91 protein-coding genes and 1 pseudogene (2 of these 92 only partly in view) are annotated in these 115343 nt (G+C 66.5%); 61 read left to right on the forward strand and 31 right to left on the reverse strand.

Annotation, left to right across the window (positions count from 1 at the left end; translation table 11 throughout):
- The 6 genes from QE363_RS10360 to dacB all read left to right on the forward strand — a co-directional run.
- On the forward strand, positions 1–15 hold the final stretch of the coding sequence (locus QE363_RS10360) for an amidohydrolase family protein (RefSeq protein WP_309694959.1). It extends 1572 nt beyond the left edge of the window; only the last 15 of its 1587 coding nucleotides appear in the window; its start codon lies beyond the left edge, outside the window; its stop codon occupies positions 13–15.
- Between the two features lie 71 nt (positions 16–86).
- Entirely contained in the window at positions 87–1133 is a 1047-nt protein-coding gene (gene dgcN / locus QE363_RS10365; protein ID WP_309694961.1) for an N-acetyltransferase DgcN, read from the forward strand.
- The gene (dgcA, locus tag QE363_RS10370; RefSeq protein WP_309694962.1) at positions 1091–2089 is read left to right on the forward strand and encodes an N-acetyl-D-Glu racemase DgcA; all 999 of its coding nucleotides are present in this window, start codon (positions 1091–1093) and stop codon (positions 2087–2089) included. The genes dgcN and dgcA overlap by 43 nt, the downstream gene beginning before the upstream one ends.
- Positions 2080–3348, forward strand: a complete 1269-nt coding sequence (locus QE363_RS10375; RefSeq protein ID WP_309694963.1) for a dicarboxylate/amino acid:cation symporter — start codon at positions 2080–2082, stop codon at positions 3346–3348. Before dgcA ends, QE363_RS10375 begins: the two co-directional genes overlap by 10 nt.
- 9 nt (positions 3349–3357) lie before the next feature.
- Positions 3358–4242, forward strand: a complete 885-nt coding sequence (locus QE363_RS10380; RefSeq protein WP_309694964.1) for a LysR substrate-binding domain-containing protein — start codon at positions 3358–3360, stop codon at positions 4240–4242.
- A complete protein-coding gene (gene dacB, locus QE363_RS10385) occupies positions 4239–5663 on the forward strand; it encodes a D-alanyl-D-alanine carboxypeptidase/D-alanyl-D-alanine-endopeptidase (protein ID WP_309694966.1) in 1425 nt (474 codons plus the stop codon). Before QE363_RS10380 ends, dacB begins: the two co-directional genes overlap by 4 nt.
- Before the next feature lie 11 nt (positions 5664–5674).
- On the opposite strand, the gene QE363_RS10390 is transcribed toward dacB, so the two are convergent.
- The 5 genes from QE363_RS10390 to dld form a co-directional block, all read right to left on the reverse strand.
- Complete coding sequence (locus tag QE363_RS10390) at positions 5675–5818, reverse strand: hypothetical protein (protein ID WP_309694968.1); 144 nt, start codon at positions 5816–5818, stop codon at positions 5675–5677.
- On the reverse strand, positions 5815–6699 hold the full coding sequence (locus tag QE363_RS10395; protein WP_309694970.1) for a BadF/BadG/BcrA/BcrD ATPase family protein: 885 nt from the start codon (positions 6697–6699) through the stop codon (positions 5815–5817). The genes QE363_RS10390 and QE363_RS10395 overlap by 4 nt, the downstream gene beginning before the upstream one ends.
- A gap of 19 nt (positions 6700–6718) precedes the next feature.
- Positions 6719–7783: a beta-N-acetylglucosaminidase domain-containing protein gene (locus tag QE363_RS10400; protein WP_309694972.1), complete on the reverse strand. Its 1065-nt coding sequence runs from the start codon at positions 7781–7783 to the stop codon at positions 6719–6721.
- Positions 7774–9090, reverse strand: coding sequence for a serine hydrolase (locus QE363_RS10405; RefSeq protein WP_309694974.1), 1317 nt, complete (start codon positions 9088–9090; stop codon positions 7774–7776). Before QE363_RS10405 ends, QE363_RS10400 begins: the two co-directional genes overlap by 10 nt.
- 104 nt (positions 9091–9194) lie before the next feature.
- Positions 9195–10955 (reverse strand): D-lactate dehydrogenase, encoded by a 1761-nt coding sequence (dld, locus tag QE363_RS10410; RefSeq protein WP_309694976.1) that lies wholly within the window; start codon positions 10953–10955, stop codon positions 9195–9197.
- Between the two features lie 116 nt (positions 10956–11071).
- Between dld and QE363_RS10415 the strand changes: the two genes are divergently transcribed.
- The 23 genes from QE363_RS10415 to QE363_RS10530 all read left to right on the forward strand — a co-directional run bounded on the left by QE363_RS10415 (position 11072) and on the right by QE363_RS10530 (position 45605).
- Positions 11072–11929, forward strand: coding sequence for a protein phosphatase 2C domain-containing protein (locus QE363_RS10415; RefSeq protein WP_309694978.1), 858 nt, complete (start codon positions 11072–11074; stop codon positions 11927–11929).
- Positions 11911–13029 (forward strand): anhydro-N-acetylmuramic acid kinase, encoded by a 1119-nt coding sequence (locus QE363_RS10420; protein WP_309694980.1) that lies wholly within the window; start codon positions 11911–11913, stop codon positions 13027–13029. Before QE363_RS10415 ends, QE363_RS10420 begins: the two co-directional genes overlap by 19 nt.
- A 211-nt stretch (positions 13030–13240) precedes the next feature.
- Positions 13241–15904 (forward strand): TonB-dependent receptor plug domain-containing protein, encoded by a 2664-nt coding sequence (locus QE363_RS10425; RefSeq protein ID WP_405053175.1) that lies wholly within the window; start codon positions 13241–13243, stop codon positions 15902–15904.
- 91 nt (positions 15905–15995) lie between these two features.
- The gene (locus QE363_RS10435) at positions 15996–17576 is read left to right on the forward strand and encodes a sodium:solute symporter (protein WP_309694982.1); all 1581 of its coding nucleotides are present in this window, start codon (positions 15996–15998) and stop codon (positions 17574–17576) included.
- The gene (locus QE363_RS10440; protein WP_309698171.1) at positions 17576–18469 is read left to right on the forward strand and encodes an N-acetylmuramic acid 6-phosphate etherase; all 894 of its coding nucleotides are present in this window, start codon (positions 17576–17578) and stop codon (positions 18467–18469) included. The genes QE363_RS10435 and QE363_RS10440 overlap by 1 nt, the downstream gene beginning before the upstream one ends.
- Before the next feature lie 2 nt (positions 18470–18471).
- A complete protein-coding gene (locus QE363_RS10445) occupies positions 18472–19200 on the forward strand; it encodes a GntR family transcriptional regulator (protein ID WP_309694984.1) in 729 nt (242 codons plus the stop codon).
- A gap of 259 nt (positions 19201–19459) precedes the next feature.
- Positions 19460–20377 (forward strand): LysR family transcriptional regulator, encoded by a 918-nt coding sequence (locus QE363_RS10450; RefSeq protein WP_309694986.1) that lies wholly within the window; start codon positions 19460–19462, stop codon positions 20375–20377.
- 278 nt (positions 20378–20655) lie between these two features.
- Positions 20656–22974 carry a TonB-dependent receptor gene (locus QE363_RS10455; RefSeq protein ID WP_309694988.1) on the forward strand — a complete coding sequence of 773 codons (2319 nt, stop codon included), beginning with the start codon at positions 20656–20658 and terminating at the stop codon, positions 22972–22974.
- A gap of 17 nt (positions 22975–22991) precedes the next feature.
- Positions 22992–24776: an ATP-binding cassette domain-containing protein gene (locus tag QE363_RS10460; protein WP_309694990.1), complete on the forward strand. Its 1785-nt coding sequence runs from the start codon at positions 22992–22994 to the stop codon at positions 24774–24776.
- Entirely contained in the window at positions 24773–26125 is a 1353-nt protein-coding gene (locus tag QE363_RS10465) for a metallopeptidase TldD-related protein (protein WP_309694991.1), read from the forward strand. Before QE363_RS10460 ends, QE363_RS10465 begins: the two co-directional genes overlap by 4 nt.
- Positions 26126–26151: 26 nt before the next feature.
- Complete coding sequence (locus QE363_RS10470) at positions 26152–27567, forward strand: metallopeptidase TldD-related protein (protein ID WP_309694992.1); 1416 nt, start codon at positions 26152–26154, stop codon at positions 27565–27567.
- A gap of 52 nt (positions 27568–27619) precedes the next feature.
- Positions 27620–27967 carry a thioredoxin family protein gene (locus QE363_RS10475; protein WP_309694994.1) on the forward strand — a complete coding sequence of 116 codons (348 nt, stop codon included), beginning with the start codon at positions 27620–27622 and terminating at the stop codon, positions 27965–27967.
- Positions 27964–28572, forward strand: coding sequence for a hypothetical protein (locus tag QE363_RS10480; RefSeq protein WP_309694995.1), 609 nt, complete (start codon positions 27964–27966; stop codon positions 28570–28572). The genes QE363_RS10475 and QE363_RS10480 overlap by 4 nt, the downstream gene beginning before the upstream one ends.
- A 275-nt stretch (positions 28573–28847) precedes the next feature.
- Positions 28848–30872, forward strand: a complete 2025-nt coding sequence (locus QE363_RS10485) for a glycoside hydrolase domain-containing protein (RefSeq protein ID WP_309694998.1) — start codon at positions 28848–28850, stop codon at positions 30870–30872.
- 91 nt (positions 30873–30963) lie between these two features.
- Positions 30964–33483, forward strand: a complete 2520-nt coding sequence (locus QE363_RS10490) for a TonB-dependent receptor domain-containing protein (protein WP_309694999.1) — start codon at positions 30964–30966, stop codon at positions 33481–33483.
- Positions 33484–33488: 5 nt separating this feature from the next.
- On the forward strand, positions 33489–34574 hold the full coding sequence (locus QE363_RS10495) for a YdcF family protein (protein WP_309698173.1): 1086 nt from the start codon (positions 33489–33491) through the stop codon (positions 34572–34574).
- 175 nt (positions 34575–34749) lie between these two features.
- Positions 34750–35601, forward strand: a complete 852-nt coding sequence (locus tag QE363_RS10500; RefSeq protein ID WP_309695001.1) for a substrate-binding domain-containing protein — start codon at positions 34750–34752, stop codon at positions 35599–35601.
- A 209-nt stretch (positions 35602–35810) separates the two neighbouring features.
- Entirely contained in the window at positions 35811–36896 is a 1086-nt protein-coding gene (locus QE363_RS10505; protein ID WP_309695002.1) for an ROK family protein, read from the forward strand.
- Positions 36897–37109: 213 nt separating this feature from the next.
- Positions 37110–38072, forward strand: a complete 963-nt coding sequence (locus tag QE363_RS10510; RefSeq protein ID WP_309695004.1) for an ROK family protein — start codon at positions 37110–37112, stop codon at positions 38070–38072.
- Complete coding sequence (locus tag QE363_RS10515; RefSeq protein WP_309695006.1) at positions 38065–39441, forward strand: sugar porter family MFS transporter; 1377 nt, start codon at positions 38065–38067, stop codon at positions 39439–39441. Before QE363_RS10510 ends, QE363_RS10515 begins: the two co-directional genes overlap by 8 nt.
- Positions 39438–40937, forward strand: coding sequence for a glycoside hydrolase family 32 protein (locus tag QE363_RS10520; RefSeq protein WP_309695007.1), 1500 nt, complete (start codon positions 39438–39440; stop codon positions 40935–40937). Before QE363_RS10515 ends, QE363_RS10520 begins: the two co-directional genes overlap by 4 nt.
- Before the next feature lie 105 nt (positions 40938–41042).
- Complete coding sequence (locus QE363_RS10525) at positions 41043–43847, forward strand: TonB-dependent receptor (protein ID WP_309695009.1); 2805 nt, start codon at positions 41043–41045, stop codon at positions 43845–43847.
- 126 nt (positions 43848–43973) lie between these two features.
- Positions 43974–45605 (forward strand): glycoside hydrolase family 32 protein, encoded by a 1632-nt coding sequence (locus QE363_RS10530; protein WP_309695011.1) that lies wholly within the window; start codon positions 43974–43976, stop codon positions 45603–45605.
- 261 nt (positions 45606–45866) lie between these two features.
- Here the strand turns inward: QE363_RS10530 and QE363_RS10535 are convergent, their stop codons facing one another.
- The 3 genes from QE363_RS10535 to QE363_RS10545 form a co-directional block, all read right to left on the reverse strand.
- The gene (locus QE363_RS10535) at positions 45867–47192 is read right to left on the reverse strand and encodes an FAD-binding oxidoreductase (RefSeq protein WP_309695012.1); all 1326 of its coding nucleotides are present in this window, start codon (positions 47190–47192) and stop codon (positions 45867–45869) included.
- Positions 47193–47229: 37 nt separating this feature from the next.
- Positions 47230–48438, reverse strand: coding sequence for a heparan-alpha-glucosaminide N-acetyltransferase domain-containing protein (locus tag QE363_RS10540; RefSeq protein WP_309695013.1), 1209 nt, complete (start codon positions 48436–48438; stop codon positions 47230–47232).
- A 192-nt stretch (positions 48439–48630) separates the two neighbouring features.
- Positions 48631–50058, reverse strand: coding sequence for an aldehyde dehydrogenase family protein (locus QE363_RS10545; RefSeq protein ID WP_309695015.1), 1428 nt, complete (start codon positions 50056–50058; stop codon positions 48631–48633).
- Between the two features lie 336 nt (positions 50059–50394).
- On the opposite strand from QE363_RS10545, the gene QE363_RS10550 reads away from it, so the two are divergent.
- Both QE363_RS10550 and QE363_RS10555 read left to right on the forward strand, forming a co-directional pair.
- Positions 50395–51057, forward strand: coding sequence for a haloacid dehalogenase type II (locus tag QE363_RS10550; protein ID WP_309695017.1), 663 nt, complete (start codon positions 50395–50397; stop codon positions 51055–51057).
- A gap of 2 nt (positions 51058–51059) precedes the next feature.
- Positions 51060–51758 (forward strand): cupin domain-containing protein, encoded by a 699-nt coding sequence (locus QE363_RS10555; protein ID WP_309695019.1) that lies wholly within the window; start codon positions 51060–51062, stop codon positions 51756–51758.
- Between the two features lie 47 nt (positions 51759–51805).
- Here the strand turns inward: QE363_RS10555 and QE363_RS10560 are convergent, their stop codons facing one another.
- From QE363_RS10560 to QE363_RS10580, 5 genes are read right to left on the reverse strand one after another with little or no spacing between them, the layout of a single operon-like run.
- Positions 51806–53596, reverse strand: coding sequence for an ABC transporter ATP-binding protein (locus QE363_RS10560; RefSeq protein WP_309695021.1), 1791 nt, complete (start codon positions 53594–53596; stop codon positions 51806–51808).
- On the reverse strand, positions 53593–54390 hold the full coding sequence (locus QE363_RS10565) for an ABC transporter permease (protein ID WP_309695023.1): 798 nt from the start codon (positions 54388–54390) through the stop codon (positions 53593–53595). The genes QE363_RS10560 and QE363_RS10565 overlap by 4 nt, the downstream gene beginning before the upstream one ends.
- Positions 54387–55346 (reverse strand): ABC transporter permease, encoded by a 960-nt coding sequence (locus QE363_RS10570; protein ID WP_309695025.1) that lies wholly within the window; start codon positions 55344–55346, stop codon positions 54387–54389. The genes QE363_RS10565 and QE363_RS10570 overlap by 4 nt, the downstream gene beginning before the upstream one ends.
- Entirely contained in the window at positions 55343–56869 is a 1527-nt protein-coding gene (locus QE363_RS10575) for an ABC transporter substrate-binding protein (RefSeq protein ID WP_309695027.1), read from the reverse strand. The genes QE363_RS10570 and QE363_RS10575 overlap by 4 nt, the downstream gene beginning before the upstream one ends.
- Positions 56866–58203, reverse strand: coding sequence for an NAD(P)/FAD-dependent oxidoreductase (locus QE363_RS10580; protein ID WP_405053176.1), 1338 nt, complete (start codon positions 58201–58203; stop codon positions 56866–56868). Before QE363_RS10580 ends, QE363_RS10575 begins: the two co-directional genes overlap by 4 nt.
- A 275-nt stretch (positions 58204–58478) precedes the next feature.
- On the opposite strand from QE363_RS10580, the gene QE363_RS10585 reads away from it, so the two are divergent.
- The 10 genes and pseudogenes from QE363_RS10585 to copD all read left to right on the forward strand — a co-directional run bounded on the left by QE363_RS10585 (position 58479) and on the right by copD (position 68941).
- Complete coding sequence (locus QE363_RS10585) at positions 58479–59390, forward strand: GNAT family N-acetyltransferase (RefSeq protein ID WP_309695032.1); 912 nt, start codon at positions 58479–58481, stop codon at positions 59388–59390.
- Entirely contained in the window at positions 59384–60856 is a 1473-nt protein-coding gene (locus tag QE363_RS10590) for an NAD-dependent succinate-semialdehyde dehydrogenase (protein ID WP_309695034.1), read from the forward strand. The genes QE363_RS10585 and QE363_RS10590 overlap by 7 nt, the downstream gene beginning before the upstream one ends.
- Positions 60853–61920, forward strand: a complete 1068-nt coding sequence (locus QE363_RS10595; RefSeq protein WP_309695036.1) for a tartrate dehydrogenase — start codon at positions 60853–60855, stop codon at positions 61918–61920. The genes QE363_RS10590 and QE363_RS10595 overlap by 4 nt, the downstream gene beginning before the upstream one ends.
- Positions 61921–62050: 130 nt before the next feature.
- Positions 62051–63427, forward strand: a complete 1377-nt coding sequence (locus QE363_RS10600) for an aminotransferase class III-fold pyridoxal phosphate-dependent enzyme (RefSeq protein ID WP_309695038.1) — start codon at positions 62051–62053, stop codon at positions 63425–63427.
- Positions 63428–63467: 40 nt separating this feature from the next.
- Positions 63468–63962: an Lrp/AsnC family transcriptional regulator gene (locus QE363_RS10605; RefSeq protein WP_267433172.1), complete on the forward strand. Its 495-nt coding sequence runs from the start codon at positions 63468–63470 to the stop codon at positions 63960–63962.
- A gap of 20 nt (positions 63963–63982) precedes the next feature.
- Positions 63983–65134 carry an amidohydrolase gene (locus QE363_RS10610; RefSeq protein WP_309695040.1) on the forward strand — a complete coding sequence of 384 codons (1152 nt, stop codon included), beginning with the start codon at positions 63983–63985 and terminating at the stop codon, positions 65132–65134.
- Between the two features lie 247 nt (positions 65135–65381).
- Positions 65382–65837 (forward strand): annotated as a pseudogene (locus QE363_RS10615) (TonB-dependent receptor plug domain-containing protein); the annotation flags it as partial.
- Positions 65838–66223: 386 nt separating this feature from the next.
- Positions 66224–67600: a TonB-dependent receptor gene (locus tag QE363_RS10620; protein WP_309698176.1), complete on the forward strand. Its 1377-nt coding sequence runs from the start codon at positions 66224–66226 to the stop codon at positions 67598–67600.
- 120 nt (positions 67601–67720) lie between these two features.
- Positions 67721–68083: a copper homeostasis periplasmic binding protein CopC gene (gene copC / locus QE363_RS10625; RefSeq protein ID WP_309695042.1), complete on the forward strand. Its 363-nt coding sequence runs from the start codon at positions 67721–67723 to the stop codon at positions 68081–68083.
- 3 nt (positions 68084–68086) lie between these two features.
- Complete coding sequence (gene copD, locus QE363_RS10630; protein ID WP_309695043.1) at positions 68087–68941, forward strand: copper homeostasis membrane protein CopD; 855 nt, start codon at positions 68087–68089, stop codon at positions 68939–68941.
- 24 nt (positions 68942–68965) lie between these two features.
- Here the strand turns inward: copD and QE363_RS10635 are convergent, their stop codons facing one another.
- The 9 genes from QE363_RS10635 to QE363_RS10675 all read right to left on the reverse strand — a co-directional run bounded on the left by QE363_RS10635 (position 68966) and on the right by QE363_RS10675 (position 78631).
- The gene (locus QE363_RS10635; RefSeq protein WP_309695044.1) at positions 68966–69568 is read right to left on the reverse strand and encodes a hypothetical protein; all 603 of its coding nucleotides are present in this window, start codon (positions 69566–69568) and stop codon (positions 68966–68968) included.
- The gene (locus QE363_RS10640) at positions 69565–70260 is read right to left on the reverse strand and encodes a HupE/UreJ family protein (protein ID WP_309695046.1); all 696 of its coding nucleotides are present in this window, start codon (positions 70258–70260) and stop codon (positions 69565–69567) included. The genes QE363_RS10635 and QE363_RS10640 overlap by 4 nt, the downstream gene beginning before the upstream one ends.
- Before the next feature lie 8 nt (positions 70261–70268).
- The gene (locus tag QE363_RS10645; RefSeq protein ID WP_309695047.1) at positions 70269–70637 is read right to left on the reverse strand and encodes a hypothetical protein; all 369 of its coding nucleotides are present in this window, start codon (positions 70635–70637) and stop codon (positions 70269–70271) included.
- Between the two features lie 26 nt (positions 70638–70663).
- The gene (locus tag QE363_RS10650; protein ID WP_309695048.1) at positions 70664–71407 is read right to left on the reverse strand and encodes a DUF4198 domain-containing protein; all 744 of its coding nucleotides are present in this window, start codon (positions 71405–71407) and stop codon (positions 70664–70666) included.
- A gap of 156 nt (positions 71408–71563) precedes the next feature.
- Positions 71564–74794 (reverse strand): CusA/CzcA family heavy metal efflux RND transporter, encoded by a 3231-nt coding sequence (locus QE363_RS10655; protein ID WP_309695049.1) that lies wholly within the window; start codon positions 74792–74794, stop codon positions 71564–71566.
- Positions 74791–75957, reverse strand: coding sequence for an efflux RND transporter periplasmic adaptor subunit (locus QE363_RS10660; RefSeq protein WP_309695051.1), 1167 nt, complete (start codon positions 75955–75957; stop codon positions 74791–74793). The genes QE363_RS10655 and QE363_RS10660 overlap by 4 nt, the downstream gene beginning before the upstream one ends.
- Positions 75954–77213, reverse strand: a complete 1260-nt coding sequence (locus QE363_RS10665; protein WP_309695052.1) for a TolC family protein — start codon at positions 77211–77213, stop codon at positions 75954–75956. The genes QE363_RS10660 and QE363_RS10665 overlap by 4 nt, the downstream gene beginning before the upstream one ends.
- Positions 77214–77270: 57 nt before the next feature.
- Positions 77271–77513: a hypothetical protein gene (locus tag QE363_RS10670; RefSeq protein WP_309695053.1), complete on the reverse strand. Its 243-nt coding sequence runs from the start codon at positions 77511–77513 to the stop codon at positions 77271–77273.
- Between the two features lie 383 nt (positions 77514–77896).
- On the reverse strand, positions 77897–78631 hold the full coding sequence (locus QE363_RS10675) for an SDR family oxidoreductase (RefSeq protein WP_309695055.1): 735 nt from the start codon (positions 78629–78631) through the stop codon (positions 77897–77899).
- 109 nt (positions 78632–78740) lie between these two features.
- Between QE363_RS10675 and QE363_RS10680 the strand changes: the two genes are divergently transcribed.
- Entirely contained in the window at positions 78741–79073 is a 333-nt protein-coding gene (locus tag QE363_RS10680; RefSeq protein WP_405053177.1) for an ArsR/SmtB family transcription factor, read from the forward strand.
- Here the strand turns inward: QE363_RS10680 and QE363_RS10685 are convergent, their stop codons facing one another.
- The gene (locus QE363_RS10685; protein ID WP_309695056.1) at positions 79074–79937 is read right to left on the reverse strand and encodes an aldo/keto reductase family oxidoreductase; all 864 of its coding nucleotides are present in this window, start codon (positions 79935–79937) and stop codon (positions 79074–79076) included.
- Positions 79938–80028: 91 nt separating this feature from the next.
- On the opposite strand from QE363_RS10685, the gene QE363_RS10690 reads away from it, so the two are divergent.
- On the forward strand, positions 80029–80925 hold the full coding sequence (locus QE363_RS10690) for a LysR family transcriptional regulator (protein ID WP_309695058.1): 897 nt from the start codon (positions 80029–80031) through the stop codon (positions 80923–80925).
- Here the strand turns inward: QE363_RS10690 and QE363_RS10695 are convergent.
- The 3 genes from QE363_RS10695 to QE363_RS10705 form a co-directional block, all read right to left on the reverse strand.
- Positions 80922–81752 (reverse strand): aldo/keto reductase, encoded by an 831-nt coding sequence (locus tag QE363_RS10695; protein WP_309695060.1) that lies wholly within the window; start codon positions 81750–81752, stop codon positions 80922–80924. The two genes, QE363_RS10690 and QE363_RS10695, sit on opposite strands and share 4 nt — an antisense overlap.
- A 72-nt stretch (positions 81753–81824) precedes the next feature.
- Positions 81825–82655 carry a 23S rRNA (adenine(2030)-N(6))-methyltransferase RlmJ gene (locus QE363_RS10700; RefSeq protein ID WP_309695062.1) on the reverse strand — a complete coding sequence of 277 codons (831 nt, stop codon included), beginning with the start codon at positions 82653–82655 and terminating at the stop codon, positions 81825–81827.
- A gap of 218 nt (positions 82656–82873) precedes the next feature.
- Positions 82874–83455: a pseudouridine synthase gene (locus QE363_RS10705; protein ID WP_309695064.1), complete on the reverse strand. Its 582-nt coding sequence runs from the start codon at positions 83453–83455 to the stop codon at positions 82874–82876.
- Between the two features lie 167 nt (positions 83456–83622).
- On the opposite strand from QE363_RS10705, the gene glyA reads away from it, so the two are divergent.
- The 8 genes from glyA (at position 83623) to QE363_RS10745 (ending at position 92939) form a co-directional block, all read left to right on the forward strand.
- The gene (glyA, locus tag QE363_RS10710) at positions 83623–84930 is read left to right on the forward strand and encodes a serine hydroxymethyltransferase (protein WP_309698179.1); all 1308 of its coding nucleotides are present in this window, start codon (positions 83623–83625) and stop codon (positions 84928–84930) included.
- A 22-nt stretch (positions 84931–84952) separates the two neighbouring features.
- Positions 84953–86206 carry a sarcosine oxidase subunit beta family protein gene (locus QE363_RS10715; protein ID WP_309695066.1) on the forward strand — a complete coding sequence of 418 codons (1254 nt, stop codon included), beginning with the start codon at positions 84953–84955 and terminating at the stop codon, positions 86204–86206.
- An 11-nt stretch (positions 86207–86217) separates the two neighbouring features.
- On the forward strand, positions 86218–86502 hold the full coding sequence (locus QE363_RS10720; protein ID WP_307098397.1) for a sarcosine oxidase subunit delta: 285 nt from the start codon (positions 86218–86220) through the stop codon (positions 86500–86502).
- Positions 86499–89480 carry a sarcosine oxidase subunit alpha family protein gene (locus tag QE363_RS10725; RefSeq protein ID WP_309695071.1) on the forward strand — a complete coding sequence of 994 codons (2982 nt, stop codon included), beginning with the start codon at positions 86499–86501 and terminating at the stop codon, positions 89478–89480. The genes QE363_RS10720 and QE363_RS10725 overlap by 4 nt, the downstream gene beginning before the upstream one ends.
- Positions 89473–90012: a sarcosine oxidase subunit gamma family protein gene (locus QE363_RS10730; protein ID WP_309695073.1), complete on the forward strand. Its 540-nt coding sequence runs from the start codon at positions 89473–89475 to the stop codon at positions 90010–90012. The genes QE363_RS10725 and QE363_RS10730 overlap by 8 nt, the downstream gene beginning before the upstream one ends.
- Before the next feature lie 4 nt (positions 90013–90016).
- Positions 90017–91378 carry an L-serine ammonia-lyase gene (locus QE363_RS10735; RefSeq protein WP_309695075.1) on the forward strand — a complete coding sequence of 454 codons (1362 nt, stop codon included), beginning with the start codon at positions 90017–90019 and terminating at the stop codon, positions 91376–91378.
- A 10-nt stretch (positions 91379–91388) separates the two neighbouring features.
- Entirely contained in the window at positions 91389–91895 is a 507-nt protein-coding gene (locus QE363_RS10740) for a prolyl-tRNA synthetase associated domain-containing protein (protein WP_309695076.1), read from the forward strand.
- 69 nt (positions 91896–91964) lie between these two features.
- Complete coding sequence (locus QE363_RS10745) at positions 91965–92939, forward strand: LysR family transcriptional regulator (RefSeq protein WP_309695078.1); 975 nt, start codon at positions 91965–91967, stop codon at positions 92937–92939.
- 24 nt (positions 92940–92963) lie between these two features.
- On the opposite strand, the gene QE363_RS10750 is transcribed toward QE363_RS10745, so the two are convergent.
- Positions 92964–94010 carry a GlxA family transcriptional regulator gene (locus QE363_RS10750; protein ID WP_309695080.1) on the reverse strand — a complete coding sequence of 349 codons (1047 nt, stop codon included), beginning with the start codon at positions 94008–94010 and terminating at the stop codon, positions 92964–92966.
- Between the two features lie 164 nt (positions 94011–94174).
- Here QE363_RS10750 and QE363_RS10755 point away from each other — a divergent pair, with 164 nt between their 5' ends.
- From QE363_RS10755 to QE363_RS10780, 6 genes are all read left to right on the forward strand, one after another.
- Positions 94175–94924 (forward strand): electron transfer flavoprotein subunit beta/FixA family protein, encoded by a 750-nt coding sequence (locus QE363_RS10755; RefSeq protein WP_309695082.1) that lies wholly within the window; start codon positions 94175–94177, stop codon positions 94922–94924.
- A gap of 23 nt (positions 94925–94947) precedes the next feature.
- Complete coding sequence (locus QE363_RS10760; RefSeq protein WP_309695084.1) at positions 94948–95880, forward strand: electron transfer flavoprotein subunit alpha/FixB family protein; 933 nt, start codon at positions 94948–94950, stop codon at positions 95878–95880.
- 20 nt (positions 95881–95900) lie between these two features.
- Entirely contained in the window at positions 95901–96758 is an 858-nt protein-coding gene (gene purU / locus QE363_RS10765; protein WP_309695085.1) for a formyltetrahydrofolate deformylase, read from the forward strand.
- A 59-nt stretch (positions 96759–96817) separates the two neighbouring features.
- On the forward strand, positions 96818–99379 hold the full coding sequence (locus QE363_RS10770; protein ID WP_309695086.1) for an FAD-dependent oxidoreductase: 2562 nt from the start codon (positions 96818–96820) through the stop codon (positions 99377–99379).
- 121 nt (positions 99380–99500) lie between these two features.
- Complete coding sequence (locus QE363_RS10775) at positions 99501–100748, forward strand: aromatic ring-hydroxylating dioxygenase subunit alpha (RefSeq protein ID WP_309695087.1); 1248 nt, start codon at positions 99501–99503, stop codon at positions 100746–100748.
- Complete coding sequence (locus QE363_RS10780; protein ID WP_309695088.1) at positions 100745–101824, forward strand: hybrid-cluster NAD(P)-dependent oxidoreductase; 1080 nt, start codon at positions 100745–100747, stop codon at positions 101822–101824. The genes QE363_RS10775 and QE363_RS10780 overlap by 4 nt, the downstream gene beginning before the upstream one ends.
- Positions 101825–101899: 75 nt before the next feature.
- Here the strand turns inward: QE363_RS10780 and QE363_RS10785 are convergent, their stop codons facing one another.
- Both QE363_RS10785 and QE363_RS10790 read right to left on the reverse strand, forming a co-directional pair.
- On the reverse strand, positions 101900–102937 hold the full coding sequence (locus QE363_RS10785; RefSeq protein WP_309695089.1) for an HAD family hydrolase: 1038 nt from the start codon (positions 102935–102937) through the stop codon (positions 101900–101902).
- Positions 102934–104994: a phosphocholine-specific phospholipase C gene (locus tag QE363_RS10790; RefSeq protein ID WP_309695091.1), complete on the reverse strand. Its 2061-nt coding sequence runs from the start codon at positions 104992–104994 to the stop codon at positions 102934–102936. Before QE363_RS10790 ends, QE363_RS10785 begins: the two co-directional genes overlap by 4 nt.
- Positions 104995–105285: 291 nt before the next feature.
- On the opposite strand from QE363_RS10790, the gene QE363_RS10795 reads away from it, so the two are divergent.
- From QE363_RS10795 to betA, 4 genes are all read left to right on the forward strand, one after another.
- Positions 105286–107700 (forward strand): TonB-dependent receptor domain-containing protein, encoded by a 2415-nt coding sequence (locus QE363_RS10795; protein WP_309695093.1) that lies wholly within the window; start codon positions 105286–105288, stop codon positions 107698–107700.
- Positions 107701–107891: 191 nt separating this feature from the next.
- The gene (locus tag QE363_RS10800) at positions 107892–109547 is read left to right on the forward strand and encodes an APC family permease (RefSeq protein ID WP_309695095.1); all 1656 of its coding nucleotides are present in this window, start codon (positions 107892–107894) and stop codon (positions 109545–109547) included.
- A gap of 162 nt (positions 109548–109709) precedes the next feature.
- Positions 109710–111728 carry a betaine-aldehyde dehydrogenase gene (gene betB / locus QE363_RS10805; protein ID WP_309695097.1) on the forward strand — a complete coding sequence of 673 codons (2019 nt, stop codon included), beginning with the start codon at positions 109710–109712 and terminating at the stop codon, positions 111726–111728.
- Positions 111729–111739: 11 nt separating this feature from the next.
- Entirely contained in the window at positions 111740–113398 is a 1659-nt protein-coding gene (betA, locus tag QE363_RS10810; RefSeq protein WP_309695099.1) for a choline dehydrogenase, read from the forward strand.
- A gap of 52 nt (positions 113399–113450) precedes the next feature.
- Here betA and eat read toward each other — a convergent pair whose 3' ends face one another.
- Both eat and eutC read right to left on the reverse strand, forming a co-directional pair.
- A complete protein-coding gene (eat, locus tag QE363_RS10815; RefSeq protein WP_309695100.1) occupies positions 113451–114842 on the reverse strand; it encodes an ethanolamine permease in 1392 nt (463 codons plus the stop codon).
- A gap of 14 nt (positions 114843–114856) precedes the next feature.
- On the reverse strand, positions 114857–115343 hold the 3' portion of the coding sequence (gene eutC, locus QE363_RS10820) for an ethanolamine ammonia-lyase subunit EutC (RefSeq protein WP_309695101.1). It continues 317 nt past the right edge of the window; only the last 487 of its 804 coding nucleotides appear in the window; the start codon falls outside the window, past its right edge; its stop codon occupies positions 114857–114859.

Consider the following 115343-nt stretch of genomic DNA (forward strand, 5'->3'; position numbering starts at 1 on the left):
GGCTGCGGCCAATAGCCGCACGTTATAGGCGGCAATGCGAGCGCGATTGGCGGCACCTAGGACGTTGCTCCTATCATGTTCGCATCATGACCATTCCCGCCCCCTACCTCCTCTATCTCGGCCATTCCGATGACGAGATCGGCCTCAAGACATCGCGCGGTCTGGCCGCCTTCCGCAGCGAAGACTGTGTGGGCGAATGGCGGCACGACGATTGCCCGTTCACGCTTGGCCTGCCCCGGATGGATGCCGCTGCGGCACGCGCCGCCGGGGCCAGGACGCTGGTGCTGGGCATCGCCAATCCGGGGGGGCGTTTCCCCGATTGGATGATAGGCGACGCACTGTCAGCGATCCGCGCCGGGCTCAACATCGCCTGCGGGCTTCATCAGCGGCTGCGCGACGTGCCCGTGCTGGTCGCGGCGGCAGCGGAGGCGGGCGTTACCCTGTTCGACGTGCGCGACGCGCCCGAGACGCTGCCGGTCGGCAATGGACGGAGGCGTACGGGCAACCGGCTGCTGACCGTTGGCACGGATTGTTCAGTCGGCAAGATGTACGCCACGCTCTGCCTGCGCGATGCGCTGCGTGCACGGGGTGTCGTGGCTGATTTCCGCGCGACCGGCCAGACGGGCATCCTGATCGCAGGGAACGGCGTGCCGCTCGACGCGGTGGTCGCCGATTTCATCGCGGGCGCGATCGAGACGCTGGCCCCGGCCCGTACGGACCAGGGCTGGGATCTGATCGAGGGGCAGGGATCGCTCTTCCACCCCGCCTTTGCAGGGGTTTCGACCGGCCTTCTCCATGGCGCACAGCCGACCGCGCTGGTGATGTGCCACGATCCACTGCGCCCGCATATGCGCGGCCTGCCGCATTTCCCGATGCCGGGGCTGGCCGAGTGCCTGGATGCCAATCTGCGCGTTGCCCGGCTGACCAGCCCGGACGTTCGTGCGGTCGGCGTGGCGCTGAACACCGTCAAGCTCGACGAAGCGGCCGCTCAGCGTCTGTGTTCCGAGACCGAGGATGCGCTGGGCCTGCCCTGCACCGATCCCTATCGCTTCGGTGCCGAGGCGATCGTCGACCTCCTGCTGGAAACGTCATGCGCCGCATCCTCGCCGTTCGTCACGACCCTTTCCCGCTAAGGGCGCCGTTCCGCATCGCGCGCGGGGTGAAGACGGCCGCCGATGTGGTGACGGTGACGATCCGCGAGGGCGACGCGCAAGGATGGGGTGAGGGCGTGCCCTATCCCCGTTATGGCGAGACGATCGAGGCGGCGATCGCGGCCATCGAAGCGGTCCGCGACCTGATCGAGGGCGGCGCGACGCGAGCGGACATCGCCCGGGCGATGCCAGCGGGGGCCGCCCGCAACGCGGTGGATTGCGCGCTCTGGGACCTGGAGGCGCGACTGGCCGGAACCAGCGTCGCGGCGCTCGCGGGTCTCCCGCCGGTGGCAGCGCTCGCCTCGGCGATCACCATCGGTATCGACACGCCGCAGGCCATGGCGGAGGTCGCCCGAACGGTGGCGCGGGTCCCGCTGCTCAAGATCAAGGTGGATCGCGAGGGCGCGGCCGAACAAATCGCGGCGGTCCGTGCCGTCGCGCTCACGCCCCGGCTGATCGTCGACCCGAATGAAAGTTGGCGGGTGGCCGACATCGCCGATCGGTTGCCGATGCTGCTCGCCCAGCGCGTCGACCTGCTGGAACAGCCGGTGCCTGCCGCAGAGGATGAAGGACTGGCCGAGCTGGCAGGAACGATCCCGATTTGCGCCGACGAGGCATTGCACACCCGCGCCGATCTCGATCGGCTGGCCGGGCGCTATAGCCATGTCAACGTCAAGCTCGACAAGACCGGCGGCTTGACCGAAGCATTGGCGCTGGCGGCAGAGGCAAGGGAGCGGGGGTTCGGCGTGATGGTGGGGTGCATGGTGTGTTCGTCGCTGGGGATCGCGCCCGCGATGCTGGTGGCGGGCGACGCGGACTTCGTCGATTTGGACGGCCCGCTGTGGTTGGCGGCCGATCGTCCCGGCGGCGCGCGGGATGACTGCGGCATTCTGACGGCGCCCGCGCCCGGCTTCTGGGGAGCGCCGGCTTGCGCCTGATCCGGGGGTGGTTCGGCATCCCGCTGTGGCAGCGGGTGATGGGCGGGTTGCTGCTGGGCGTCGCGCTCGGTCTGTTCTGGCCCGAAGGGGCCGGGGCGATCCGGCTCGTCGGTGAGCTATTCGTCCGCCTCATCAAGATGCTGGTGGTGCCGGTGGTGCTGGTCACCATCGCAGGCGGGATCGCGACGCTGGGCGATCCCCGGCGGCTGGGGTCGATCGGGCTGCGTACGGTGGGACTATTCGCGGCGACCACGCTGGTGGCGGTATCGATCGGCATGGCGATGGGTCTCATCCTGCGGCCCGGCGCGGCGATGCAGCTGGCGGACGTGGTTCCCCATCCGCTCGGGGCGCCGGTGACGCCGGCTGACCAACTGCTGTCGATCGTGCCGATCAACATCGTCGAGGCATTGGGGCGCGGCGACATGCTGGCGATCATCTTTGTCGCCGTGCTGCTCGGCACCGGCAGCGTGATGGCGGGTGAGGCGGGGCGGCCGGTCGTCGCGCTGCTCCAGGGGCTGTCGGCGGTACTGTTGCATATCGTCCGCGTGGTCATGGAGGTGACGCCATTCGGCGTGCTTGCGCTGATCGCGCAGGCGGTGGCTGTGAACGGCACGGCGTTGTTCGTCCATGTCGGCTGGCTTGCGCTGGCGGTCATAATCGCGTCGCTGGTGCAGATGCTGGTCGTTCATGCCGCACTGGTCGGGCTCGTCGCTCGGTTGCCGGTGGTGCGATTCTTCTGGGGGATCGTCGATGCACTGATCGTCGCCTTTTCGACCGCCTCGTCCTCGGCGACGCTGCCCGTCGCGCTGCGGGTGGCGCAGGACAATCTGGGTGTGTCGCGCGGCGTCGCCTCGACGGTGCTGCCGCTGGGGGCATCGATCGGCAAGGACGGCACGGCCATGTATGTCGGGCTGCTCGGCCAGTTCGCGTTGCAGGCGTTGGGGATCGTCCCGGACGCGACCATGCTCGTCGTCATGCTGGTAACCGGCGCGCTGGCGGCCTTCGGTACGGCACCCGTCCCTTCGGCTTCGCTCTTCATGCTGGCGGCGATGCTGTCGGCGGTGGGCGTGGGGGCGGAGCAGACCGCCCTCGTCGTAGGGCTGGTCCTGCCGTTCGATCGGCTGCTCGACATGACGCGTACCGTGCCATCCGCCTCGGCCAATCTGGCGGTGGCTACGCTGGTCGCGCGCGCCGAGGGGGAGCTGGACGCGGCGCGTTTTCGCGGGTCGATGGTGGAACAGGCACAGGACAGGGCCTAGGCTGCATCCATGAACCTTCGCCATATCGAGATTTTCCACGCCGTTTATGTCAACGGCTCGGTATCCGCCGCAGCCCGGGCGCTCAACGTGTCGCAGCCGTCGGTGTCCAAGACGCTCCGCCATGCCGAGACCCTATTGGGGTTCGAGTTGTTCCAGCGTTCGAACGGGCGGTTGTTGCCGACCGAGGACGCCCATGCGCTGTTCGCCGACGTGGCCGATATTCAGGAGCGGGTGCGTGCGCTGCGTGAGGCGGGGCGCAACCTGCGCATGGGCGCGGGCACGACGTTGCGCATTTCCGCGTTGCCCAGCCTGGGGCTGGGGGTGCTGCCCGATGCGGTCTCGCGGTTCCTCGCGCGGCGTCCTGATGTCCGCTTCGACTTGCAGACGGTGCATCACGACGACCTGCTGCGCAAACTCTATGAACGCGAAAGCGACATCGCCATCGCCAGCGAGCCGCCGCGCGGTGTGGCCCTGACCCATGACTGGCTGGGCGAGGGTGAGATGGTCGTCCTCTACCGCGAACGTGACATGCCCGACGCCCCGGCAAGGCTGGAACTGTCGCAACTGGTCGGGCGTCCGCTGATCTCGCTCAAGGGCAGCGGCCCGATCGGCAAGCTGCTGTCCGAAGAAATCGACCGGCACGATCTGGTCCTCGACGAGATCGTCGTGGCGCGGACCTTCTATATCGCCGCAGCCCTGGTCCGTGCAGGGGTGGGGCTGGCGATCGTCGACAATTTCACGGCGGCGGCGTCGATGGCGCCGGGGCTCGCGATGCGGCCGCTTCGCCCCTCGATCACCTTCGACGTCCACGCCATCCACCTGCTCGATCGGCCACCTTCGATGCTGGCCGCCGAGTTCCTGACCCTGCTGAGCGAAGAGATCGAACGCCGATGATGGGTAGCCTGTTGCTGCCGCTGTTGCTGGCGGGTGCGCCGGTCGAGGCGCCGCTGCCGCCCGCCGCCGTCGAAGCGCTGGCCAAGGCGCCGCCGGGCACGCGGATCGGGCTCGTCGTGGTCGATGCCGAGGGACGCGAGATCGTCGCCCTGCGCCCCGACGAGCGCTTCATCCCGGCGTCCAACACCAAGCTGTTCACCACCGCCGCCGCCTTCGCGACGCTGGACGTGGCGAGCCCGGATATACGGGGCGGGGCGACGGTGCGGCTGGAGGGGCGGGGGACGCCGACGGTGATCCTGGCTGGGCATGGCGACGCCCGCCTGTCCTCCGCCCCCGGTTGTCGTGTCGACTGCCTGGGCGAATTGGTGGCGGCGGTCGCCCGACGCACGCGTGTCGTGGGCGATGTGGTCGGTGACGACACGGCATTCTCAGACGAGCGCTGGCCGCAGGGGATGAGCTGGAACAACATGGACAGCGTCTATGGCACCGGCATCTCGGCGCTGACCCTGGACGACAATGTCACGATATTGACCGTGTCCCCCACGGCACCGGGCGAACCGCTCCAGGTCATCGGGGACGGCTATTACCGGATAGAAAATGCCGCGACGACCGGTGAGGCCGGTAGTGGAAACGCGTTGTCGGTCGAGCGCATGCCGGGCAGCGATCTGCTGCGCGTGACCGGCAGTCTCGCGGCCGGGGCGACTCCGGTGGTCCAGAAGCTGGGCGTTGACGATCCGGCTCACCGGGCGGCCTGGCGGTTTGCGCAACTCTTGCGCGCGGCGGGCGTGATGGTGAAGGGGCGTATCACCGTGCGTCACCGGTCGTTGACGGATGCGAATGATCCCGCGCGCCGCGGCCGCGCTCCTGTTACGGTGGCCGCACCCGTTCCGGTACTGGCGGCCCTGACGCCGTCACCGCTGGCCGAGGATCTATATCAGACCAACAAGACGAGCCAGAACCTCCATGCCGAACTGCTGCTACGCCGACTTGGGGCTAGCGGCTCGGTCGCCGATGGTCATGCCGTCGTCGATGCGGTTCTGGCACGTGCTGGCATTGCCCGCGTGACCTACGACTTTGCCGATGGCGCGGGCATGTCCAATTATGACCGGGTCACCCCCCGCACGACGGTGGCGCTGCTGCGCTGGGCGGAGACGCAGCCCTGGGGCGCGGACTGGCGCGCGACCTTTCCGGTCGCGGCCACCGACGGGACGCTCGCGCGGCGGTTCGCCGGCACGCCGCTGGCGGGTCGGCTGATGGCGAAGACCGGCACGCTCAACGCCGCCAATGCGCTGGCTGGTACGATGATCGCGGCGAGCGGTCGGATGCTGACCTTCGCGGCCTATGCCAACGACATGCCGGGCGACATGAGCGCGATCCCGGCGATCGACGCGGCGCTGGTGGCGATCGCCGGGGCGAATTGAGCGCCCGTTGATCAGCCCCGCATGAGGGCGAGGACGTTGGAGGCGAGCAGCGTCGGGGCGGGCGGCTGGGCCGCCAACGCCTTGGGCAGCGGTACGGTGACCCGGCCTAGCGCGGCCAGCCCCGTGGCGGCGAGGAACCGGCGACGCTCGATCATATCAAAGTCTCCGTTGCGCGGGCGGGCAGGCCCGCAAGATAGAGCGCGCCGCTCAATGCATCGCCCAGCGGTTCGCTGAGCCGGGCGACGGTCCGGGCGCGCAACCAGGGTCGCATCTTCGCCGACAGGCCGCCGAGCAGTGCACATCGAGGTGCGCCGCGTTCGTAGATCGTCTCGATGAACCGCTCGATATGGCCTGCCGCGTCCTCGACGATCGAGCGAGCGATGGTATCGTCCGCTTCGGCATAGTCCATCACCAGCGGGGCGAAGCTGCCATAGTCGCGCGGGGTCGCCTGATCCATCCAGGCGATGGCGCGCGCCGTGTCATGGCCAAACCGCTCCGTGACCGCGGTGCTGAGCGGCGTCGCGCGCGTCCGTCCGTCCAGCGCGCGCAAGGCGTGGCGCATCGCGCTGAGGCCCAGGGCCGCGCCGCTGCCCTCGTCGGAAATGGGAAAGCCATAGCCGCCGATCCGGAAGCTCCGCCCGTCTACCCGCACTTGCGCGATGCTGCCGGTGCCGATGATCAGCACGGCCCCGTCGCCGCCGCCATGGGCCCCCAGATTGGCGATGACGGCATCGGTGTCGAACACCGTCGAGGCGAAGGGAAAGGCGAAGCCCTCCAGCGCCGCCCGAACGCCGGGGCGCGAGATGCCTGCGATGCCCATCGCCGCCCGGACGCTCGCGACCTGCTCCGCATTGAGTCCGGCTGCGCGCACCGTATTCTCGGTCACCTGGCGCAGCGTCGTATAGAGCGCGTCCAGCCCCAGTCCGGCATTGGCGGGACCGGCCTGTTCGGTGGCCAGCATCCGACCCGCGCCGTCGACCAGACGGCAGCGACAGGTGCTGCCGCCCGCATCCACGCCGAGAAAGAACTGCGTCATGTTCTGTTCTGCCCTTTCGTTATTGCGTCTGCACCTCGTCCAGCGTGGTGCGGAAGCGTCCGTCCAGCCAGTCGGTGATTTCACGGGCGGCGGGATGATCGATCGCCCCATAGCGTTCGCGCAGTTCAGCGAAACGCGGACCGAGATTGTCGAGCCCGGTATCCTGGAGCGGCAGGATGTCGCGGTGCAATAGGGTGGCGAAGTCGGCGCCCAGCACCTGCGTCGCTGCCGCCAGAAATGCCTGACCATAAGCGTAGCGCTCTCCCTCCCGATAGCTGGCCGCGAGCGTCAGCGCGGGAATGCAGGAGAGGAGCGGTTGCGATGCGGGGTTGATCGCATGACCCGCGACATGATGGCGGATCGCGGCCGGGCGACCGGTGAAGGCGCGCAGGTGCAGATATTGCGACATGCGGACACCGTCATTGACGGGGTAATTGTCCCAAAGGCACACTTTGCGGCCGAGTTCGTGCTGTACCCGTTCCAGATGGGCCACACCGATCTCCCGGGACACGACTTCCTCGCCGGTCCAATAGACGCGCACGTTGCGATCGAGATAGCGCCCCAGCTCGGGCAGATAGGTGGGCGGCCGCTTTCCCCAAGCACGCTCGAGAATGGGATCGTCCGAATAGAAGCTGGGGCAGAAGAAGACCTGGGTCGCGCGGCTGTTGCTGGCGCAGAAATCGACGAGTTCGGCCTGGCCGCGCGCCAAATCGGGCAGTTCGGCGGGTAGGTCGTCGAACAGGATGGCGAGGTCCTGGATGCCCAGCGCGTCGAGCTGCCCCAGCTTCCGCTTCAGGGCGTCGCGCGATTCCTGGCTGAAGGGATGGGTGCTGCCTACCGGGGTCAGCGCGACACCGAAGCGCACGCCCAGCCTTTTGCACTCGGCGGCGAAGGCCGCAAGGGCGGCGAACTGTTCGGGCGGATGCGGCTCGCGCCAGCGGCGGCGCAGGAACGGGTCGGCCTTGGGCCCATAATGATAGAAGCGATAGCCTGCCCCTGCCAGCGTCCGTAGCACGGTCGTTCGATCGGCCCAGCTCCATGGCTTGCCGAAAAAACCTTCGATCACGCCCAGGTTCAGCGCCATGTCTTCTCCTTTTTCCGGTTTTCGAGCACCGTCGTCACCGCTTGCCGCAGCACCGTCTCCCGCAGGGCGTCGAGCGCGGGATAGGGTTCGCCGTCCGGCCGGTGGACGCGGTTGGTGAGCAGGACGACGGTCACGTCCAGCTGGGGCGAGAAGGCGAACCAGGTGCCGGTGAATCCCGAATGCCCGTAAAAGGGGGGCGCGATCCCGGCGAGCTGCGTCTTGTGGAAACCCAGTGCCTGATCGGCGTCGAAGGGCGTGTTCTCGAACGCTGCGATCGTCCGGGCGGGCGCGAGCCGCCAGCCGCCGTAGCAGCCGCCGTTGAGGAGCAGCTGGGCATAGCGGGCTAGATCGGTCGCGGTCGAGAACAGCCCGGCATGGCCAGCCACCCCCCGCCAGCCGAGCGCGACATTGGCATCATTCGCCTCGCCGACCAGCATCCGGTTCCGATATCCGTCGAAGGGCTGGGCCGATGGGAAAGGCGCGGCGGGGTAGGGCTTGCCGGTCTCCGCCATGCGCCGCTGATAGGCGTCGCCCTGCGATGTCGCGGCCGCGCGCCGACGCAAGGACGGTGACGGCAGGAAGCCGGTATCGGTCATGCCGAGCGGGCGATAGATTCGTTCACGGACATAACGGTCCAGCGGTGTGCCCGTGACCCGCTCCACGATGGCACCCAGCAGCATGAAACCGATGTCGGAATAGGCGAAGCGCGAGCCCCTCGGATAACGAAGCGGCAGCGCCGCCAGATAGGGCAGCACCTGGCCCGAGGCGTCGCGGTGCAACCAGGTCGGCTGCCATTCCCAAAGCCCTGCCCGGTGGGTCAGCAACTGACGGACGGTGATGTCCGCCTTGTCGGTGCCCCGAAACGCGGGCAGCAACGTACCCAGCCGGTCGTCGAGTGACAGGCGGCCGGTACCGACGAGATGGAGGATCGCCACGGTGGTCGCCTCGATCTTGGTGATCGAGGCCATGTCGAAAAGCGTGTCGACCGCCATTGCGCGCGGCGTGGCGAGCGTCCGCAGCGTATCGTCGGGCGCGCTGGTCAGCGTCTGTGCATCGCCGAAGGCCGCCTGATGAACGATCCGCCCCCGATCGGTGACGATCAGTACCGCGCCGGGATAGAGTGTGCCGACGCCGTCGCGAACCGCCGCATCGATCGGTGCGAAATGCATGTCGTCGGCGCGAGCGGATGTGGTGTTCAGGATCGGACAGACGGGGGAAGCCGCGAGGCCCGGTGCGGCGCATAGGCCGAGGCACATGAAAAGCGGGGCGATGCGGGCGCGGCGGGTTCGCGCGGCTCGAATCGTCATGCGCTTCATCGTTTCGTCATAGCAATGGCGGCCAATGGTCACCCATTCCACCATGGCGGACCGCCATAACGGCCGGCCATGCCCTTGGCGACGGTGACCGGTTCTCAAACCCGATTCTCCGATGGTGGTTGGGGCCGTTCGGCACTTTCCGGGCTCTCGCAGCTCCAGTGGCGCGCACGCGGCGTGTGGCCGATCCCCGGATTGAGCTGATTTCGCGGATCGATGTGGCGATAGAATTGGGCCAGTGCGGGCGGCGCGACATAGAGGTGGCCGACATTGTGCTCGGCCGGATATTGCGCGCCCCGCGCGTCGAGCAAGGCCCATAGCGCATGTTCGAACGCCACGGGATCGGTGCCTTTGCGCACGATATAGTCCTGATGGAAGACGTGGCAGAAGAAATGGCCGTAATAGAGCGCATGGATGACCTGGGCATCCAGCGCCGGCGGCAATGTCTCGGTCCATATCCCGGCGTTGCGGGGCAGCGCGACGTCGAGCGCGACGATGTCGGCGACGTCGTCGGCATGGATCGCCCGATAACGGACGGCCGCTCCCGCAGCGACGAACCGGTGAAGGAACGCCTTGGCGCTGTCCGCGGCGCTGCATTCGACATAGTCGCCCGCGTCATCGCCGGGGAGAAGCCGGGTGAGCAGGGCACGGGTTTCGTCGATTTGATCGATCGACACTTTCAGCATCAGGTGATGGGCGAAGCGATCACGGTAGCCCCGCATCCAGCTGGGCAGCGGATCCGGGATGAAACGTCCCGCCGCCTGCAGCAGACGGTCGCTCAGGCCGCTGGAAAGGCGATCCGCAAGCGCGTCGAACCGTGCCTTGGCAGCGAAGAGGGCGGGTAGCCGTTCGGTGCCGAGCCGCTCGATCGCGAAGAAGGTGTCACGCCCATAACGATCCGCCACGTCGAAGGCGGTCCGGTGCATATATTCGGCCGCAATCGGCAGCCTGTCGAAATCGCGCAGCATCGTGCGTCGCAGATCGGTGAGACGATCGGCCTCGTTCGTGCCGATATAGAAGGTGGCGGTGACCGCTTCGCGCGGGAAGGTGTCGAGGCGCACCGCGAAGACGATCAGCTTGCCCGCACTTCCCGCTGCCTCGAACAGGCAGCGCGGGTCGGCGTTGAAACGGGCAGGGACAGGGCTATCGATCGCCCGGACATGTTCGGCATAGCGATGGTCGTGCGCCCATCGATCATCCACGTCTTCGATGTCGGCGTCACTGAATTCGCCGCGATCGAGGCGCGACAGGATCGTCTCCGGCTCCTCGCCCAGCGCCATGCCCAGGTGATTGACCAGATGCAGCCGGCCATCGGGCTGGACGGCCGCGAACAGGGCCAGCTGGGTATAGGCGGGCCCGCGCCGGATCAGTGATCCGCCCGAATTGTTGCAGATGCCGCCGACTACCGACGCGCCGAAACAGGACGACCCGATGACCGAATGCGGCTCACGCCCATAAGGCCGCAGGGCCTGTTCGAGCGCGTATAGGGTCGTGCCCGGCAGGCACAGCACCTGCTTGCCGCCCCGGATCACGCTCAGCCGCGACAAGCGCGTGGTGCTGATGATGACGAGGCCGCCGGGATAATCGTCGCCATCGGGGGTGGAGCCGCCGGTCAGCCCGGTATTCGACGCCTGAAGTAGGATCGAGACATCGGCGGCGACGCAGGCCTGGGCTACGCGCCACATCTCGACCAGGCTTCCCGGACGCACCACGGCGATCGCCGCTCCCTCGCCGGTGCGATAGCCCTTGCGAAACCGTGCCGTGGCGCGTGGCGCGGTCAGGACATGACGGCGGCCGACCGCGTTGCGCAGCAGGGCGAGCAGCGTGGCAGCGTCCTTCGGAGCCGTGGGGCGTGTCATAACCTGAGTAAATACCACTATGCAGAGCGGTGCAAGTGGCATGCTATTGGTTTGCATGTCGGGGAGGATGGGGATAGCGTTTCGCATCGCATGAGGATCGGCTCGAGGAGCATGGGATGCTGAGGATCGACGTCGCGCTCTCCGATGCCGGGAGCATGGTGAACGAGGATGCGATCGGCCATTTCGGCGATGCGGCCTGGGTGATCGACGGAGCCACGGGGATCGGTCCATCCCTGCTGGACGCACCCAGCGACGCGGCATGGCTGGCGCAGACCGCCGACCGGCTGATCGCCGACGCCCTTGCCGAAGATCCGGACTGTTCCACGATCGAGATATTGCGCGATGTCATGACGCGCTGCGCGACCGCGCTTGCGGATGCGCAGGTTCGCGCTTTCGATGGCACCCACGAACTGCCCTCGGCGGCCTTTGCCATGATCCGGTTGCGTGGTGATGCTGCCGAGATCACCGCGCTGGCCGACTGCCGCGTAGCGGCGGTGGACGATGCCGGGGTTGCGCGATTGTTCGGCACCTACGCGCTCGATGTCGTCGAGGCGCGGACGCTGGCTGCGGTCAAGGCGATTCGCGAGGAAAACCCCTCGATCGACTCCGAGGCCTTGAAGAATCTGCTGTTGCCGGGACTGAGCGCCAATCGCCATCTCAAGAACCGCGACGGCGGCTATTGGCTGCTCGGGACGGAGCCTGCCGCTGCTGACCATCTCTGGCAGGCGACGGTTCCGCTCCATCCCGGCCAGCGCTTCGCCATTGCCAGCGACGGGTTCCTGCGACTCGTGGAACTGTTCGATGCGGCGACGCCCGACGATCTGCTGGCCATCGCCACGCCGGAGGACGGTGCCGCCTGGCTGGCGCGGTTGCGCGATATCGAAAGCGAGCCGGATTCGCTGCGGCGTCATATCCGGGTGAAGCGGCACGACGATGCCAGTCTGATCGTCTGCACTTGGGACCCGTCCTGCTGATGCTGGTGATGGGCTATATGAGCGGGACGTCGCTGGACGGCGTCGACGTCGCACTGATCGAGACGGATGGCGAGCGGATCGAGGCGTTCGGCTCCACGGCGATGATCCCCTTTACCGACGCCCAACGCGTGAGCATCGAACAGGCGACGCGCGATGCGCTGGTATGGAACGGCTATGGTGCGATGCCGTCATCGTTCGATACGGCGTCAACCGTCATCGAGCGGCTGCATATCGACGCTGGTGAGCGGCTGATGGCGGAGGCCGGGCGGCGTCCGGACCTGATCGGCTTTCACGGCCAGACGTTGCTCCATCGGCCCGAGCGCGGCCTGTCCATCCAGATCGGCGATCCCCAGATGCTGGCGGATGTCCTGGGCGTGCCGGTAGTCGCGCAAATGCGGCAGGATGATCTGCAAGCCGGAGGGCAGGGTGCCCCGCTGGTGCCTGTCTATCACGTCGCGCTTGCCGAGCATCTTGGTATCACGCGACCGGTCGCGTTCCTCAACATCGGGGGCGTTGCGAACCTGACCTGGATCGGGGCGGACAGAAACTTGATCGCGTTCGATACGGGACCGGGGAACGGCCTGATCGACCAGCTCGTCCAGGCGCGCGGGGCGGGCCGTTATGACGAGGGGGGCCGTTTTGCCGCTGCGGGCCGTGTCGACACAGACATTCTGGCCCGTCTGCTGACGCACGACTATTTTCAGGGAGAGGGAGCGAGGTCGCTCGATCGCTATGACTTTCCGCTCGACTGGGTGGCGGCCTGTTCGATCGAGGATGCCGCCGCCACACTGACTGCGTTCACGGCGGAGGCGGTGGCCCTGGCGGCGCGGACACTGCCCGCCCTGCCCGAATTGTGGATCGTGTGCGGGGGCGGGGGACATAATCCGGTATTGATGGCGGCGTTGCGCGATCGCCTCGGAGTCTGCCGGACGGCGGACGAAATCGGCCTGCGCAGCGATTTCATCGAGGCCGAGGCAATGGCGTTCCTCGCTGCACGTAGCCTGCATGGTCTGCCGCTGACCTTTCCGGGCACGACCGGTGTCGTCGAACCCCTGACCGGCGGTCGCCTTTGGCGACCACGCAATAATACCAAAATATAATACCACATGTTTACATATTGCGGAGAGGTATACATGATCGGGGTGGGGCCCCAGGCCTGCCACAGGTCATGATCCATGATCGGCGGACTGGGTTTGGGCATATCAGGGAGGGACTGCAATGATGACGTCGTACCGACATAGCGTAGCCGCAGCCGCACTGGCGGTAGCCCTTGTGCAGGCACCTGCAGCCTTGCAGGCCCAGACGGCCTCTGTGACGCCCGCTGCTCCCTCGGCCCAGGACGGTTCGACGTCCGGCGATGAGGTCGTGGTGACGGGGACGCGCATCCCCGCCACCGGCCTGACCTCGAGCAGCCCGGTCGCCTCGACGAACGAGGCACAGATCAGGTTGCGGTCTGCGCTGACGATTGAGGATTTCTCCACCACCATCCCGCAGCTTTCGGGCGGTGTGCGCCAGGGCTCGCAGGGCAGCGATGCGTTCGGCGCGCAGGTTCTCGAACTACGCAATTTCGGCCAAAGCCGCTCGCTGGTGCTGATCGACGGCACCCGTGCGGCACCGTTCAGTTTCCGGAACTCGGTCGACGTCAACGCCATTCCCGCATCGCTCATCAAGCGCGTCGATGTGCTGACCGGTGGTGCGGCGGCGGTCTATGGCGCGGATGCCGTCGCGGGCGTCGTGAACTTCATCCTCAACGATGAATATGAGGGTATCCGGGGCACCGCAACCAGCCGGTTGTCGGTCCATGGCGGTGCGCAATATGGCGGCTCCCTGATGCTGGGCACCGGCATTGGTGACCGTGGCAATCTGGTGATCGCGGCGGACTATACCCAGCGCGACGGTGTGCGGGCCGGACAGCGCAGCTGGGCCGCGACGCCCAACCAGACCATTCCGAGCATCGGCGGCGTCTTCACCGACGTCGCGAGCGGTCGACGCTTCGGCTTCACGGACGATGGCACGTTCACGACCACTCCTTCCGCCACCTCCAACATCTCGGCCACCTACCCCCTGATCTCGCCGCTCAAGCGGATCAACGTGGCCGCGCTGTACAAATATGAGATCACGCCGCAGATCGAGGTCTATGGCCGGGCCATGTATACCAATGCCCGTACCGAGGAGACGGGTACCCCCGGGGCGGCGCCCGCATCGGTCAACCGCACCGTTGGGATCAGCGCGACCAATCCGTTTTTGACGGACGCGATCCGCAACCAGTTGACGTTTGTGAACGGCACCGCCCAGGTAAACGTGTCCCGGTCGCTCAGCGAACTGGGCCTGATCCGCTATGCCACCGAGCGTGACACATTGCAGGTCCAGTCGGGCCTGCGCGGACCATTGACCGATGCGGTGCGGTGGAACGTCTATGCGCAATATGGCCGTTCGACGGAATCGTCGCTGATCTCGGGCGATGGCCTTGTCACCAGCCCGGCGGGCGCGAACAATTTCGCGTCGATCGTCAATACGGTCAACATCTTCGGGCCCAACCGGCCTGGGCTGGCCGCCGCGCTGGGTAGTACGATCGACGGCTTCAACCGCAAGCGTGACCAGTTCGTCACGGCAGGGACGGTGAGCGGCACGCTGGCCGACCTGTTCTCCCTGCCTGCCGGGCCGATCGGCTTTGCCGGCGGCGTCGAATATCGGCGGGAAACGGCGAGCATCAATCAGGATAGTGCGCTGCTGACCGGCAACACCTATCGCCAGGGCGTGCAGGCCGCCTATCGCGGCGCGTTCGATGTCATCGAACTCTATGGCGAAGTCCTTGTCCCGCTGATCCACGACACTCCGCTGATCCGAAAGCTCGACGTCGGCGGCGCCTATCGCCTGTCGGATTATAATCGGTTCGGCACGCACGGTACGTGGAAGGTCGAGGGAAATTGGGAAGTCGACCGCAACCTGCGGCTGCGGGGCACCTATCAGCGCGTGTTGCGGACGCCCAATTTCGGGGAATTCGCCGCCAGCACCTCGTCGCTGCCGCTCAACAGCCTGGTCACCGTCGATCGCCTGAAGCCGCGCTATGGCGGCGATCCTTGCGTGATCGGCACCGGCAATGCGGCGCAATGCGCGCGGTTCGGCGCTCCGTCGGTGGGATCGGCCAATTCCACCGCCCCCGGCTACCTGACCGGCAACTATTATTATGGCGGCAATCCCGACATCAAACCGGAAACCGGCTATACGACGACGGCGGGCGCGGTGTTCACGCCGACCTTCCTGCCGGGCCTGAACGTGACGGTCGACTATTACAATCTCGACCTGCGTGGGGCGGTCGGCGTGATCCAGCCGATCGCGGCCATCACGAGCTGTTACATCACCAATCCGACCGCGAACAATCCGCTATGCGCGCTGGTCACCCGCAACCCGAACGGAACCTTCGCCGATGCCTTCGTCAACAATCAGAATCTGGGTCGCCTGCTGCAACGCGGCTTCGACATCTCGGCGGCCTACACCCTTCGGCCGGACTGGCTGCCGGGCAAGGGCCTTCGGGCGAGCTATCAGGGTAATATCGTCACATCCTATCTGATCCAGGCGAACCCGACCGTGTCTGCGGTTCAATGCAAGGGGACGTTCGGTGCCACCTGCTCCAGCGACGGCACGACGCTGGTCCAGCCGGATTATCGCCACACGGCCGGGCTCGGCTGGCTGTTGGACAGGGGCGTGATCCAGTTCGACTGGCAGCGCATCGGCAAGGTCCGGTCGAGCACGGTCGGATCGACGCGAGACGCTGAAGACGCAGGATGTCTTCGACCTGTCGGCCTCCTACGACTTCACCGATGTCGTCACGATGAGCGCGGGCGTCTACAACCTGTTCGACAAGGCGCCGCCGCGTGTGTCGACGGGCGGTGTGTTCAACACCTTCCCCGACACCTACGACATTCTGGGGCGGACGATCGGCTTCTCGCTGACCGCGCATCTCTGACCGGATAGCCTTGCCACGGAGTCCGGCCCGATCGGTGGGCCGGACGCCATCGCCTCATGCCTGCGGGCCTTTGGTCCGGGGCGATCGGAGTATGCTTCGATGATGCTGCCCTTCTCCATGGCCGACTGGCTCGTGATCGCTGGCTATCTGCTGCTGCTGGTCGCGGGCGGGTGGCTCTTGACGCCGCGCCAGACGGCGTCGGCTCGCGAATATTTCCTGGCGGGCGGCACCGTTCCCGCCTGGCTCGCGGCGCTGTCGGTCCTGTCCGCCACCCAGTCGGCGGCGACCTTCCTCGGTGGGCCGGACTATGGCTATCACGGCGACCTGACCTATCTCAGCGCCAATATCGGCGGCGGGCTGATCGGGGCGATCTTCGTGGCCCATGTCCTGATCCCACGCTTCTACGCGATCCGCGCGAATACCGCCTATGAGTTGCTGACCCTGCGGTTCAGCGAGCGAGCGACCCGCTGGGCGGGTGGCATGTTCCTGGTCGGGAGGGTCTTTGCCGGTGGCGCGCGCGTATATCTCGCCGCCATCGCGCTGGCGATGGTCGTCACGGGCGGCGTCGGCGTGCAGGGCATCGTGATCGCCGCCGCCGCGCTGGTCGTGGCGAGTGTCGCGTTCACCTTCGTCGGCGGTCTGAAGTCTGTTCTGTGGAACGACCTGATCCAGTTCGTCGTCTATGTCGGCTCGGCGGTCGCGGTGCTGGTGTTCCTGCGCCTGTCGATCCCGGCCTCCAATGCCCAGATCCTGCAGGCGCTAGCCCATGCCCCGCAGGGCGTCGACAAGCTGCGGCTGTTCGATTTCTCCCTGGACCTCTCGCGGCCCTTCTCGATGCTGGCGATCGTTACCGGGCTTGCACTGCTCTATATCGCCAATGCGGGCATGGACCAGGACACCACGCAGCGCCTGCTTTCGTGCAGGGATGCAAAGACGGGCGCGCGCAGCCTCTATCTGTCGGTGCTGGCGACGGTGCCGACCGTCGGCATGTTCATTGTCATCGGCCTGTTGCTGTACGTGTTCTATGACCGCCCCGACCTGATGGTTGGTTCCGGCGCCGTCGCCGCCAGCGAGTTTGAGGGGCAGAAGATCAGCATTTTCATGCACTATATCCTGACGCAATTGCCCGGCGGCCTGCGCGGCCTGGTGACGATCGGCATCTGCGCGGCGGCGGTGGCGACCACCAATTCCGCGCTGAATGCGATGTCGTCGGTGCTGGTGCAGGATTTCTATCGCCCTTGGCGAGACCGGCGCGGGCCGGTCGAGGAGCATCACTTCGTCCAGGCTGGGCGCGCAGGCATGGGGATCATCGGTTTCGCGATGTTCCTGATGGCCGTCCTCTCCTTCTATTGGCAGCGCCACAGCTCGATGGGCCTGCTGGAGTTCGCGCTGCAGGTGATGGTGTTCAGCTATGCGGGGCTGCTGGGTGTCTATTTCACCGCCTTGTTCACCACGCGCGGGACGACCGGTTCGGCCATCGCCGCGATGTTGATCGGTTTCCTGACGATCATCCTCCTGCAACCTGCCATCGCGCGCGCCATCGGCCTGCCTCCCCAACTGAGCGGGCTCTCCTTTCCTTTTCAGCTTTGCATAGGAACCGCCCTGGCGTTCCTGGTCTGCGCTGCGCCATCGGGCGCGGGCCGCTCCGCATCGAAGCTCCCATCGGGATCGACGCTATGATGAAAACCGAAACGCTCGACGCACGCTATCTCGACCTCGATAAGTGGCCGACGGAATCGGCCGTCCAGGCGATGCTGGAAGGCCAGATGGCGGCCATTGCCGCCATCCAGTCGCAGACCGCTGCGATCGCGCGGGCCGCCGAAGCGGCGGCGGCACGGCTCGGCCATGAGGGGCGCCTGATCTATGTCGGGGCAGGCACTTCCGGCCGGCTCGCCGTGCAGGACGGGACGGAGCTGAACCCCACGTTCAACTGGCCTATGAAACGCCTGATCTTCCTGATGGCGGGCGGTTACGGGGCGCTGACACAGGCATATGAAGGGGCGGAGGACAATACCGAGGCGGCACGCGCCGATATCGATGGCTGCGTTATCACCCCGTCCGATGTCGTCATCGGCGTGGCAGCCAGCGGCTCAACGCCCTACACCGTCGCGGCAATCGAGCATGCCAGAACGCTCGGTGCGCTGACGATCGGGATTTCGAACAATGCGGGGACTCCGCTGATCGCACATGCCGAGCATCATGTGCTGGCCGATACGGGCAGCGAAGTTCTGGCGGGGTCGACCCGGATGAAGGCGGGCACCGCGCAAAAGGCGGTGTTGAACCTGTTGTCCACCGCACTGATGCTGCGCCTGGGGTTTGTCTATCGCGGGCGAATGGTGGCCATGCGCGTTTCCAACGCGAAACTCTTGCAACGCGGTCGCCGCATGATCCAGGAACTGGCCGGTGTGGAGGCAGAGGTGGCGATCCGTGCGCTCGACGTGGCAGGCAACGATATAAGGCGCGGCGTCCTCGTCGCCATGGGGGTCTCCCTGGGCGAGGCCGACGCGCTGCTCGATGCGCATCATGGCAGCCTGCGCGCGGTGCTGCAGGCGCTGGATGCACCGGAGGCGTGACGATGCGCGACATCGCCTGGACGCGGAGCGACGAAGCGACGCCCCTGTATCTCCAACTCGCCCAGAGCCTGCGCGCGCATATCGACGGCGGGGGGATCGATCCGGGCAGCGCGCTACCCTCGGAACGGGAACTGAGCGAAATGGTGGGCCTGTCGCGCGTCACCGTTCGCAAGGGCATTAGGCAGCTCATCGACGAAGGCGTGCTGGTCAGCCGCCACGGGTCGGGCACCTTCGTCGCGCGGCGGATCGAAGCATCGGGCGCGAAGCTGAATAGCTTCACCGATGACACCCGGTCGCGAGGGCAGGATCCCGGCGTTGTATGGATCTACAAATCCTACGCGCTGCCCACCGAGGAGGAAGCTGCGGCGGTGGGGGTGGCCCCCAATGTCCGCGTCGCCCGGCTGGGTCGCGTCCGTCTGGTCGGCGACGAGCCGTTGGCGATCGAGCATGCGGTGATCCCTGCGATCTTCATGCCCGATCTCGATGCGCTGGGCGACTCCCTCTATCAGGCGTTGGAGACCCATGGCTTTCGCCCGACATCGGGCACGCAGCGCGTACGCGCCTCGCTCGCCACGCAAACCGAAGCTGGAATCCTGAATGTACGACACAATTCCGAGGTTTTGCGGATCGAGCGCTGCACTCGCATTCCTGATGGCCGCATCGTGGAATTCACCCGTTCGGTCTATCGCGGGGATCGATACGAATTCGTAACGGATTTGAATGTCGTCTGATCAGCCGGCGCCTTGCGAACCCTTGATGTGCCGTTCTGCCCCGGCAACTGTGATGCTGGGAATGACCATGATGTCTCCCAGGTCGGCACCTTTGCGGCTATTCCGGATGATCCTGTTTGCGACAACTGGCGGGCAGACAGGAGAAATCTTGCCAAATGCGCTGGGAGGCGGTCATCTGGTAGCATCGGAGAGCAAGCGATAGGGGCATTAGTTGCAGGGTTCGGGCGATCCAACACCGCTGGCTGAAGGGCGAACCCGGTTGCGTCGCCTGAACATAAACCTGCTCTACGCGCTCGATGCGTTGCTCCATTCGCCATCCTTGACCGCCGCGGCGCAGTCCATCGCGATCAGCCAGCCCGCGATGAGCGTCAAGCTGCGCCAGTTGCGCGATCAATTCAAAGACGAGTTGGTCGTGTTCGGCGAGCGTCGTCAGTTGACGGCCTTGGGCGAGGCGCTGCGCCAACGGGTCGGTCGCCTGCTGCGCGAGGTCGATGACACGTTCCACTTGACGTTGGATTTCGATCCGGCAACGGCGCGGCGGACGATCACGATGACGGCACCCGAGGTCGTGGAACTGATGTTCTTCAGTCGCGTCGTGCCGCGACTGCGTGCGGTGGCACCGGGTATCGAACTGAAAATGACGCCTTTCGTTCATGGCTCCGTCCGGCGTCTGTTCGATGCGGGCGTGGATGTTGCCGTCGTTCCGCAGGCAATGGTCGACAAGGATCTGTGTGCCGCGCGCCTGATCGATCACGCGCCGAGTGCACTGGTACGTGCGTCGCATCCCTTGGCGGGCCGTCGCGTCGACGAAAAGACCTATCTCGAAGCGTCTCATGCGGGCGTGCACGCGGACATGGAACGTGCCATATTCGGCGACTTTGCGAATGACAGTCCGCTTGCACGGCGTAACGTCGCGATACGGACGGGCCTCCATTCGATGTTGCCTGTGCTGGCGATCGGGTCCGATCTGATCGTCACGACAAGCAACTGGTTCGCACAGCATCAGGCCGCATTCCTGCCCGTCACCATTCTAGAACTGGATTTCCCCGTCACATCGACCGATCTCGTCGTCCAGTGGCAACCCTATCGCGACAAGGAGCCTGTCATTCGCTGGCTGGTCGCCGAGTTGGAACGCGCGGCGGCGGGGCTCGGCAAGCCGCTCGATCTGGAATTATAGGGGCATAACCAAATACGATTTGATGATGCCTGTGGTTGCGCGCAGTTTCTTCCCGACGAAGGACAGGATCGCACCGGGCAAGCCCCGTGACAATCGGCGGCCGACTTCGCGACTGCAGAGTGAACCGTCGATGGTCTTGGACGACGTCGACGATCGACCGTCCCGCCTTAGGGTGGGGCTCGCTGTCATCGCTGTAAAGCGTGGCGTGGCCGACGCTTCAAATGGGTGTCCGACAGGGCATGGGGACGTGTGGCCGCGACGCGGGGAAGGGGGCTTTCATGCTGAGTCGTCGTGCGAAATTGCAAATTCGGGTTGCGGCCATCGCGATGGTGCCGATGACCGCCTGGGGGATGCCGGGGGCCGCCTCGGCGCAAGGCCAGCGCATCACGGTGCCGGCGATGCCGCTGGAGGACACCCTGGCGCGTATTCATCAGCAGACGGGGGTGACGATCAACGCCGATCCCGATGCGGTGCGCGGGCTGAGCGCCCAGTCGGTGAAAGGCGCGCGCGACGCGATGGCGGCGGTCAGGCAGGCGACGCGGGGCCTGCGCCTTGCCGTCAGCCATGAGCGTGACGGCAGCATTCTGGTTGTCAATGACATCATCGTCATCGCGCATCGCGATGAAGCGGAAACAAACGTGACGGTGCGGGGGGCGACCAGTTCGACGCGGACCGGGGAAACTTTGCGCGATCAGCCGCGCAATGTTCAGGTCCTGTCTGCCAAACTCCTGGCCGAGCAACAGGCGCAGAACCTGCCCGACGCGCTGCGCAACGCGGGCGGTGTGACCGTCAACGCCGCGACCGTGCAGGGCGGCGTCGGCTATACCGTGCGCGGTCTTTCGTCGGGCGGGGCGGTCAACGGTCTGCCGACGCCGTCCAACAGCAGCTTCGCGGCGGGCAGCACCCAGCCGATCGCGAATGTCGAGCGACTGGAAGTCCTGAAGGGGCCCGATGCAATCCTGCTCGGCGGTGACAGCCTGGGCGGGACGGTGAACATCGTCACCAAGAAACCGAGCGCCGATGAGCGGCTGTACGTGTCGAGCGAGGTCGGCTCCTTCGGTTCGGTGCGCGGAACGGTCGATGCGAACCGGTCCATCTCCGGCGACGACAGCGTCAGCGCCCGTATCATCGCGACGGCGGCCACCGCAGACCATAATTTCGGCGGCTATCGCGGCAACGAGGATTATCTGTTCGCCCCTTCGATCCGCTACAAGAAGGGCGGGACCGACATCATCGCCAGCATCACGACCGGGAACCAGATTTTCGGCATGGTGCCCTATACGCTATACGATACGACGACGAAGCGGCCCGTGCCGATCCGGGCCGGAGTGCCCCTGATCGGCGGGCAGAACCAGTATTTGCAGATCAAGAGCACCATCTACGATGCGCAGGTCAATCAGGCGGTCGGAAGCTGGCTGACGATCGTGGGCCACTGGCAGCATCAGAATACCGACCTGTTCATCAGCCAATATTCGCCCTTCGTCGTGCTCGCCCCGAACCTGGTGCTCGTCAGCACGAGCGGCGTGAAGCAGCACGCCATCAACAACGCGGTCGACGGCTATGCCCGCATTGCGGTCAAGACCGGGCCGGTCGAGCACAAGCTGATCGCCGGCGCGATGGCAACGAATTTCAAGACGTCCGCAGACGATACCGGTTCGGGCGACATGTTCCCCTATGATTACGTCGCGGGCGATCCGCCCCTGCCGCCCCTGCCAAGGGATTACTTCACGACGAGCACCGGCACCGGCAAGCAGACCTCCTATTATGCCCAGTATCTGGTGAAATATTGGAAGCTCGCCTTGCTCGCCAGTGTGCGCAAGACATCGTCCGACGCCATATCGAGCTTCCGCGATGGACCCACGGCTCGCTACACGTCCAATGGTGCCGTCACTCCCAGCTATGGCGCGGTGGTTGCGGTGACGGACAATCTGTCGGTCTATGGCCAACTCGCCTTTGGTTTCATCGCCAGCTTTCAGTACGACCGACGCCGGAACCTGTTGCCCGACACGCGGACGCGCAATGCCGAGACGGGGATCAAGCTCGATCTGCTCGACAAGCGCGTGTTGCTCAATGCGTCCTGGTTCCGATTGAGCCAGAGTAACTACAAGGTCCCCGATCCGCTCGATCGGCTCTATTACATCAATCTGCCCGCGCAACTGGCGGAGGGGGTCGATGTCAGCGTCTCGGGCGAACCCCTCAAAGGACTGATGGTCAGCGGCGCGTTCACCCGCACTCGATACTCCATGCTGACGCCCGGCAATGCGGACGTCGGGAGCACGGTGGTGCTGCAGCCGCGCGACCAGTACAGCGCCTATGCCTCCTATCGCCACCGCGTGGCCGATGACGTGACGGCGGGTCTCGGCGCGGGCGTCTATGGGCGATCGAGTGCCGCCATCAACATGGCCGGGCAATATTGGGTGGGCCCGTCGGTGCAGACCGATCTCAACGGCTTCCTGACGATCGGCAAGCTGGACCTGAACCTGGGCGTCCGCAACCTGTTCGACCGCCGGAATTACGGTCCGACGATCACCACAAGCTATGTCCCACTCGGCGAACCCCGCACATGGCGGCTGACCGTCGGTTATCGTTTCCGTTGATGAAGGCTGGCTGATCGATGTTGCCACAACCCGTTCCATCCGGTGAATCCCGTCGTGAAACGGGGCTCGCCCGGCCACAACCGGCGGGCGAGCGGTGGCGGCATGCCTTTGGCCTGTTGCGCGATTACTGGACGTCGAAGGACTGGAAATTCGCGTGGAGCGCCTTGATCGTCCTGCTGGCATTCCAGTTCGCGGGCGCATGGCTCTTCGTGCTGATGAACCGTTGGCAACAGCGTTTCTTCGATGGCGTCGAGAATCGTGACGTTGCGGGCTTTGCCTCGCTGCTCACCGCGTTCATCGGCATCCTGGCGCTGCAGGTCGCCTTCGAGACCATCGAACCCTATGTCCGCCGCATATTGTGCCTGCGCTGGCGCGTCCATCTGACCCGGACCTATCTGGACCGCTGGCTGGCGCGCAACCGCTATGCCGAAATCGAACGGCTGCGGATGATCGACAATCCCGACCAGCGCATCGCCGACGACGTGAAATTCGTCTCCGATCCCGAGGTCGGCACCTTGTCGATCCTGCTGAGCCTGGTCAGCGCGGTCGTGTCGGCCGCGTCTTCGATCATGATCCTGCTCGAAACCGCCGCACCGATCCGCTTCGCGCTGTTCGGTTGGCATGTGGCGATACCGGGTAGCACGGTGGTCTATGCGGTTCTGTACGTGCTGGCGAGCAGCGTGGTGATGGTGCTGCTGGGCAGGCCGTATATCCGGGCGATGATGAGGTGGCAGCACCGCGAGGCGGATTTCCGGTCGAACCTGATCCATGTCCGCCGTAACGCCCCTCAGATTGGGCTTGCCAATGCCATCGGAGCCGAGCGGCTCTCGCTTCGTACTGCCCTCCAGAACATCTATCTGACCTCGCGGTCCGTCATCCGGTCGCTGATCGGCCTCAACGCTGCCAACAGCCTGTATGATCGGATCGGATCCATCATCCCGCTGTTCATCCTCGTCCCGCGCTATTTCGCCGGCGCGATCAGTTTCGGTCAGGTCATGGGCGGCCGGGACGCCTTTCAGGCACTGGTGCCGCAACTGGGGTTCTTCGTGCACCTCTACCCCCGGATGGCGACGCAGATTTCGTACATCAACCGCTTGAAGGCCCTGGACGATGCGATCGACTACGAACGTCCGGCAGGCATCACGGCGACCGTCGGCACCGCGGCGGCGATCGCGGTGGAAACCGCTGGCCTCGTCATCCGCCGCCCGCATGGCGAGCCGCTGGTCGATGTCGGTGACTGGCAGGTGCGCGCAGGCGAACGCTGGGTGATCCGCGGGCCGTCGGGCGCGGGCAAGAGCACGTTGTTGCGCGCGCTCGCCGGGCTGTGGCCCGATGGCGTGGGGCGGGTCGCATTGGCAGATCGCAGCACGGCCATGTTCGTGCCGCAGCGCCTCTATCTACCGCTCGGCACGCTGAAGGCAGCGATCTGCTTTCCCGATGCGCCGGAAGATCATGCCGATAGCGAGATTGCCGCGATGCTCGACACGGTCCATCTGTCGCATCTCGCCGATGACCTGCACGCCCTGCGCATGTGGTCCGAGGAACTGTCCCCTGGCGAGCAGCAGCGGATCGCGCTGATGCGGATCCTGCTCCAGAAGCCCGACCTGCTGATCCTGGACGAGGCGACGAGCGCGCTCGATCCGGCGAACACGCAGCATTTCCACGATCTGCTCGGCCAGCGCCTGACCGACGTCACGATCATCAGCGTCGTCCATGACGAGCGGCTCCACCGCTATCACGACCATGCGCTGATTATCGCCGACGGTCGCGCGGTGGCAGGACCCCTGGAGTCACGATCATGACCAGACTGCTGGCCGCGGATGTCGCGGACATGGAGGACATTGCCGGACAGGCGGTCGCCATCGCGCGGCGGATCGGGGCGGATCATGCGGTCGCCTCGGCGAGCGCCGGGGCGGGGGTGCGGGTGACGGCCCGCGCCGGCGCCACGGACACGGCACTGCGCGATGCGGGGCAGGGGCTGACCGTCACCGTCTATCGGGGGACGCGGGGCGGAACGGCAAGTACGGCGGCGCTCGACCGGCACGCGATCGCCGAGGCGGTGGACGAGGCCTATGCGATGGCGGCTTTGGTCGGCGAGGACCCCGACGCGCTGCCGCCGCTCCTGGCCGACATGGCCGTCGATACGCCGCTGCCGCCGCTCGATGCGCCGTCGGGGGTCGATATTGCCCGGCTGCGAACGATGGCGCTGGAGGGCGATGCGCTGATCCGCGCCGCGTCGGGGCAGGGCATGACGCTGGAAACCGTGTCGTCAGGTGTCTCGTCCAGCGAGGGCGTCCATGCGCTGGCGACGAGCGCGGGTTTCTGTCGCGGGCAGACATATTCCAACCATGGCCTGTGGCTGGTGGCGCTGGCCCGCGATGCGGACGGTGCGGTCAATGACAGCGCCGACAGCTTCGATCGACGCTTCGACCGGCTGATCCCGACCCAGCTATTGGCCGAGCGCGCGGTGGCACGCGCGGCGGGCCAATTGGGAGCGCGCGCGGTGCCGGGGCAGAGGGCACCCGTGCTGTTCGAGCCGCGCGCCGCGATTGCGTTGATCGGCAGCCTGGTCAACGCTCTGTCCGGCAATCCGCAGCTACGCGGCGCGACCTTCTTGCCCGATGCGCTGGGCAAGGCCGCCGCAGCGCCCCATCTCGACATGTACGAGAACCCCTATGAGCCCTTCGGTCCGGCAAGCGGCGGCTTCGACCGCGAAGGGATTGCGGGTCGGTGCCGCACCATCATCGGGGGCGGAACGGTCGAGGGGCTGTTTCTCGGCATGCGGTCGGCGCGGCGGCTGGGCATGGCATCGACCGGCAATGCCGATGGCCCGTGGAACCTCGCACTGACCAGTCGGGCCGAGCGTGGATCGTTCGCGGACCTTTGCCTACGGATGGGGCGGGGGCTGATCGTGCGTCGACTGAACGGCGGCGCGGCTGATCCCGTGACCGGCAACTGGACCTATGCCGTCGCGGGCGCGTGGGTGGAGGACGGCTCGCCGGTCCACGCCGTCACCGACGTCACGGTCGGCGGCAATCTGCGCGACATGCTGACGGGCATCGTCGCGGTCGGCGACGATGTGGAGCGGCACGGCGCCTTTTCCACCGGATCCATCCTGATCGATGTCATGCAGATTGGAGGAGCGCCATGACCCCCGGCCCCGCGATAGATAGCGCCATGGCGCGCATTCTGGCGCCCGCCGGGCTGGACATGGGTGACCTGTCCCGCGCGCTGGGCCAGCTGGCGAGTGCGGGCACCGACCTCGCCGACCTGTTCTTCGAGACGAAACGCACGCGGACCTTCTGGCTGGAGGACGGCCGCGTCGCGGGCGGATCGTACCAGATCGGACAGGGTGTTGGGGCGCGCGCGGCGCGCGGCGGCCAGGTTGCCTTTGCCCATTCGGCGGACATGGGGGCGGAGGCGCTCGCGACACTGGCGGCGGCGGTTCGGGCGCTGGACGGGGGGGAGGGCGGTGAGGTCGCGGTGCCGATGATCGGCACGCCGCAGGTTCATAATCTCTATCCGCCGATCACGCTGAACGCGCCGGGCAGCGCTGGCCCGTGGATCGCCTTGCTGGAGCGGATCGACATGGTCGCCCGCGCGGCGGACCCGCGGGTTTCCAGGGTCGATGCCTTTCTGCGGATCGTCGACCAGACCATATTCGTCGCCGATCTCGACGGGCGTGTCGCGGGTGACGTTCGGCCGACGATGCAAGTGTTCGTCACCATCGTCGCGGAACAAGGAGGTCGCCGCGCGCAGGGGCAGGCAGGGCTGGGCGGACGTCATGGGGTCGAGGGTGTGAGCGACGCCCGGATCGACGGGCTCGTCGCACAGGCGGTGGAGATGGCGTGTATCAATCTCGATGCCCGGCCGGCGCCGTCGGGCATGATGCCGGTCGTGCTCGGGCCCGGCTACCCCGGTGTCCTGTTCCACGAGGCGATCGGCCATGGTCTGGAGGGCGATCACCATCGCAAGAATCAGTCGGCCTTTACCGGGCGGATCGGCGAGCGGATCGCGGCACCGGGGGTGACGGTGGTCGACGATGGCGGCCTGCCCGGCCTGATCGGCTCGCTTGGCGTCGATGACGAAGGTTCGGTGGCGATGCGCACGACGTTGATCGAGGATGGCGTGCTGACGGGGTTGATGCAGGATCGGCTCAACGCCGGGCTGATGAACGCCCGGCCGAGCGGAAACGGGCGTCGGCAGTCTTATGCCCATCTGCCGATGCCGCGCATGACCAACACCTTCCTGCTCGCCGGGCGCCACGCGCCCGACGACGTGATCGCCTCGGTCAAGAACGGCATTTACGCCACCGCCTTTGGGGGAGGGCAGGTCGATATCGTCAGCGGCCGGTTCAACTTCACCACGACGCAGGCCTGGCTCATCGAGAATGGCCGGATCACCGCCCCGGTCGAGGGCGCGACGCTGATCGGGGTGGGGCATGAGGCGTTGAAGCAGATTTCGATGGTCGGCCGCGACCTTGCGCTCGACGATGGGGTCGCCAGTTGCAGCAAGGACGGCCAGCATCTCGACGTTGGTGTCGGCCAGCCGACGATCCGGATCGATGCGATGATGGTCGGCGGCGCGTCGTGATCATCGCGCTCGGCGCCCAGCCAGAAATTCCCAGGAAAGTGAGATGCCTAACGTGACCACGATTCTTCCCGGCCATGAAAATCGTCCGGAAACGGCCGACCCTGTCTCGAGTGATGCGCTGCAACTTTTGGTCTTCAGCGCGACTTGGTGCGGGCCGTGCAGGGCCATGGCGCCGGCAATCGACGATATCGCCCAGGATTATGCCAGTGATCTCGTCGTGGTAAAGATCGATATCGAAACATCGCCGGACCTTGCGAAAGAATTCGACGTGCGCGGGGTGCCCACGGTGATCACGCGCTGCGGGGCCGCGATCATCGACCGCCATGTCGGTGGCATGACACGGACACGGCTTGCGCTCATGATCGAGGACGCGTTGAAGCGCGGGAACGCTGCGGAATGAACGGCACGACGACCGTGCCCGCGATGGTGACGCTCCGCCACGCATTGGGGATGGAGGAGCCCGATCCCGTCACAGCCGGGGCCGATGATGCGACGCGGCTGGCCTGCTGGATGCTGAACGCCATCCGGCCATGGCCCGAGGCGGCACGGAACGTCATGCAGGCTTTGCTCATGGCGCATCGGGACGGTCGGATCGGTTCCGCCGAATGGCGAAATCTGCGCAGCGCCGCCGTGGCGCTGGGCGATGACCGCGATGCCGAGGTTCGGGCGTTCGGCCATGTCGCGGAAGCCGCGGCCTGGCCGCTCGCGACCGCGCGGGCAGGGCTGGTCGAAATGATGCAGGCGATCTGCCAGCTCCGCGCCCAGCAAATGGCGAGGGCGACCGGGTGGACGGAGGAGGACGAGCAGGCCGCCCATGTCATCCTGGCGGAGATCGAAGCGGGCGACGGGAGGATGCAACCCCGGCGTGAGGACATCCCCGCTCTTTTCATGGCCGCAAACCCCGCTCTGGAGAAAAGATTTTGCGTGAACCTGACGGCCGCGAATGCCGCCTTTGGCGCTTTTAAAGCGGAGGTCGCGGCTTGGATCGAGGGCGCAACCCGGTAACGGATTGGCAGCGCAGTTAGGACAGTAAGCGCCTGGTGTGGTAGACCGGGTGTGCCCAAAAGATAGCTCCGAGCCTTCGTCTCAAGGTGGATTCCGTTCGGTTAAAACGGGCTCCATGCCGCTTCTGACGTTTGCCATGGTACCACATGAACGCAAAAGGGCGTTTACCCCGCTAAAACGGGCTCATAGCCGATCGGCAGGTCATGGCAGCGTCAAAAAAGGCGCATAGGGAATGGCCCTTTCGCTCGGCGGAGCGACGAACGGGGAAGCAAGGAATGAAATTCATCATTGCGGCTGGGCTGGTCATGATCGCGACGCCCGCATTTGGGCGCGATGCTCCTGCCGATCTGGTCGATCCGTTTGTTGGGACGCTGGCTGATTTCGGGCAGTTGACGCCCGCTGCGGTGGCGCCATTCGGTATGGTGCAGCTGGGCCCCGATACCGATCCCGCCAACCATGCGGGCTATGATTTCGCGGCGGATCGGCTGCACGGCTTTTCGTTGACTCGCGGCGTCGGGGTGGGTTGCGGTGGCGGGGGTGGCGACCTGCTGGTATCGTTGCGGCCCGCAGGGACAAGCGGCCCGGCGGTCATGGACAAGCGCAGCGAGCGCGCGAGTGCCGGCTTCTATCAGGTTGCGTCCGACGATGGGGTCACGGCACAGGCCACCGCGACCCGGGGGGCGGGGCTGCTGCGCTTTCGGGTGAACCGGCCGGGACGGGTCGTGCTGCGGATCGATGCGGGGCACAGCTATGCCAAGCGGGCCTTCGCCGCATGGCGAACGGCGGCTAGCGACGACCTGCGCGCCGAGATGGTGGCGGGGACGGTGTGCGACAAAGGGCTCTACCGTCTCTTTTCGTCCAGCCAAGTGACATTGAACGGTCGCCCGCTTCATCGCATGCTGACCCTGAAGGAGGGCCTTGCGACCCTGGACCTCGATGTGCGGCGCGGCGACGTCGTGGAACTGGCGACGGGCCTGTCGAGTGTCGACGTCAATGGCGCCGCGCTCGTCCGCAAGCGGGAGCTGGGAAATCGCCGGTTCGACGCGGTCGCCGCCGAAACGCGCGCGGCCTGGAACAATGTGCTAGGGCGGGTAAAGCCGGAAGGGTCTCGTGCCGAACGCGCGCTGTTCTACACCTCGCTGTTCCGGGTCTTCCAGACCCCGGTCGCGATCGACGATCCCGATCGTCGCCATCGCGAGAATGACGGCACGATTGCCCGGTCGGCCGCAGGCCAGACCCGTTATGCGAGTTGGTCTCTATGGGACAATTACCGGACGCAGCTGCCCCTGCTTGCCCTGCTGCAACCCGAACGCAGCCAGGATATCGCCCGGTCGCTCGCCGATCTCTATAGGCGCGGCAAGGCGCAATGGGCGACGATGAACGAGCCGTTCCTGACGGTTCGCACCGAACATGCCGGGATCGCGCTGCTCGACATGCGGCGCAAAGGCATCGCCGGGTTCGACGCCAGGGCGGCCCTTGCGGGCATGGTGGCCGACAGCGCCACGCTCCAGCGCGAAACGCCCGACCAGCAGATCGAGGCCGCCTATGACGACTGGGCGACCGCGCAGCTGGCGCAAGACCTGGGGGAGGCGGCGACGGCGCGCCGTTTCTCGGCGCAGGCCTATGGCTATCGCCCGATGTGGCGCTCGGTCTTTCAGACGCCGGGCGCGGACGGCGATATCGTCAAGGCGAGGGGCCTGTATCAGGGGACGTTGTGGCAATATCGCTGGGCGCCGGTATTCGATGTGGACTGGATGGTGGCGACGGTCGGCCCGTCCGAATGGCTGGCGCAGCTGCACCGCTTTTTCGACGCGGGCCTGTTCAACATGACCAATGAGCCGGACATCCAGGTCCCCTGGCTGTTCGCGGCGGCGGGGCAGCCCCAGGCGACCGCCGATCTGGTCCGCAAGATCCTGACGCAGCCGATGGCGCATCCCTATACCAATGCGGGCAAGCTGCCGCAGCCCTTTGTCGGCCGCAGCTTTGCGCTGGCGCCGCAGGGATTTGCCGACGGGATGGACGATGATGCCGGGGCGATGACCGCCTGGTATGTCTTCGCCTCGCTAGGGCTGTATCCGCTCGTGCCGGGCGAGCCCTGGTATGTGGTTACGGTGCCGGCATTTGCGCGCACGAGCATCGATCTGGGGCAGGGGCGACGGATGACGGTGCGGCGGATCGGCCCCCGCGATGGCGTGGTCGTCCGCGCGGACTGGAACGGACGGACGCTGGCGGACTGGCGGGTCGGGCATCATGCGTTGCTGGAAGGGGGCATTTTGACCGTTACGACGCGGCCGCGTTGATCCAGGTTGATGCATTTCCCTCAAAAGCTTCACAAATCTGTCGCGAACAACGGGCATCGGAGCCGCCAATTCATCCGAAACGGGGGAAATCATGACCTTTGCCAAAGCCGCGCTGCTGCGCGCGACCGCCCTGAGCGCGGCCCTTCTCGTCACCCCGCAACTGGCGAGTGCGCAGACGGCCAATGAGACGGCGACGACCGATGCTGCGCAGGCGGATATGGCGGCGCAGTCGGCGACCGGCGAAGAGGTGATCGTCACGGGTTCGGCGCGGCGGCAGCGGCGCTTCGACGTGTCCTATGCGGTCAACTCGCTGGGGCAGGACGATGTGAAGCGGCTTGCCCCGCTGAACTTCGCCGATCTGCTCGGCAAGCTGCCCGGTATCCAGGTCGAGGCGACGGGCGGCGAGGTGCAGAACGTCACGCGCATTCGCGGCATTCCGACCGATGACGGCTATGCGGTGTTCCAGCAGGACGGCCTGCCGCTGTTCCACGACATCAACGGCAATTTCTTTCGCGGCGACAGCCTCAACCGCTATGACCTGATGACCGAGCGGGTCGAGGTGGTGCGCGGCGGCCCGGCGCCGATCTTCGCCAGCCAGGCGGCGGCGATCGTCAATTCGATCACGGCGACCGGCACCGACACGACGCGCGGCAAGGTCCAAGTGACGGTGGGCACCACCGACCTGTATCGCCTGGACGCGATGCAGGCCGGGCCGCTGGGCGAGCGGACCTATTATGCGATCGGCGGCTATCTGCGACAGGATGGGGGGCAGCGCGACAATGGCTTTCCCAATGATCGCGGCGGCCAGATCCGCGCTAATATCAAGCGCGACCTCGACAACGGCACGCTCAAGATCAGCGTCAACTATCTGAACGACCATAACAGCTTCTACCTGCCGATCCCGATCGCCGATCCGCGCAATCCGTCGGTGTCGCTCAATCCCTATATCGATTTCTTCCACGGCACGCTGAACTCGCCGGCCTTTCGCGGGGTGACGCTGAAGTATCGCGACTCTGCCGGTGTCGTGCGCAGCGAGACGCGGGATCTGGCCGATGGCCGTCACATGGAATATGGCAATATCGGCCTGCAATATGACGCCGAATTCGGCGGCTGGCAGTTCTCGGCCAAGACCGGCTATACGCAGGGCAAGCTGCGCTTCGACGCGCTCTATTCGACTTCGAATCCGGTCGACGCCAACAGCTTTGCCAATGGTTTCCAGAGTGCGGCGACGGCCGCGTTCGGGCCCGTCGCGCGGCTGGGCTATGCGCTGTCGGGGACCAATGGCGCGACGGCCTATGACCCTTATGCCGCGTCGGGCCTGGTCGTGCAGGGCCAGTATCGCGGCGTCGATTCCAGCTTCTATTCGGGGCAGGGCGATGTCAGCGTCACGCGCAAGTTCGAGACGGGTTTCGGTACGCATGACGTGCGGCTGGGCGGCTATGCCTCGGCCTATGGACTGACCAACAAGGCGGTCTATCAGGATTATCTGATGGAGGTGCGCGGCCAGCCCCGGACGCTGGACCTCGTCGCCTATTCGGCGAGTGGGGCGGTGCTGGGCTCGGTGACCGACAAGGGCGTGCTGCGTTACGGCACGACGCTGAACCAGGGCGATGTCGATTCCACCGTTTATGCGCTCTATGCCAACGACACCTGGGAGGTGACGCCCGGCCTGCGTATCGATGGCGGCATTCGCCATGAATGGTACAATATCAGCGGCTATGGCCTGACATCGACCTCGGTCAATCTGGGCGATCCCGCCACGCTCGCCGACAACAGCGTCCGCAGCTTCGATGGCGGACGCCAGACACGCAAGGACAGCCCGGTCGCGACCAACTGGACGATCGGCATCAACTACGACGTCAGCACCCATTTCGGCGGCTATGTGCGTGCCTCGCATCTGGAGGTGCCGCCGCAGTCCGCCAGCTATTATAATATCAACCCCGTGCTGGTGAAGACGCAGGCCGACCAATATGAGGCCGGGCTGAAGGCATCCTTCGGACGCAACTACCTCTATATGACGGGCTTCTATACGAAGTTCGATCCGTTCAACGCCTCGTTCGTGGCGTTCAATCCCACGACCGGCCGCAACGACCAGTCGGTGCCCTTTATCGGCCAGGCCGAGGTCAAGGGCGTCGAGGTCGACGGCACGCTGGCCCCAGTGCCATGGTTCTTCGTCTCCGGCTCGTTCACCTATCAGGAGCCCAAGTACAAGAATTTGCAGAACAGCTCGGGTGCCGATCCTTCGGCCGTCAACGGCAAGCAGATCATCCGAGAGCCCAAGGTGTTCGGCAATATCCGTCCGACCTTCGCCTTTGACGCAGGCGGCGATCAGGTGGAGGTCTATGGCCGCTACGAGTTCGTCGGACGTCGTTATGTCGACCTGTTCAACAATACCGGCCTGCCCGCCTATAACACCTTCGGGCTCGGCGCGACGCTGACCCATGGCGGGTTCCAGTTCCAGGTCGTTGGGGACAATATCTTCAACAACAAGGGGCTGACCGAGGGCAATCCGCGCACCGACCAGCTCGACGGACAGACTTCGCGCGATGCGATCTATGGCCGCCCGATCTTCGGGCGCAGCGTCCGCTTCGTCGTCAGCAAGGCCTGGTGAGGCCCATGGGGCGGCTGATGGCGGCGGCGGCGCTGGCGATCTCGATCGCCCAGCCGCTGCCCGCCGCCGCGCCAGCGGTCCGGGATACCCAGTTGGCGGCCATGGCGGCGCGGCTCTTTCCGGCGCTGCACGGACCGCTGGCGGGGGATGCGCGGGATCGGCGCGTCGGGGCCTGCGCGGGAGCGCCTGATTGCGTGGTCGCGGCGGCGATCCTGCGTGACGAGGAGCGGGAAGCCTTCGCCGCGCGCTTCCCGGATCAAGGGGATGACGTGCGGCGGCAGGTCGATGGGCTGAACGACATATTGCGCGTGTACGGCGTCGGCAAATTGCCGCGCTATCCGCTGATCGACGGGTCCGACGCGCCGTTCGGGAGCGAAGCCTTTGCGGCCAAGGTGGCCGATGCGGTCGTCATGGCCGGGGCGCAGCGCGGCGATCCGGCGGTCGGCGGCGACATCAGCCTGTCGCTGGCGCTCGCCCTGCTCGATGCCAATGACAAGAATGCCGCCGTCGCCTTCGAGCCCCTGGATCAGCGGTATAATGCCGCCGCCATCCGGCGGGCGCGGACCATGGCGTGGAGCCGCTATCGCTATACCGCGATCCTGGTCCTCGGGGTTGGGCCGGATGACCTGGAAACGCCGCTCAGCGCCAAGGGCAAGGTCAATGTGCGCGTCGCCGCCGAGCAATTTGCCAAGGGCGCGGCGCCGTTTCTGATCGTCAGCGGCAGTGCCGTGCATCCACGCGACACGCCGCATGTCGAGGCGCTGGAGATGCGGCGTGCCCTGATCGAACGCTATGGCATTCCGGCGGACGCGATCGTGGTCGAACCCTATGCGCGGCATACCACGACAAATGTCCGCAACGCCACGCGCCGCTTGATCGCGATGGACGCGCCGCTCGACCGGGACATGCTCGTGGTCAGCAACGCCTCCCATATCGATGCGGTCGCCAGCCCGGCCTTTGTCGAGCGCAACCGCCGCGAACTCGGCTATCAGCCCGCCACCGCCGATGGGCGTATCGCCCTCACCGCCATCGCCATGAGGCCATCCCATGAGGCGCTGCGCGTCGATCCCGCGGACCCGCTCGATCCCTGAACGGGCATGCCCAACAATGCGGCTCCGTCGATAGAGACACGCAGGCCGAATGCCAGATTTTACGAGCAGGCGGCCGAATTCGGTCTGCGTCAACGGGGTATCGCGAAGATGGATGGCAACACCAAGCCGGGCAGGGTGACGATCCTCGATGTTGCGGCCGCGCCGGGGGCAGACGATGACGATCGGTGTCATCGTGCCCAGGCTGACCGACACGGTCATGGCGATGCTGTACGAAGCCATCGCCCGGGCATGCGGGCGAACCGGTCGTATCGCGCTGGTCGCGACGACCGACGAGCAGGTCGAGGGCGAGCTGCGGGCCGCCGAGTCCCTGTTGCAGCGTGGCGTGGATGGGCTGATCCTGGCCACCGCACGCGACGATGACGATCTGCCCGACATTCTGGCCAAACGTGGCGTGCCGTTCGTGCTGGCGCTTCGGACCGACGGCAAGAGCCTGTCCTCCATCGGCGACGACCGGCTGGGCGGCTATCTGGCGACACGGCATCTCCTCGACCTGGGCCATCGGCGGATCGGTATCATCGCGGGGCCGGGCTATGCCTCCAGTGCCAGGGGGCGGCAGGAGGGATATCTTCGGGCGCTTGGCGAACAGGGCATCGGCCCCGACCCCGATCTCATCGTCGACTCGACGTTCAGCATCGATGCCGGCATCGATGCGGCACTGACCTTGATGCGCCTGTCGTCGCCACCCACGGCGATCTTCGCGGTCAACGACAATACGGCGATCGGGGCCATGTCGGCGCTGCTCAATCTGGGGCTCAGGGTGCCCGAGGACGTATCGCTGGTCGGATATAATGACATTCCCATCGTGGGTTGCCTTCCCACGCCGCTCACGCCGCTCCGCGTGCCCTTCGATCAGATCGCCATGACCGCGCTCGACCTGCTCATCTCGGGCCGCAGTCGGCCATGCGAGCCGATCCAGATGGCAGCACCGACCCTTATTCCGCGACGCTCGACGATGGCCAATGGGGCGAATGAGCGGACGGCGGATGTCGCGACCCGCGAGGGGTAGCCGAAGCGACCGGTCTCCGCCGTCAGGGGCGTCCGGCGTCGTAGCGACATGCGCCGCCACCCATCACGCTCTGACCCCGCCCGCACCATGAATGCGCGCGTGAAGCGGTACTTTCCGCCGAATCCCGTGTATCACAGGGCGATAACGATGGTTCGATAGGAGCGGATGCCCATATGCATGGGGTGCGAAAGGGCACGAACGCGAGCGGAATGCGGCGGTATAACGAGCGGCTGATCCTGTCGGCGATCCGACGATTAAACGGTGCATCCAAGGCCGAACTGGCGCGGGTGACGGGACTGTCACCCCAGGCCGTGGTCCGCATCATCGACGAACTCGACAGTGACGGATTGCTGTTCCAGGCCGAGAAGCGCACGGGCGGCATGGGGCAGCCGGCCACGGTCTATCGTATCAACGGGGCGCGGGGTTACACGGTCGGCGTGGAAATCGGCCGGAACGCCATGACGCTGGTGTTGCTCGACTTCGACGGGCAGCAAAAGGCCGTGCATTGCGATGCCAGCGCCTTTCCGACCATCGATCTGGTCGTGGAACGGATCGACCGGTTCCTGCACGAGCAACTGCCGGCGTCGCTGCGCGATCCCAGCACCTTTCTGGGCATTGGCATAGCGATGCCGTGGTTCCTGGGCGAATGGCGCGACGAGCTCGGCATTTCCGAGGATCAGGCCGAGGAGTGGCGGCGCGGCGATGTCGCCAGCCGCCTGCGCGCCGGACTGCACTGGCCGACCTTTTTCGACAATGACGGTAATGCGGCGGCGCTGGCGCATCTGTTGTGCGGGGCGGGGGCCGATCTCCAGAGTTATCTTCTGATCAACCTCGGCACCTTTGTCGGCGGGGGGCTGGTCCTTGGCGGGCAGGTGGTGCAGGGGCGGCATGGCAATGCCGGGGCGCTGGCGTCGATGCCCGTCATGGCCGATGGTCGGCGCGATTCGCTGATCCATCATGCCTCGCTCTACGATCGGGATCTCGCCGCGACGCCGGCCGAACTGGAAGGCTGGCGACGGCGCTGTACCGAAGCATTGGCCTTCGCGATCTCGGGTGCGAACAGCCTGCTCGATCTCGAGGCGGTCATCCTCGACGGATCGCTGGCAGCGGAGGAAATGGCCGACATCGCGGCGGCGGTGGAACGGCAGCTCGCCGAACATGCCCCACCCGATTTCTTCGCGCCCGAACTGCGCATCGGCACGTTGGGGCGGCAGGCCGCGGCGATTGGTGCAGGACTGTTGCCGCTGCACGCACAGTATTCGCCTGATCTCAGCAGCTTGTTCAAGCGCAGCTAGTCGGCTTTCGCGAAATCCCGCCCGCCTGAGCCATGTCTGGTATCGCTAACTGCAAACGATTGCTCGGCAAGCCCCTGAAAAGCCGCAAAATTTGCCCTTGACCAACTAAATCACACTAGTAGATTTAATGGCATCGACCGCAATAGCGGCAGGTGATGGGAGGATGACGATGGCGACCGTATCTCGGCGTACAAGGCGGGCGGGCTGCTCGTGGTGACCGAACCGCTGCTGCTGGGCGGGATCGAGGCCGGGGGTACCAAGTTCCTGTGCGCCGTCGCCGATCGTGATGGGACGATCCTCGCCGAAACCCGGATCGCGACCACGACCCCGGCCGAGACGCTGGGCACCGCCAGTGCCTTTTTCCGCGAGGCGCAGCGCGTCCATGGCGATCTGTCGGCCTTTTCGGTCGGCAGCTTCGGGCCGCTCTCGCTCAATCCGCTGTCGGCCGATTACGGCAGCATCACCTCGACCCCGAAACCTGGTTGGGAAAATGTCGACCTGCTCGGCCATCTACGCCGGATGACGGACGCGCCGATGACGCTCGACACCGACGTGAACTGCGCGGCGGTGGGCGAGCGGCTGTTTGGCAGCGGACAGGGGCTGGACAGCTTCTGCTATGTCACGATCGGCACGGGGATCGGCGTCGGCTTGCTGATTGGTGGCGCGCCGCATGGCGGGGCGAACCACCCGGAGGCCGGGCATATCATGGTGCCGCGCGCGCCGGGAGACGACGCGTTCGAGGGCATCTGTCCGTTTCATGGCGATTGCCTGGAGGGGCTGGCCTCCGGTCCGGCGATGCGCGCGCGCTGGGGCGTGCCGGCCGAACGCCTGCCCGCCGACCATCCGGCATGGGATATGGAGGCGGACTATATCGCCGCGCTGTGCGCCACGCTCACCTATGTCATTCGCCCAGACCGGATCATCGTCGGCGGCGGGGTGATGCAGCCGCAAATGTACCCGCGGGTGCGATCCGCGCTGGTCGCGAAGCTCGCGGGCTATGATGCCAGCATGCGGGCGATCGATATGGATCAATATGTCGCCGCGCCGACCGCTGGGTCCTCCGCCGGGCTGACCGGCGCGCTGGCGCTCGCCTATCGCACCGCGACACGTCAATGGCCGATGCACTGGCGCATGGCCGAACCCTTTCACGCGAACAAGGAGACGGTCGATGCATAGCATCACCACGCCGGACGGTCGGCAGGATGTGGACGATGCACGGGCGACGATCGCGATCGTGCTGAGCGCGGCCGGGGCGGCGCTGGGCGGGTTGCTGTTTGGATTCGATACCGCCGTCATTTCCGGGGCCACGCAGGCGTTGCAGGAACGCTTTGCGCTCACCGACGCATCGCTGGGGTTCACCGTCGCCTCCGCGCTGATCGGGACCGTCATCGGATCGCTGGTCACCGGCGCGCCCGCGGACCGATATGGGCGAAAGGCGATCATGCTGTCGGTCGCCATCGCCTATGTCGTTTCCTCACTCGGCGCCGGGCTTGCGCAGAGCTGGCCGATGCTGATCGCGTTCCGGTTTCTGGGCGGCCTTGCGATCGGCGCGGCATCGGTCGTGACGCCAATCTATATCGCCGAAGTGTCGCCCGCGAAGTTCCGTGGGCGGCTGGTGGCGATGAACCAGCTCAACATCGTGCTGGGCATCCTGATCGCGTTCCTGAGCAACTATCTGATCGCGCAGGCGCTGCCGCCCGAGGCGGCGTGGCGGTGGATGTTCGGCATCGTCGCGGTGCCCTCGGCGCTGTTCCTGGCCGTGACCTTCCTGCTGCCCGAAAGCCCGCGCTGGCTGGCGGTGCACGGACAACAGGCGAAGTCGGTGCAGGTCATGGCGCGCCTCGGCTTCCTGGACCCTGCGGCCGAACTGACGCGGATCGAGGCTGCAGAACGCCGCGATGCGGGGCAGGGCGATGCCCGGCTGTTCCAGAGCGCGCACAGCTTCCCGGTCGCCTGCGCCATTGCCATCGCGCTGTTCAACCAGCTGTCGGGCATCAACGCGCTGCTCTATTACGCGCCGCGCATCTTTGAACTGGCGGGGGCGGGGGCCGACAGCGCGCTGCTCCAGTCGATCGCGGTCGGGGGCACCAACCTGCTCTTCACCGTCGCCGCGCTGTTCTTCATCGATCGGTTCGGGCGCAAGCCGCTGCTGATCGTCGGGTCGGTCGTATGCGCCGCCGCGCTGCTGCTGGTCGGTTGGCAGCTCGAACGCAGCGTCCCGAACGGCACGTTGATCTTGGGCGGCCTGCTGGCCTTCATCGCCGCCTTCGCGATCAGCCAGGGGGCGGTGATCTGGGTGTTCATCTCCGAAGTCTTCCCCAGCGCGGTGCGCGGCAAGGGACAGGCGCTGGGGTCCACCACCCACTGGGTCGCGGCGGCGGCGATCACCTGGCTTTTCCCGATCGTGGCGAGCGCGGTCGGCGGCTGGGTCTTCGCATTCTTCGGCGCGATGATGCTGCTGCAACTGCTCTGGACGCTGCGCGTGATGCCGGAGACCAACGGCGTCGCACTCGAAGACATGAACCTGAAGGGGCAGGCGGCATGAAGACCATCGCCCTCCTCGCGATGACCGGGATCGCGCTGGCCTCCGCCGCGTCGGCGCAGCGTCCCGATCCGCGCCCGACCTATCACTTCGCGCCGCAGCGCAACTGGATGAACGATCCCAACGGCCTCGTCTATTATGACGGCGAGTATCACCTGTTCTTCCAGTATAATCCGCATGGCGATCGCTGGGGCCATATGAGTTGGGGCCATGCGGTCAGCCGCGATCTGGTCCATTGGCAGGAGCTGCCGATCGCCATCCCCGAGACCGCCGATGTCATGGCCTTTTCGGGCAGCGCGGTGGTCGACTGGAACAACACGACCGGCTTCGGCCGGGACGGCAAGCCGCCGCTGGTCGCCATCTATACGGGGCATAATCCCAAGGCGAAGCTGCAGTCGCAATATGTCGCCTATAGCAATGATCGCGGCCGGACCTGGACCGTGCATGGCGAGGTGCTGAGCGTCGGATCGCCCGAGTTCCGCGATCCCAAGGTGTTCTGGCATGCCCCCACGAAGCGCTGGGTGATGGTGGCGGTGATGGCTTTGGAGAACCGCGCGGTCCTGTTCACCTCGCCCGACCTCAAGCAATGGACCTTTGCCAGCAGCTTCGGGCCGGCCGGCGGGCGGGGCAAGAACTGGGAATGCCCCGATCTGTTCGAACTGCCGGTCGAAGGCGGCGAGCCGGGCGAGAAGCGCTGGGTGCTGGGCATCAATCTCGGCGACAATGCGGTCGGCGGCGGTTCGGGCGGGCAGTATTTCGTCGGCGATTTCGACGGCAAGCGCTTCACCCCGGTGCCGGGCTGGCCCGGCGAAGCGCAGTGGATGGACTATGGCGCGGACTTTTACGCCGCCGTGTCGTGGAACGACCTGCCCAAGGATGACCCGCGCCGCATCTGGATCGGCTGGGCGAATGACTGGCGCTATGCCGAGGCCATACCGACCTGGCCCGCCCGCGGCCTGATGACCGTCCCTCGTGAGGTGACGCTGAAGAAGACGCCCGCCGGTTATCGCATCGCCCAGGCACCGGTGCGCGAGGTGGCGAGCCTGCGCGGCGGGCGACAGGATTTCGCCGCGACGCTCGGCGAAATGCCGGTCGATCTGCCGATCGCGGGCGGCTCCGCCGACCTGACGCTCGATCTCGACACCGGCACGGCGGAACAGGTGACGATCGCCCTGACCGACGAACAGGGTTACCAGACGCTGATTGGCGTCAACCCGACCGTCGACGAGGTGTTCGTCGACCGCACCCGCTCGGGCCCGCATTTCCATGACGGTTTCGCCACCCGCCATATCGCGCCGGTCGACCTGAAGGGAAAGCGGGTGCGGCTGCGCGTGCTGGCCGATCAGTCGATCCTCGAGGTGTTCGTCGGCGACGGCACGCGTACCATTACCGACCGCTTCTTTCGCGGTGGCGGCCCGCTTCGCTGGAGCGCGAGCGCAAGGGGCGGATCGGCGCGGCTGACGATGCAGGCATGGCCGATGACCGGGGGCTCGCGCTGACATGAACGGCTTCGTCATGACGATGGAAGCGATCGCGCCGGGCTGACGCCCACCCCGTCGATCTTTTGAAAATCAAAAAAACATAACGGAAATCTGGGAGGATTTATGCCGAAGACCTTGCTCGCCCTGCTGACATCCAGTGCGCTGGTGCCGCTCGTCGCCAGTCCCGCCGCCGCACAGGACAGGAACGCCCAGGCGCAGGCCGATGCCGCGCCCGAAAACGATGCCAGCGCCGATATCGTCGTCACCGGCTATCGCGCCGCGCTGGGATCGGCGCAGGAGATCAAGCGCAACTCCGCGTCGATCGTCGATGCGATCGTGTCGAACGACATCGGCAAGCTGCCCGACAACAATGCCGCCGAAGCCATTGCGCGCGTCACCGGCGTCACCGTCCAGCGCTATAACGACGAAGCCGGGGTGATCCTGGTGCGCGGCCTGCCCGATGTCGCGACCACCTTCAATGGCCGCGAATTCTTCTCGGCTGAGGACCGCGTGCTGCACCTTCAGGATTTTCCGGCGGGCGTCGCGGCGGGGATCGAGGTCTATAAATCGGGGACGTCTGACCTCATTGAACCGGGGCTTGCCGGGCTGGTCAATCTGCGATCGCGCCGCCCGTTCGACGTCAAGGATACCGAGATCGCGGGCGAATTGCGCGCTTCCTATAACGATCAGGCAAGGGCGTTCGACCCGGCGGGCAATCTGCTGCTGACCAAGCGCTGGGACACCCCGATCGGGGAGGTCGGCGCGCTGATCAACGTCAGCTATGTCCGCACCACCTATCGCAACGCCGATCGCTATGCCGACTCCGCGATCATCTCGCCGCGCGGCTTCGGGGCGAACGATGCCGCCGACGACCTGACCGTGACCACGCCGGGCGTCGGCATGGATTTCCGCTTTCCCGCCAATGCGGGCAATTTCTACGAAAAAGGCGTGCGCCACCGCCCGGCGGTCAACGGCACGATCCAATGGCGTCCGACCCCCGATCTCGAAGTCTTCGCCGAGGGGCTGTGGCAGGCCTATCGCGGCCAGGTGCTGCGTGATGCGTTCAACGTCAATTTCGAACGCCGCGATGCGAACGGCGTCGCGCCGACGTTGAGCAATGTCGTGCTGGTGCCGGGCGAGCCGGACAAGGCGGCCAGCTTCACCAAGACCGGCGGCTATGTCCCCGAATTCTATCGTTCGACCCAGAATGACCGTACCGATACGTGGCAGGCGGCGGCGGGTTTCAAATGGACCACCGGCCGCGCGACGCTGTCGGGCGACTTCGCCTATACCAACAGCAAATATCAGGCGTCGGAATATAGCCTCGACGCCCAGCTCGCCAGCGCGCCCACCATCAATGTCGATTGGGACGTGCGCGGATCGGCGGTGTTCGATCTGGGCGGCTATGCCATCGACAATCCGGCCAATAGCCGTTGGCGCGGCTATTACCAGCGCGACTTGGTGACCAAGGGCGATGGCGTTCAGGGGCGCATCGACCTGGATCTCGAAACCGACTGGGGCTGGCTCCCGCGGCTGCAATTCGGTTTCCGCGCCAGCGATCGCAACGCCTATTCGCAGAACAACAATCGCTATGCCTATACCGCCGGGCTGAACATCCCGCTCGACAGCCTGCCGACGGGGGCGCTCGGGCTTATCACCGACGGGTTTCGCGACGATCCGCAACGCTTCAAGAACTGGCTCGCCCCCAGTCGCGATGCGATCCGCGACAATGGCGAGGCCCTGCGCCTGCTGGCGCTGCAATCGGTCCAGCGCGCGACCCTATTATTCCCCTCGGACAATGGCATTCGCGAGGCGGTGACCAAGTTCGCCACCGCCGAGATCCCGTTCGATCCGCTGGGCGGCTTCACCGCCAGCGAAGCAAGCTATGCCAGCTATGGCCAGGCGAAATACGACATCGACCTGGGCGGGGTGCGGCTCGACGGCACGGTCGGCGCGCGCATCGTCAACACCGACGGCACCTATCGCGGGTTCAGCCGGGTGCAGGGCGCCGACGGCACGGTCGGTATCGTCCCCAGCGTCACGCGCCAGAATTATGTCGATGTGCTGCCCTCCGCGATCGCGCGGATCCGCTTCTCGAACGAATGGCAGATACGGCTGGGCTATACCCAGACGCGGACCCGGCCGGGCTTCGGCCCGCTCAATCCGTCGATCAACATCACCCGCAACAGTCCGGGTCCCGACGGCACGCCGCCGGTGTTCGACGCGAGCGGTTCGGGCGGCAATCCCGACCTGCGGCCGCTGACGTCGAAGAACTACGATGCGTCGCTCGAATGGTATTTCTCGAAGAACGGATCGGCATCGGTCGCCGCCTTCTATCGCGACCTGAACGGCTTCATCGGCTATTATACCCAGGTCGTGAACGATCCCATCTATGGCCGCGTCCAGCTCAACCGGCCGGAAAATGCCGGTGACGGGCGGATCAAGGGGATCGAGGCGTCGCTCCAGACCTTTTTCGACTTCCTGCCCGGTGCGCTGTCGGGCTTCGGCGTCCAGGGCAACGTCACCTATCTCGATGGCACCAATCAGTTGCCCCGCGTGCTGGGCGAGGGCGACCGGCAGGTGGAGATTACCGGCCTGTCGAAATGGGCGTACAATCTGACGGCCTTTTACGAGAAGAGCGGCATCTCCGCGCGGCTGTCCTATAACTGGCGATCGCGCTACGTCACCAGCTACAACCGCAATATCAACGAAGACCAATATGCCGGTGAGCTGGTGCGGCCGGTCTCCCGGCTCGATTTTTCGGCCAGCTACGATGCGTTCCGCAATATCTCCTTGGTCGCGAACGTCAGCAATATTCTGGCGCAACCTTTCAAGAACTATCGCTTCTACAACGAAACGCAGTTCTTTGGCCGCGATCTGCGGGTGGAGGGGCGCTATTTCAGCCTGGGTGTCCGCTTCAAGATGTAATCTGGGCGGCGGACGTGCCTTGCCGCGTCCGCCGGACCGTCCCGATGCGAATATCGCGCGATCGCTCGAAGAAGCGATGCGCGGAGGATGACGTGCGGCGGCTCGTCGCACGCGGAGAGGAATCAGATGGCATCGATATTTTCGCGTCGTCAGACGCTCGGCTTCATCACGACCCTGCCCATGCTGTCCGCCTGTGGCGGATCGGGCGACGGGGGAGGGGGCAGCGCCTCGGCCACCGGACTCGCCCCGGCCCCGGCGCCTACCCCCAGCCCGACCCAAAGCCCCGCCCCGGCGGCGGTCGGCGGCCGTCCGCGTTATCATATCGCCGCGCCCGATGGCGGCTGGATCAACGATCCGCAGCGTCCGGTGCGGATCGGCGACAGCTGGACGATGTGGGCGCTCTACAATCCCACATGGCCCGATGGCGGCACCGAATGGCGCCGCTGGACCTCGACCGATCTCGTCACCTGGACCGATCGCGGCGTGTCGATCCCGCGTCGGACGACGGCGTTCGGCGATGTGTGGAGCGGCAGCGCGGTGATCGACACGGACGACACCGCCGGTTTCGGGGCGGGTACGCTGATCGCGCTGGCGACGATGCCCGCCGACAATGCCGCCGGACAGAACCAGTCGACCGCGCTGTGGTATTCGCGCGACGGCGGGGCGAGCTTCGCCTTCCACGCGATCGTCCATCCCAATTTTCCGGGCAACAAGCCGTTCCGCGACCCGACCGTGTTCTGGCATGCACCCACGTCGCGTTGGGTCATGACCTTGTCGGAAGAAGGCAAGATCGGGTTCTACACCTCTGCGGACCTGAAACAGTGGAGCTATGCCAGCGGCTTTGTCTCCATCTTGGTCGGCGGGGTGATGGAATGCTCGCACCTCTTCCCGTTGCACCTCTACGACGCGAACGGGGTCACGGGCGTCGACAAATGGGTGTTGCTGGTCGGCGGCGACGGGACGGGCGGCGGCTTTACCGGCGGCAGCTATTATTGGGTGGGCAGCTTTGACGGGACCGGCTTCACCGCCGACAGCGCGATCGGCCATTGGCTCGACGGCGGGGCCGATTATTATGCCGCCATGGTGTGGCAGGACCCGCGAGCGGCCGATCCGCTTGCCGCGGCGTGGACGATGGGCTGGATGAACAATTGGGCCTATGCCAATCAACTGCCCGCCCCCGCCGGCTATCGCGGGCAGTTGAGCATCGTCCGCCAGATCCGCCTGCAGCGAAACTCCGACGGCACGCCCAGCCTGCGCATGACGCCGATCGCCGCCCAGAATAATGCGTTCCAGAGCGTGATGCTCGGGACGGACCAGACTATCGCCGAGGGACGCGACTATGTCTGGCCCGCCGATGCCGGAATGATCGCCGGGCGGATCGACCTGACGCTTACGCGCGTCGGTGCCGACTGGCCGGGCGGGGCATGGCTGTCGGTACGCGGCGGCCAGGGTTACTTCACTCAGATCGGCTTCGAACTGAACAAAAGCCATGTATTTGTGAAACGGGACACGAGTGGTCCTTATCCGCCCGACCATGTTGCATGGCGTGAGACTCGCAGCGTACGGTGCGACGCCACTGGCGGAAAGGTGACGGTCAGCATCTTCCTCGATGCCGGTTCGATCGAGGTGTTCATCAACGACGGTGACGGCGTCCTTTCCGAACTCATCAATGCGCCATGGGATGCAACCAGCTTGAACCTCAACGCAAGCGGTGGTTCGGTTCGAGTATCCGAGGTTCGGGTTCTCGGGGGGGCCTAGGGCGGATCGACATTCAGCATTGCTTCTTCTTCCCTCTCCCCTGGACAGGGGAGAGGGTTAGCGGAGCTTGCCAGCCTGCTGGCTAGCGCAGCTTGGGTGAGGGGTACAGCGAGCCCAGAGGCTCGCGCGCTCGCAAAGCGAGCGCCCACCCCTCACCCAGCTCCGACTAAGCCTTTGCTCTCGCAAAGACCAAGTCTGCGCAACCCTCTCCCCTCTGTGAGGGGCGAGGGAAGGAAAGGCATCGATGAATGTTGATCGGCCCTAGAATTCCGCGACCTTGCCCCAGGCGGAGTCGCGAAAGCGGTTCGGATGATAGGGTTTGGGGTCGACGATGGGTGCGGCGCCGCTGACGATATCGGCGATCAGATGGCCCGCCCCAGGCCCGATGCCGAAGCCATGCCCGCTAAAGCCCGCCGCCAGGATCAGGCCGGGCAGTTCGTCTACTTCGCCGATGCCGGGCACGCCGTCTGGCGTGCTGTCGACATAGCCCGCCCAGGCCCCAGTCACGACGCGTTCCGACAGGCGCGGCATCAGCGCAAGCGCGCGGGCATGGGTGCGCGCGACGGCCGCGCGGTCGGGCTTGGGATCGAGGATCCGCATCGCCTCCATCGGTGTCGGCCGGTCGAGCCGCCAGCGCACGAGCCGCTCATGGCCCGACCGCACCCCCTCCAGCCCGCCGGGCGACAGCTTGCGCCAGCGACGCAGGAACATCGGCAGGAACTGGGTCGAAAAGCGCAGGAATTGCGGGGTGGGATCGACCTTGCCGCTGCCACTGATCGACAGCGTATAGCCGCCATCGCCGCGCCGGGTCATGGAGATATACTCGCTGTGCATCGCGGCCGGGAAGATGTCGTCGCCCGGCCCGACCGCCATGACCGTCTGGCGGATCGTGGCCTGCGGAAAGCGGATGCCATATTGATTGCAGAAGGACGAAGCCCAGGCGCCCGCCGACAGCACCGCAATGCGGGTGCGGATCGTACCCCGTTCGGTGACCACGGCGGAAAGGCGCCCGCCTTCGGTCTCCAGCCCACGCACCGCGCAATTCTGATGCACCGTTCCACCCAGCGCCATCAGCGCGCGGGCGGCGGCGGGCGCGGCCCGCGACGGATCGGCGGTGCCGTCGGTCGGGGAGAAGACGCCACCCTTCCACGGCTTGTTGCTGAACCGCCCGCGCTCGCTGGCCTCGGCAGACGAGAGCATGTGGGTGGTCACTCCCGCCGTCCGGGCGAAATCGCGCCAGCGTGCCCAGCCCTCGATCTCGGCTTCATTGTCGCTGAGATAGAGCAGCCCACAACGGCTGAACCCGGTTGTCTCGCCGGTGTCGGCAGCGAATTGTTCCCACAGGTCGAGCGACTTGGTTGCCATAGGCAGTTCGCGCGCATCGCGGTTCTGCTGGCGGCACCAGCCCCAGTTGCGGCTGGACTGCTCGCCACCGATGCGGCCCTTTTCGACCAGCGCGACCTTCAATCCGCGCTTTGCCAGATAATAGGCGGTGAAGCAGCCGACGATACCGCCGCCGATCACGACTACATCGGCGATGTCGGGTAGGGCGGGGCTTGAATCTACAAGGGTCAAGGGTGCGGGCATTCCGGGGCTCCAACGGGTCCGGGGAAGGGGGACTGGCTCAGAAATATTTCAGCCAGCCAAGGTCCTTGCGGCGCTTCTTGAGGTTCGAGAACCAGCGCGTCGGGAAGTAGAGCGGCACGATCATCGCGATCCACATCAGCCAGATCCACGGGATAGACGGAAAGCCGAAGACCGTTTCGTGATTGATGCCCCAGATCGCGACCGCGCCCAGGTACATCATGCGCAGGACATACAGGTGGAGGAGATAGAAGAACATGGGCGCACCGCCGAACACCGCCAGCCAGCCGATCACCCGCGTGTCGTCCACCCGGTCGAACAGCGCCAGCAGAAGCGACCCGACGCCTAGCGTCGCCATCACGTAGAGCAGCGATGGCGGATATTTGGTGAGCGCCAGGAAGCTCATGACGGTGCGGATCGCCGAACCGGGCACCACGAACCAGGGGGCGTCGCCATAGATGTTGAGCGCCCGCAACGCGACGAATCCGACCAGCATCAGCGCGCCGGTCTGCGCCAGCCGCCGCTGCCTTGCCAAGGCGTCGGCACCGACGAACCACGGCCCGATCCCCCAGCCCAGGCAGATCACGCCGATCCACGGCAGCAGCGGATAGCTGAACCGAACCGGGAGGCCGCCGAAGCTTACCGTGCCGCGATCGTGCAGAAACGCCCAGACGGTGTGGAACATGCTCCCCTCGGGCACGGTGATCGGGCTCAGCAGATTATGTCCGGCGACGATGGCCAATCCGGTCGCGACGATGGCGGCGTGCGGCAGGCGGATCAGCAGCGAGAGCACGATCATGCTCAACCCGATCGCCCAGATGACCTGAAGATAGACGATCGTCGGCGGGAATTCGGCACGCCAAACGAAATTGACGACGGTCAGTTCGAGCAGGACGAGCAACGCACCGCGCTTGAACAGGAATGCGCTCGTCTCTGCACGGCTGTGCTTCCGGCCATAGAGATAGGCACCCAGTCCGGTCAGCGCGACGAAGATCGGCGCGCACAGGGTGCTGGTCATCCGGCTGAAGAAGGATGCAGGCGCGACGGTCAGCGCGTCGACCGGGTCGCCGATCGGCACCCATAGCAGGAACGCCTCGCGGACATGGTCGAGCAGCATCAGCACCATGACGAAGCCGCGCAGCGCGTCGATGCCGACCAACCGCGCGCCCGTCCGCGCTACGCTGTTGAAAGACTGGGGCCGGGATACGGTCCCATCGGGTGCAAGGCCCGCTGTCGTGATGCTTGCCATGGTGATGCTCTCCACAGGAGAAGGGAAAACTCAGTCGCGCGTCAGCAGCGCGACGGCGTCGATTTCGACCAAATGGCCGTGATGAAGTTCGGAAACGGGCACGGCGTCTGCACAGTGGCCAGCGTCTCGGTGACGGGTGACGGAACCGGTCTGGGTGCGTCGGCTAGGATCATCTCGGTTTTCATGGCGTGCTCAGGCCAGGATCGCCTTGGTTTCGAGATATTCCTCGAAGCCATGCACCCCATATTCGCGGCCGTTGCCCGACTGTTTGTAGCCGCCAAAGGGCGCATGCGCGGTCCAGGCTGGGTAGTTGATATGGACCTGTCCGGATCGGATGCGCCGAGCGATGGCCCTGGCGCGGACCGGGTCGGTCGACTGGACATGCGCTCCCAAGCCGTAGACCGTGTCGTTGGCGATCGCCACCGCCTCATCCTCACTTTCGTAAGGCATGATGCACAGCACCGGCCCGAAAATCTCCTCGCGGGCGATGCGCATGTCGCGGGTGACGCCCGAGAAGATCGTGGGCTGCACGTAGAAACCCCGGTCGAACCCGGCGGGGCGGCCGGGGCCGCCCGCGATCAACCGCGCGCCGTCCGCCTGGCCGGCCGCGATCATGTCCAGCACACGGGCGTATTGCGCGGCGTTGGCGATGGGGCCCATGGTCGTCGTCGTGTCATCGGGCGGGCCTACGCGCCATTCGGCGGCCGCTTTCGCCGCCAGAATCTCGACCTCGGCCAGCCGCGCGGCGGGGACCAACATCCTGGTCGGCGCGCTGCACGACTGGCCGACATTACGCATTCCGGCCATCACGCCACGCGGAACGGCCTGCGCGAAGTCGGCGTCGGGCAGCAGGATATTGGGTGACTTGCCACCCAATTCCTGCACGACGCGCTTCACGCTTACCGCGGCCGCCTGTGCGACCAGCACCCCCGCGCGGGTCGAGCCGGTGATCGAGATCATCGCGACGTCGGGATGCGCCGCCAATGCCGCGCCGACGGACTCGCCGGTTCCACCGATCAGATTGAAAACGCCCGCGGGCGTACCCGCATCATGCATCACGTCTGCAAACAACAGCGCGCTATAGGGTGACAATTCGCTGGGCTTCAGGACGACCGTACATCCCGCGGCGATCGCGGGCGCGACCTTGGCCGTGATCTGGTAGAGCGGCCAGTTCCACGGCGTGATGAGCGCGCAGACGCCGATCGCTTCCTTGCACAAAGTGAATCCCGCTTCCGGCCGCTCGAAGCGATAATCCGTCAGTACCTCCATCTGAGCGCGGACATGCGCGATGGCGAAGGGCACATGCGACGCGCGGGCAAATCCGATCGCGGCCCCCATTTCGGTCGCAATCGCCTGGGCAAAGGCCTCGGCGCGCTCCTCCAGCAGAGCGGCGATCCGGCCGAGCAGCGCGATGCGTTCCGCGACCGGACTGACCGCAAAATCAGGAAAGGCGCGGGCGGCGGCGGCGACCGCCCGGTCGACATCGGCGGCAGACCCTGCTGCGATGGTGCCGATCACGCTCTCGGTCGCCGGGTCGGTGACGGGAATTGCGGGTGCGGGCATCGCCGGCTCACACCACGCGCCATCGACATAGAATTGTCCCGCTCTGTCGTTCGTCATGTCCCACCCGTCCCGGCCCTACCGCGTTCCTCTGAGCGCAGGCGCTCCCGACGCGATAAGGTCTGACCGGAGTGTAGCGGCGACCGGTCGGCAGACGCTTCCGAAAATCGGGGGGCAAACGGCATTCCCGCAGTGTCCGTCCGCCACGAGCAGCGATTTACCCCGTGGGATGCGCGTCAGCAGGCTGTCCGCCATCGAAAATGCGCAGCATATTATGCTGTGACGTTATCAAGGTTGCTTGTCGTGCCGCATCGGCGCGGCTGCAACGAGCGATTCTGCCGCACGCCAGCCGCTATCACCGTGTTCGGCAATTCACATCAGCAAAGGGGGCCGACCATGCTTCGTCCAAAATATATCACCTTCGATTGTTATGGCACGCTGATCTATTTCGAGATGGCTCCGATCGCGCGGCGCCTCTACGCTGATCGGATCGCGGCAGCTGATATGGGCCGGTTCTGTGACGACTTTTCCGCCTATCGCCTCGACGAGGTGCTGGGTCCATGGAAGCCCTATCGCGACGTCGTGGAAGGATCGCTACGCCGCACCTGCGCGAAGTGGGGCATCGAATATCGCGATAGCGACACGGCCGACGTCTATGCCGCCGTCCCGACCTGGGGGCCGCACCCGGACGTGGTCGAGCCGCTGAAGCGCGTCGCGGCGGAATATCCGCTGGTCATCCTGTCCAACTCGATGGTCGATCTCATCCCGCAGAACGTCCGCAACCTCGAGGCGCCGTTCCACGCCGTCTACACCGCCGAGGAGGCCCAGGCCTACAAACCCCGGATGCAGGCGTTCGAGTATATGTTCGATCAGCTGGGTTGCGGGCCGGAGGATGTGCTGCACGTCTCGTCCAGCTTCCGGTACGATCTGATGACCGCCTATGACATGGGTATTACGAACAAGGCCTTCGTCAATCGCGGGCACGAACCGCTGAACAGCTATTATCAGGTGCACGAGATTCCGAGCATCGCGGGCCTGCCGGGGCTGGTGGGGCTGTGAGCGTGGCGACCGATGTCCGGTCGTTCATAGATCTGCGCGCCTTTGCCGCATCGGCCGAAGCGCCCGCCACGGGGAACTATCGCACCGCACGCACCGCGCTGCCGCTGGTCGAGGGGCCGTGCCAGCTCGACCTGCTCGCGCTCGATGGCGGGGCGGGGTCGGAGGCGGGCCTCCCCGGCGACGAGTTCGTCATCGTGCTGGCGGGTTCGATACGGTTAGGGCAGGTGGTGCTGGAGGCGGATGGCTGTGCGGTCATCCCCAGCGGCGTGGCCTTTGACTGGGAAGCGACGCCCGGCACGCGCGCGCTTGCGATGCGCTACGCGACCGACACGCCCGCCGCCGACCGGATCGTGCCGATCGACGAAAGCGCCGAGCTGACGCCTTCCAATCCGCCGCTCGCCGACCTGCTGGTCGGACCGACGCCGTCGTGCCGCAATCATACCGATTATCGGTCGAGCGATGGCGTATTCATCTGCGGCACCTGGGACTCGACGCCCTATCACCGCACTGCGATGCGCTATCGCCATCACGAGCTGATGCACCTGCTCGAGGGGAGCGTGACGTTCGAGGACGAGACGGGGGCCAGCCGCACCTTCGCCAAGGGCGACATCTTCCTGCTGGAACATGCTGCGCAATGTCTGTGGGACAGCCGTGAGCATGTGAAAAAGGTCTATGCAATCTGGCGCCCGATGGTCGCCTGATCGCTTTTCGGGGCGATGCCGGAGACGGTATCGCCCCGCTTGCCCGCTCAGGGCGTCGCGAGAAGGTCGAGCGACTGGTGGCAGAATATCTGCCGATCCCCCTCCAGCAGGCGCGGCGGCATCGTATCGACGCAGGAGGTATTCGCGCGAATGCAGCGCGGGTGGAAGCTGCATCCGGTTGCCGACATCCGCGCGCCCGCCGCCCCGGCTTGTCGGGCCGGTGTCTCCTCCAGCCAGCCCGGCCGCAATTCGGGGACCGACGCGGTCAGCAACCGCGTATAGGGATGGTGGGCCCCGTGACCCAGGCCATCGCGCGTCACCTGCTCCGCGACACGACCGGCATAGAGGACCAGCACGTCATCGGCGATCGCCCGCACGATCTCGAGATCGTGGGTGATGAACATATAGGCGAGCCCGAGTTCGCGGCGCAGCTCGACAAGCAGGTCGAGCACGGCCTCCGCGATGACCGGATCGAGCGCCGAGGTGACTTCGTCGCACAGCAGCAGGTCGGGGCGTGCCGCCAGCGCGCGGGCGAGATTGGCCCGCTGCTTCTGCCCACCGGACAGTTCGCCGGGCAACCGGTCGGCGAGCGATGCGGGCAGGCGGACAAGGTCGAGTAGTCGCGCCACCTCCGCCTTGGCCGATCGTCGGTCCAGCCCGTGATAGAAGGCCAGCGGCCGGGCAATGGCAGCACCGATACTGACCGACGGGTTGAGCGCGGTGTCGGCGCTCTGGAAAACCATCTGCACCCGGCGAAGCTCGTCGCGCGACCGGTGCCGGACCAGCGGTGTGAGAGGATGGCCGTTCAGCAGGATGCGGCCCGCCGAGGGCGCGTGCAACCCTGCCGCCACCCGTGCGAGCGTGCTCTTGCCACAGCCGGATTCGCCGATGACGCCCAGCACCTGGCCACGCCGGATCGAGACATCGATCCCGTCGAGGATTTTGGTCCGAGGCGCGCCATCCGGCCCCGTCCCCCCATAACCCGCCACGATCCCCCACATATCGAGCAGCGGCGCCTCGTCGGTCGGTGGCGGGACGATGCGGGCACGGGGCGCGGCGGCCGCGACCAGGGCCTGCGCATAGCTGTGGCGCGGGGCGAACAGGATCTGCCGGGTCGTTCCCAGTTCCTGCACCTCGCCGCCGCGCAGTACCGCGATGCGGTCGGCGATCTGGGCGACGACCGAAAGGTCGTGGGTGACATAGACGGCGGTGGTTCCCAGATCCCGCACCGCGTCCTTGAACGCCTTCAGCACCTCGATCTGGGTCGTGACGTCGAGCGCGGTGGTCGGTTCGTCGAAGATGACGAGGGCAGGGTCGGTGATCAGCGCCATCGCCGCCATCAGCCGCTGGAGCTGCCCGCCCGATACCTGATGCGGATAGCGTGCGCCGACGCCATCGGGGTCGGGGAGCGCGAGGCGGCGAAACAGAGCCTTGGCCTTTTCCTCGGCGGCGGCGCGGTCGAGCGTACCGTGGATCAGCGCGGGCTCGATCACCTGCGCCATGATGGTCAGCGACGGATTGAATGCGGCGGCGGCGCTCTGCGCCACATAGGCGACGGTGCGGCCACGCACCTGACGCAGTTGTTCGGGCGTCGCGCCATCGAGCCGGTGGCCGGCCACCTCGATCACGCCGCCCGCGATCCGGCAGCCGGGACGCGCATAGCCGAGCAGCGACAGGGCGATGGTCGTCTTGCCCGACCCCGACTCTCCGATCAGGGCCAGCACCTCGCCCTTTGTGATCGACAGGCTGACATCGGGTACGATGACGATCTCATGTCCGTCTTCGCCGACGGCGGTGATGCGCAAATGGTCGATGCGGGCAAGCGGCACGTCGGTCATCGCCGCCGCCGTCCGGGAAGGGAGTCGATCACCAGGTTCATTCCTATCGTAAGGGAAGCGATCGCCATCGCCGGGAACAGCACGGCGGGCGCGCCGAAGCCCAGCCCGGCGATATTCTCGCGAACCAGCGCGCCCAGGTCCGCCTGGGGCGGCTGGACACCCAGGCCCAAAAAGGACAGGCCACTGAGCAGCAGGACGATGAACACGAAGCGCAGACCAAAATCGGCGGCGAGGGGACCGGTCACGTTGGGCAGCACCTCCCGCACGACGATATAGGGCAGACGTTCGCCGCGGGCGCGGGCGGCGGCGACGAAATCCAGCGCCATGACGCCCACCGCCAGCGCGCGGGCGGTGCGGAAGGCACCGGGGGTATAGATGATCGCCAGCGTGCCGATCAGCACGGGTATCGAAGCGCCGGTCGCCGCGATCACCACCAGCGCCAGCATCAGGCTGGGGATGGCGATAATGATGTCGAAGGCTCGCGACAGGGCCATGTCGATCCACCCGCCGGCCGCGGCGGCCAGGCCAAGCAGGATGCCCGACATCGCTGCGATGCTGGTCGCGACAAAGGCGATGAGGACGGTATAGCGCGCGCCGTATAGCACCCGGCTGAGCATATCGCGACCCAGATAGTCGGTGCCCAGCGGGAAGCGGCGGCTGACCCCGTCGAACACGTCGAGATGCACGACCTCGCCCACGCCATGGGGTGCGATGCCGGGGCCGAGAAGCGCGACGAGAATCCATGCCGATACGAGGGCCAGGCCGATCCGGCCGCTGGTCGTGAACCTCCTCATCGGTGACGCAGCCGGGGATTGGCCAGGATCGTGACCACATCGGCGGTCGTCACCAGGATCAGATAGGCGGTGCAGAAGATGATCGCGACCGCCTGGACCAGCGGCAGGTCGCGGGTGGCGACCGCATCGACCATCAGTCGCGCGATGCCGGGATAGTTGAAGATGATCTCGACCACGATGACGCCCCCCAGCAAGGTCGACAGGCTGAGCGCGATCGCATTGGCGATCGGCCCGATGGCATTGGGTAAGGCATGACGCAGTACCACGCGGGCCGGTGAGCAGCCCTTGAGCCGCGCGGCCTCGCAATAGGACGTGTCGAGCGCGTCGATCACCGCCGCGCGGGTCATGCGGACCATCTGCGCCATGACGAAACAGGCAAGGCTGAATACCGGCAGCGCGAAGACCCGGACCAGGTCCCAGATCGAATGAACGTCGCGGGTGGAGGTCAGGGCGGGGAGCCAGCGCAGCGTCACCGCGAAAAGCATGACCGCCAGCGTCGCGATCAGGAATTCCGGTACGGACACGATGCCGATCGTCGCGATGCTGATAGCCCGGTCGAATGCGGTACCCCGCCTGACCGCAGCCATGATGCCCAGCGCCAGGGCCAGCGGCACAGATACCAGTGCGGTCAGCCCGGCCAGCGTCAGCGAATTGACCAATCGCGCCCCGATCATCTCGCGCATCGGCAGGCCGGTGATCAGGGAATGGCCCAGGTCGCCGGTCAATACGCCGCCCGCCCATTCCAGATATCGTCGCCAGGCGGGCTGGTCGAGATGCATGGCCTGGCGCAGGCCTGCCAGCGCCTCGGGCGTAGCGCTCTGGCCCAGTATCGCCTCGGCCACATCGCCCTCCATCAGCTGCGCGATGGCGAACACCGCCAGCGACACGAATATCAGCGTCGCCAGCGCCGCAGCCACCCGGCGGCCGATCAGCACCATGAGGGGATAGTGGATCATGCGCCTTCCATCCATGCGTCGGCGGCAAAGTCGAAACCCATCAATCCCCCCTGCGGCATGGGTCGCAGGCCCTTCACCCTCGGATTGTGCGCATCGAGCGAGCTGAGGAACAGCGGAATGCCGATGCCCGCCTGGTCATGGACCAGATGCTGCATCTCGCCATAGAGCGACTTGCGGCGGGCCTCGTCCGTCTCGCCGCGTGCGGCCCGAAGCAGGCTGTCGAAACGCGGACTCTTCCACCCGCTCTCGTTCCACGGCGCGTCGGAGGCAAAGAACTGGGTGAAGATGATATCCGCCGTCGGGCGGGCGTTGACGTTGCCGAAGCCCAGCGGGACCTTCATCCAGCTGTTGGTCCAGTAACCATCGGATGGCACGCGCCGGATATCGAACCGAACCCCTGCGCGGCGCCCGGCATTCTGGATCAGCACGGCCATGTCGTCCGACTTGTCCGCCGCCGTCGAGGTGACGATGGGCAGGCGCGCGCCGATCATCCCGGCTCGCGCGAAATGATGGCGGGCCCGGTCCGGGTCGAAGGCGCGCTGCGGCACGCTGGGGTCGAAATAGGGATTGGTCGGCGCGATCGGCTGGTCGTTGCCGATCGTCGCATAGCCGCGGAAAATGGCATTGCGCATCGTCTCGCGGTCCAGCAGCAGCTTCAGGCCTGCCACAAAATCCGGATGGCTGGTCGGCCCCCGGTCCAGCCGGGCGATCAGGTTGGTATAGCCGCCGGACCTGGTCACCAGCAGGTCGAAGCCCGCATGCTCCAGATGATGGGCGATACGCGGATTGATCGCGTGGATCAGGTCGACATCGCCTGACAGCAGCGCGTTGATCCGCGCGCTGTCGTCCGAAATGGAGAAGAGTTCGATCTCGCCCAGCCGCACCTTGCGCCGCCAATAGTCGGGCCAGCGCACCGCGAGCGAGCGCACGCCGGGTGCGAACTCGACCATGCGCATCGGTCCGGTGCCGACCGGATGGCGGAAGTCGCGGGTACCGTCGCGGACTATCTGGAACTGCGATATGCCCAGGATCGTCGGCAGGTCGGAATTGGCGCTTTCCAGGACAAGGCGGACATGATCCGGCCCATCGGCGCGGACCGATGCGAATTGCTGGGCGAAGATTCGCGCTTTCGACCCCACCGCCGGGTCGAGATGGCGGTTCAGCGAATAGACGACATCCGCGGCGGTAAGTGGCGATCCGTCGTGGAAGCGCACGCCACGCCGCAACCGGATCGACCAGTCGCGCGAATCCTGGCTCTCTATCGCTTCGGCCAGCGCGAATTGGGGACGGGACCGTGCGTCCAGCCGGGTCAGCCCGTCATAGACCATCGCGCAGCGGCAGAAGTCGGACACCACCGTCTGGCGCGCCGGGTCCATCGTGTCGGCAGTCGAACTGACCGCGACCGCCACCCGCAACCGCCCGCCCGTTGGTTCGGGACGTGCGGGCGTAAAGCCACATGCGCCCAGGCCCAGCGACAGGCCGCTGCCGCCGATCAGGCGGATTGCGTCGCGCCGCCCGATCAATGCCGCCAGTCCTGATACCGGTAATAGGCCCCGACCAGCGGAAGGAACCAGGGCGGTCCGAAATGCCCCGGGACGGCTGGCCAGTCGATGCCGTGGAAGGGATTGGCCTCGGCGGGGCTGGCCCCGGTCATGATCCGCGCCATCACCTCGCCCATCAGCACCGAAATCTGCGTGCCATGGCCGCTATAGCCCATCGCATAATGCACCCCGTCCCGAACTCCGGCGCGCGGCAGGCGGTCGGCGGTCAGGTCGACGATCCCGCCCCAATTATGGGCGATGCGGACCCCCGCCAATCCCGGAAAGATCTCGCGCATCCGCGCCGCGAGGATCGCTCCGCTGCGCAGGTCGTTGCGCGGGGTCGAGAGCGCGAAGCGGGCGCGGCCGCCGAAGATCAGCCGGTTGTCGGCGGTCAGGCGGAAATAATTGCCGATGTTGCGTGTCGTCGTCCCATTGCGCCGCCCCGGCATGATCGTGTCGGCCAGATCCCCGAGCGGATCGGTTGCGACGATGAAGCTGCCGATCGGCACGATCCGCCGCCGCAGCCAGCGGAACGGCCCGGTCATCGATGCGCCTGTCGCCAGCAGGACGTCATCCGCAATGATCGTACCGCGCGGCGTGACCAGCTTGTGCCGTCCGCCCGGCACCCGCGACAGCCCGGTCAACGGCGTATTCTCATATAGCCTGGCACCGTGGCGGGTCGCGGCGCGCGCCAGTCCCGCGGCGAAGCGGCCCATATGGAGGGAGGCGCTGCGCGGGAAGACCAGCCCGCCATGGAAGGCATCGGAGCGGATTTCCCCGGCGAGCTGGTTGCGGTCGAGCAGGCGGATGTCCGGCTCTACCGTCTGCGCCAGCAGCTCGGCGGAGCGGGCGAGCTTGACGGCATGGTCGGGCTTGTCGGCCAGTTTCAGCTTGCCGTTGCGGGTGAAGTCGCAGGCAATGGCTTCCTCCTTCACGATCGCCTCCACCCGGTCGACCCCGGCGTCGAAGGCGCGATAGAGGTCGGTGGCGCGCTGACGCCCGAAGCGCGCGCTGAGCGCGGCGAAGTCGCCCGCAATGCCGTTGTTGCACTGGCCGCCATTGCGGCCCGATGCTTCGCACGCGATACGCCCTGCCTCGATCAGGATCACCTGCGTCCCTGCCATTGCCAGCTGGCGGGCGGCGGAAAGGCCGGTGAACCCGCCTCCGACGACCACGGCCGTTGCCCGGGCTGGGAGCGGTGGCACCCCATCCTGCGCAAAGCGTTCGCCGCTATCCAACCAATAGGATTCCAGCATCATCGTGCGGTTTCGCGTCCCCCCGGCGCCGGGCCGCCCGACGCGGCTCCGACGCGGCATAGTCTGCTACGCTGCGCCCGCATGGTATCACTTTAGTTGCGTCGTCGGCCGGTCTTATGTGCCGATCCGACCCATCGGGACCGCACAGCATACCGCACCCTTCTCAACGGGAAACCGCCGCCAGAGGCGCCGGGGCCAGCGATATGGGGGTGTGATACCCGATGCGGCAGGATATTCCGTGCAGGCATCCAAATCACACGTGAAATGCTTCGGAAGGCGGTGAGCGACGCACCTCCTGCATCATGGCTGCGATAAAAGAATGGGAGAGGATTTCGATGGAACGCAAAACCATGCCAACAAGCGCCGAATTGCCCCCTGCCGAGGTCGAGCATCGCACGATGCGGCTTCGCGCCATGACCCCGCAGGATGTCGCCGCGCTGCACCTGCTGGCCAAGGCCGAACAATGGCCGCACCGGGCGGAGGACCTTGCCGACATGCTGGCCGTGGGCTCCGGCACGGTGGCGGAGCTGAACGGCGAGATCATCGGCACGACGATGTGGTGGCGGGCCGGTCCGGCCACCGCGACGCTGGGCATGGTGATCGTCTCGCGCCGTCATCGCGGGGCTGGCCTCGGCCGGATCGTGATGGACGCGGTGCTCGACCAGATCGGGGCCGCGCTGGGCCCCGACGCTGCGATCATGCTGAACGCGACCGAGGATGGGCTGCCGCTCTATCGCAAGCTCGGCTTTCGCGGCGTCGGTGAAATCCTCCAGCATCAGGGGGCGGCGTTTCAGGCCCCGCTGGTTCCACTGGAGCCGGGGGAGCGTATCCGGCCGATGGGGGAGCGCGACGGCGCGGTCGTCGACTCGCTGGTCCACGCGGCGACCGGCCTCGATCGTCCGTCGGTCATGACGCTCTTGCGCGAGAAGGCGCACGGCGTCGTGCTGACGCATGGCGATACGGTGACCGGGGCGGCGCTCTTCCGCCGGTTCGGACGCGGCTATGTCGTCGGGCCGGTGATCGCGCCCGACGCCACCCGCGCCAAGGCACTGATCGCCCAATGGATCGGATCGCGCAGCGGCGAATTCATCCGGCTGGACATTCCGGGCGATAGCGGGCTTGGGGCGTGGCTGGAGGAACTGGGACTGGTCCGCGTCGGCCGGGTGGTGACGATGGTACGGGGCGGGGAGCCGCGAGGCACCGCACCCGGCACCGCCTTTGCGATCGTGAGCCAGGCGCTATGCTGAACGCTCAGGACCTGCGCGCGACCGGCTTGCTGATCGAGACGATGCTGATCGATGGAGCCTGGACGGGCGCGAACGACGGCGCGACGCTCGAGGTGACCGATCCGGCGACCGGCGAGACGATCGGGACGATCCCGGCGGCGGGGGCGGCCGAGACCGAGGCGGCGATCGCCGCCGCCGCCGCCGCGTTGCCCGGATGGCGGCGCCGCACGGCGGACGATCGCGCGACCCTGCTCGAGGCATGGCACCGGCTGATCCTCGACCATGTCGATGCACTGGCTGCGATCATGACCGCCGAGCAGGGCAAGCCGCTGGCCGAGGCGAAAGGGGAAATCGGCTATGCCGCCAGTTTCGTCAAATGGTTTGCGGGCGAGGGGCGGCGGATCGCGGGGCACATGATCCCCGCGCCGACCACCGACCGCCGCATCCTGGCGACCCGCGAGCCCGTGGGCGTGTGCGCAGCGATCACTCCGTGGAATTTCCCCGCCGCGATGATCACCCGCAAGGTCGCGCCCGCGCTCGCGGCGGGGTGCACCGTCGTCATCAAGCCGTCCGAGCTCACGCCCTTCACCGCGCTGGCGCTGGTCAGGCTGGCGGAACGGGCGGGGATTCCGGCGGGTGTCGTCAACATCGTCACCGGCATGCCCCAGGCGATCGGCGCGGCGCTGACCGCCTCGCCGGTGGTGCGCAAACTGTCCTTTACGGGATCGACGCGGGTCGGGGCGTTGCTGATGCGGCAGTCCGCGGACACGCTGAAGCGGTTGAGCCTGGAACTGGGCGGCAACGCGCCCTTCATTGTGTTCGATGATGCCGATGTCGATGCGGCGGTGGCCGGGGCGATGGCCTCCAAGTTCCGCAATGCCGGACAGACCTGCGTCTGCGCCAACCGCTTGTTCGTGCAGGACGGCATTCACGATCGGTTCGTGGAAAAGCTGGGTGAAACGGTGCGCGCCCTGTGCGTCGGGGATGGGCGGCGGGCGGGGGTGACCATTGGTCCGCTGATCAACGCCGCCGCCACGACCAAGGTGGCCGAGCATGTCGCCGACGCGCTGGCCAAGGGCGCGCATATCGTCGCTGCCCCCGACGGCGTGAGCGGGGATGCGCGGTTTGCGCGGCCGGTGGTGCTGACCGAAGCGACGCCCGACATGCGGCTGGCCTCCGAAGAGACGTTCGGGCCGGTCGCCCCGATCTTCCGCTTCCGTGACGAGGAAGAGGCGGTCGCGCTCGCCAATGCGACGCCGTTCGGCTTGGCCAGCTATTTCTATACCGACGACCTGCACCGAGCCTGGCGCGTGGGAGAGGCGCTGGAATTCGGCATGGTCGGGCTGAACACGGGAGCGCTGGCGATGGAGATGGCGCCGTTCGGCGGGATCAAGGCTTCCGGGCTCGGCCGGGAAGGAGGGCGCGAGGGGATCGAGGAATATCTGGAAACCAAGGCGTTTCATTGGGGGGGATTGAAGGGCCTGTGAGACATTACCGGATTGCGGTGATCCCCGGCGACGGGATCGGCAAGGAAGTCGTCCCCGAGGGCGTGCGCGCACTGGAGGCGGCGGCGGCAGCGTACGGCTTCACCGTCGAGCAGCAATGGCATGATTTCGCCTGTTGCGACTATTATGTCCGCCACGGTCGGATGATGCCTGAGGATTGGAAGGCGCGGATCGGCGGTGTCGATGCGATCTTCTTCGGCGCGGTAGGCTGGCCCGACACCGTGCCCGATCATATCTCGCTGTGGGATTCGCTGATCCAGTTCCGGCGCGAGTATGACCAATATGTCAATCTGCGCCCGGCGCGGCTGATGCCGGGCGTGCCCTGTCCCTTGGCGGGGCGGAAGCCCGGCGACATCGACATGATGATCGTGCGTGAGAATACCGAAGGCGAATATTCCGCGATCGGCGGCACCGCTTTTCCCGGCACCGACCGAGAGGTGGTGCTTCAGGAAACGGTCATGACCCGTACCGGCACCGACCGCATATTGCGATATGCGTTCGAACTGGCGCAGAAGCGGCCTGCCAGGCATTTGACCTCCGCCACCAAATCCAACGGCATCGCGATCACCATGCCCTGGTGGGACAGTCGCGTCGCGGAGATGGCGCAGAAATACCCGGAGGTGCGGACCGACAAATATCATATCGACATTCTCGCGGCGCAGTTCGTGATGAATCCCGACCGCTTCGACGTGGTCGTCGCCTCCAATCTGTTCGGTGACATCCTGTCCGATCTGGGCCCGGCCTGCACCGGCACGATCGGCATCGCGCCATGTGGCAACATCAATCCGGATCGCGCGGTTCCGTCGCTGTTCGAGCCGGTCCATGGCTCGGCGCCCGATATCGCCGGGCAGGGGATCGCCAATCCGGTCGGCCAGATATGGTGCGCGGCGATGATGCTCGATCACCTCGGCGAGACGGCTGCGGCGGCGTCCATCGTCACCGCGATCGAGACGGTGCTGGCCAGCCAGGGCGGCCGAACGCGCGACCTGAGGGGATCCGCCGACACCGTGCAATGCGGCAAGGCGATCGCGGCGGCGATCGGTTGAGGACGGCGGCGGCATAATCTGCCGCCGGGTCGGAAAACTCGGCAGCTTTCCATGCCGGGAAAGGGGCGAGCGGCCCCTTCCACCGTACCGGGCGCCTAAGCTGGCATCATTCAAGACAATAAGGCCAGTCATGTTCTCCAATTCGCTGATCGAGGCGGATCGCCGCCACCTCATCCATCCCGTCACGTCATGGCGCGGGCATGAGGCGCGGGGCGCGACCGTGCTGACCGAGGGGCAGGGCATGTACCTGACCGACAGCGACGGGCATCGCCTGCTCGATGCCTTTGCCGGGCTATGGTGCGTCAATATCGGCTATGGTCACGACAGCGTGGTCGAGGCGGCCGCCGAACAGATGCGGCGCCTGCCCTATGCGACCGGCTATTTCTCCTATGCCAGCGAACCGGCGATCCGGCTGGCCGAGCGGCTGGCGGGCCTGGCGCCCAAGGGACTGGACCGCGTTTATTTCACGCAAGGGGGATCGGACTCTGTCGACTCCGCGCTGCGCTTCATCGTTCACTATTGGAACGCCAGGGGGCGCCCGACCAAGAAGCATATCATCGCGCTCGACAAGGGCTATCACGGTTCGTCGTCCAATGGCGCGGGCATCACCGGCCTGCCAGCCTTCCACCGCCTGTTCGACCTGCCGCACAGCTGGCAGCATCACATTCCGGCGCCCTATCCCTATCGCCATGCGGCCGGCGACGATCCGGCGGCGGTGATCGCCGCCAGCGTCGCTGCGCTGAACGACAAGGTTGCCGAGCTTGGGGCCGAGAATGTCGCGGCTTTCTTCGCCGAGCCGGTGCAGGGTTCGGCGGGCGTGATCGTACCGCCCAAGGGGTGGCTGGCCGCAATTCGTGCGGCCTGCACCGAACTCGGCATCCTGATGGTCGTCGACGAGGTCATTACCGGTTTCGGCCGGACGGGGCCGATGTTCGCCTGCGAGCATGAGGGCGTGTCGCCCGACCTGATGACGCTGGCGAAGGGGCTGACCGCCGGTTACGTGCCGATGGGCGCGGTGTTGATGTCGGCGGAGGTCTATGACGGAATCGCAGACGGTCCCGACAATCACCTGCCGATCGGGCATGGCGCCACCTATTCGGGACATCCGGTCGCGGCGGCGGTGGCGATGGCGGTGCTCGACCTTTACGAAGGCGGGATCATCGCCAACGGTCTCGCCCGCGCGCCGCAGCTGGCCGCCGGGCTGGCGGCGGTCGCCGATCATCCGCTGGTCGGCGACGTGCGACAGGCGGGGATGCTGGCGGGGATCGAGCTTGTCGCCGACAAGGCCGCCAAGATGCGCTTCGACCCGGCGCTGGGCCTGCCCGACCGGTTGGCTAGGGCAGGCTATGCCCGCGGCATCATCTTCCGCGCCTTTGCCGACGGGACGATCGGGCTTGCCCCCGCGATCAGTTGCGACGAGGCGGATATGGCGACCTTGCTTGCGCGGTTGACGCGCACGTTGGATGATGTCGCCGAGCAACAGGAGGTGCGGGCCGCGCTGCGATGATCGCGGTTCGTACGGGGAATGAAGGGGTATATCCGCCACCATGACGTCAGCGCCCAAACTTGATCGACTGGACTTTCGTATTCTGGCGCAGCTGCAGCGCAACGGGCGGATCACCAATGTCGACCTGGCCGATGCGGTGGGCTTGTCACCCAGCCCCTGCCTGTCACGGGTCAAGCGGCTGGAGAAGGCGGGCTATATCACCGGCTATGGCGCGCATGTCGCGCTCGCCAAGCTGGGCGAGACGCTGACCGTCTTTACCGAGGTGACGTTGAAGGATCATCGCACCGGCGACTTTTCCCGTTTCGAACAACGCGCACGCAACGTGCCCGAGATCGTGGAATGTCATCTGGTTAGCGGTGGATATGATTATCTGATCAAGTTCATCACCCGCAACGTCTCGCAATATCAGGAACTGATCGAGTCCATTCTCGAGAGCGATTTCGGGATCGAGAAATATTTCAGCTACATCGTCCTCAAGTCGCCGATCGTGAAGCGTTACGACCCTATCGAAACCTTGTTCGAGGATCGCGGCTGACGTTGTCGGAAGGTCTGCTTATGCCCATCGATGCCCAGGAACTCGGCCATCTCGTTGCGCTTCGGCGTGATCTTCATGCGCATCCGGAACTGGGCTTTCACGAGCATCGCACCGCGGGGATCGTCGCCGATGCGCTCCGGTCCGCAGGGCTGGAGGTGACAACCGGGATCGGCGGCACGGGGGTCGTCGGCACGCTGCGTCACGGCCCCGGCAACGGTGCGATCGGTTTCCGCGCGGACATGGATGCGCTGCCCTTCGTGGAAGCGACGGGGCTGCCCTATGCCAGCACGACGCCGGGCGTCTTTCACGGCTGCGGCCATGACGGGCACAGCGCGACGCTGATCGGGGCGGCGCGGTTTCTGGCGCGGACCCGCGATTTCTCCGGCACGATCCATTTCATCTTCCAGCCCGCCGAGGAAGGGCTGGGTGGTGCGGATGCGATGGTGCGGGACGGGCTATTCGACCGGTTCCCCTGCGACCGGGTGTTCGCGCTCCACAACTGGCCCGACCTGCCGCTGGGCAGCGCCCGGACGCGGCACGGACCGATCATGGCGGCGGCGGACCGCTTCGACATCACAATTTCGGGGCGCGGCGGCCATGCCGCCATGCCGCACCAGACGCCGGATGCCATACTGGCCGCCGCCACCCTGATCGGCGAGTTGAACACGATCGTCGCGCGCCGCGTCGCCCCTACTGAAAGCGCGGTGCTGTCGGTCACGAAGGTCACCGGCGGGGATTCGCACAATGTCATCCCGGCGGAGGTGAGGCTGACCGGCACCGTGCGCACCTTCTCGGCGGCGGTGCAGGACCGCATCGAGGAGTCGCTGCGGGCGATCTGCGAAGGTGTGGCGCGGGTGAGCGAGACGCAGGTGTCGGTCGATTATATCCGCTACTACCCCGCGACGATCAATGACGCCGCCAGCGCCGACATCGCGCTGGCGGCGGCTCGCGCGGTGTGCCCGGACGCGCAGCTTGCTGCCGATCCCGCCTTCACCTCGGAGGATTTCGCCTTCATGCTGCGGGCGCGGCCCGGTGCCTATCTGTGGCTCGGGCAGCGCGACGATGGCCATGCCGCGCCGTTGCATCACCCCGGCTATGACTTCAACGAGGCGGTCATTCCCTCTGGCATCGCGTGGTTCGCCCAACTGGCCCGGATGCTACTGCCCGCCTGAAGGCAGCGCTCCGGCAGACCCGCCTCCTCCGGCGGCAAGATCGTGTCGGTGAGGTGCGCGTAAATCCGCATTTCGTTCCGATCCGGTCACGGCTTCGCAATAAAATGCTTGTCGCTGCTGCCCATGATGCCGGCATCGCAGAGAGGGCGACACAATGGCCCGCCGGTCCACGAAGACCGCGACGAAGGCCAGGGCGCCGTCACGAAGAGGACGATGCGACTGCCACTATCATTTCGGGGGAAAATATATGCGCTATCGACATCTGCTATCGTTCAGCGTCGCCGCTCTGGCGATCACGACATCCACGGTGGTCTCGGCGCAGACGGTGCCGGTGGCGTTTCGTCCGGCGGCGGGGGCGGCCGATGGCGATCCCAAGACCGCGGCGATCGCCGAGGAACCCCAGCAGGCCGACATCGTCGTGCAGGGCCAGCGCCAGCAATATGTCGCCGCCGTCCCCACGATCGAGGTGCCCCAGAGCATCCAGGTCCTGTCGGCCGAGACGTTGCGCGATGCGGGTGTGACCCGGCTGGACAACGCACTGGACTTTGCGACCGGCATTGCCCGCCAGAATAATTTCGGCGGCCTGTTCGACGTGTTCGCCTGCCGTGGCTTTTCGGGGGACGAAGGCTCGGCCAGCAACTATCTGGTCAACGGGTTCAACGCCGCGCGCGGCTATGGCGGATCGCGCGACACCTCGAATGTCGAGCAGATCCAGGTGCTGAAGGGCCCCAATTCCTCGCTGTTCGGGCGCGGCGAGCCGGGCTGTACGGTCAATATCATCACCAAGAAGCCGGGCTTCGACCTGCACGGCGGCGCGATCCTGTCGGCGGGCAGCTTCAACACCTTTCGCAGCGAGGGCGACTTCAACGTGCCGCTGTCGTCACGCATCGCGATGCGCGTGACGGGCGCGGCGGAATCGGCTGACAGCTTCCGTGATTTCAATTCCAGCCGGAAGATCACGGTCACGCCCTCCTTCCTTGTCAAACTGGGCGAGGACAGCTCGGCCAGCTATGAGTTCGAGTTCATCGACCAGAAAGTGACCTTCGATCGTGGTATCGTCGCTCGGCGCCAACCGGCAATCTGTCTCTCATTCCGCGCAACCGCTTTTTCGGCGAGCCGGGCGATGGACCCGTCCATGTCCGCGCCATGGGCCACCAGGCCCAGTTGCAGCATGATTTCGACAAGAACTGGTCGATCATCCTGGGCGTCGGCTATCGCGACACCTTCTTCCGGGGCGTGTCGACCGAAGCGGAGCTGGCTGCAGGGCGCCAGCGGCTCTACACCGACGGCATCACTCTTTCGCGCCAGCGACGCGACCGGGATTACAAGACTACCGACCTGACCTTCCGCGGGGAATTGAGCGGCACGTTCGATACCGGGCCGCTGACCCATCATATGATCGTCGGGGCCGACTGGGACGATTATGAGCTGGACATTGTCCAGAACCGCTATCGCCCGCCCGCCGTCGCATCGCAGACGGCCGGAAATCTGGCGGCGGGCAATCGCATCAACATCTTCGACCCCGCCTATGGCAAGCTGCCCAGCACCGGCGCGTTCCAGAGCTATCTGGAGCGTCAATATAGCTGGGGTGCCTATCTGCAGGATCAGATCGACGTCACGGATGGACTGAAGTTGCGCGCGGGCGGCCGCTACGACCAGTTCGAGCAGATCATTGACGACCGTGTCTCGCGCCGCCGCGCGCAGCAGTTCCGCACCGCGTTCAGCCCCTCGGTGGGTGCGACGTATCTGTTCGGACCGCAATTCTCGCTCTACGCCAATTACGGACGTGGCTTCCGCCCGAACAACGGCACGGACGCGAACGGCAACGCCTTTGTGCCCGAGCGTACCACCTCCTATGAGGCGGGGGCCAAGGTTTCGCTGCTCCACCAGCGGCTGACTGGCACGGTCGCATTGTTCAAGACCAACAAGAACAACGTCCTGACCGCCGATCCCATCAACGCCAATTTCTCGCTGGCGGTCGGTAAGGCACGAAGCAAGGGCGTCGAAGCCGAGCTGTCGGGCCAGCTGCCCGCCGGGTTCCGGGTCCAGCTGAACTATGCCTATATCGACGCCGAAGTGGCGCAGGATGCGCTCGACCCCAATTTCGGCTTCGGCCTGCGCGAAGGCGACCCGCTGATCAACATCGCGAAGAACAGCGGCAGCGCGCTGGTCTTCAAGGATTTCGATATTGGCGAAAAGCGCCTGACCGTGGGTGCGGGTGTCAATTATGTCGGCAAGCGCCTGGGCGAGACCGGCTACCGCTTTGCCAACGGCAGTTTCTACTATCTGCCCGCCTATACGCTGACCCGCATGACCGCGGCGTTCGAGGCAACCGACCGGCTGCGTATCTCGGGCGAGGTCACCAACCTGTTCAACGTCCACTATTTCCCCAGTTCCTATTCGCGGCTGTGGACGCTGCCGGGTGCACCGCGCCAGTTCATGGTCCGGATCGGTTATTCCTATTGATCGGTGGGCGGCCGTCTTCCCCCCGGCATGGTCCGAAAAAACCATGTCGGGTGAGGGGCGGCCGCTCCGCCCGCGTATTGAAGGGCAACGGTCCTTCACCCCCAATCGGAGTTTGATCCCATGCGTCGCATCCTGCTCGGCCTGGCCCTGGCCGCGTCCCTGTCCGCGCCCGTCCTGGCGCACCCCAAGCTGCTCGGCGCCAGTCCCGCCGCCGACACCACGGTCGCGACGGCACCGCGGACTCTGGTCCTCAACTTCTCCGAAAAGCTGATCGCCCCGATGTCGGGGGCCGAGCTGACCATGATCATGCCTGGCATGGCCGGGCATGCCATCCCCGTGAAGACCTCGGTCGGGGCGGACGGGCGTTCGCTGGTCCTGGTTCCTGCGTCCCCCTTGCCGCGTGGCCAGTATCAAGTGGACTGGCATGTCGTGTCGGCCGACACGCATCGCATCACCGGCAGCTACAAGATCCAGGTCGGCTGACCCATGGCGGAGGCCGCGCTGATCCTTGCGCGGGGATTGTCGCTGACCATCCTCCCCGGACTGTTCGGGCTCGCCCTGTTCGCAAAAGGAGGGCGGTGGCCGCTGGTAGCGGTCACCGCCCTTGCCATTCTTGCGTCGGCCATCGGCTTCGTGCTGCTGGCCGTTGCGATGACCGGCGGCGACTATGCGGCCCTGAATGGCGACCTGCTGACCATGCTCCTCCGGGACACCGCGCCGGGGCTGGCCTTTGTGATGCGCCTGATGCTGCTGGGGGCCCTGCTTCTGACATTGCTGGCGCGGTCGGTCGTGCCACGGTCCGTCGTTGCACCGTTCGCGGCGGGCGCTACGGCGACCCTGGCCTGGAACGGGCATGGTGCCATGGACTCCGGCGCGGTCGGCTGGATCCATTTGGGTGCCGATATCGTCCATATGCTGGCGGTCGGAGCGTGGATCGGTGCGCTGATCGTCTTTCTTGGTCTTGTCGTCCGCCGCGAGTCCGATCACGAGGCGGCGGCACGAGCGCTGGCGGGCTTTGCGGGCGTGGGCAGCGTGATCGTTGCCGCAATCCTGGCCACGGGACTGGTCAATGCCGCGATGCTGATCGGGGTCGATGGGATCACACGGTTGCCCGAGAGCCTTTACGGTCGGCTGATGATCGCCAAGCTGGGGCTGTTCGGCGCCATGCTGATGCTCGCCACCGCGAACCGATACTGGCTGACCCCCGGCCTGATCGCATCCGGACGGAAGGGGCTGCGGGCGTTACGGATCAGCCTTTCGCTGGAACTGGCCGCCGCCGTGGCGATCGTTGGGCTGGTGGCCTGGGCGGGGATTTGTGAGCCGCCGATCTCCGCCATGTGATCGGCCACGCCCCGCCCGAAGCGGTCAATCGCGTATGAATGCGCTGTCGTAGAAGCCGTCGAGCCGGACGACGAGAGTCACCGGCACCGCCCCCCGGTTCTTCCAGTACCAGCCATGCGTGCCGGCAAAGGGCGCGATGAAGCTGCCCTGACCGGCGCGGACATTCTTCTGCTTCCAATAGTCGGTGAAGTCGCTCTCGCCGCCGCCGATAGGCTCGCCGTGCATGTCGGCTCGGACGAGGCCGGAGGCGCTCCAGCGGAAGTTGAAGCTGTCACCCGCCTTCATCCGTGCTTTCACCTCGACGCCCTTCCCGGGGGCGAGCGTCACGGTCTTCTCGTCGGTACGGAAGGGCGTGACGCGGGCGATGTTGGCCTGGGTTTGGGCTGGTATCGCGATGGCGGGGGGCGTGCCGATCATGGGGGCGGGAGCGTCCGCCGTCTCCTCGCCGCCATTCGCCATGCGTGTCAGACCCAGGAGGCGGCCGACCCCGGTCGGGTCGATCCCATATTCGGCGGGTAGGACAAACAGGGTCAGGATCGCGGCGCCCGCGCCCAGCGCAGCGAGCGAGGCGCGTCCGACGGTGCGAGGGGACGCGACGGCAGGATCGGTGGCAAGCGTGGCGGTCATGCGGCCTTCTCCATCAGGAAACCGGCGAACTGATAGCCGGTCAGGACGATACCCGCGCTCATCAGCACGGTATTGGCGACGACGACGCGGCGCGCGAAGTTCGGCGAGCGCCGCCACAGCGTCATGAGAAACAGGATCGCGCACAGGGCCATGAACTGCCCCATCTCGACGCCGACATTGAAGCTGACGAGATTGGGGACCAGTCCGTCGCGCGACGCGATCAGGCTCTGGAGCTTGGTCGCAAGGCCGAAGCCGTGGAAGAGACCGAAGATCAGTACCGCCGCCTTCGGGTCGGGCTGAAACCCGATCAGCATCGGGAACGCTCCCAGATTGTCGAGCGCCTTGTAGACGACCGACAGGCCGATGATCGCGTCGATCAGATAGGGATTGGCGTGAATGTTGAAGAACACGCCCGCGAGCAGGGTCGTGCTGTGCCCGATGGCGAACAGCGTGACATAGGTGCCGACATCCTTCAGCCGATAGAGAAAGAAGATGACGCCGAACAGGAATAGCAGATGGTCGTATCCGGTGACCATGTGCTTGGCGCCCAGATACAGATAGGGGATGATATTGATCCCCGGATTGTTCTGGATGAACGCCTTGTCCCCTTCGGCGACGCCGTGTGCGGCGGCCAGGCCGTGACAACCGACCGCCAGGGCGATGCCGACCAGCGGCAGCACCCTGCGTCGCATCCCGCCGGTCATCGGATCACGAAGGTCGCCGTCTGGCGCGCCTGGGTCTGACGGTCGATCAGGAGGACGCCGACCTTCGATCCGGGGGCGACGACCGCGCCCTTGGCAACGAACTGGTTGCGCGTGGCCGGGGTCAGCGCGATCTCGGTCTTCTTGGCGCCCGTGGTCACGACCAGCTTGCCCGACATTCCGGACGCGGGCACCTCGTCGCCATCCTCCATCACATAGAGCGATACGCCGCCCTTGGCGCGGACCAGTTCGAACACGGTGTCCCCGACCTCGACCACCTGCCCGCCATGGCGGGGCTTGTCGTCGCCATGGGCGAGGGCGGGTGACGCGGCGAGCATCAGGGGAAGGCAAGCGATGGCGTATTTCATGATCGGTCTCCGCTGGCGGTCAGGGGTCATTTCTCGGGCGCGTGCGGCAAGGTGAAGGACAGCGTCGCGGTGTGTTCGTAACGGTCGATCTTGGCCGGCTGATCGGACGGAGAGACATAGACGGCGCGTAGGACGTTCAACCCTTGGTTGCGCACCGGCAGGGTGACGGCGCCATCGGGTCCGGTCGCGATCTCGGCCGCGTCGGGGTCGTTGACCATGTCGTTGATGATCGTCGCGCCCGCGACAGGCTTGCCCTTGAAGAACACGCGGTAGGTCATCGGCGTACCCAGCTTGTCGGGCAGGGCGCCGACCGGCACGATCTGCAGCGTCTGCGCGGGGATCAACGGCACCGGTTTTGCCAGCGGCCCCTTGATCATCGTGGCATATTTGATCGTCGTCTCGCTCTTGACGGAATTGGGCACCTCGTCCTTGGCTTTCTTGACGAATTCGCCATCGGGCAGTTTGGACCAGGTGCCGTTCTGAAGGACCGCGCTGACGATCGTCGGCGGGGCGTCGGTGTCCACCAGTACGACCGGCCCTGCCGTGCGAAGCTGCGCCCGGATCGGGTTCAGCTCGGCATCCCAGGCCTGGACGCTTTCCATATTCGGCTGGCGCTTGACCGCCTCCAGGTCGTCGCCGCCGATGCCGTAGATGATGGCGATCTGCTTGGCGCGTTGCGCGAACCAGATGCCGTGGGCATCGGCCATGGTGGGGATCGAGAGCCCTGCGGACAGGACGGTGGACCAGATCAGCGTCGTTCGCTTCGCCACGTCATCACTCCTTTGCCAATGTCACCAGAGGCTAGTCGTGGATCGACCGCAGCTTTGACCGTCTTTCGCCGTCCATGCGCACAAGATGCCGCCATGGCGGTGATGCAAAGCACGTCCTTTACCTGCCCCCGGCGGCGGCCGGGGGCAGGCCCCGGATCAGGTCCGGGCCAGGCGTTCCGCGCCGGGTCGTTCCAGTGCCCTGATGCGGCGCGAGACCCAGGCCGCGATCGCGGGCAGCACGACCAGCGTCAGCGCGGTCGAGGTGATGAGGCCGCCGATCACCACCGTCGCCAGCGGCCGCTGCACCTCCGCGCCCGTGCCGGTCGCCAGAGCCATCGGCACGAAGCCCAGCGAGGCGACGAGCGCGGTCATCAGGACGGGACGCACCCGCTCCATCGCGCCTTCGGCGATGGCCTGGTCGTCTGCCTCGCCCATCTCGCGGTGGCGGGCGATGGCGCTCATCATGACCAGTCCGTTCAGCACCGCCACGCCCGACAGCGCGATGAAGCCGACCGCCGCCGTGATCGAGAAAGGGATGCCCCGTATCAGCAGCGCGAAAACGCCCCCCGCCAGCGCCATCGGCACCGCCGAGAACACGATCAGGGCGGGCACGAAACCGCCAAGTGCCATGAACAGCAGCGCATAGATGGCGAGGAAGCAGATCGGCACCACCAGCATCAGGCGAAGCTGCGCCGATTGCAGGCTCTGAAAGGTCCCGCCCCATTCGGTGTACATGCCCGGCGGCAGGGTCATCTTCGCGATCCGCGCCTCCGCTTCCGCGACGAAGCCGCCCAGGTCGCGGCCCCGGACATTGACCTGCACGGTGATCATCCGCTTGCCATTTTCGCGGCTGATCTGGTTAAGCCCCTGGGTGTAGTGGAAGCTCGCCACCTCGCGCAGGGGAACCGAGCGGGCGGTCTGGCCCTCGGCGGCGGGGAGCATCACCGGGATGGCGCCCAGCGTGTCGATATCGTCGCGCTGCACATCGGGCAGGCGTACAACGACCGCGAAGCGGCGATCTCCCTCGAATAGCAAACCGGCCTCGCGTCCGCCGAGCGCCGCCGCGACGGTCGCCGCGACCGCATCGACCGACAGGCCCAGACGCCCCGCCGCCTGACGATCGATCCGCACGTCGAAGGTCGGCGCGCCGTCGGTCTGTTCGACGCTGACATCCGCCGCGCCCGGAATCGTGCGTACGGCATCGGCGATCTTCTGCCCTTCGTCCCCCATGGCGTCGAGGTCGTCGCCGTACAGCTTGATCGCGACATCGGCGCGTACGCCCGCGATCAGTTCGTTGAACCGCATCTGGATCGGCTGCTGGATCTCGGTGCGGTTACCGATGACCTGCTTCATCCGTTCCCCGATCCGGCGAATGATGTCGGCCTTGGTCCGCACCTCTGCGGGCCACTCGCTCTCGGGCTTGGGGATGACATAGGTGTCCGACGCGTTGGGCGGCATCGGATCGGTGCCAAGATCGGCATTGCCGTTCTTGGAAAAGACCAGCGCCACCTCGGGCAGCGTCTTCAGGGCATTCTCGATCCGCATCTGCATCTGCGTCGACTGGTCGATCGAGGCGGAGGGCACGCGAAAGTTCGTGACCGTGATATCCTTTTCGTCGAGCTGCGGCATGAACTCCTCACCCAGCCACCCGAAGCCCAGGATCGCGGCCACGAACACCGCCGCCCCGCCCAGCACGAAGGGACGCGGGCGGGCGATCGCGCGGGCGAGCAGGGGGGCATAGCGCGCCTTGAACCAGCGGATCGGTCGCACTTCGGTTTCCTCGACGCGCCCCTTTATGAAGATCGCGATCATCGCGGGTACGAAGGTCAGCGAAAGAATGAAGGCGCAGCCGAGCGCGATCATCAGCGTGATCGCCATGGGTGCGAAGGTCTTGCCCTCCACCCCCTGGAAGGTGAGGAGCGGCGCGAAGGCCAGGAAGATGATCGCCTGGCCATAGACGGTCGGCCGGATCATCTCGCGCGCCGAGGCGGCAGTGGTCTCCAACCGTTCCGCGCGGGTCAGCAGCCGTCCTTCGACATGCTGCCGCTCGGCCAAATGGCGCAGCGCATTCTCGACGATGATGACGGCCCCGTCGACGATCAGTCCGAAGTCAAGCGCGCCAAGGCTCATCAGATTGCCCGAGACCCCCAGCATGTTCATGCCGGTCGCGGTCATCACCATGGTGATCGGGATGACGGCCGCGGTGATCAGCGCGGCGCGGACATTGCCGAGCAGCAGGAACAATATGACGATGACGAGCAGCGCGCCCTCGAACAGGTTCTTGCGTACGGTGGCGATGGTGGCGTTGACCAGTTTCGAACGGTTGTAGACCGGCTCCGCAAAGACGTCCGGGGGCAGGGTTCGATTGATCCGGACGAGCTTGTCGGCGACGGCGGTCGACACGATGCGGCTATTCTCGCCGACCAGCATCAGCACGGTCGAGATGACCGCCTCGGACCCCATGCGGCTGCCGGAACCGGTGCGGACCGCGCCGCCGATCGTCACCTGACCGACATCGCGCACCCGGACGGGCACGGCATTGCGCGTGGCAATCACCGCGTCCTGGATATCCTCGATCGATTTCAGCCGCGCGTCGGCGCGTACCAGAAAGCTCTCACCCGCCCGGCGGACGTAATTCGCCCCCGCCGACACATTGGCGCGCTCCACCGCATCGGCCAGCTCGGTCATGGAAATGCCATAGGCGGCCAGCGCGGACAGGTTCGGCTCGATCAGATATTGTTTGACATAGCCGCCGTTGGAATCGACCCCTGCCACCCCCTTCACGGTGCGCATCTGCGGCCGGATGATCGAGTCCTGCACGGTGCGAAGATAGGCCGCCTTGGCGAGTTCGGTGGTCAGCCGTTCACCCTCGGGCGTCAGATAGCTGCCGTCGCTCTGCCAGCCCGGCCTGCCGTCTATCCGGGGCGCACCGCGCCCATCCGGATGGCGAAAGGCGATCGAATAGAAGAAGATCTCGCCCAGGCCGGTGCTTAGCGGGGCGAGATTGGGCTGGACCCCGGCGGGCAGGCTGTCCCTTGCCTGGGCCAGTCGCTCGGCGATCTGCTGGCGCGCGAAATAGATGCTGGTGGCATCGGTGAACACCGCCGTTACCTGGCTGAAGCCGTTGCGCGACAGCGAGCGGGTCATTTCCAGACCCGGAATGCCGGCCAGCGCCGTTTCGATGGGAAAGGTCACCTGCTTTTCCACATCGACCGGGCCCAGCGCGGGAACGAAGGTACTGACCTGCACCTGGCGATTGGTGACGTCGGGCACGGCATCGATCGGGAGCTGCGTGATCTGCCACGCGCCGACCGCGATAACGGCCAGCGTCAGGACTGCGACCAGCCAGCGAAGCCGAACTGAGCCGGACAGGATGGCGGCGATCATTCCTCGCCCCCCATATCCTTTTCGAGTTCCGCCTTGATCAGAAAGGCGTTGGTCGTGGCGATTTTCGTGCCCGCCGTGATGCCGTCGGCGATGGCGACCATGCCGCCCGCCCGGCCCGCGATCCTGACCGGTTGCGCGCGGAAGCCCTGCGCCGTGCGGACGAAAACCACCTCCTGCTCGCCTAGCGTCTGCACCGCGTCTTGCGGGATCATGATGCTATTCCGCGCGGCACCGCCGCTGGCGAATATGTGGGCCTGGACGAGCTGACCCGGTGCGAGCGCGGCTGTGGAGGCGAGCGGCGTGACGATGACGGTGGCGGTGCGCGACTGGGGATCGACTACCCCGGTCGCGGCGCGGACCCGGCCCGCAACGGTCCGCCCTTCGCGGGTGACGAGTTCCACCCGGTCGCCGTCCCGGATTCGCGCGGCTTCTGCCGGGGGTACGGCGGCCGCGATCTCCAGGCGGCGGGGATCGGCGACGCGGAACAAATTGGTCTCGGCGGCGACATATTGCCCCAGCTTCGCCTCGGTCAGGGTGACGCGCCCGGAAATGGGGCTGGTGACGGCGACGGAGCGTCCGTCCCTCGTCACCTGCGCCGCGCCCGCCGCGTCACCCGCGCGACGGGCATCGGCCTGCGCTACGGCGAGATTGGCTTCGGCCGCCTCATAGTCTGCGCGCGGCGATACGCCCTGCGCCAGCAGCCCGCGCTCGCGGGCGAGTTGTCGCCGGGCCAGTCCGACCCGGGCCATGGCGGTGGCGCGGTCCGCGGTGATCTGCGAGGCGTCGCGGCTTTCGATCAACGCCAGCGTCTGTCCGGCGCGTACCGTGTCCCCCATGCGGACGAGAATGCGCGTGACGGTGCCCGGCGCGCGGGCCGTCAATATGGCATCCCCGTCCGGCATGGCCTGCACGGTGGCGGTGGCGATCACGGCCTGGTCCAGTTCCCCCGTGCCTGCGGCCGAGACGGCGATCTGCGAGGCCGTTATGGCTTGTGGCGAGATGGCCAGCGTGTCGCGGGGCCCGGTCTTGGTTGAAGACGGAGAGGCGGGGGGAGGGGTAGGCGGTGCGCCGGGCTGGGTCAGCTTCGCGGCGGCGAAGCCGAGCGTGGCCGCCGCCGCCAGGCCGAACGTGGTCCCTGCGTAAAGATGATATCGGGCGGTCATTGGACCGGTTCTCCGGTAATGCTGAGGCCCGCGAGGCGAGCGAGTGAGGCGCGCGCGTCGAAGCGTGCGATGTCGGCGTCCAGAATGACGCCGCGCGCGGCGCCGAGATTGTGGCGAGCGCTCAGAAGCTCGCTCAGCGGGGCCTTGCCCGCCTCATAGGCAATGCGGGCCAGCCGATAGGCTTCCTCCGCCGTCGCGAGCGTCCGGCGTGCCGCGACACCCCGCGCGTCAGTCGCCGCGATCAGGGCCAGTGCGGAATGGGCACCTGCTTCGGCTTCCAGTCGGGCGGCGGCGGCACGCGCCTCGCGGCTCTGCAATTCGGCCTGGGCGGCGGCGATATTGCCGCGATTGCGATCGAACACCGGCAGGGGAATCGTCACACCTGCGACGATGGCGGGCCCTCTGGCGATCCGCAGCTGACGTACCCCCAATTGGGCGGTGATATCGGGCGTGGCGCGACGCCGCTGCACGGTGACGGCCTGTGCGGCAGCCGCGCGTTCGGCCATGGCGAGCCGCACGGTCGCGCTTTGGAGCGGGTCGACCGGACCGCTCGGCGGCTGCGCAATCACACGATCGATGAGGGACTCCGCCAGACCCGTATAGGGCGTGGGCGATCCCGCCAGTGCCGCCAGCCGCGCAAGCGCACCGACCCGCTGTGCATGGGCGATTTCCAGGTCCGACTCCATCGTATGCAGCTCGGTCTCGGCCTGGACCTGGCGCAATCGAGCTTCCTTGCCCGCCGCAACCAGCGCGCGGGCGACCTTCAGCACGTCGGTCGCTTCCTCGACCTCATCCTCGGCCAGAGCGATGCGACGGTCCGCGATCTCGGCGGCTGCATAGGCACGCGCCAGTTCGGTCGCGAAGGCGCTGCGCCCTTCGACCCCGCGCGCCGACGCGGCTGCCACTGCCGCATCCCCGGCGGCGATCCGCGCGGCGCGCTTGCCGCCGAGTTCGATCGGCTGGTCGATTTGGAACGTCGTCTGCTGCTGGTCGCGGGCATTCGTGCGCAGGTCGCCCGCGAAATTCTCGCCATAGAGATTGATCGACGGATTGGGACGCGCCCGCGCCTGTTCGGCATGGCCGCGCGCCTGCGCCACATCGGCGTCGAGTGCGGCAACGCGCGGCGCATCGCGCGCCCGACGCAGCAATTCCGGGAAAGGAGGCGCGGTCTGCGCCCAGCTCGCACCGGCAGGGCATAGCGCCGCCAGCGTACCGGCAAGCGCCATCAGGCGTGCCCGGCCAATATAACCGTTCATATCTTCGCTGTTCCTGCCACATGGGAAGCCTGTTGGCGCCGGAGCGCCCAACCGGGCTCAGCGGCGCGGGGGCCTCAGCAAGGTCGCTGGGGCGATACCTCCGAGCCGGTCTTCCATGGCGATCGTCCAGCGGATGGCGGGGGTGTCGATCATGCGCGCGAGAGGCGTGATGCTGGCATGGACGACCCATTGGCCGACCGTATGCGCAAGCGCATGAAGCGGCGCGTCCGGATCGCCGTGCGACGCGGCATGGTCGTGCAGTATGACGACGGCATGGACGGCATCTTCATCATGCACCATGGCGCTATGCCAACCCGACAAGCCGATCAGCCCTGACACCGCCAGCAAAGCCAGCGCAGCGCTCAGAAAGACGGATCGGACGTGACGGGTCGCCATAAACACGAGCATGTCCTGCCGGACTGGCTGAGGCAAGCCCGCCGCTATCTTCGATCCCGCAGGATCGCCCGCGACGAGGCCGTCATTTGGCAGATCATTCCGCCATTGCCATGAGGCATGGACGCAAGTCGACGCGCGCCGCTGTCGCGGGAAGGGCGGCGCGCGTCGTGTTTTCAGGGCCTTATCCAGCGGCCGGTCGGACGGGCTCGCGAGTATCGGGGCAGAGTTTACGGGTCATACTCGCCCAATCGTCGGTTGCCCCTCCGACCGAGGGCCGATCACCAGTCTTATGCCGTCGCGCCGCCATCGATGTTGAGCGTCGTGCCGGTGATATAGCTCGCATCCGGTCCGGCGAGGAATGCGACCGCGCCTGCGATCTCCTCGACCTTGCCGTATCGGCCGAGCGGGATCGCTTGCAGCACCTGCCCCGCGAACTCGCTGTCGGCGGGGTTCATGTCGGTGTCGATCGGCCCCGGCTGGACGGTGTTGACCAGGATGTTGCGGGACGCGAGGTCCTTGGCCCAGCCGCGCGCCAGAGCCGCCACCGCCGCCTTGGTCGCGCTGTAGACCGTGGTCGCGGGGAACGCCATTTCGCCCGAGATGCTGCCGATCAGGATGATCCGGCCGCCATCGCGGAGATGCGGCAGGGCCGCGCGGGTGCCGACATGGAGGCCCTTCACATTGACGCCGAACTGGCGGTCATAGGTCTCGTCGGTGTCCTCGGCGAGCGTCGAGAATTCGGCGACACCAGCATTGTGGACCAGGATGTCGATCCCGCCCAAGGCTGCGGCGGCCTGTTCGACGCCCGCGCGCTGCGAGGCCGGATCGGCGGCATCGGCCTGGAAGGCGAAGGCGGTGCCGCCCGCGCGCTTGATCGCCGCCACGGTGGCGTCGGCCGCTGCCTTGTTCCCGGCATAGGTGATCGCCACGGCCGCGCCATCGGCCGCCAGTCGCTGGGCGATGGCCGAGCCGATGCCGCGCGAACCACCGGTGACGAGCGCTGTCTTGCCTGTAAGGGACATGTGCATTCTCCAAAAACTGGGCCCGCGATCACGGTGTCGTGCGCTGTCGGCAGGCGGGAGATGGGGACATGCTACAACGGTTCAATAATCCCGAACTATTAAATTTATCATGGAGCCCTATATCGGTCGCATGCCCCGCTTCACCCATCCCCGGCTGGAGGACGTCCCGCTCGATCTGGCGCTGCATGCGCTGGCCGATCCCAATCGGCTGGCCATGGTGGCGCGGCTCGCCACGACCGAACGGCTGAGCTGCACCGACGCCGCCCCGTGCGAGTCCATCCCGAAGAGCACGCTGTCCAACCATTTGAAGCTGCTCCGCGCGGCCGGGCTGATCGAGACGACGCAGGCGGGGCGCGAGATGATCAACACGCTGCGCCGCGCCGAATTCGACCAGCGATTTCCCGGCCTGCTCGACGTGGTGCTCGCCAACCGACCGGCCTGATCACCCGCCGATCGCGTTCAGCTGCGCCACCGCATCCTCGGGCAGCGTCAGCGAGGCGGCGCCGAGATTCTCGTGAAGATGCGCGACCGACGAGGTGCCGGGGATCAGCAGGATGTTGGGCGAGCGCTGGAGCAGCCAGGCAAGCGCCACCTGCATCGGCGTTGCGTCGAGCCGCGCCGCCACCTCGGACAGCGCCGCCGACTGGAGCGGGCTGAACCCGCCGAGCGGGAAGAAGGGCACATAGGCGATGCCTTCCGCTGCCAGCGCGTCGATGAAGCCATCGTCGTCGCGGTGGGCAAGGTTGTACTGGTTCTGGACGCCGACGATCTCGGCGATGTCGCGGGCTTCCTCGAACTGCGTCGGCGTCACGTTGCTGAGCCCGATATGGCGCACCAGCCCCTGGCGTTGCAGGTCCGCGACCGCCCTTAGCGGCGTGGCGAGCGACCCTTCCGCCGGCCCGTGGACGTCGAACATCAGCCGCAGGTTGACGACGTCGAGCGTCTCCAGCCCCAGGTTCGTCAGATTATCCTCGACCGCGCGGGCCAGTTCGTCCGCTGCGAACGCGGGCAGCCAAGATGCATCGTCGCCGCGCCTCGCACCGATCTTGGTCACGATCAGCAGGTCGTCGGGGTAGGGGGACAGCGCTTCGCGGATCAGCCGGTTGGTGACGTGCGGGCCATAGAAGTCGCTGGTGTCGATGTGGTTGACGCCAGCCTCGACAGCGGCGCGAAGTACGGCGAGCGCCGCATCATGGTCGCGCGGCGGGCCGAACACGCCGGGTCCGGCGAGCTGCATCGCGCCATAGCCGAGCCGCTTCACGGCGCGCCCGGCGAAGGAATAGGTGCCTGCCTGGTCGATCGTCATTGTTGTTCTCCTGTGCTGGCCCCCAGATATGGCTTGCGGATCATCGCGATAAGCCGGAGTGATCCGCACGGGCTGTACGGAAAACCGAACGATGAAGGCGGACCTTGCCGATCTCAACGCATTCCTGGCGGTCGCCCAGGCGCGCGGCTTTCGCGATGCGGCACGCACCGTCGGGTCGAGCGCCTCGACGCTGAGCGAAGCGGTGCGGCGGCTGGAGGCGCGGTTGGGCGTCCGACTGCTCCATCGCACCACCCGCAGCGTCGTGCCGACCGAGGCGGGAACGCGGCTGATCGAGCGGCTGGCCCCGGCGCTGGGCGAGGTGGAGGCGGCGCTCGACGTCGTGAACCTGTTCCGCGACCGCCCGGCGGGCACGCTCAAGCTCAACGTGCCGGTCAGCGCGGCGCGGCTGGTGCTGCCCGCGATCCTGCCCGGCTTCCTGGCCGCCTATCCGGACATCCAGGTCGAGATCGTCGCCGAGGACGGCTTTGTCGACATGGTGGCATCGGGCTGCGACGCGGGCATCCGCTATGACGAGCGGCTGGAGCAGGATATGATCGCGGTCCCGATCGGTCCGCGTAGCCAGCGTTTCGCGACCGCGGCGGCACCCGCCTATCTGGACGCGCGGGGTAGGCCGAGCCATCCGCGCGACCTGCTCGGCCATGCCTGTCTGCGCGGCCGCTTCACCAGTGGCGCACTGACCAGTCCATGGGAGTTCGAGCGGTCCGGCGAGATCGTGCGGGTCGAGCCGCAGGGACCGCTGATCGCCAGCGTATCCGGCGCGGCGGATCTGCTGGTGGACGTGGCGCTCGCGGGCGGCGGGATCATCCACCTGTTCGAGGACTGGCTCGCGCCGTCGCTGGCAAACGGCACGCTCGAGCCGGTGCTGCCCGACTGGTGGCAGTCCTTCTCGGGCCCGTTCCTCTATTATTCGGGCCGCCGTCTGGTGCCGCCGCCGCTACGGGCGTTCGTCGACTATATCCGTGGTTAGAGCATCGCGAGCGGTTCGGGACCGCGTGGGGGCGGAAAGAGCCTGTCGAGGCGGTGCAACTCGGCGTCGGACAGGGTGAGGTCCAGCGCGGCGCAGTTGTCCCGCACATGCGCGACCGATCCGGCCTTAGGGATGGGCAGGACGCCGTCCCGCGCCAGCAGCCAGGCCAGGGCGAGCTGCGCGGTCGTTATGTTGCGGTCCCCGGCCATGGCGGCAAGCTCGGTATGCGCCAGCAGGCGGCCTTGCTCTACCGGGCTATAGGCCATGACCGGCATGCGCTGCTGCCCGAGCCAGGGGATCAGGTCATATTCCGGACCGCGCCGGGTCAGGTTGTAGAGGATCTGGTCCGTTTGGCAGCGTTCGCCGCCGCTCGCGACGAGTTCCGCCATGTCGTCCGTGTCGAGGTTGCTGACGCCCCAGCGCAGGATCTTGCCCGCCGCGACTAGCCGCTCCATCGCCTCGACCGTCTCGGCCAGCGGCACATTGCCCCGCCAGTGCAGCAGGTACAGGTCGAGCCGGTCGGTGCCGAGCCGGTCGAGGCTCGCCTCGCAAGCCCGCTGGAGCCGATCGCGCGAGGCATTTTGCGGATAGGCCTTGCTGACGAGGAACACTTCGTCGCGCAGGCCCGCTATCGCCTCGCCGACGAGGCGCTCGGACTCGCCATCGGCATACATCTCGGCGGTGTCGATCAGGCTCAGGCCGAGCGACAGCCCCTCGCGCAGCGCGGCGATCTCGTCGGATCGGCGGGTGGCGTCTTCGGCCATCATCCAGGTGCCCTGGCCCAGCGCGGGGGCGGTTGTACCGTCGGGAAAGCGGATCGTCTTCATGCGGCGGTCAACGTCCGCCCGGTGAGATGGTGCCGCTGGAGGAAAGCGAGGAGCGGGGACCGGGCCCAATCCTCAATCGTTCAGCCAATCCGCCGTGATCACGCCGCTATGCCCTTCCGGCGCCAGCGCGGCGCGCAGGGCTTCCAGCAGCGGCGGCAGCGCCTGGGTGAAGGCATAGGGCGGATTGACTATGAAGAGGCCCGCGCCGTTATAGATGCCGGGCTGATCGGCATCGTACAGCCAATGTTCCACCGACAGGAATTTCGGGATGCCGAGCCTCCGCAGCTGGTCCTTCCACCGCTGATGCGTCGTGCGGTCTTTCAGCGGATACCAGATGACCGTCACGCCATGGGCCCATTTGCGGTGCGCCGCGGCGAGGGTCGCGGTGATGCGGGCGCGTTCGTCGGTCTGCTCATAGGGCGGATCGACCACCACCACGCCGCGACCGGTGCGGGTCGGCAGCATCGCCAGCCAAAGCTCATAGGCATCGCGCTCATGCACGGCCGCAGGCGTACCGCGCATCGCGCCGCGTAGCGCACGGGCATCCTCGGGATGCTTCTCGTTGAGGATCAGCAAGTCCTGCGGGCGCAACAGCTGCGCCAGGAATTGCGGCGAGCCGGGGTAGAGGCTTGGTTCCGCCCCGTCATTCACCGCCTGCACGGCGGCGCGATAGTCGTCCAGCAACGGGTTCGGATCGGCAAAGGCCCGCACCACGCCCTGGGCGGCCTCGCCGGTGCGTTGGGCCTGCTCGCCGCCGAGGTCGTAGAGCCCGCAACCGGCATGAGTATCGATCAGGGTCAGTGCACCCTGTTTCTGCTGCAAAGCCCGGACAAGGGCGATCAGCAGGCTGTGCTTCACGACATCGGCGCTGTTGCCGGCATGGAAGGAATGGCGATAATTCATGGAAATCCAAAACTCTGCCGAATGGCCCTCATGCGATCTGCCGTACGGGAAGGCCGATCGCGAGACGATGGCGGCAACCCATCCGCAGCTCGTATGAGCCGGGCGGAAGCCGTCAAGTCGCCTCCGGGCAAAGGCTCAAATCAGTTTTTGCGGTCGGCGGCAACCGGCAACGGGCAGGGGCGTGATCTGGAACTCCGCCAGCCGCCCGTCAGACCGCGTCATCGCTCCGTTCTGCGGCCGGTGACCGTGCCCGGCGGAGAAAGCTCCTCGAACGCGCCCGGCGCGATCCCGGCGACCGACCAGTCGCCGATCGACCAGCGGACCAGCCTCAGCGTGGGCAATCCGACCGCCGCCGTCATGCGCCGCACCTGCCGGTTGCGGCCTTCGCGGATGGTGATTTTCAGCCAGCTGTCGGGGATGGACTTGCGCTGGCGGATGGGCGGATCGCGCAGCCACAGGTCCGGCGCGTCGATACGCGCGACCTCGGCAGGCAGGGTCATGCCATCCTTGAGCCGGACGCCCCGCCGCAGGCCCTCCAGTTCCTGGTCCTGCGGATCGCCTTCGACCTGTACGAGATAGGTCTTGGGCATCTTGAAGCGGGGATCGGCAATGCGCGCCTGCAGCCGCCCGTCATCGCATAGCAGCAACAGGCCCTCGCTATCCCGATCGAGCCTTCCGGCGGGATAGACGCCCTTCACCGCGATGAAGTCGGACAGGGTCGCGCGGACCGTCGGCGATCCGCGATCCGTGAATTGCGATAGGACCCCGAAGGGTTTGTTGAACAACAGCAGGCGGCTCATCCTGCGCTCATATCGCCGGGCTGCGGCTTTGTCTTCTGGCGCAGGGCGCCGCCGGTCCACGCGCGCGCGCCGTGTCGCAAATCTTCGGGGCGTGCGGCGCACGCATCCCGGCGGCGGGGCGGGCGAGGCATCATCCTGCCCAAAGCGTCGGGGGGAGCTTGGACATGATGACCTTGGACAGTTGCGGCGAGGACGCTGGCGCTCCGTTCTTTGGCGGGGCGCTGCGGGACGCCGACCCCGCCGTCGCAGCGGCGATCGAGGCGGAATGGGTGCGCCAATCCGACAAGCTGGAACTGATCGCGTCGGAGAATATCGTCTCGACGGCGGTGCTCCAGGCGCAGGGTTCGGTCCTGACCAACAAATATGCCGAGGGTTATCCGGGGCGCCGCTATTATGGCGGGTGCGAGCATGTCGACGTGACCGAGCAGCTCGCCATCGACCGGGCGTGCGCGCTGTTCGGCGCACGGTTCGCCAACGTCCAGCCGCATTCCGGCGCCCAAGCCAATATGGCGGTGCAGTTCGCGCTGATGAAGCCCGGCGATACGCTGATGGGGATGAGCCTGGCGCATGGCGGGCATCTGACCCATGGCGCGGCGCCGACCTTTTCGGGCAAGTGGCTGAACGCGATTCCCTACGGCGTGCGCGAGGAGGATCAGCGGATCGACTATGACGCGGTCGCCGAGCTGGCGCGGGACTATCATCCCCGGCTGATCATCGCGGGCGGCTCGGCCTATCCGCGCCAGATCGATTTCGCGCGGTTCCGGGCGATCGCAGACTCGATCGATGCGGTGCTGATGGTCGACATGGCGCATTTCGCCGGACTGGTGGCGGGCGGCGTCCATCCCAATCCGCTGGACCATGCGCATGTCGTCACGACCACGACCCACAAGACGCTGCGGGGGCCGCGCGGCGGCCTGATCCTGACCAATGACGAGGCGTTGGCGAAGAAGGTCAACTCGGCCATCTTCCCCGGCATCCAGGGTGGCCCGCTCGAGCATGTCATCGCCGCCAAGGCGGTCGCGTTCGGCGAGGCGTTGCGCCCCTCCTTCCGGGACTATGCCCGGCGCGTCGTGGAGAATGCCCAGGCCCTGGCCGCCGCGCTGGCCGCGAACGGCTACACCATCGTGTCCGGCGGCACCGACACCCATGTCGTGCTGGTCGACCTGAGGCCCAAGGGCCTGACCGGCAAGCGCGCCGAACATATCCTGGATGCCGCCGGCATCACCTGCAACAAGAACGGCATCCCGTTCGATCCGGAGAAACCCGCCGTGACATCTGGTATCCGTCTCGGGAGCGGCGCGCTGACCAGCCGTGGCTTCGACGTCGCCGCCTTTCAGCAGGTCGCGCGGCTGATCAACCGCATCCTCGACGCGGCCTCCGCCGGGGATGTGCCCGACGCGCTGATCGAACAGACACGGGGCGAGGTGGTCGCGCTGTGCGCCCGCTATCCGATCTACGCGACGTCGCGCGGCTGAGGCCGGGAAAGGGAGGGGGACGATGCAACGCTTTTCCGCATTCTCGCTATTCCGGCAGGGGCTCGGCGGTCACAAGGGGTGGAAGCCGCAATGGCGCAACGCCAGCCCCAAGCCTTCCTATGACGCGATCATCGTCGGCGGCGGCGGGCATGGACTGGGCGCGGCCTATTATCTGGCCAGCCGGTTCGGCATCCGCAACGTCGCGGTGGTGGAGAAGGGATGGATCGGCGGCGGCAATACCGGGCGCAACACCACCATCATCCGTTCCAACTATCTGTTCGACGAGAGCGCGGCGCTCTACGACCATGCGCTGAAGATGTGGGAGGGGTTGAGCCAGGAACTCAACTACAACGTCATGTTCTCGCAGCGCGGCGTGATGATGCTGGCGCACAACATCCATGACGTGCAGGTGTTCAAGCGGCACGTCCACGCCAACCGGATCAACGGCGTCGACAATGAATGGCTGACGCCGGAGGAGGCCAAGGCCTTTTGTCCGCCGCTGAACATCTCGCCCGACATGCGCTATCCCGTGCTGGGCGCGGCGCTCCAGCGGCGGGGCGGCACCGCGCGGCACGATGCAGTGGCCTGGGGCTATGCCCGCGCTGCCGACGCGCTGGGCGTCGACATCATCGAGAATTGCGAAGTCACCGGCATCCGCCGCGACGCGAACGGCGCGGTGACGGGGGTGGAGACGACGCGCGGTTTCATCGGATCGAAGCGCATCGGCGTCTCGGCGGCGGGGCATACCAGCGTGGTGCTGGGCATGGCGGACGTGCGGTTGCCGCTGGAAAGCTATCCGCTACAGGCTTTGGTGTCGGAGCCGGTGAAGCCGATCTTCCCCTGTGTCGTCATGTCCAACACCATCCACGCCTATATGAGCCAATCCGACAAGGGCGAGCTGGTGATCGGGGCCGGGACCGACGCCTATACCAGCTATACGCAGCGGGGCGGCCTGCACATCGCCACGCACACGCTGGAGGCGATTTGCGAGCTGTTCCCGCAATTCCGGCGGATGCGGATGCTGCGCAGCTGGGGCGGGATTGTCGACGTGACGCCCGATCGCTCGCCGATCATCGCCAGGACGCCGGTGCCGGGCCTGTACGTCAATTGCGGCTGGGGCACGGGCGGGTTCAAGGCGACGCCCGGCGCCGCGCATCTTCTGGCCTACACCATCGCGCGCGACGAGCCGCATCCGATCAACGCCCCCTTCACGATCGAGCGATTCCGCGACGGCCAAATGATCGACGAGGCGGCGGCCGCCGCCGTCGCCCACTGAGAGGCGCGACCATGCTTATCATCCCCTGTCCCTATTGCGGCGAGCGGCCCGAGCTGGAGTTCAGCTATGCCGGAGAGGCGCATATCGAGCGCCCTGCACGGCCGGCCGAGCTGACTGATGCGGAGTGGAGCACCTATCTCTACACCCGGTCCAATCCCAAGGGACGACATGCCGAGCGCTGGCGTCACCTCCATGGCTGCGCCCGTTTCTTCAACGCCATCCGCGACACGCGGACCGACGCGTTCGTCGCGACCTACAAGGTCGGCGAACAGCCACCGGAGGGAGAGCGGGCATGACGTCCGGCGATCATCGCATTGTGGGAGGCCGCGTCACCACTGGACGCACGCTGCGCTTCACCTTCGACGGGAAGGAGTATACGGGGCAGGAGGGCGACACGCTCGCCTCGGCATTGCTGGCGAACGGCGTGCACCTGGTCGGGCGGTCGTTCAAATATCACCGGCCGCGCGGCATCATGGGCGCAGGCGCGGACGAGCCCAATGCGCTGGTCGGCATTCGTCGCGACCGGGCACGCTATACCCCCAATCTGCTCGCGACCCAGGTCGAACTTTATGACGGCCTGGATGCGGTCAGCCAGAACCGGCACCCGAGCCTCGAACATGATCGCATGGCGATCAACGACCGGCTGTTGAGCCGCTTCATTCCGGCGGGTTTCTACTACAAGACGTTCATGTGGCCGAAAAAGGCGTGGGACCGGCTGTACGAACCGCGCATCCGCGAGGCGGCGGGGCTGGGCGTCGCACCGTCCGAGCCCGATCCCGATCATTATACGCAGCGTTACGCGCATTGCGACGTGCTGGTGGTCGGCGGCGGACCGGCGGGGATCGCGGCGGCGCGGCAGGCGGCGGAGGCGGGCGCGCGGGTGATGCTGTGCGACGATCGCCCCCGGATCGGCGGATCGCTGCTGGCGGCGGCCGACACCATGATCGACGGGTTGTCGGCGACGGAGTGGCTGACGCGGGAGTTGGCGGCACTGGCCGCGTTGCCGGGCGTCACGCTTTTGCCGCGCACGATCGCCTTTGGCTATTATCCGCACAACTGGATCGGGCTGACCGAGAAGCTGACCGATCATCTGGCGAACCCGGCCGAGGGCATGCCGCGCGAGCGGCTGTGGCAGGTCCGCGCCCGCCAGGTCGTGCTCGCGACCGGTGCGATCGAGCGGCCGCTGGTCTTCCCCGACAATGACCGGCCCGGCATCATGCTGGCGGACGCCGCGCGTACCTATCTCCAGCAATATGGCGTCGCGGTCGGGCAACGCATCGTCATCGTCGGCGCACACGACAATGCCTATCGCGTCGCGCACGAGATGGCGGCGGCGGGCGTGACGGTTGCGATGGTCGCGGACATCCGCCCGCCGTCCGCCGCATCGGGGGCGGCACAGGCGGCGGGGCTGCCGGTCGCGACCGATGCCAGGATCGAGGGCACGACCGGCGGCCTGCGCGTCGCGTCCATCATCATCACCGCGCTGGGCAAGACCGTGCGTCACGACTGCGATGCGGTGCTGATGGCGGGTGGTTTCACGCCCAGCGTCCACCTCTTCTCCCAATCGCGCGGAAAGCTGGCCTGGGACGAGGGGCTCCAGGCCTATCTGCCCGACGTCTCGGCCGAGGCGGAGCGGTCGGCGGGCGCGTGTCGGGGCCGGTTCGCGCTCGCCGAGGCGCTGGGCGACGGCATCGCGGCGGGGCGGGACGCGGCATCGGCGGCGGGCTTCACGGCGTCCGGCCCGGCCGTGCTTCCCACGGTCGCGCTGCGCCATGCGCAAGGCCATGGCGGCCATATGGGCGCGGCCCCGACGTCGCGCGATCTGGGCAAGGCCAAGGCGTTCGTCGACTGGCAGAACGACGTCACCGCCCGCGACATCCTGCTGGCGACCCGCGAGGGGTTCCTGTCGATCGAGCATGTCAAACGTTACACGACCACGGGCATGGCGACCGACCAGGGCAAGCTGTCCAATATCAACGCGCTGGGTATCGTGTCGGAGGCGACCGGGCGGTCGATCCCGGAGATCGGGCTGACCACCTTCCGCTCGCCCTATACGCCGGTCACGTTCGGCGCACTGGCGGGCCATGCGCGCGGCGACCTGTTCGATCCGGCGCGGATCACCGCGATCCACGACTGGGCCGGGGAACAAGGCGCGGCGTTCGAGGATGTCGGCAACTGGCGCCGCGCGCATTACTTCCCGCATCCCGGCGAGGACCTGCACGCCGCCGTCACGCGCGAATGCGTGGGCGTGCGGCGGGGCGTCGGCATCTTCGATGCCTCCACCCTGGGCAAGATCGAAATCGTCGGGCCGGATGCGGCGGAGTTCATGAACCGCTTCTTCGTCAATGCCTGGACCAAGCTGGGCGTCGGCAAGTGCCGCTATGGCGTGCTGCTGCGCGAGGACGGCTTCGTGATGGACGACGGCGTGGTCGGGCGGCTGGCGACGGATCGTTTCCATGTGACGACGACCACCGGCGGCGCGGCGCGGGTTCTGGGCATGATGGAGGATTATCTCCAGACCGAATGGCCCGACCTCAACGTCTGGCTGACCTCGACCACCGAGCAATGGTCGGTGATCGCGGTGCAGGGCCCGAAGGCGCGCGAGGTGATCGCGCCGTTGATCGAGGGGCTGGACATATCGGCCGCCGCCTTCCCGCACATGAGCATCGCGGATGCCCGCATCTGCGGCGTGCCGATGCGCCTCATGCGGGTCAGCTTCACCGGCGAGCTGGGCTTCGAGGTGAACGTGCCGAGCGGCCATGGTCGCATGGTGTGGGAAGCCATATGGGAACGCGGCAAGGCGTTCGACATGGTGCCCTATGGCACCGAGACGATGCACGTCCTGCGCGCGGAAAAGGGCTATATCATCGTCGGACAGGAAACCGACGGGACGGTCACGCCCGACGATGTCGGCCTGTCCTGGGCGATCGGCAAGGCGAAGCCCGATTTCGTCGGCAAGCGCTCGCTCGCCCGTCCCGCGATGACGGCGCCCGATCGCAAGCAGCTGGTCGGCCTGAAGAGCCTGGACGGTCGAACGGTGCTGGAGGAGGGCGCGCAGATCGTGGCGCCGTCGGCCGCCACGACGCCGATCGGGCATGTCACCTCCGCCTATCGCAGCGCCGTACTGGACGCGCCGATCGCGCTGGCGCTGGTGCGCGGCGGTCGCCAGCGGCTGGGCGAGACGCTCCACGTGCCCATGCCGGGCGGGCCGATCGCGGTCGAGATCGTCTCCCCCGTTTTCTACGATCCGGAAGGCACCCGCATCGATGTCTGATCTCTCCCCCGCTTCGCTTTTCGTGGCCGGTAGCGCGTCGGTCCGTCCGCTGGGCCATTTCGGCCGTGCCGTGCTGCGCTGTCCGGCGGCGAGCCTCGACCTGGTCGCCGAGCGGCTCGGCATCGTCCTGCCGCGCGAGGCTTGCCGCTCGGCGATCGAGGCGGATGTCGCGGCCCTATGGCTGGGGCCGGACGAATGGCTGCTCCTGGCGGCCGATGCCCGCGATGACTGGGTGGCGACGCTCCAGGCGCGGATGGGCGATGCCGTGTGTTCGCTGGTCGATGTCAGCCATCGGCAGGTTGCGCTGGAGATTGCAGACGGGCGCGTGACCGCCGAGACATTGTTGGCGAGCGGCTGCGCGCTCGACCTGTCGCTTCGCGCCTTTCCGGTCGGGATGTGTACGCGGACCATGTACGACAAGGCGGAAATCATCCTCTGGCGCCGCGCGCCGGACCGTTTCCATCTCGAGACGTGGCGGTCCTTCGCGCGCTATGTCGAGGGGCTGCTCCACGTCGCGGAGACCGAGGCGTAGGCCGATGCTGGGCGTGCGGGACCTGTTTCGCGTCGGCATCGGGCCTTCCTCGTCGCACACGGTCGGGCCGATGAAGGCGGCGCAGGGCTTTGCGGCAAGGCTCAGGGGCCTGGCGTTCGAGCGGGTGCGGGTCGACCTTCTGGGCTCGCTGGCCTGGACGGGCATGGGCCATGCGACCGACAAGGCGGTCATGCTGGGGCTTGCGGGCTTTCTCCCCGACACGATCGAGCCGGAGCAGATCGACCTGGTCGTCGAGCAGGCCCGTGCCGCGCGGAGCCTAGTGGTGGCCGGTCGCGCGATCGCCTTCGATCCCGACGCCGACATCGTCTTCGACCGCGACGGCGAGACGCCGGTCCATCCCAACACGCTGCGTCTCGTCGCGCTGGGCCGGGACGGGGCGACCCTGGTCAGCGAGCGTTGGTGCTCGATCGGCGGCGGGTTCATCGTGCCGGAGGATCGGTTCGGGGAAGATGCCGCCGAGGACGATCCCGGCGAGCCGCCCTTTCCGTTTCGCACCGCCGCGCAGTTGCTGGCCATCTGCCGTCGGCACGGCCTGTCGATCGCCGAGGTGATGCGCGCCAACGAGCGCGCGCGCGCCTCGGAGGAGGAACTGGATGCCTATCTGGACCGGGTCATCGCGGTGATGATGACCTGCATCGACCGGGGGATGCAGACCGAGGGGGTCTTGCCGGGGCGGCTGAAGGTGCCGCGCCGCGCGCCCGCCCTGCGCCAGAAGCTGGCCGGCGACCGCTTCCGCAACCGGCAGGCGCCGCACAATATCATGGACCATATCAGCCTGTTCGCCATCGCGGTGAACGAGGAGAATGCGGCGGGCGGGCGCGTCGTCACCGCGCCGACCAACGGCGCCGCCGGGGTCGTGCCCGCCGTGCTGCGTTATTACCGCGATTTCTGGCCCGATGCCGACCGCGCGGGCATGCACGACTTCCTGCTGACCGCCGGTGCGATCGGGGTGCTGACCAAGCTCAACGCCTCGATCTCTGGCGCGGAGGTCGGCTGTCAGGGGGAGGTCGGGACCGCCAGCGCGATGGCCGCCGCCGGGCTGGCCGCGGTGATGGGCGCCAGCGACGCGCAGACCGAGAATGCGGCCGAGATCGCGATGGAGCATTATCTCGGCATGACCTGCGATCCGATCGCGGGGCTGGTGCAGGTGCCCTGCATCGAGCGCAATGCCTTTGGTGCGGTCAAGGCGATCAATGCGGCATCCCTGTCGCTGCGCGGCGACGGGACGCATATCGTCTCGCTCGACCAGGTGATCGAGACGATGATGCGCACCGGCACCGACATGCACGCCAAGTATAAGGAGACGTCGCAAGGCGGCCTGGCGGTGAGTTTTCCCGAATGTTGATGAGTGGATCATGACCGAAAACGAAATCTACGCCCAGTTCGCGGCCGCCGGGATCGCGATGGAGAAGATCGAGCATCCGCCCGTCTTTACCGTCGAGGAGAGCGCGGGCATCCATGCCGCCTTGCCCGCCGCGCACACCAAGAACCTGTTCCTGAAGGACAAGCAGAAGCGTTTCTGGCTGATCGTGCTGCCGCATGACCGGCGTGCCGACCTGAAGGCTTTTGCCGAGACGCTGGGCGCGGGCAAATTCTCGTTCGGCAAGCCCGACGAGATGGAGCAGCTACTGGGCGTGACGCCGGGTGCGGTGACGCCGCTGGCGGTCACGCACGCGCCGCCCGGCCCGGTGTCGCTGGTCTTCGACGAGAGCTTCCGCCACGCCGAGCGGATCGCCGTCCATCCGCTGCGCAACAGCGCGACCATCGCGGTGCCGTTCGCGCCGATGGTCGCGTGGCTGGAGGGGCTTGGCCATGACGTGCGGGTCGTCGCGCTGCCGGGCGGGGCATCCGCGGCGCCGTGAGGTCGCGATGCTGATGGTCTGACCGGACGGTGTCGCCGACATCCTCCACCATATGGGACGGTAATGCCAATGTCCGCCAGATTGACGCCCGGCTTCGACCTCAACGCCGTGGAGGTCTTCATCCTGACCTCCGAGCTTGGCGGCATGACCCAGAGCGCGCGGCATCTGGGCATGACGCAATCGGCGGTTTCGCAGATCATCTCGAAGCTCGAAATGGCGCTCAATACGCGTCTGTTCGATCGCACCATGCGCCCGCTGGCGCTGACCCCGGCGGGCAAGCTGTTGCGGCGCGAAGGCGCGGAACTGGTCGCGGCGGCCAGGATGCTGGCACGCGAGGTGTGCGAGCAATCCTCGCAGACCGCCGAATGCGTCGTCGTCGCCATGGCCGAGAGCATCGCCAACCACCTGACCGCGCCGTTGCTGCGCGCGCTGGGGTCGCGGGCGCAGCAATGGCAGATGCGATCGGGCATCTCGCTGGTCCAGCACCGCGAATTCCTGGCGCGCAGCATCGACATGCTGATCACGGGGTCCAGCCAGCTGGAGGATGTCGAGGAGATCGAGCATCACCCGATCATGGAGGAACCCTTCGTGATCATCGCGCCCGCCGCCTATGCGGACCTGCCGGTTTCGATCGAGGCGATGACCCAGCTGCCATTTGTCCGCTATTCGCTCCTGTCGGCGATGGGGCAACGGATCGAACGCCAGCTCGCCCGGATGAAGCTGCGCATTCCCAATGTGATCGAGGTGGATTCCACCCATCAGCAATTGTCCACCGTCGTCGCGCTGGAAGGGTGGAGCATCGCCACCCCGCTGTGCCTGGCCAGTCAGATCGAGCTTCTGCCCTCGCTGACGGTGTTGCCGATGCCGCGGGGGAGCTTTCGCCGTCGCATCCAGCTGGTGGCGCGCAAGGGCGAATTCGGCGACCTGCCGCGCGACATGGCGCTTCAGGCCGCCGCGATCCTGCGGGGCGGGAAAGTGGAATCGCTCATCCGCATGTTTCCCTGGATCGAGGACGCCATGGCCTGGGAGGGGCCGCCCTCATAGGGCGAAGCCTCGTCTGCCCGCGCCTCAATCACATGCGGCGCTGGCGACGGCGCGTCCGTTGGCCAGCGCGTGGCGGGACTCCAGCGGCGAACATCCGAAGCGCCGCCGGAACATGCGGCTCATATGCGAGGAGTCGCAGAAGCCGCATTCCACAGCGATCATCGTGATCGATTTGGCGCTGCTTTCCAGCATGTGCCGGGCAAGCGACAGCCGAATGTCCATGAACGCCGCCTGCGGCGATACCCCCAACGCCGTCTTGAAGCGGCGCTCCAGCTGCCGCTTGCTCTTCCCCATGCGCTGCGCGATGTCGGCGACCGACAGCGGCGTCTCGATATTCTGCTGGGTGATCAGCAGGGCGCGCAGCACGATGGGGTCGTCGGTACGATAGTCGAGCATCGCGCCGGGCTGGGCCTTTTCGCCGGTCAGCGCCTCGTCGATGATCATGATGTGCAGGCTCTTGCTGGCCTGCGCCCGCCCGACATGCTTGTCGACCAGATAGGCGGCGAGATGCGCCGAGCTCGCGCCCCCGGAACAGGTCAGCCGGTCGCGGTCGACGATGAAGATCTGGTCGGACACCGGGTCCAGCCCGTCAAACTGGTCCAGGAAGTCGCGGTGGTGGAACCAGCTGACGCAGCATTTATACCCGGCCAGCACGCCCGCGCTGTGGAGCAGGAACGCGCCCGTGCATACTCCCACCAGCGGCACGCCCAGCGCGGCGGCCTTGCGCAGATAGGCGACATATTCGCTGTCGAAGCCGTCGATCTCATCGACCAGTCCGCCCACCACGACGATATAGTCGAAGCGGGTGGGGTCGCCCAGCTGTTCGTCGGGCTGGATGGCGATGCCGGAACTGGAGGGGATGGCGGCGGAGTTGCGCGACAGGATCTTCCAGTCGCACAAGATATGGCGGCTGCGATCGCCCTCGTCGGCGGCGAGCCGCAGGACGTCCACGAAGTTGGCGAAGGCGCACAGCGTGAACCGCCGCGCGAGAATGAAACCGACCGACAATCGCAGCCCCTTTGCACGGCGTTGCAGCGACGCGCTCAGCACCGAAGGTGGGGGGCGATCCATTCCGTTCTCCGGTCGGCCGATAAACTTCGGACGGCATGTCGTAGAGTTTGTGTCCATTTGACGCAAATATTCTTTCCGCCTCGGCGCACCCCGTCGCAAACCTACTGTTGTCGAAAGGGATTTCACCCGGTTTGGCACGATTATTCTGGCGAGGGGGCGGCGGAATGAAGGTGATGGTGCCCGTCAAGCGCGTGGTCGATCACAATGTGAAGATTCGCGTCAAGAGCGACGGATCGGGGGTCGATCTCGCCCATGTGAAGATGGCGATGAACCCCTTTGACGAGATCGCGGTCGAGGAAGCGGTGCGGCTGAAGGAAGCCGGGATCGCCACCGAGATCGTCGTGGTGTCGATCGGCCCGGCGCAGGCGCAGGACGTGCTGCGCAGCGCGCTGGCGATCGGCGCGGACCGGGCGATCCTCGTCAAAAGCGACACGATGCCAGAGCCGCTGGCGGTCGCCAAATTGTTGCGGGAGGTCGCCGCGCGCGAGGGGCCGGGACTGATCCTGCTCGGCAAGCAGGCCATCGACGATGACGCCAACCAGACCGGGCAGATGCTGTCGGCGCTGCTGGGCTGGTCGCAGGCGACCTTCGCATCGCATATCGCCGTTGCCGACGGCGTGGCCGATGTGACGCGCGAGGTCGATGGCGGCCTTCAGCTGATCCGGGTCGTTCTGCCCGCAGTCATATCGGTCGACCTTCGCCTCAACGAGCCGCGCTATGCCTCGCTGCCGAACATCATGAAGGCCAAGAAAAAGCCGCTCGAGGAGGTCGACGCCGACAGCCTGGGCGTCGACGTGGGGCCGCGCCTGACGGTGCTGACCACCGAGGAGCCGAAGGTCCGCGAGCCGGGCGTGCGCCTGGGCTCGGCGGCCGAACTGGTCGGCAAGCTCAAGGAAGCCGCCGGCATCCTTTGATCGCGAAGGGGGGAGCGAGAGCAATGTCCATTCTTCTATTGGCCGAACACGACAATTCGACCCTTTCGGAACTGACCGCGCGCGCGCTGACCGCCGCTTCGGCGATCGGGGGTGAGGTCGACCTGTTGGTGGCGGGCCTGGGTGCGCGGGATGTGGCGCTGGCCGCGTCCAGACTGGCCGGGGTGCGGCGTGTGCTGCTGGCCGAGTGCGCGGCGCTGGAACACCGGCTGGCCGAACCTACCGCCGCGCTGATCGTGTCGCTGGCCGGTGGCTATGACGCGATCGTCGCACCGGCGAGCAGCAACGGCAAGAGCATCCTGCCGCGCGTGGCCGCGCTGCTGGACGTCATGCAATTGTCGGAGATCGTGGCGGTCGTCGCGCCCGACACGTTCAAGCGGCCGGTCTATGCGGGCAATGCGGTGCAGACGGTGCGGTCTGCGGACCCGGTCAAGGTGGTGACGGTCCGCACGGCGGCCTTCGCGGCGGCGGCTTTCCAGGATGCGCTTGCCGAGATCGTGACGGTCGACGTTCCGGACGCGCCCGGCCTGTCGACCTTCGTCGAAAATCGCTTCGCCGCCAGCGAGCGTCCCGATCTGGCTGCCGCGCGGATCGTCGTGTCGGGCGGTCGTGCGCTGGGATCGGCGGAGAAGTTTCGCGAGACGATCCTGCCGCTCGCCGACCGGCTGGGGGCGGCGGTCGGCGCGTCGCGCGCGGCGGTGGATGCGGGCTATGCGCCCAATGACTGGCAGGTCGGACAGACCGGCAAGATCGTCGCGCCCGACCTCTATGTCGCCTGCGGCATCTCCGGCGCGATCCAGCATCTGGCCGGGATGAAGGACGCCAAGGTGATCGTCGCGATCAACAAGGACGAGGATGCGCCGATCTTTCAGGTGGCCGATTACGGCCTGGTCGGCGACCTGTTCGAGGTCCTGCCGGACCTGGAACGCCAGCTCTGAGCCCTAGCGAAAGCCTTTCCATGACCGAGAAGTCCTATGTCATACGGCTGGGTTGCAAGGACCAGCCGGGCATCGTGGCCGCCGTCACCACCGCGCTGGCGGGGCTGGGGGCCAATATCCTGGAATCGAACCAGTTCTGGGATCGGCAGGCGGATCATTTCTTTCTGCGGATCGCGGTGACGGTGAGCGAGGCGGTGACGCGCGACGCGATCGAGGGGGTGCTGCACCCCGCCACCGCGCGGTTCGGCCTCGATCTGACAATCGTCGATGTCGCCGAGCGTCCGAAGATCATCGTGATGGTCTCGAAGTTCGACCATGCGATGCATCACCTGCTGTACCAGATCAAGGTTCGCTGGCTGAACGCCGAGGTCGTGGCGATCGTCTCCAACCATGATGCGGCGCGCAGGGCGGCGGAGATCGAGGGCGTGCCCTTTCATCACTGGCCGGTCACGAAGGACAACAAGGCCGAGCAGGAAGCCAAGCTGCTCGCCTTGGTCGAGGAGACGGGGGCGGAACTGGTCGTCCTCGCCCGCTATATGCAGGTGCTGTCGAACGAGCTGTCCGAACGGCTCTACGGCCGGGTCATCAACATTCACCACTCGTTCCTGCCGAGCTTCAAGGGCGCCAAGCCCTATCACCAGGCGCATGAGCGCGGGGTCAAGCTGATCGGCGCGACCGCGCATTACGTCACCCCCGACCTGGACGAGGGGCCGATCATCGAACAGGAAACCGAGCGGGTCAGCCATATGATGACCAGCGAGGATTTCGTCGCGGCAGGGCGCGACATCGAATCTCGCGTGCTGGCCCGCGCCGTCAAATATCATCTCGAAGGGCGGGTGATGCTCAACAGCCACCGCACCGTGGTGTTCGCGCCGTGAAGGCCGGGCGGATGCACGACATGATCCCCGCGACGACCCCGTACCGATAGGAGTAGAGAATGGCAGCGCTTCCCGAAAAGGCCCGTGTCGTGATCGTCGGCGTCGGCGGTATCGTCGGCGCATCGGTCGTCCATCATCTGGTCGAACGCGGCTGGGACGACATTGTCGGCATCGACAAGTCGGGTGTGCCGACCGATATCGGCTCGACTGCCCATGCCTCCGACTTCTGCTACGCGACCAGTCACGATTATCTGTCGACCTGGACGACGCTCTACTCGATCGATTTCTTCGAGAAGATGGGCCATTACTCCCGGATCGGCGGGCTGGAGGTCGCGCGGGTCGGCGACGACCAGCGGATGGACGAGATCCGTCGCAAGGTCGCCTCGGGCAAGGCGTTCGGGACGCGTGCGGAACTGGTCGACCCGGCTACGATCAAGGCGAAGTTTCCGCTGATCGAGGAAAGCCTGGTGCAGGGCGGCCTATGGGACCCGGATGCCGGTCTGGTCGTGCCCCGGTCGCAAACGGTGGCGGGCAAGCTGGTCGACCAGGCGGTCGCGGCGGGCAAGCTGACCGTGTTCGCCAACAACCAGGCGGAATCGCTCATCATAGAGGATGGACGGATCAAGGGCGTGGTGACGACACGCGGCACGATCATGGCCGATTATGTCGTGGTCTGCACCGGCCTGTGGGGCCGCCTGATCGCCGAGATGGCGGGAGAGGATCTGCCGGTCTTCCCGGTCGACCACCCGCTGACCTTCTTCGGTCCGTATAACGAGTTTGAGGGGACGGGGAAGGACATCGGCTATCCGCTGCTGCGCGATCAGGGCAATTCGGCCTATATGCGCGACACCGGCGATCCCCGCACGACCGAGGGCGGGCAGATCGAATGGGGCTATTATGAGGAGCACGCGCCCCGCCTCGTCCATCCGCGCGACCTGCTGGAGAAGGAGGAGGCGCGCCTCTCGCCGTCGCAGCGAGACCTGGAGATGGAGCAAGTGCTCGAACCGCTGGAGCGCGCGATCGAACTGACCCCGATCTTGGGCGAGCTTGGCTATAACGAAGGGCATTCGTTCAACGGCCTGCTCCAGACCACTACCGATGGTGGTCCGTCGATCGGCGAGAGCCAGAAGGTGCGCGGGCTGTGGTATGCGGTCGGCATCTGGGTGAAGGACGGGCCCGGCATGGGCAAGCTGGTCGCCGACTGGATGACCGACGGGCGCACCGCGATCGACCATGCCAGCATCGACTATGCGCGGTTCAACCCGTTCCAGCTGGAGGCCAAGTTCATCGAGGAACGCTGCCTCGAGACCGCCGCCAAGATCTACAATCCGCCGGTCCACCCGCGCGAGCCCTTTTCGGGCGGTCGCGGCATCCGCCGTTCGCCCTTCTGGGAGCGGGAGAAGGAACTGGGCGGCTATTTCATGGAACTGGGCGGCTGGGAACGCGCGCACGGCTATGCCGCGAACGAGCATCTGCTGGAGAAATATGCCGATCAGGTGCCGGTGCGCGAGAATGAGTGGGACAATCGCCATTTCTGGCGCGTGTCCAACGCCGAGCAGCTGGAACTCAGCGCCGATTGCGGCCTGATCAACCTGTCGCATTTCCACATCACCGACATCGAGGGGCCGGATCACGTCGCGCTGATGGAATGGCTGTGCGCGGCGAAGGTCGGCGGCGATGCGACGATCGGGAAGGGGGTCTATACCCATTTCCTGGACGACGAGGGCAATGTCCGCGCCGACTTCACCGTCTTTCGCCTGGCCGACCGCTGCCGCCTGGTGAACGGCGCCGATGCGGGGCCGCGCGACGTCCATTATATGCGCCGCGTCGCGCAGGATCGCGGGCTGGACGTGACCGTCACCGACGTGACCGAGAAGTACGTCACTATCGGCATCTGGGGCCCGAACGCCCGCGTCAATCTCCAGAAGGTGGTGGAGGACCCCGACGCGCTGTCGCTGGAGAATTTCCCCTTCGCCGCGATCCGCACCGTTCGCATCGCGGGCAGGGACGTGATGGCGTTCCGCATCTCCTATGTCGGCGAACAGGGGTGGGAGCTGCACATGGCCTATGATGATGGACTGGCGGTGTGGGATGCGCTGCGCTCGACCGGGGTGATCGCGGTCGGCATCGAGACCTATGCCAATTCGCGGCGCATGGAGAAAAGCCTGCGCCTCCAGAACGCCGATCTGCTGACGCACTATAACCTGCTCGAAGCCGATCTGGCGCGCCCCAAGGCCAAGGAAGCCGATTTCCGCGGCAAGGCGAAGCATCTGGAACACCGCGCGCGCGCGCATCAGCCCGCCAAGCTGTGCACGCTGGTGATGACCGACAATGTCGATGCGAAGGGGGTGAAGCGCTATCCCGTCGGCATCCTGCCGGTGATCGATCCCGAGACGGGCGAAGTGCCGGTCGATGAACTGGGGCGGCGGTCCTACACCAGCTCGATCGCCTATGGCCCCTCGATCGGCAAGAACATCGCGCTGGCCTATCTGCCCTGGGCGCTGTGCCAGGAGGGGCGCAAGCTGGAGGTCGAGTATTTCGGGGAGCGTTATCCGGTGGAGGTCGCCTCGGTCGGCTATCGCCCGCTCTACGACCCTGAAAACCGCAAGCCGAAGAGCTGACGCCAGCGACTATTAGCAAATGCCGGGTTGCTCATAAAATCAGCGTTGCGACAATGATCCCCGAAGCTCGCCCGTGTGATTCACGTCGGTCGGGACCACCCATGAGAAGAAGGATGGCAAGGTGAACGCCCGTAGCGAGATGCTGAACCTGATCCGGTCCCGCAAGGCGGGATATTCGCTGCCCCAGCCCTTCTATGTCGATCAGGATTTCTTCGACCTGGATCTGGAGCTGATCTGGTATCGCGACTGGCTGTTCGCCGGGCACGACTGCGAGCTGACCAAGCCGGGCAGCTATTTCACGATGCAGGTCGGGGCCTATCCGATCATCGTCCTGCGCGATCGCGACGGGGCGATCCGAGCCTTCCACAATAGCTGCCGCCACCGGGGCAGCCGAGTGTGCAGCGCGGAGCGGGGCGTCGCCGCCAAGCTGGTCTGCCCCTATCACCAATGGACCTATAATCTCGACGGCTCGCTGGCCTTTGCGCGCCAGATGGGCGAGGATTTCGACCGCAGCCAGCATTCGCTGAAGCCGGTCGCGTGCGAGAGTGTCGCGGGCTATATCTTCGTCTGCCTCGCGGCCGAGCCGCCCGCCTTTGCGCCCTTCAGCGACCTGATGCGCCCCTATTTCGCGCCGCACAACCTGGCCGATGCCAAGATCGCCTTCCAGTCTACCATCGTCGAGAAGGGCAATTGGAAGCTGGTCTGGGAAAACAACCGCGAATGCTATCATTGCGCGGGCAGTCATCCCGAATTGTGCAAGACCTATTCGGAGTCGCCGAACGTCACCGGCGTCGCGGGCGGCGGCGAGGACCCCGAGATGGCCAACCACTGGGCACGGTGCGAGGCGGCGGGGCTGCCCGCGCAATTCCGCATGCATGACAGCGGCCAGTTTCGCGCGATCCGTGCGCCGCTGCTGCGCGATGCCGAAAGCTATACGATGAACGGAGCGCGGGCGGTGGCGCGCGGGCTGTCGGACGGGGTGGCGGCCGAACGCATCGGCGCGTTGATGCTGTTCAACTATCCGACGACGTGGAACCACGTCCTGATCGACCATGCCGTGACCTTCCGCGTGATGCCGATCGGGCCGAACGAGACGGCGGTGACGACCAAATGGCTGGTCCACAAGGATGCGGTGGAGGGCGTCGACTATGACCTCGACCGGCTGACCCATGTCTGGACGCAGACCAACGACCAGGATCGTCGCATCGTCGAGGAGAATGCGCTGGGCATCCGCTCTCCCGCCTATGAACCGGGGCCCTATTCGCCCTTGCAGGAGGGCGGCGTGATCCAGTTCGTCGACTGGTATGCGCGCTCCGTCGAGGAACGGCTGGGCGGGGCCGGCCGGGGCCATGTCCGGCGCGTGGCATGATCGCGGGGGCGCATCTGCATCTCGATGACATGGCCGTGTGGAACGACCGGCTCCACCAACTGGAGGTGATCGGCATCCATGCCGAAACCCCGACGGTCCGGACCTTCGTCTTCCGCGCCGATCCCGGCCTCTGGTTCCGCTATCGTCCAGGCCAGTTCGTGACGCTGGAACTCCCGATCGAGGGTGGGCCGCTGCTGCGCACCTATACCCTGTCGTCCTCGCCATCGCGCCCCCTGTCGGTGGCGGTGACGGTCAAGGCGCAGGCGGAGAGCATCGGCACGCGATGGATGTTCGATCATCTGCGCGTCGGCATGCGGCTGCGCGCTTATGGTCCGACGGGGCATTTCACCCATGTCGCCCATCCGGCGTCGCGCTATCTGTTCGTGTCGGCGGGATCGGGCATCACCCCGATGATGGCGATGCTCCGCTGGATCGCCGATGTCGCGCCGGACAGCGACATCGCCTTCGTCACCATTGCGCGCAGTCCCGACGAACTGATCTTCCGGCACGAACTCGAACTGCTCGACCGGCAAATGCCGAACCTGGCGCTGAGCATGATCGTGCGCGACACGCCGCCGGGCGTGGCCTGGACCGGGCATCGCGGCCGTCTGGACGCCACGCGGCTGCCCATCCTCGTGCCCGACATGCTGACGCGCGAGGTGTTCTGCTGCGGCCCCGATGGCTTCATGAGCGCCGTGCGCGGCATCCTCGCCGATGCGGGACACGACATGGCGCGCTATCATCAGGAGAGTTTCGGGGATTTGCCGGTGGCGACCCGCGAGGCACCCGCCGAGCAGGCCGCGCCGGACGCCGAAGCGGCGACGATCCGGTTCCTGGAGTCCGACGTCGCAGCGGTCGCGCCCGCTGGCCAGACCGTCCTCGAAATCGCCCGCTCGGTCGGCGTGCGCATCCCGGCCGCCTGTGAGTCCGGGCTTTGCGGCACCTGCAGGATCAGCCTGGCCGCCGGAGCGGTCGACATGAACCACAATGGCGGCATCCTCGACGAAGACATAGCGGACGGATACATCCTCGCCTGCTGCTCCGTTCCGCGCGGCGATGTGCAGGTCGGGGCCTAGCCGCCCCGCTGATCCTGCCCCCCATCACGACGCGTCCGCCCGCAGGCCTTTCGGGCGCTGCGGGCGGAGCGGTGTTCAATCGCCGCGAGCGAGATCGCTTTGGAAGGGGGAGATCCAGTGCTGGTCGAATGCCCCCGTGCCGCTTTCGCGCCCATGCGACCCATCGGCCATGAAATGGCGGCGCGCGAGCAGGGCGGTGTTGGGCGTTGCACGACGTTCCACCCAGATCCGCAATCCGTCGGCATAGAACAGCATCGGCCAGTCGCTGGCGCTGTCCCCGGCGGCGAGCAGCGGATGGCGCACCGGGTCGATATAGGTCCGGATCGCCGCGACCTTGCCCTCATGCCAGGTGAGCGGTGCCCAGAGCGTCGGGGTCAGGACCATGTCGGCGTGATGCTCGGCGGAATAGACGCCGTCGAGGAAATGCCCCTTGGCGATCTGTTGCCGGGCGGTCGTCACCGCCCCGGTTTTCGGATCGCGGAGCAGCATGCTGACGCCGATCACCCGGTCCGGCGGCACGTCCAGCCCATAGCGCGGATCGGAGACGACCATCCGCACCAGCTCCTCCAGCGAGGCGGTGACGACATAGATACGCACGCCCCGCGCGCGCAGGGTGGCGAGCAGCTGGCGCTGCCCCGGCATGATGCGGGGCGGCATGACCGTCCCCGCAACCTCGCGATCGCCCACCCGGTAGCGGACCGGGATCGGTTGCCCGTCGGCGATCATCGCGTCGACCTGCTGCTTCAACAGCTTCAGCGACAGGCCCGAGAAAGCCTGGGCGATCCAGGGGTAGCATAGATTGTCATCGACCTCGCACAGCCGATGATAATAGCCATAGAGGCTTTCCCCCGGCAGCATCGGCACCGGCTTCAGCATGGGATCGAGGCGGTCCGCATGCAGGAACCCATGGTTTTCCAGCCATGGTAGCAGCGATTCCTCGAGGTCGCTGACCCAGAGCGTGTTGTCAGCGTCGAAGGTCGCATAGTCGCCGGGCTGGACGTGCGACAGCGTCGTATCGATCGCGGCCCGCTCGGCCGGTGTCCAGTTGGCGAGCGGATCGGGGGCGGCGCCGACCAGGGCGATGGACGCCAGTGCCATGACGAGCCGCTTCATGCCGACGCTCCCGTCCGGATCGCGGGATCGCTGCGGCTGGGACGTCCGGTCTCGACATGCCCGGCGAAGCGGCGGGCCCATGTCGTGCCCGCTATCGCGATCGTCAGATCGTACCAATGGTCGTTCCCCGCCACGTCATAGCCGATGGTGCGGGTCGCGCCGGGCGCCATCCGCCACGTCTGTTCGGGATGGCCGGTGCCGGCAGGGGGTGTCACCGCGACCCGGATGGGCGCGGTGCCGTGATGCGTGATCGTCAGCATGATCCTGTCACCTCTCTCAGCCAGGGACGCGTGCAGTCCCGGCGGTCCGTCCATCGTCCCGGAAAGCCCGCGCAGGAAACCATTTGGTCCGTGGATCTCCAGTCGATAGGCGCCGTGCGCGGGAAGGCCGTGCGGCGTATCCGACATGGTCGTGCCGGGCAGGACGGTGTAGTGCCATGGCCCCGCCATTCCCATCACGTCGTACACTGCGAAGACGGCGGCGGCGGTCCCGGTATTGGCGAAGCGCAGCGCCAGCCCCGGCGCCGTCGCTTCGTCGACCGCCAGCCGATAGGGCAATGGCCGCGCCGGACGACCTCCCGGCTCCTGCACGGGCGGATCGCCGACGGTGCCGGGCACGGGATCGGGCAGGCGGGCCTGACGGGAGAGGCGGGCCGCGGCATCGCGCGTCGATGGCAAGGCGTGCAGCGCCGACGCATCGGGGTTATCGAAGTCGAACATACTCGTCAGGTCGCCCGTGACCGCACGTCGCCACGGGCTGATATTGGGTTCCATGACGCCGAACCGCCGTTCCAGGAAACGCAGGACGGACGTGTGGTCGAAGACCTGGCTGTTCACCCATCCGCCCCGCGTCCATGGCGATACCACGATCAGGGGGACGCGAACGCCCAGTCCGACCGGCTGCCCGCGATAGCTCTCGCCCGCCACGTCGATCCCCGACCGCCCGGCCGCCGGGGTCAGCGCCGGGAGCGGCCCCGGCATATGATCGAAAAAGCCGTCATTCTCGTCATAGGTGATGATCAGGGCGGTCCTCGCCCAGACCGCCGGGTTCGCGGTCAGCGCATCGATCACCCGCGACACCAGCGACTCGCCCAGTGCCGGTGGGGCCTCGGGATGTTCCGAATAACGCTGGGGGGCGACGATCCAGGATACCTGCGGCAGGGTTCCGGCGGTCACATCGGCGGCAAAGGCGTCGACCAGATGCTGGGCCGTGGTCTCCGCCGCGTTCGCCGCCGTCGATCCGGGCACGATCGCCCGGCCGCGCCGATACAGTTCGTCCTGCGGAGAAAGGCCCCGAAACGCGGCGAAATAGGCGAGGCTGTTGTCGCCGTAATTGTCATGTTCCTGGTACAGCTTCCACCGGATGCCCGCCCGCTGCAAACGCTCGGCATAGGTGGTCCAGCGCGCGCCGGGAAAGTCGGGGCGGTCGCGGGCGGCGTCGCCGGTCCAGTTGCCGTCATCGGCATTGTCGACCGCCTGCGGACCGGGATCGCCGACGGTCAGGCCGCTGGTTCCGGTGAACAGATACATGCGGTTTGGGTTCGTCGGGCCGTGAAGCGAGGCGTAATAGGCATCGCCGATCGTGAACGCATCGGCCAGCGCATAGTAAAAGGGTATGTCGGCGCGACGGAAATAGCCCATCGTCATGGGCGTCTTGTGCCGCACCCAGCAGTCATAGGCCGCCCATTCGGCGCTGTCCGATTTCCAGCTGTGATCCAGGCTCTTCAGCAGCTGGCCCCGCGTACGCGACGTGTCGAGGTGAAAGGGCGGGACGATCCCATGACCGTCGGCGCCCGGCTGGTGAAAGACGCTGCGCCCCGACCGCAGCGTCAGCGGCCTCGGATCGCCGAACCCGCGCACGCCCGACAGGGTGCCGAAATAATGATCGAAGGACCGGTTCTCCTGCATCAGGATCACGACATGGTCGACATCGGCGATCGTCCCGCTTCGGCGATCGGCGGGCAGCGCGAGCGCCCGCGCGATGGACGGCGGCATCGCGCACGCTGCGGCAGCGCCCGCTATCGAGGACAGGAAATGACGGCGACTGTGCTGATCCATGTCGGCCTCCAAGCGCGGCCGGACCTGTCGGTCCCGACCCGCGATCGCTCCATTGAATAAACAATCAAGGAATGCCGGACAAGATCATTCTGGTCCTATGCAATGCCCTGCTCCCCGCATCGCGCCTTGCCCTACCCTAGGAGCGTAGCGGCCATAACGTTCGCTAATACGTCCCATGGAAGGCGCTGATCGTTCATTCAACGCTCGTGAAACCATCTTGCAAAAATTTGTGCGGATGCGAACAATTGAATGCCGAATCGGGCCGTCGCGGAACATTTTGGGGGGTATGGGATGACTAAGATCGTTGCCTATCTGCTTGCGGGAACGGGCATGCTCACAATGGCCGTTGCGGCCCAGGCACAGGATGCCGCCAAGGCGCCGAAGCCGGCCACCGGCGCGCAGGGCAATTCGGGCGATGCCGAGGCCGCCCATGGCGACATCGTCGTGCTGGGCTTTGGCCAGGCGCGCCAGGTGCAGACGGTCGCGGCCATCGATATGGAGCGGCTCACTCCCGGCACGTCGCCGCTCAAGGCGATCGCCAAGCTGCCGGGCGTCAATTTCCAGTCGGCCGATGCGTTCGGCGCCTATGAATGGTCGACGCGGATCAGCTTGCGCGGGTTCAACCAGAACCAGCTCGGCTTCACGCTCGACGGGGTGCCGCTCGGCGACATGAGCTATGGCAATGTCAACGGCCTGCACATCAGCCGCGCGATCATTTCCGACAACCTCGCCAGCACGACCGTCGCGCAAGGGGCGGGCGCGCTCGGGACGGCGTCGACCAGCAACCTGGGCGGCACGCTGCAATTCGTCAGCCGCAAGCCGTCCGACACGTTCGACATCGTCGGGTCGGGCACCTATGGCAGCAACAATACCTGGCGCGGCTTCGCGCGGCTCGACACCGGCGATCTGGGCGGCGGGGTCAAGGGCTATCTCAGCTACGCCTATCTCACCACCGACAAGTGGAAGGGGTTCGGCCGCCAGCGCCAGCAGCAGGTCAATGCCAAGCTGATGAAGGACATGGGTGCGCGCGGCAGCATCACGGCCTTTGTCGATTATTCCGACCGGCGCGAGAATGATTATCAGGACCTGAGCTATGACATCATCCGGCGTCGGGGGCTGAACAACGACAATATTACCGACAATTATTCGCTCGCGCTGCAGATTGCGCGCGTCTACCAGAACCAGACCGCGCTCGCGAGCTATCAGAAGGCGAATAACGGCTCGTCGGCGGGCTTCGTCGCGCCTTGGACGGGTGCGGGCCTCACCTATCCCAGCGGGTTCGGGACTCCGGACGACGCCTATTATAATGCGGCCGGTCTGCGCCGTGACGTGCTGGGGGGCGTGACCTTCGACGGCAAGCTGACCGATGAACTGTCGATCGTCTCGACCAGCTATTATCATTACAACAAGGGGCAGGGGTCGTGGATCACCCCCTATTCGGCGACGCCCGCCGGTGCGCTGGGGCCGGATGGAACGCCGTTGGCCGCGTCCTCGACATCGACCACGGGGCTCGCCTCGCCGCTGGGCTTTCGGGTCACCGAATATAGCATCAGCCGAGGGGGCAATCTGACCAACCTGTTCTACGAGACCGGCGCGAACCGCTTCGAGGTCGGCGCCTGGTATGAGAGCAACAGCTTCACCCAGGCGCGCCGCTTCTACGGCATGAACGACGGGACCAGCCCGAACCGCAACGCGCTCGAATTCCAGTCGAACCCGTATCGGACGCAGTGGTACGGCAAATACGACACCGAGACCCTGCAATATCATGTCGCCGACACGCTGACCCTCGGCAATCTGACGCTGAACGGCGGATGGAAGGGGATGCGCGTCAAGAACCAGGCGAACCTGCTGGTCGGCAGCCTGGTGAACGGCCGCATCAAGGCCGAGGACTGGTTCCTGCCGCAGGTCGGTGCGGTCTATCATGTGAGCGAGGCAGCCGAACTCTTTGCGAGCTACACCGAGAATATGCGCGCCTTCGTCTCGTCGGCGACGACCGGTCCGTTCGCCACGACCCAGGCGGGCTTCAACGGCATCCGTTCGACCCTGAAGCCCGAGACGTCGAAGACGATCGAGGGCGGCGGGCGACTGCGCAGCGGCGGGCTGCAATTGTCGGCGGTGGGCTATTTCATCGACTTCTCGAACCGGCTGCTCAGCTTCGCCAACGGGTCGGGCATCCAGGGCAATCCGCCCACGCTGAACAATGCGGGCAGCGTGCACAGCTATGGCGCGGAAGTGTCCGCCTTCTATCGCATCGTCCGGCCGCTCAGCCTGTTCGCCAGCTATTCCTATAATCACGCCACCTATCAGGACGATGTGAAGAACGCCGCCGGCGCCGTGCTGACCGCGACCGCCGGGAAGACAGTGGTCGATACGCCGGAGCATATGGTCAAGGGCGAGGTCGTCTATGACGACGGCCATGTCTTTGCCCGTGCGGGTGCGGATTATCTGTCGAAACGCTACTTCACCTATCTGAACGACCAGTCGGTGCCGGGTCGCGTGCTGGTCGATGCCAGCATCGGCTATCGCTTCGGCGAGGATGCGGGAGCGCTCCACGGCGTCGCGATCGAGGGCAGCGTGACCAACCTGACCGACAAGCGATACATCTCGACAGTCGGCACCAATGGCTTCACCGCCAGCGGCGACAACCAGACCCTGCTCGCTGGCGCGCCCCGCCAGTGGTTCGTCACGCTTCGGCGCGGCTTCTGATGCAAATCGCGGCGATATCCGGTCGCCGCGACCCGTTCCCGCCTGCTCTCGATGGACTCCGTGCCGCCGCCACATGGCGGGCGACGGCGCGTGCGTGGGGCCTGTCGGGGGTAGCGGGGCGATGGCGGGGCGGCGGCTGATCCGCCCCGGCGAGACGACGATCGACCCGTTGACGAACGAGGGGGGGCGAAATGGCGGACGATGTGGTGATGGCGACACGCTGGGACGGCGAGGCGAAGGCCGGTATCCGGCCCAGGGCGCCGGGCGGGCGCCTCCCGACGCTGCAACGGGCGCTCGATTGGCGCGGGGCATTCTGGGCGATCAGCGGTGTGCCCGCCGGGGTGCTGCTGACCATGGGGGGCGTCGCGACGGTGGTCGGCCAGGCATCCTGGGCGGTCTGGATCCTGTCGGTGCTGATCGGCTTCCTGCAATGTTTCGTCTATGCCGAGATTGCGGGTCTGTATCCCGACAAGTCCGGCGGGGCATCGGTCTATGGCGCGGCGGCCTGGATCGGGTACAGCAAGTTCGTCGCGCCGATTTCCGTATGGTGCAACTGGCTGGCTTGGTCTCCGGTGCTGGCGCTGGGTACGGGGCTAGCCGCGGCCTATGTCCTGACCAGCCTGTTTCCGGCGGGGGCGGCGATCAACACATGGCATCTGACGCTGCTGGACCTGGGCGCGATCCGGCCTGGCCTGACACTGCGGATCAACGCCGTGGCGATCATCGGCGCCGCTTTCCTGCTGATGACCTTCCTGTTGCAGCATCAGGGCGCGGCCCGGGCGGCGCGAACGCAGAAGGTGCTGGCGCTCGCCTGTCTCTGCCCCCTCGCGCTCATCGGCCTGGTGCCGATCGTCACGGGCGATCTGCCCTCCGCGAACCTGTTCCCGCTCGTCCCCATCGTCCGCGATGCGGCGGGGCATATCGGCTTTGGTAGCTGGAATGCCGCGGGGCTGACGGTGCTGGCGGCGGGGCTGTTCGGGGCGGGCTGGTCGACCTACGGCTTCGAGGGCGCGGTATGCTATGTCCGGGAGTTCCGGGACCCGGCGCGCGACACGTACAAGGCGATCTTCTCGGCGGGATTGATGTGCCTGGCGATCTTCACCCTGGTGCCGCTGGCGTTCCAGGCGTCGCTGGGCCTGCGCGGGCTGATCGATCCCGCCATCTATGACGGGACGGGCGTGGCGCTGGCGCTGGCGAGCATCGTGAAGGGCGGCGTGATCGTCACGAACCTGTTCGTCGCGATGTTCATCCTGGCGCTGCTGCTGATCGTCATGTCGTCGATGATGGGGTCGTCGCGCACCCTGTATCAGGCATCGGTCGATGGCTGGCTGCCACGCTATCTGTCGCGGGTGAACCGCCACGGCGCGCCGACGGCGGCGATGTGGACGGACCTGGGCTTCAACCTGATCCTGCTGATGATGTCGGACTATTTCATGGTCCTGATGGTGTCCAACGTCTGCTACATGATCTTCATCTTCCTCAATCTTCAGGCGGGGTGGATCCACCGCATCGACCGTCCGCACTGGCTGCGTCCGTTCCGCGCGCCGAACTGGCTGATCGCGGTCGGCGCGATGCTGGGGTTCGTCAATCTGGCGCTGCTGGGCGCCGGGGCCGAAGTGTGGGGCCCCGGCACGCTGCGCAACGGACTGGTCGCCGCCGCGATGATCCTGCCGGTGTTCGTCTTTCGCCATTATGTCCAGGACGGGGGCCGGTTCCCGGCTGCGGCGCGCGGCGATGGTGCGCGGCCGGCCGATCCGCCGCGTGCGGGGATGCGCCCCTATGCGGCGCTGGCCCTGGCCGCAGCGATCATCGCGGCCGCCCATCATTTCTCGGTGCTTCCGGGGTGAGGGGGGAGCCATAGCGGCCCTGGCCCCTGCGAATCGGTCGCAGGTGTTGACAGCGATTGACCAAGCGTTCAACGAACAGGCTGGTCACTTTGGTCGGAAACGCCATATATCCCCAGGCATCGTGATTTCCGTGCCTTGCTCAATTGAACGAGTCTTCAGAACATGGTCATTGCCCGTTCTTCACCGATCGCCGACGATGGTCGCGCCCGCCAGCTGGTCGAGATGACGATCGACAGCCTGGCCGAACTGGGGTTCGTCGGAACCACCCTCGTCCAGATCGCCGGGCGCGCGGGCGTGTCGCCGGGGCTCGTCGCCCATTATTTCGGCGACAAGGAAGGCCTGCTCGAAGCGGTGTTCCGGGCGCTGACCACGCGCCTCGGGGCCAGGCTCCGGCTCCGTCTGGCCCAGGCGGAGGGCCCGCGCGAACGGCTTCAGGCGGTGATCGACACGAACCTGGCGCCCGAGGAACTCGACGGCGCGACCAGCAAGGTCTGGTTGGCCTTTTGGGGGCATGTCCGCCACCAACCCCGCCTGTTCCGTATCCAGCGCGTGTATCAGCGGCGGATGCTGTCCAACCTGCGCCATCCGCTCCGCGCGCTGGTGTCGGCCGAGGAGGCGCCCGCGCTGGCCGCGACCATCGCGGCGATGATCGACGGGGTGTGGCTTCGCGGTGCCCTGTCGGAGTGGAGCGAGATCGACGGCGATAGCGCGTGCGCACTGATCGGGTCGTTCGTCGACAGCCGCCTGGCCGCGATACCGGCCGCTCCGCCGCCGCGCCGCGAGATCGTGCCGTGCAATCCCGCGACCGGGGAGGTGCTGGCGCGGATTGCGGTGACGGACAAGGGTGGCCTCGACGCCGCCGTCGCGCGCGCCCGTGCCGCACAGCCGGCCTGGGCGGCGCTCGCCCCGCGCGATCGTGGCCGCATCCTGCACCGGGCCGCCGATCTCCTGCGCGAACGCAATCTGGAACTGGCGCGGATCGAGACGCTCAACACCGGCAAGCCGGTCCAGGAGACCGAGGCGGTCGACGTGCTGTCCGGCGCGGATTGCCTGGAATATTATGCGGGCGTCGCCGCGACCGTGGCGGGGCAGCATCTCGACCTGGGAGCCGAGGCGTTCGGCTATACCCGGCGCGAGCCGCTGGGCGTGGTGGCCGGGATCGGCGCGTGGAACTATCCGTTGCAGATCGCCTGCTGGAAAGCGGCGCCCGCGCTGGCCTGCGGCAATGCGATGATCTTCAAGCCCGCCGAACAGACGCCGCTGACCGCCTCCGCGCTGGAGGAGGTCTTCCGGGATGCCGGGCTGCCCGACGGCATTTTCCAGGTCGTGCAGGGCTATGGTCCGCTCGGCCGCGCGCTGGTGACGCACAAGGACATCGCCAAGGTATCGCTGACCGGATCGGTGCCCACGGGCCGCGCGGTGATGGCGGCCGCCGCGCCGGGGCTGAAGGCGGTGACGCTGGAGCTGGGCGGCAAGTCGCCGCTGATCGTGTTCGAGGATGCCGCGCTCGACAATGCGGTGTCGGGCGCCATGCTCGCCAATTTCTATTCGACGGGGCAGGTTTGCTCCAACGGCACGCGCGTCTTCGTGCATCGGCCGGTGCTGAACGCCTTTCTGGAACGCCTCGCGGCGCGCACCGCCCGCCTGGTCGTCGGCGACCCGCTCGATCCCGCGACGCAGATCGGTCCGCTGGTGACGGAAACCCAGATGAACATCGTACTCGGCCATATCGAGCGGGCCAGGCGCGAGGGCGTGCGGTTGCTGGCCGGCGGCAAGCGGCTGACCGAAGGCGATCTCGCGCGCGGGTGGTTCGTCGCCCCGACGATCTTCGTCGCGGAGGACGACCGCGCCTCCATCGTGCGGGACGAGGTGTTCGGCCCGGTCATGACGGTGCTGCCGTTCGATGACGAGGAAGAGGTGATCGCGCGCGCCAATGCGACCGAGTTCGGGCTGGCGGCGGGCGTCTTCACCGCCGACATCAGGCGGGCGCACCGCGTGATCGCACGGCTGGAGGCCGGGACGTGCTGGATCAACCAGTATAATGTCACGCCGATCGAGCTGCCCTTCGGCGGCTACAAGGCGTCGGGCCTGGGCCGCGAGAACGGTCTGGCCGCGATCGAACATTATACCCGTCTGAAGAGCGTCTATGTCGCGATGACCGACATCGACTGCCCCTATTGAGCGGATCTGCGATGACCGACAGCTTCGATTACATCATCGTCGGCGCGGGCTCGGCCGGGTGCGTGCTGGCCGCGCGGCTGACCGAGGGGGGGCGCCATTCGGTGCTGGTGCTGGAGCAGGGCGGGTCCGACCGCTCGGTCTTCATCCAGATGCCCAGCGCGCTGTCGATCCCGATGAACATGGCGCGGTACAATTGGCGCTATGAGACGGAACCCGAGCCTTATCTGGACGGACGACGGCTGCATACTCCGCGCGGGAAGGTTCTGGGCGGATCGTCCTCGATCAACGGCATGGTCTATGTGCGCGGCAATCCGGCGGATTTCGACCGGTGGGAGGCGGAGGGCGCGACGGGCTGGGGCTATCGCGATGTCCTGCCCTATTTCCGGCGCGCGGAGACGCGGGAGGAGGGCGGCGATGCGTGGCGCGGCGATTCCGGTCCGCTCCATACCAGCTACGGCCGCCTGGCCAATCCGCTGTACCGGGCCTTTATCGATGCGGCGCGCGAGGCGGGCTATCCCGAGACCGCCGACATCAACGGTCGTCAGCAGGAAGGGTTCGGGCGGATGGACATGACCGTCCATCGCGGGCGGCGCTGGAGCGCGGCCAATGCCTATCTGAAGCCCGCCATGCGCCGCCCGAACCTGACAGTCGTGACCCATGCGCTGGCGACCCGCATCGTCCTGGAGGGGCGTCGGGCGACCGGGATCGTCTATCGTCGGGGCGGGGTGGAGACGACGGTCCATGCCCGGCGTGAGGTGATCCTGGCGGGCGGGCCGATCAATTCGCCCCAACTGCTGAAGCTGTCGGGCATCGGTCCGGCGGCGGAACTGGCCGCGCACGGCATTTCCCCGGTCCACGACCTGCCCGGCGTGGGCGAGAATTTGCAGGACCATCTGGAATTCTATTTCCAGATCGAATCCAAGCAGCCGATCACCTTGTATCCTGCGATGAATCCGCTGCGAAAGGCGCTGATCGGCGCGCAATGGCTGCTCGGCAAGAAGGGCCTCGGCGCGACCAATCATTTCGAGAGTTGCGGCTTCATCCGCAGCCGTGCGGGCATCGCCTATCCCGACATCCAATATCATTTCCTGCCGCTGGCGGTCAGCTATGACGGATCGTCGCTGGCGACGGGCCATGGGTTCCAGGCGCATGTCGGACCGATGCGGTCGAAGAGCCGCGGCCATGTCCGCCTGCGCAGCGCCGATCCGGCGGAGAAGCCCTCGATCCGCTTCAACTATATGAGCCACCCGGATGACTGGGTGGAGATGCGGGCCTGTGTCCGGTTGACGCGCGAGATCTTCGCGCAACCGGCAATGGCACCGTTCGCCGGGCGCGAGATCCAGCCCGGCGCGGCGGTCATGGACGACGAGGCGATCGACGCATTCGTCCGCACCCATGTCGAAAGCGCCTATCATCCCTCGTGCAGCTGCGCGATGGGCGCGGCGTCCGATCCCATGGCGGTGGTCGACCCGGCGCTTCGGGTGCACGGGGTCGAGGGGCTGCGGGTGGTCGATTCCTCGGTGATGCCGTCGATCACGACCGGCAATCTCAACGCGCCGACGATCATGATCGGCGAAAAGGCGGCCGACCATATCCTGGGTCGCCCGATGCTGCCCTCCTCGAACGCGGAATATTACCGTGCCGAGGGGTGGGAGACGCGGCAGCGATAGGCGGCGGCGAGGCAGCCGGTGCCGCGCCCATGTCGCGGCACCGGGAGGTCCGTCACGCGTCGCTGGCGGCGACCATGTCCGTCGGGTTGTCATGGTCGCGTGACGCGGTCGCGCGCAGCCGGACCGACAGCAATACGGCGATCAGCATGACCGTGACGAATAGCATCGCAATCGCCGCATTGTAATAGACCATCGCCACGGCCGCGACCGCTGCCATGCCCAGGGCAAAGCCGGGCACGACCGGGAAGCCGGGTGCGCGATAGGGCCGGACGAGGTCGGGCTCGCGCCGCCGCAGCCGGAACAGCGACAGCATCGACATGATGTACATGGTCAGGGCGCCGAAGACCGACAGCGTCACGACGCTCGCCGTCAAGGGCTGCCCGCCGAAGCGGATCCAGCCATCGCTATAGATCGTCAATATGCCGATCGCCGCGCCGGCGATCGTGGCGATATGCGGCGTCCGGAACCGGGGATGCAGACGCCCCAGCGCAGCCGGAAGATAGCCCGCGCGCGCCAGGGCGAACATCTGGCGGGCATAGCCCATGATGATGCCGTGGAACGAGGCGACGAGGCCGAACAGACCCAGCCAGACCAGCATGTGCAGCCAGCCGCTGGAATCCCCCACCGCCCGCCGCATCGCCTGGGGCAGCGGGTCGTTCAGGTTGGACAGGGCTTTCCAGTCACCCGACCCGCCCGCCAGGATCATGACGCCGAAGGCCAGCGCGGTCAGCGTCACTATGCCGGTGACATAGGCGATTGGTATCGTCCGGCGCGGCTCCTTGGCTTCTTCGGCGGCCATCGCCACGCCCTCGATCGCCAGGAAGAACCAGATCGCGAAGGGGATGGCGGCGAACATGCCGCCGAGCGATCGCAGCGTGGGCGTATCGCTGCCCGCCCAGCCCCCGGCGACGAAATGGTCGAGCGAGAAGATCGGCGCGACCACCTTCATGAAGACCAGCAATTCGCCCACCGCCAGGATCGTCACGAACAGCTCGAACGTCGCCGCGATCCCGACCCCGACGATGTTCAGCGCGACGAAGATCGCATAGGCCCCCAGTGCTGCCGTCCTGGGATCGAGCGACGGAAACTGCACGGCGAGATAGGCGCCGATCGCCAGCGAGATGGCAGGCGGGGCGAACACGAACTCGATCAGCGTGGCGAAACCGGCGATCGCGCCGCCCCAGGGGCCGAAGGCGCGATAGGCATAGGCAAAGGGGCCGCCCGCCTGCGGAATGGCGGTCGTCAATTCGGTGAACGAGAAGATGAAGGCGATGTACATCGCCGCGACGATCGCGGTGACGGCAAGGAAGCCCAGCGTCCCGGCCGTCGCCCAGCCATAGCTCCAGCCGAAATATTCCCCCGATATGACCAGGCCGACGGCAATGCCCCAGAGGTGGAAGGCGTTCAGCGATTTCTTGAGATGCGTGTCTGCCCCGTGCGTCATAAGCCCCCTTACGATTATTCGCCTGCGATGCGCGGCATGGTCCCCGGAGACTCCAGGGTGTCCGCATTCTGCCCCTCTTTCAGCGCGACCCCCGACAGCGACCGGCGCAGCGCCTCGCGCGCCAGCCATGCCAGCGTCCGCGCCGCCTGTTCATAGCTCTGGCCGCCATGCCGGTGGACGTTGGAGATGCAGTTGCGCTCCGAATCCCGCCGCCCCGGACGCGGGTCGTGCGTGAGGTACAGGCCCAGGCTGTCCGAGACGGTCAGGCCCGGTCGCTCGCCGATCAGGATGACGCTGAGGCGCGCGCCGAGCGCGGCCCCGATCGGGTCGGCGATGGCCACGCGCGCCTGTCGCGCGATGACGATTGGCGCGATCGAAAGCTCGGGCAGGGCCTGACGGCAGGCATGGATCATCGGCGCGGCGTGCCGCTGTACCGCGGTGGAGGACAGGCCGTCCCCGACCACGAACACGATGTCGAAGGGGCCGCGCAGGGTCGTCAGC

The organism is Sphingomonas sp. SORGH_AS_0870 (genome assembly GCF_031453175.1).
Taxonomy (GTDB): domain Bacteria; phylum Pseudomonadota; class Alphaproteobacteria; order Sphingomonadales; family Sphingomonadaceae; genus Sphingomonas.

Bases quoted from the DNA above. Each gene is read 5' to 3' on its own strand.
- dgcN (WP_309694961.1), top strand. From the start codon at position 87: ATGACCATTCCCGCCCCCTACCTCCTCTATCTCGGCCATTCCGATGAC.
- dgcA (WP_309694962.1), top strand. From the start codon at position 1,091: ATGCGCCGCATCCTCGCCGTTCGTCACGACCCTTTCCCGCTAAGGGCG.
- QE363_RS10380 (WP_309694964.1), top strand. From the start codon at position 3,358: ATGAACCTTCGCCATATCGAGATTTTCCACGCCGTTTATGTCAACGGC.
- dacB (WP_309694966.1), top strand. From the start codon at position 4,239: ATGATGGGTAGCCTGTTGCTGCCGCTGTTGCTGGCGGGTGCGCCGGTC.
- QE363_RS10390 (WP_309694968.1), bottom strand. From the start codon at position 5,818: ATGATCGAGCGTCGCCGGTTCCTCGCCGCCACGGGGCTGGCCGCGCTA.
- QE363_RS10395 (WP_309694970.1), bottom strand. From the start codon at position 6,699: ATGACGCAGTTCTTTCTCGGCGTGGATGCGGGCGGCAGCACCTGTCGC.
- QE363_RS10400 (WP_309694972.1), bottom strand. From the start codon at position 7,783: ATGGCGCTGAACCTGGGCGTGATCGAAGGTTTTTTCGGCAAGCCATGG.
- QE363_RS10405 (WP_309694974.1), bottom strand. From the start codon at position 9,090: ATGACGATTCGAGCCGCGCGAACCCGCCGCGCCCGCATCGCCCCGCTT.
- dld (WP_309694976.1), bottom strand. From the start codon at position 10,955: ATGACACGCCCCACGGCTCCGAAGGACGCTGCCACGCTGCTCGCCCTG.
- QE363_RS10415 (WP_309694978.1), top strand. From the start codon at position 11,072: ATGCTGAGGATCGACGTCGCGCTCTCCGATGCCGGGAGCATGGTGAAC.
- QE363_RS10435 (WP_309694982.1), top strand. From the start codon at position 15,996: ATGATGCTGCCCTTCTCCATGGCCGACTGGCTCGTGATCGCTGGCTAT.
- QE363_RS10440 (WP_309698171.1), top strand. From the start codon at position 17,576: ATGAAAACCGAAACGCTCGACGCACGCTATCTCGACCTCGATAAGTGG.
- QE363_RS10445 (WP_309694984.1), top strand. From the start codon at position 18,472: ATGCGCGACATCGCCTGGACGCGGAGCGACGAAGCGACGCCCCTGTAT.
- QE363_RS10455 (WP_309694988.1), top strand. From the start codon at position 20,656: ATGCTGAGTCGTCGTGCGAAATTGCAAATTCGGGTTGCGGCCATCGCG.
- QE363_RS10460 (WP_309694990.1), top strand. From the start codon at position 22,992: ATGTTGCCACAACCCGTTCCATCCGGTGAATCCCGTCGTGAAACGGGG.
- QE363_RS10465 (WP_309694991.1), top strand. From the start codon at position 24,773: ATGACCAGACTGCTGGCCGCGGATGTCGCGGACATGGAGGACATTGCC.
- QE363_RS10470 (WP_309694992.1), top strand. From the start codon at position 26,152: ATGGCGCGCATTCTGGCGCCCGCCGGGCTGGACATGGGTGACCTGTCC.
- QE363_RS10480 (WP_309694995.1), top strand. From the start codon at position 27,964: ATGAACGGCACGACGACCGTGCCCGCGATGGTGACGCTCCGCCACGCA.
- QE363_RS10485 (WP_309694998.1), top strand. From the start codon at position 28,848: ATGAAATTCATCATTGCGGCTGGGCTGGTCATGATCGCGACGCCCGCA.
- QE363_RS10490 (WP_309694999.1), top strand. From the start codon at position 30,964: ATGACCTTTGCCAAAGCCGCGCTGCTGCGCGCGACCGCCCTGAGCGCG.
- QE363_RS10495 (WP_309698173.1), top strand. From the start codon at position 33,489: ATGGGGCGGCTGATGGCGGCGGCGGCGCTGGCGATCTCGATCGCCCAG.
- QE363_RS10500 (WP_309695001.1), top strand. From the start codon at position 34,750: ATGACGATCGGTGTCATCGTGCCCAGGCTGACCGACACGGTCATGGCG.
- QE363_RS10505 (WP_309695002.1), top strand. From the start codon at position 35,811: ATGCGGCGGTATAACGAGCGGCTGATCCTGTCGGCGATCCGACGATTA.
- QE363_RS10515 (WP_309695006.1), top strand. From the start codon at position 38,065: ATGCATAGCATCACCACGCCGGACGGTCGGCAGGATGTGGACGATGCA.
- QE363_RS10520 (WP_309695007.1), top strand. From the start codon at position 39,438: ATGAAGACCATCGCCCTCCTCGCGATGACCGGGATCGCGCTGGCCTCC.
- QE363_RS10525 (WP_309695009.1), top strand. From the start codon at position 41,043: ATGCCGAAGACCTTGCTCGCCCTGCTGACATCCAGTGCGCTGGTGCCG.
- QE363_RS10530 (WP_309695011.1), top strand. From the start codon at position 43,974: ATGGCATCGATATTTTCGCGTCGTCAGACGCTCGGCTTCATCACGACC.
- QE363_RS10535 (WP_309695012.1), bottom strand. From the start codon at position 47,192: ATGCCCGCACCCTTGACCCTTGTAGATTCAAGCCCCGCCCTACCCGAC.
- QE363_RS10540 (WP_309695013.1), bottom strand. From the start codon at position 48,438: ATGGCAAGCATCACGACAGCGGGCCTTGCACCCGATGGGACCGTATCC.
- QE363_RS10545 (WP_309695015.1), bottom strand. From the start codon at position 50,058: ATGACGAACGACAGAGCGGGACAATTCTATGTCGATGGCGCGTGGTGT.
- QE363_RS10550 (WP_309695017.1), top strand. From the start codon at position 50,395: ATGCTTCGTCCAAAATATATCACCTTCGATTGTTATGGCACGCTGATC.
- QE363_RS10560 (WP_309695021.1), bottom strand. From the start codon at position 53,596: ATGACCGACGTGCCGCTTGCCCGCATCGACCATTTGCGCATCACCGCC.
- QE363_RS10565 (WP_309695023.1), bottom strand. From the start codon at position 54,390: ATGAGGAGGTTCACGACCAGCGGCCGGATCGGCCTGGCCCTCGTATCG.
- QE363_RS10570 (WP_309695025.1), bottom strand. From the start codon at position 55,346: ATGATCCACTATCCCCTCATGGTGCTGATCGGCCGCCGGGTGGCTGCG.
- QE363_RS10580 (WP_405053176.1), bottom strand. From the start codon at position 58,203: ATGCCGCGTCGGAGCCGCGTCGGGCGGCCCGGCGCCGGGGGGACGCGA.
- QE363_RS10585 (WP_309695032.1), top strand. From the start codon at position 58,479: ATGGAACGCAAAACCATGCCAACAAGCGCCGAATTGCCCCCTGCCGAG.
- QE363_RS10590 (WP_309695034.1), top strand. From the start codon at position 59,384: ATGCTGAACGCTCAGGACCTGCGCGCGACCGGCTTGCTGATCGAGACG.
- QE363_RS10600 (WP_309695038.1), top strand. From the start codon at position 62,051: ATGTTCTCCAATTCGCTGATCGAGGCGGATCGCCGCCACCTCATCCAT.
- QE363_RS10605 (WP_267433172.1), top strand. From the start codon at position 63,468: ATGACGTCAGCGCCCAAACTTGATCGACTGGACTTTCGTATTCTGGCG.
- QE363_RS10610 (WP_309695040.1), top strand. From the start codon at position 63,983: ATGCCCATCGATGCCCAGGAACTCGGCCATCTCGTTGCGCTTCGGCGT.
- copC (WP_309695042.1), top strand. From the start codon at position 67,721: ATGCGTCGCATCCTGCTCGGCCTGGCCCTGGCCGCGTCCCTGTCCGCG.
- copD (WP_309695043.1), top strand. From the start codon at position 68,087: ATGGCGGAGGCCGCGCTGATCCTTGCGCGGGGATTGTCGCTGACCATC.
- QE363_RS10635 (WP_309695044.1), bottom strand. From the start codon at position 69,568: ATGACCGCCACGCTTGCCACCGATCCTGCCGTCGCGTCCCCTCGCACC.
- QE363_RS10640 (WP_309695046.1), bottom strand. From the start codon at position 70,260: ATGCGACGCAGGGTGCTGCCGCTGGTCGGCATCGCCCTGGCGGTCGGT.
- QE363_RS10645 (WP_309695047.1), bottom strand. From the start codon at position 70,637: ATGAAATACGCCATCGCTTGCCTTCCCCTGATGCTCGCCGCGTCACCC.
- QE363_RS10655 (WP_309695049.1), bottom strand. From the start codon at position 74,794: ATGATCGCCGCCATCCTGTCCGGCTCAGTTCGGCTTCGCTGGCTGGTC.
- QE363_RS10660 (WP_309695051.1), bottom strand. From the start codon at position 75,957: ATGACCGCCCGATATCATCTTTACGCAGGGACCACGTTCGGCCTGGCG.
- QE363_RS10665 (WP_309695052.1), bottom strand. From the start codon at position 77,213: ATGAACGGTTATATTGGCCGGGCACGCCTGATGGCGCTTGCCGGTACG.
- QE363_RS10670 (WP_309695053.1), bottom strand. From the start codon at position 77,513: ATGGTGCATGATGAAGATGCCGTCCATGCCGTCGTCATACTGCACGAC.
- QE363_RS10675 (WP_309695055.1), bottom strand. From the start codon at position 78,631: ATGTCCCTTACAGGCAAGACAGCGCTCGTCACCGGTGGTTCGCGCGGC.
- QE363_RS10680 (WP_405053177.1), top strand. From the start codon at position 78,741: ATGGAGCCCTATATCGGTCGCATGCCCCGCTTCACCCATCCCCGGCTG.
- QE363_RS10685 (WP_309695056.1), bottom strand. From the start codon at position 79,937: ATGACGATCGACCAGGCAGGCACCTATTCCTTCGCCGGGCGCGCCGTG.
- QE363_RS10690 (WP_309695058.1), top strand. From the start codon at position 80,029: ATGAAGGCGGACCTTGCCGATCTCAACGCATTCCTGGCGGTCGCCCAG.
- QE363_RS10695 (WP_309695060.1), bottom strand. From the start codon at position 81,752: ATGAAGACGATCCGCTTTCCCGACGGTACAACCGCCCCCGCGCTGGGC.
- QE363_RS10700 (WP_309695062.1), bottom strand. From the start codon at position 82,655: ATGAATTATCGCCATTCCTTCCATGCCGGCAACAGCGCCGATGTCGTG.
- QE363_RS10705 (WP_309695064.1), bottom strand. From the start codon at position 83,455: ATGAGCCGCCTGCTGTTGTTCAACAAACCCTTCGGGGTCCTATCGCAA.
- glyA (WP_309698179.1), top strand. From the start codon at position 83,623: ATGACCTTGGACAGTTGCGGCGAGGACGCTGGCGCTCCGTTCTTTGGC.
- QE363_RS10715 (WP_309695066.1), top strand. From the start codon at position 84,953: ATGCAACGCTTTTCCGCATTCTCGCTATTCCGGCAGGGGCTCGGCGGT.
- QE363_RS10720 (WP_307098397.1), top strand. From the start codon at position 86,218: ATGCTTATCATCCCCTGTCCCTATTGCGGCGAGCGGCCCGAGCTGGAG.
- QE363_RS10725 (WP_309695071.1), top strand. From the start codon at position 86,499: ATGACGTCCGGCGATCATCGCATTGTGGGAGGCCGCGTCACCACTGGA.
- QE363_RS10730 (WP_309695073.1), top strand. From the start codon at position 89,473: ATGTCTGATCTCTCCCCCGCTTCGCTTTTCGTGGCCGGTAGCGCGTCG.
- QE363_RS10735 (WP_309695075.1), top strand. From the start codon at position 90,017: ATGCTGGGCGTGCGGGACCTGTTTCGCGTCGGCATCGGGCCTTCCTCG.
- QE363_RS10740 (WP_309695076.1), top strand. From the start codon at position 91,389: ATGACCGAAAACGAAATCTACGCCCAGTTCGCGGCCGCCGGGATCGCG.
- QE363_RS10745 (WP_309695078.1), top strand. From the start codon at position 91,965: ATGTCCGCCAGATTGACGCCCGGCTTCGACCTCAACGCCGTGGAGGTC.
- QE363_RS10750 (WP_309695080.1), bottom strand. From the start codon at position 94,010: ATGGATCGCCCCCCACCTTCGGTGCTGAGCGCGTCGCTGCAACGCCGT.
- QE363_RS10755 (WP_309695082.1), top strand. From the start codon at position 94,175: ATGAAGGTGATGGTGCCCGTCAAGCGCGTGGTCGATCACAATGTGAAG.
- QE363_RS10760 (WP_309695084.1), top strand. From the start codon at position 94,948: ATGTCCATTCTTCTATTGGCCGAACACGACAATTCGACCCTTTCGGAA.
- purU (WP_309695085.1), top strand. From the start codon at position 95,901: ATGACCGAGAAGTCCTATGTCATACGGCTGGGTTGCAAGGACCAGCCG.
- QE363_RS10770 (WP_309695086.1), top strand. From the start codon at position 96,818: ATGGCAGCGCTTCCCGAAAAGGCCCGTGTCGTGATCGTCGGCGTCGGC.
- QE363_RS10780 (WP_309695088.1), top strand. From the start codon at position 100,745: ATGATCGCGGGGGCGCATCTGCATCTCGATGACATGGCCGTGTGGAAC.
- QE363_RS10785 (WP_309695089.1), bottom strand. From the start codon at position 102,937: ATGAAGCGGCTCGTCATGGCACTGGCGTCCATCGCCCTGGTCGGCGCC.
- QE363_RS10790 (WP_309695091.1), bottom strand. From the start codon at position 104,994: ATGGATCAGCACAGTCGCCGTCATTTCCTGTCCTCGATAGCGGGCGCT.
- QE363_RS10795 (WP_309695093.1), top strand. From the start codon at position 105,286: ATGACTAAGATCGTTGCCTATCTGCTTGCGGGAACGGGCATGCTCACA.
- QE363_RS10800 (WP_309695095.1), top strand. From the start codon at position 107,892: ATGGCGGACGATGTGGTGATGGCGACACGCTGGGACGGCGAGGCGAAG.
- betB (WP_309695097.1), top strand. From the start codon at position 109,710: ATGGTCATTGCCCGTTCTTCACCGATCGCCGACGATGGTCGCGCCCGC.
- betA (WP_309695099.1), top strand. From the start codon at position 111,740: ATGACCGACAGCTTCGATTACATCATCGTCGGCGCGGGCTCGGCCGGG.
- eat (WP_309695100.1), bottom strand. From the start codon at position 114,842: ATGACGCACGGGGCAGACACGCATCTCAAGAAATCGCTGAACGCCTTC.